Below are 112653 nucleotides of genomic sequence, written 5' to 3'. Positions count from 1 at the left end.
GCGATGGCGCCCTTGCAGCCAACTCAGTAATCGAAAAACACCGTTTCTTCATCGGTGCCCTGAAGAATCACATTCCACTGATACACCCCCGACGCATCCGCCTTGGCAACCAAGGTGCGGCGCCGCTCTGCCGGCACACACGCCAGCAACGGGTCATCGCCATTGGCTGCCTCGCCGTCGAAATAAATCCGCGTCAGCAAGTGCTTGACCAAACCACGGGCAAACACCAGTACCACCAGATGCGGCGCCTGGGTCGTGCCCTTGAGGCCCGGCACACTGCCCGGCTTGATGGTGCTGAAACGAAAGCGCCCTTGCGCGTCCACCGGCACCCGGCCAAAGCCTTCGAAGTTAGGGTCCAGGGCTTTGTCCTGGTCATCCTCGGGGTGGTCATATTTGCCTGCAGCGTTGGCCTGCCAGACTTCGAGCATGGCATCGTTGACCACCTCGCCATTGCCATCGAGCACTTGCCCGGTGATGGCCACGCGCTCGCCAAGGGTGCCCGTATTCGCCAGGTCTTCGCGGTTCAGCCAGGTCAGGCCGATGTGGTAATACGGCCCGACGGTGTGGGACGTGGTTGCGTTGAGGGTCATGTCATTTCTCCATCGGCGTCGCGTCGCGGCCGCGCAGGACGATGTCCCAGCGGTAGCCGAGGGCGTAATGCGGCACGGTCTTTTCCAGGTCGAAACGGGCGATCAAGCGTTCCTTGGCCGAGGTGTCCGGCACGCAGTTGTAGATCGGGTCGTAGGCCAGCAGCGGGTCGCCGGGAAAGTACATCTGGGTCACCAGGCGCGTCAGCACACTGGGGCCGAACAGCGAAAAGTGGATATGCGCCGGGCGCCACGCGTTGTGGTGGTTGCCCCACGGATAGGCGCCGGGCTTGATGGTCTGGAACTGGTACCAGCCATCGGCATCGGTGACGGTGCGACCGGTGCCGGTGAAATTCGGGTCCAGGGGCGCGTCGTGCTGGTCACGCTTGTGGTTGTAGCGCCCGGCGGCGTTGGCCTGCCAGATCTCCACCAGGATGCCCGGCACAGGCAGGCCGTTTTCATCCAGGACCCGACCGTGAATGATGATGCGCTCGCCTTGCGGCTCGCCATCGTGCTGGGCAGTCAGGTCGTTGTCGTGCTCGGCAATGCGCTCGGCGCCGATAGTCGGGCCGGTGATTTCCGACAGCGAATGGGGCAAAAACACCAGCGGCTTGGACGGCGAACGCAGGTTCGTCGACTGGTATGCCGGGTGCAGGTAATCAGGCTGAGTACCCGCTTGCGGGCGCCGGTATCCGGGCTTGTCACTCATGGAGCAATCCTCTTTATTCTTGTAGGTCTCAAACGCGTTCGATCGCCAGCGCCAGGCCTTGGCCGACGCCGACACACATGGTCGCCAGGCCTTTGCTGCCGCCGGTTTTTTCCAGTTGATGCAGTGCGGTCAACACCAGGCGCGCACCGCTCATGCCCAACGGGTGGCCCAAGGCAATGGCGCCACCGTTCGGGTTGACCTGCGGCGCATCGTCCGCCAGGCCCAGTTCACGCAGCACCGCCAAGCCCTGGCTGGCGAAGGCTTCGTTGAGTTCGATCACATCAAAGTCGCTGACCGCCAGGCCCAGGCGCTCCACCAACTTGCGCACCGCAGGCACCGGGCCGATGCCCATCACCCGGGGTTCGACCCCGGCACTGGCCATGCCCAACACCCGGGCGCGGGCGGTCAGGCCGTGTTTTTTCACCGCTTCAGCACTGGCCAAAATCAAGGCGGCCGCACCGTCGTTGACCCCGGAAGCGTTGCCGGCAGTGACGGTCTTGTCCGGGCCGTTGACCGGTTTGAGCTTGGTCAGGGCTTCAAGGGTGGTGTCGGCACGCGGGTGTTCGTCGTGCTCCACCAGGGTCTCGCCTTTTTTATGGGCGACCCGCACCGGTACGATTTCTTCGGCAAAAAAGCCAGCGGCCTGGGCCGCGGCAGTGCGCTGCTGGCTGCGCAAGGCAAAGGCGTCCTGGTCGGCGCGCGAGACGCTGTAGTCATCCGCCACGTTGTCAGCGGTCTGCGGCATGGCATCCACGCCGTACTGCGCCTTCATCAATGGGTTGATAAAGCGCCAGCCGATGGTGGTGTCTTCCAGCTTCATGTTGCGCGAGAACGCCGCATCCGCCTTGCCCATTACGAACGGCGCCCGGGACATCGATTCGACGCCACCGGCAATCGCCAACTCCATTTCGCCACTGGCGATGGCGCGAAAGGCGGTGCCGATGGCGTCCATGCCCGAGGCGCACAAACGGTTGAGCGTGACACCAGGGATGCTCGGCGGCAGGCCGGCCAGCAGCGCGGCCATGCGCGCCACGTTGCGGTTGTCTTCGCCGGCCTGGTTGGCGCAGCCGAGGAACACCTCGTCGACCGCGGTCCAGTCTACCGACGGGTTACGCGCCATCAGTGCCTTGATCGGCAAGGCCGCCAGGTCGTCGGCGCGCACCGTGGACAGGCCACCGCCAAAGCGGCCGATGGGGGTGCGGATGGCATCACAGATAAACACGTCGCGCATCAGGCTTCTCCTGGGGTTTGGCCATGGGCGGCGGCCGTACGGGCTTCTAGGTCGCGCAAGGCGTTCAGTTCGATGTCGGTGGGTTCGGCGCTGATGCTGAGCTGGTCGGCAAAGCGGATCGCCCAACCAGTGGCGGCAACCACTTGCTCGCGAGTAACGCCGGGATGCAGGGCGGTGACCACGAATTCGTGAGTGCCCTCCTCCGGCTCCATGATGCACAGGTCGGTAATGATTCCTACGGGGCCTGCGCCCGGCAGGCCGAGGCGCTTGCGCGAATCGCCGCCTTCGCCATGACCGACCGAGGTGATGAAGTCCAGTTTGTCGACAAACGAACGGGACGACTGCTTGAGGATGATCAGCACGCTCTTGGCAGAACCGGCGATTTCCGGCGCGCCACCGGCACCCGGCAGGCGCACCTTGGGCTGGTGATAGTCACCGACCACGGTGGTGTTGATATTGCCGAAGCGGTCGACCTGGGCTGCGCCGAGAAACCCGACGTCGATGCGCCCGCCTTGCAGCCAGTAGCGAAAAATCTCACCGGTGGGGACTACCGTGTCAGCGGTTTCCGCCAACTCGCCATCACCAATGGACAGCGGCAATACCGAGGGCTTGGCGCCAATCGGACCGGACTCGTAGATCAACACCACATCCGGCGAAGACGTCAGGCGTGCCAGGTTGGCGGCCTTGGACGGCAGGCCAATACCGACGAAGCATACCGAGCCGTTTTTCAGGCGGCGCGCGGCGGCGACGGTCATCATTTCATTGGTCGAGTAAGTCATTACTTGGCCTCCTGCGCGGCCGCCAGCTTGGCCTGGAATTGACTGAAGTCAGCGGTGCCATGGATGTATTCATCGATCCAGGCGGTAAACGTCCCACGGTCCCGAGCGATTGGGTCCCAGGCTTGATAGAAGCGATTGTCACGCTCGGTGTAACCGTGGGCGTAGGACGGATGCGCGCCACCCGGGACATGGCACACCGCGGTCAGGGCCCAGGTCGGCAGCACGCAGGCGTTCATCGGGGCGTTGAGGTCATCGACGATTTCTTCGACGGTGACGATGCAACGCTTGGCCGCCAATGCCGCCTCTTTCTGCACCCCGAGGATCCCCCACAACAGCACGTTGCCCTTGCGGTCGGCCTTTTGCGCATGGATCACGGTGATGTCCGGGCGCACCGACGGCACCGCCGCCAGCACTTCGCCAGTGAAGGGACAGGTCACGGTCTTGATCAGCGGGTTGACCTTGGGCAAGTCGGAACCGGCATACGCCCGCAGCACAGCGAACGGCAGGCCGGATGCGCCGGCCACATAGGCGTTGGCCAGGTCCGCATGGCTGTGCTCTTCGATCTCCAACGGTTGCGGCCATTGCTTCTCGACCGCGTCCCGCAGGCGGTGCAGGGACCCTACGCCAGGGTTGCCGCCCCAGGAGAAAATCAACTTGCGCGCACAGCCGGCCCCGATCAGTTGGTCGTAGATCAGGTCGGGCGTCATGCGTACCAGCGTCAGGTCTTTCTTGCCCTGACGAATGATTTCATGACCTGCCGCTGTAGGGATCAGGTGGGTAAAGCCTTCGAGCGCGACGGTGTCGCCATCATTGACGAACTGCTTTACCGCATCAGCCAGCGAAAGGATTTCAGCCATGGGGTTGGGCTCCCGATGTAGGTCGAAAAAGGCGCTGGAGGCAGCGCCGAAGTGCTTGAAGAGTAAGCCGGGGTCAGGGGCCAAACAATCCGATAATCGACTAACCGTTCGATAATCGAACATATTGTTGCCTGGCTATCAATCACCTCAAATCCCCTGTAGGAGCCGGCTTGCCGGCGATGGCGATCCTGAAATCACTGCAAGGCTCCAAGGCCTCATCGCCGGCAAGCCGGCTCCTACATCAGGTGGCGTCGGCGTGGCTGACGAAGCCCTTGATCAGCACCGCCGTGGTGGCCAATGCAGCGGGAATCACCAACGCCGTCAGTACCTGCTCGAAATTCCAACCCAACCCCAACAGCGTGGCGCCCATCCACGCGCCGAGGATCGCGCCAAAACGCCCAATCCCCAGCATCCAGGACACCCCGGTCGCCCGCCCCTGGGTCGGGTAAAACCGCGCAGCCAGCGAAGGCATGGCCGATTGCGCGCCGTTGACACACATCCCGGCGATCAACACCAGGGTCGCCAGGAGAGTGATGTTGCCCAGGCTCTGGCCCACCGCGTAGGCAAACACCCCCGCCAGTAAGTAGAAAGTACCGATGACCTTGTGCGGATTGAACCGATCCATGGCCCAACCCACGCCCACGGCGCTGAGCACGCCACCAAACTGGAACAGCGCTCCGATGAACGCCGCCTGTTCCATGCTGGCGCCGCTGTCGCGCATCAGGGTCGGCAACCAACTGGTCAACAGGTACACAATCACCAGGCCCATGAAGTAAGTCAGCCACAGCAACAGGGTGCCGGCGCTGTAGGTGCCGGAGAAGATCACCGCGAACACATTGCGCGCCTTGACGGTTTTCTGTTCCGGGACACTGAAGCTGGCGGCCTGGGCGACGGTGACCGGGTCGATGGGCGCCAGGGCCTTGCGCACCTTGTCCGTGCCGCGATTGCGCACCACCAGGTAGCGCGCCGATTCCGGCAACCACAGCACCAGTACGCCTACCAGGATCAACGGCAGGATGCCGCCGAGCAGCAGCAGGCTGTGCCAGCCGAACATCGGGATCAGCTTGGCCGAGATAAACCCGCCACCGGCCATGCCCAGGTTGAAGCCGCAGAACATGCTGGTCACCAGCAACGATTTATGACGCTCCGGGGTGTATTCGGACAGCAGGGTCGTCGCATTCGGCATACCGGCGCCAAGGCCCAGGCCGGTCAGGAACCGCAACACCAGCAGTTGATCAACGTTGCTGCTGTAGGCCGAAGCCAGGCTGAACGCGCCGAACACCAGCACCGCGCCCACCAGCACCACCTTGCGCCCGAAACGGTCGGCCAAGGGCCCGGAGCCCAGGGCACCAAACACCATGCCGATCAACGCGGCGCTCATCACCGGGCCGAGGCTGGCACGGTCGATGCCCCAATCCTGGGACAGCGCCGGCGCAATAAAGCCCATGGCCGCGGTGTCCAGGCCGTCGAGAAAGACAATCAGGAAACACAGGATCACCACCCGCCATTGATAGCGGGACAGCGGTTGCGCATTGATAAAGGACTGCACGTCCAGACACGTACCAACAGAAGGCGAAGGCTGATTCATTATTTTTATTTCCACACCGATGGCGGGCGGACGACGGTGAGTCGTCATTATTATTGGGGCGAAACCAGAACTGCGGCGGTAGGCGCCGTCGCGGTCAATCACGCTGCCGCGACATTAATAAGCCAGGGCAAACACCGTCAATTCGTCAAACCGGGATCTGTGCGGTCACCGAACAGCTTAAGCAAACAGCTGGGCGCTCAGCTCCTGGCTAGCAGAGAGCATGCTCGGCAGGAAGCGCTGCTCTAGTTCGCTACGGCTGACCCGCCCGGCGTGGGTGCTGACGTTCAGCGCGGCCAGCACCTGGCCAGACGCGTCATACACCGGCACGGCAATGGAACGCAGGCCCTGCTCCAGTTCCTGGTCGACAATGCACCAGCCTTGCTGGCGCACTTGCTGCAGGCATTCAAGCAAGGCTTCGGGGGTGGTCAAGGTGCGGCTGGTCTTGGTTTGCAGGTCGGCATGGTCGAGGTAGTCCTGCAACGACGCATCATCCAGGGCGGCCAGCAGTATCCGGCCCATGGAGGTGCAATAGGCCGGCAGCCGGCCACCGACCGACAGATCCACCGAGATCAGGCGCTGGGTCGTGGCGGAACGGGCGATGTAAAGGATGTCGTCACCTTCCAGGGTCGCCATGTTGCAGGCTTCGTGCAGTTGCTCGCTCATGCGGTCCAGGTAAGGCTGGGCCGAAACCGCCAGGGGCGTGGAAGACAGATAGGCATGCCCCAGGGTCAAGACCTTGGGCAATAGGGAATAGGTGCGCCCGTCCGTGGTGGCGTAGCCGAGCTTGATCAAGGTGTGCAGGCAACGTCTGACGGCAGCGCGGGGGATTTCCGTGCGGTGGCTGATCTGCGCGATGGTCAAGTGGCGCTTGCGCTCTTGGAATGCCTGGACCACCGCCAATCCGCGGGCCAGGGAGGTCATGAAATCCGGATCGCCGGTAAACGCCTGGATGCGCTTGGCCGGAGACGCAACGATCGGCGGCGCCACTGAGGCAAAGGAGTTGCGCAATTGATCGTTCATTTCAGGTCCTTTCTCTTATTTTCGACCGCCATTACAAGCCGGCAGGCAACGGATGTACAAGGCAGGGACGCCAACATTGGGCGATTATCGGACGGTGATTCGATAATCGCAATTTACAGCCAGGTTGCGCCGGGGATGCCGCTGCACTGAACAATTAATGCCAAGCTTAATTTCAACTGTCACATGCAGGTAATTAAGCAAGTGTGGCGCCAAGTTCTCGACACTATTGGTCTGATGTTTCAAAAGGCAAAGTTGACGATTTTTAACTTGTTGGCGATAGTCTTATCCAAATGCGCCGCTATAATGCACCCTGTGACAATGTAGAGCTGGCCTGACGCGTGATCTTCGATCCCGCCGAACCTGGCCTTTGCCTTGCCCAGGCCTTGGTCGCAAGTACCCAGCCCTGAAAATCAAAACTGTTGCTACGACAGTTGTTCTTCCCCCGGTGCCGTGGCCGCGTGTAATACAGAAGTGGTAGATCGTTGCCCTTTACTGATATCGCGCTTCACCGGAATCAAACTCAACTCAATTAGGTAACAATGTGACGAAAGACGAACTGCGCGCGGAACTTGAGCGCCAGGAACAACGTTACAAGGATGTTTACGGCGGGGAAGTCACCACCTACGCCGCCCAACCAGAGCCGGAGCGCAAACCATGGCGCAAACGAGCCAGCCTGCTCGACCAGGCGTTTGCCCAGGAAATCCAAAAGATCGAAAAGGACCTCAAGACCGAAGAGCCATAAGCCTGTCGGACTGAGCCTTCCTGGCAAGTCATTGCCCTGCCAGCACCTCCTGGCAGGGGCGCCTTGGGCATGCCCTCAAATCGTCAGTTTCGGCGACCTTGCGAAATTTCATACAAGCGTTTCAGACACTTTACCCAAAGTGTCGCACCCCGCTCTGCCCCCTGTATTCTTTACAAATCAATGAGTTGCCAAACCCCCGAAATATCTGGTAGCCGCACCCCGCTGCCAAACTAATTCGTTGAAGAATGTTACCGGCGAGCAGCTAGTGCATAGATTACTGAGGTTTTCTGGCATAATCGCGCCCCCTTACGACCGGGTCATAAAACCTTCATGATCGATTTATTCAGCGGACTGGATGCCTGGGTTCTTGTGAGCCTATTGCTCGCCCTCGCCTTTGTCCTCGCCTTCGAGTTCATCAATGGCTTTCATGACACCGCTAACGCGGTGGCCACAGTCATCTATACCAAAGCGATGCCGCCGCACCTGGCCGTATTCTTTTCCGGGGTGTTCAACTTCCTTGGCGTGTTGCTCGGCGGGGTAGGCGTTGCCTATGCCATCGTGCATCTGCTGCCGGTGGAGTTGCTGATCAATGTCAACACCGGCCATGGCCTGGCCATGGTGTTTTCATTATTAGCCGCGGCCATCACCTGGAATCTCGGCACCTGGTACTTCGGGATCCCGGCATCCAGTTCCCACACCCTGATCGGTTCGATCCTCGGTGTTGGCCTGGCCAATGCCCTGATCAACGACATTCCGCTGGCAGACGGGGTCAACTGGCAGAAAGCCATTGATATCGGTGCCTCGCTGGTGTTCTCGCCCATGGCCGGCTTCCTGGTCGCAGCCCTGGTGTTGATTGGCCTTAAATGGTGGCGTCCGCTGTCCAAGATGCACAAGACTCCGGACCAGCGCCGCAAGCTCGACGACAAGAAACACCCGCCGTTCTGGAACCGCCTGGTACTGGTGATTTCCGCGATGGCCGTGAGTTTCGTGCATGGTTCCAACGACGGTCAGAAAGGTATCGGCCTGATCATGCTGGTGCTGATTGGTATCGTGCCCGCGCAGTTCGTACTCGATCTGGGCAGCACCACTTACCAGATCGAGCGAACCCGCGACGCCACCCTGCACCTCAACCAGTTCTACCAGCGCAACCACGAAACCCTCGGCGAATTCCTTGCCCTGGGCAAAAGTGTCAGAGACGACCTGCCCGGCAAGTTCCGTTGCAACCCGCAACAGACCGAACCGACCATCAACGCCCTTCTTGGCACATTGAAGGGTGTATCCGACTACCACTCCTTGACCTCCGAGCAGCGCATTGAAGTCCGTCGCTACCTGCTGTGCCTGGACGATACCGCGAAGAAAGTCGGCAAGCTGCCAGGCCTTGATTCCCGCGAGAAGTCGGACCTGGAAAAACTGCGTAAAGACCTGACTGCCACCACCGAATACGCCCCGTTCTGGGTGATCCTTGCCGTAGCCCTGGCCCTTGGCCTGGGCACCATGGTGGGCTGGAAGCGCGTGGTACTGACCATCGGCGAGAAAATCGGCAAGCAGGGCATGACCTATGCCCAGGGCATGTCGGCGCAAATCACCACCGCCACCATGATTGGTTTTGCCAATATCTTCGCCCTGCCGGTGTCCACCACCCACGTGCTGTCTTCGGGTGTGGCCGGGACCATGGTCGCGAACAAGAGCGGCCTGCAAGGCGGCACCGTGAAGACCATCCTGATGGCCTGGATCCTGACTCTGCCGGCCACGGTGAGCCTGTCGGCCGGGTTGTTCTGGCTGGCGTCCAAGGCGTTGGGCAGTTAACCGACAACGCAATTAAAAAAGGCGTGACCTGCGAGGGTCGCGCCTTTTTTTGTGCTTTTGTGGGACAGGGAGCTAAATACCGGGCAAAAAAAAGGGCGACCGAAGTCGCCCAAAATGCCTTGCGTGCTCATGTAACCCGGAAAAACCTATGGTTTTTTACGCTTGTTCGCGTCTTTCCAGATAAAAAATCCAAACCCTACAAAAAACAGCACCATGAGGCCGACAGTCAGCACCCCGGCAAAAACCACATTATCGAAAAACATGACCGGCCTCCTGCTCTTGCCCTGTTGCGATGGGGCTAAGTTAACCAAGAAGTCGGGGGGAGAAATTGACGGGGATCAATGTCGCCCGCAACGGGGCGTAAAGAAGGGAAATAACTGACCTGAATCAACAGATTCAGGGCATTTCAGCGCTTTTTGCCTTTGTTTTTCGACTTTTTCTTCGCATTGCCCAACGGCATGGCCTGCTCGAACGCCTGGCGCACGTCATTAAGGCGCTTGTCATTGAGGTCATGGACCCGTTTGGCCCGCTCGGCATTCAGGTCGATCAGCTTGTCGTCACTCATGGCATGGCTTACGTGGTGGCTGGAGTGCCTCAATAATGCGGCCTGGCCCGCCCGGGGGTCAAACCTCGACGTCCACCCACAACCCCTGGCGGGGTGCGTCCTCGATCAGCGGCGCGACCGGTACCGTATTGTCGGCGTTGAGTTCATCACCCGGGATGGCCAGGTGCTGCTCGGGATCTTCGTCGGCCTCGCGCCGGCGTTTCTGCTGTTCCTGCTGGCGTCGTTGTTCCTCGCGCAGCATCAGGGTCGATTGCTCGGCGTCGCGGTGCTTGAGGTCGATGGTGCTTTCGTTGGAGCTCGGCTGCGCAGGCACCACCGGCGGGATATCGGGCTTTGGGCGCACGGGGTCGAGTTGTGACGTGACCGGCACAACACTCAAGGGCAAGATCGGTGGCAGCATAATTATTAGTCTCCTGTCAGCAGGCTGTCGGCTGGTGCACTGGCGACTTGAGCCTGGGGCCGCCAACTTGTGACCCAGTCGTCAGTTACCCGTGCCCTGCCACCCGTCGAATCGCCCTCTTTGATCCCTGCAAGCGGAGTAGTTTTTGTCAGAGTCCTTTGGCTGGGGGCCTTGTTCCGTTAGAATAGTCGGCTTTTTCACGGCGGGAGTCAGGCAGCATGGCGCAGCAGTATCAACCGGGGCAACGCTGGATTAGTGACAGCGAAGCAGAGCTGGGGTTAGGCACCGTTCTCGCACAGGACGGCCGCTTGTTGACCGTGCTCTATCCGGCCACTGGCGACACCCGCCAGTATGCGCTACGGAATGCGCCCCTCACTCGCGTGAGGTTTTCGCCGGGTGACACCATCACCCACTTCGAAGGCTGGAAAATGACCGTGCGCGAGGTCGACGATGTCGACGGCCTGCTGGTCTACCACGGCCTCAATGGGCAGAACGAGCAGGTCACCCTGCCGGAAACCCAACTGTCGAATTTCATCCAGTTCCGCCTCGCCAGCGACCGTCTGTTCGCCGGCCAGATCGATCCGCTGGCCTGGTTCTCCCTGCGCTACCACACCCTGGAACACACCAGCCGCCAATTGCAGTCCGCGCTCTGGGGCCTGGGCGGCGTGCGTGCGCAGCCGATTGCACACCAATTGCACATTGCCCGCGAAGTCGCTGACCGTATCGCGCCACGGGTGCTGCTGGCCGACGAAGTGGGCCTGGGCAAGACCATCGAAGCCGGCCTGGTGATCCATCGCCAACTGCTGTCCGGGCGCGCCAATCGCGTGCTGATCCTGGTCCCGGAAAACCTGCAGCACCAATGGCTGGTAGAGATGCGCCGGCGTTTCAACCTGCAGGTCGCGCTGTTCGACGAAGAACGTTTTATCGAAAGCGATGCCAGCAACCCGTTCGAAGACACCCAGCTTGCGCTGGTGGCCCTGGAATGGCTGGTGGACGACGAAAAAGCCCAGGACGCGCTGTTCGCCGCCGGCTGGGACTTGATGGTGGTCGACGAAGCGCACCACCTGGTCTGGCACGAAGAAAAAGCCAGCGCTGAATACCAACTGGTCGAGCAACTGGCCGAGACCATTCCCGGCGTGCTGCTGCTGACCGCAACCCCGGAACAACTGGGCCAGGACAGCCACTTCGCCCGTCTGCGCCTGCTGGACCCGAACCGTTTCCACGACGTCAAAGCCTTCCGCGCCGAGAGCGAGAACTATCGCCCGGTGGCCGAAGCGGTCCAGGAATTGATGGACAAGGGCCGCCTCTCGCCGGCCGCGCACAAGACTATCCAAGGGTTCCTCGGCAACGAAGGCGAAGCGCTGCTGGCTGCCGTCAACGATGGCGACACCGAAGCCAGTGCGCGCCTGGTGCGTGAGCTGCTGGATCGTCACGGCACCGGCCGCGTGCTGTTCCGTAACACCCGCGCCGCGGTGCAAGGCTTCCCTGAGCGCAAGCTGCACGCCTACCCGTTGCCGTGCCCGGACGAGTACCTGGAACTGCCGTTGGGCGAGCATGCCGAGCTGTACCCGGAAGTCAGCTTCCAGTCGCAGCCCGATATCGAAGAAGAAAACCGCTGGTGGCGCTTCGATCCGCGCGTCGAGTGGTTGATCGACCAGTTGAAGATGCTCAAGCGCACCAAGGTCCTGGTGATCTGCGCCCACGCCGAAACCGCCATGGACCTGGAAGACGCCCTGCGCGTGCGTTCCGGCATCCCGGCCACGGTGTTCCACGAGGGCATGAACATCCTCGAGCGGGACCGCGCCGCCGCCTACTTCGCCGATGAAGAGTTCGGCGCCCAGGTGCTGATCTGTTCGGAAATCGGCAGTGAAGGCCGCAACTTCCAGTTCGCCCACCACCTGGTGCTGTTCGACCTGCCATCGCACCCGGACTTGCTGGAGCAACGCATCGGGCGTCTGGACCGGATCGGCCAGAAGCATGTGATCGAACTGCACGTGCCGTACCTGGAAACCAGCCCGCAAGAGCGGCTGTTCCAGTGGTATCACGAAGCCCTGAACGCCTTCCTCAATACCTGCCCGACCGGCAACGCCTTGCAGCACCAGTTCGGCCCGCGCCTGCTGCCGCTGCTGGAAAATGCCGACGACGGCGAATGGCAAGCGCTGATCGACGAAGCCCGCGCCGAGCGCGAGCGCCTGGAAGCCGAGCTGCACACTGGCCGCGACCGTTTGCTGGAGCTCAACTCCGGTGGCGCTGGCGAAGGTGACGCACTGGTCGAGGACATCCTGGAGCAAGACGACCAGTTCACCCTGCCGATCTATATGGAAACCCTGTTCGATGCGTTTGGCATCGACAGCGAAGACCATTCGGAAAACGCGCTGATCCTCAAACCCAGCGAAAAAATGCTCGACGCCAGCTTCCCCCTTGGCGACGACGAAGGCGTGACCATCACCTACGACCGCAACCAGGCGCTGTCGCGCGAAGACATGCAGTTCATTACCTGGGAGCACCCGATGGTCCAGGGCGGTATGGATCTGGTGCTGTCCGGCTCCATGGGCAACACCGCCGTGGCACTGATCAAGAACAAGGCGCTCAAGCCGGGCACCGTGTTGCTGGAGCTGCTCTACGTCAGCGAAGTAGTGGCGCCGCGTTCGCTGCAACTGGGTCGCTACCTGCCGCCGGCAGCACTGCGCTGCCTGCTGGATGCCAATGGCAATGACCTGTCGGGCCGGGTGTCCTTCACCACTCTGAACGACCAGCTGGAAAGCGTGCCCCGGGCCAGCGCCAACAAGTTCGTACAGGCCCAGCGCGACCAACTGACGCCTCGGATCAACGCCGGCGAAGAGAAAATCGCCCCGCGCCACGCCGAACGTGTGGCCGAGGCGCAACGCCGCCTGGCAGCGGACACCGACGAAGAGCTGGCGCGCCTGACCGCCCTGCAAGCCGTCAACCCGACCGTGCGCGACAGCGAACTGGTTGCCCTGCGCCAACAGCGCGAGCAAGGTCTGGCCATGCTCGACAAGGCGGCGCTGCGGCTGGAGGCGATTCGGGTGTTGGTCGCCGGTTAATCCGCGCCCTGCCCTGATGAACAAAAAGGCCCGCGCAATGCGGGCCTTTTTTATGGGGTTTTGCGGGCCTCATCGCAGGCAAGCCAGCTCTCACAGTGATCGGTGCGCTAACTGACAACTCGGTTAACTGTGGGAGCTGGCTTGCCTGCGATGGCATCACCTCGGTTTCAAGCTGTAGCCGCCGCTGCCGGCACCTCAACCCTCCCCAACCCATCCTTCATCCGCTTGGCATCGCGCACAAAACACCGTGAAGCCTGGAACAGAAACAGCATGGTCAGGAACAACGCTACCGGGATCAGGTACATAGCGTCATGCAGGCCCACGGCCTTGAACGCCTCGGTCATTTGCTCGGCACCCGCTGCGTACATCGCCGCATGGGCAAAGTGATCAGACAGTGCGCCCACCACCACCGGCCCCATGCCACCGCCCAGCAGATACAGGCCGGCGAAGAACAGCGCCATGGCCGTCGCCCGCAGGCGTGGCTCCACCACGTCCTGGATCGCCGTGTACACACAGGTGTAGAAGTTATAGGCGAACAGCCAGCCCACACTGAACACCGCGACAAACACCCCAATCTCGATACGCCCCGCATGCAGGGCCCAGGCCGTGCATACCGTGGAGATAATCAGGCTGAAGGCGGCAAACAGCAGCCGACCGTTGGCAATGCGCTGGTGAATCTTGTCCGCCACCAGGCCGCCCAGGGTCAGGCCGAACAGGCCCGTCACGCCGACAATCACCCCGGTCGCCACGGCCGCTTCTTGCAGTGGCATCAAAAAGTAGCGTTGCAGCATCGGCACCAGGAACGAGTTGCAGGCATAGGTCGCAAAGTTGAAACACAGCCCCGCCAGCACCAGCCACAGGAAGGTGGGTACCGCCAACACGCGGCGGATCGGCCGGTCGACTTTCTCCTGGGAAACCTGCACGGTTTCGGCCGCACCGCGCTTGGGTTCCTTGATGTAAAACATGAACACCGCGAGGATCAGCCCCGGGATGGCCGCAATAAAGAACGGCGCTCGCCAGCTGTCGAACGCCTTGACCATCGCGCCGATGGTGAAGAACGCCAGCAACAGCCCCAGGGGCAGGCCCAGCATGAAAATCCCCATGGCCCGGGCGCGACGGTGGGCCGGGAACAGGTCGCCGATCAGCGAGTTGGCGGCCGGCGCATAACTGGCTTCGCCAATGCCGATGCCCATGCGCACCAGCAGGAAGGTCCAGAAGCTGCCGACCATGCCGTTGACTGCCGTCAACGCGCTCCAACTCGCCAGGCCCCAGCCCATCAGCTTGCTGCGCGAACCGGTATCGGCCAGGCGCCCCAGGGGCAAGCCGGCAATGGCGTAGACGATGGTGAACGCGGTGCCGATGATGCCGAGCTGGAAGTCACTGAGGTGCCATTCCATGCGGATCGGCTCGATGATGATCGCCGGGATCGTGCGATCAAAGAAGTTGAACAGGTTGGCCAGGAACAGCAGGAACAGAATGCGCCAGGCATTCGCCGCTTGGGTCGAGTTCTGCATGGGTCCGTCTCTTTTATTGTTATAGAGGCTCGATGCCGACGCATCCTGCCCGGAACCTGCAATCTAGTCAGGCACGGCGCGGTTGTCTGTAATGATTCGTAAAGCTGATAGGGCGTAATTTCATCCAGGACAGCGGGGTTTTGCCCGGCAAAAAAATAAGCACCCGACCCCCTTCCCAAGCGCCTTGGCAGGAATAGAATAGCGAGCCTTCCGCAGTTCCCCCCTTACCTCTTATTGATGACGTGCCATGTCCGATGCCAGTCCGTGTCTGAATTGCGGTGCCTGCTGTTCACACTTTCGCGTGTCTTTCTTTTGGGGCGAATGCGCCTCATCAGGCGGCACCGTGCCCGATGAACGGGTGGTACAGATCAACCCCAGCCGGGTGGCGATGATCGGCACCGACCAGAAACCGGCACGCTGTTGCAGCCTGGAGGGCGAAGTAGGCAGCGGCACCCGCTGTTCAATCTATGAGCAGCGTTCCAGCGTGTGCCGGGAGTTCGAGGCGTCGTGGAGCCAGGGTGAAGTCAACGTCGATTGCGACGCCGCACGCGCGGCATTTGGCCTGGCGCCACTGGAACAGCCGCCTTACGAGTTTGAGCTGCCCATCAGCGCTTAGCACCATTGGCTATGGCCAGCATGCCAAAATCGAAGAAATCAAAATGCCATTACGGCTTGCGATTCCGTTGAGCCTTCTATACTCGATTCCATAGGTCATCGCCGCGCGCCGTGACACGAGATGACTCTGTAACGGGACATGCTATGGAATGGCTGGGTCTGCATTTTTTTACCCCCCTTCCCGAGAGCGGGCATTTATTAATCGATTGCACCCATAACCCCTTCCTGGTGCTACTGGCGTACCTGGTTGCCTGCGCAGCGGGCTTCGGCACCCTGGACATGGCCGAACGGGTCGGCCACGTCGACAACCTGACGGCAAAACGCCGCTGGCGCTGGATCGGCGCCGGTTGCCTGGCTGGCGGGATCTGGTCGACGCACTTCATCAGCATGCTGGCGTTCCAGGCGCCCATCGCCATCCATTACGAACTGTTCATGACCTTTGCTTCGTTGCTGATCGCCATGATCGCGGCGATGTTCGCCATGCAAACCCTCAGTCATGCACAACTGCGCTTTCATCAGTACCTGGTGGCGTCCATCTGGATGGGCCTGGGCATCGCCCTGATGCATTACGTGGGCATGTCCGCCATGCGCTCCGAGGCCCAGGTGTATTTCTCCAGCGGGCTGTTCGGGGTATCGATAGCAATCGCCATTGGCGCCAGCCTCGCGGCCTTGCTGCTGTCCCGCTACCTGCGCAATGGCAGCGGGATGTTCCACCAATTGCTCAAGTACGGTGCCAGCCTGGTGCTGGGCGCCGGCATTATCAGCATGCACTTCACCGGCATGGCCGCCATGCAATTGCTGGTGCCCACCGGGGCCGCGCCGTCGTTGCCGATCGATAACAACCCCATGCAGCTGGGGCTGTCGGTGGCTGTCATTACGTTGCTGGTGATCGGCAGCAGCATCAGCGCGGCCCTCGCCGACAAGAAACTGCAGCACAAGGAGCGCGACCTGCGGCGAGTCAATGCCTTGCTGAGCGAGCTGGACCAGGCGCGGGCGTCCCTGCAGCAAGTGGCCCATTACGACGCCTTGACCAGCCTGCTCAATCGCCGGGGCTTCAACCAGATCTTCGCTGAAAAACTCGCGCAGAAAACCCAGGCCGGAGGCATGCTGGCGGTGATCTTCCTCGACATCGACCACTTCAAGCGGATCAACGACAGCCTGGGCCACGACGCCGGCGACGAACTGCTGACGGTGCTGGCTGGCCATATCAAGAGTTCGGTGCGCAGCCACAATGATGTGGTGGCGCGGTTCGGCGGCGATGAGTTCTGCATCCTGATCAACATCCATCATCGCGATGAAGCGCGGCACATGGCCCAGCGCATCATGCAAAAAATGAAAGAGCCCATCGAACTGGCCGGTCGACGCATGGTGATGACCACCAGCATCGGCATCAGTGTATTTCCCGAGGACGGGACCACCAGCGAGGAACTGCTGAAAACTGCCGACCTGGCGCTGTACCAGTCCAAGGATGGCGGGCGCAACAGCCTCAACTTCTTCAGTTCCAACCTCAAAACCCGGGCCTCTCTTGAACTGCAGTTGGAAGAGGAGCTGCGAAACGCGTTACGCAGCCAAAAAGAACTGGTCCTGCACTACCAACCCATCCTGGACCTGCGCAAAGGCAAGGTCACCCGGCTCGAAGCCCTGGTGCGCTGGCAACATCCCCTGCATGGCTTGCTGGCGCCAGACCGGTTTATCGGCATTGCCGAAAACAACGGCCTGATCGCCGAGCTGGACAACTGGGTACTGCGCCAGGCCTGTGCCGACCTGGGCTGGCTGACGGACCAGGGCCACCCGGACCTGACCATGGCCGTCAACTGTTCGGCCCTGAACCTGGCCCGTGACGAGTTGGCCGATGAGATCGAATACGCCTTGCGCAGCAGTGGCATCGCCGCCAGCCGCCTGGAGCTGGAAGTCACGGAAAATGCCTTGATGGGCAACATCAGCAGCACCCTGGTCCTGCTGCGGCAAATCCGCGCGCTGGGTGTCGCGCTGTCCATCGATGACTTCGGCACCGGCTATTCCTCGCTCTCCTACCTCAAGCGCCTGCCCCTCAATACACTGAAGATCGATCGTTCCTTTATCCAGGACATCCCCAAGTCCACCACCGATATGGAGATTGTCCAGGCGATCATCGGCATGGCCCACACCCTGCATTTGCAGGTGATCACCGAAGGCGTGGAAACCCCGCAGCAACTGGAGCTGCTGGTCAAGCATGGCTGCGATTACGTGCAGGGTTACCTGCTCAGCGCAGCGGTGCCGGCCAGTGAAGTCAGCGCTGTGATTACCGCGCTTGACCAGCACAACCCGCTCACACCGCTAAGCCTGGCGGGCGGCAAGGACGCCTCTTCGGTTGTACGTCCCATCCGCTGAAGCGCAGCAGCCTTGGCATATCGCCATCATTTTGATTAAAGAACGCCGACGAACGGCCGATTCATGAGAGTCCGGCGTCGCTTTTCCCTAGAAACAATAGGGTTAAGACTGATCGCCGAGGCCTAAAACGCACTGTAAAAGTCGCGAACTCTCACTCGGTGATGGCTCTTTAATGCTTTCCAGCCATCCGTCCAGGCACATGGCGCACAATGACTTCTAAAAATAACCCTGTTACTGCGGTATCCGACGTGTTGCTCACAGCTCCTGCGGAAAAACCCTCAGGCTCAAAGTCATTGCACAGTCAACGTGCGCTGGGCACCCAGCAATACCTGTACTTCACCGAGACCAACACCGACCGCATCCTCGACAACCTCGACGGCCTGCGCGACATGGTCTTCCCGCGCCCGCCGCACCTTGAGGGTGACAGCGAGTTGCGCAGCGAGCAGGAGTTTCCCTCGGTCTGCCTGATCGGCCTAGGGCGCTGCGGTTCCAACATCGCCCTGGATGTGGCGGAGTTGGTGTACAACGCCCGCAAGTTCTACCTGAACGAGTTCAGCACCGAAGACAAATCCTACGTTGAAAAGGGCTACAGCCCAGCCCAATGGATCCGCAACAACCTGCGCCTGGGCGCCAGCAAGGCCAGCAAGCCCGTATTCCTGGTAGAACCATTGGTGATGCTCGGCGACCTGGATAAGGACATTGCCGGGCGCATCCGCTTCTCGCGCAAGGGCGAGAAAAGCGGCTTTTTGCGCGACTACAGCAAGATGAAGATCATGGACCTGTCGGAAGTGCATGCCGGCGGCGCCGGTAACGCCCCGATCCTGGGCCAGTACCTGGCCAAGATCATCCTCAATAAGGATACCCAGCGGTTTTCCAGCCCCGACTGGAAGATGATCCACTCGTACCTGATCGACTCCTGCGGGATCAAGGCCAACCAGTCGCGCCTGTATTTCTCGATTTTCAGCGCCGGCGGTGGCACCGGCTCGGGCATGGCCTCGGAGTTTGGCCTGGCCCAGCAACACTCGTACATGAACAAGACCTTCGACACCAAGCCCGCCGACGAGCACGACAGCAAGAGCGGCCATGCCTTCGTGTTCGAGCCGATCTTCACCAGCGGCATCTGTGTGCTGCCGAACATCTCCGATCACCGCAGCGAAATGTCCGAGGCGCTGCATATCAACGCCGGTCGGCTGCTGTGCAAGTACCTGTCAGAGGAATGGGACTTCTCGTACAACTTCGACAATGAAGACAGCAGCGAGGCCAGCGTCAAAGGCCGTATCCGCCCGTGGAACGCGATGATGCTGATCTCCAACGACATCATGCGTTACGCCGAAGAAAGCGACGACGGCAACATCCAGAACATTGACGTCAATGCCATGGAAAAACACGCCAACCAGTACATCTCACAGCAGATCTTCAACATTCTGACGGCCCAGGCGGTGACGACCGACTACGACCAGAACTATTTCCGCCGTGCCGGCATCGATATCGGTGAAACCATTCGCCTGGACGCCAACGACCTGTTCATGAGCCTGGCCGGGCCGGTGGCAATTGCCTATGCCGAGTCGGTCGTGCCGGAAACCCCGGCGCCGAGCAACGACAAGTTCAAGGTGTTTGAAAAAGAACCCCAGCGCCTGAACATCGATGACCTGTTCTTCCGCTCCATCGACCTGCCTCACTTCAATAAGGTCACCCAGGCCATTGAAGGCATCAGCCTGTTGCCGATCGAATCCAAGCGCTACAAGGCGTCCCTGGAGCAATACAAGAATTCCGGCTATGACGCGGCGGCCCTGCATGACCTGCACTTCTTCAAGAACTGCTCGTCGGTGGTGTCTATCGTCTCCCTGCCCAAGGACTACAAGCTGTCCTATATGGACCTGAACCGGCTCAAGACCCACCTCAACAGCCTGTTCCCCAACACCACGCTCAAGCGCTACGCCCTGGTGATCGGCGCTTCGGCCAACCTGTCACTGACCACCCTGATCGCCAAGAGCCCGTGCCTGTCGGATGATTTCCTGACGTTGATCGTGGCCTTTATCAAACGCTGCTTTGCCCGCAACCCGTACCGTTTCGACGAGACGCTGGACAATTCGATCCTGGATTTCATCATCCACGAAGACTTCGACGAGGACCGTATCGACGAGTTGCTCAACGAATTCGAGAACCCGGCGAAAATCCTCGATACCAACTGGTACGCGATCAAGCCGATGTATGAGAAGAAGTACCGCGAGCTGATCAACGACAAGGAGAAGTTTGTCTCGATCAACGACATACGTCTGTCGCGCGATTGCGTGAAGAAGGCGATCAAGTACCTGCGTGAGATTTATCGTCACCGGATTGGCAAGACCAAGGTTATTTCCTTGAATAACCATACGGGCAAGACCGCCTAGACCGCGGCGCGGCCTTCGCGAGCAAGCCCGCTCCCACAGTTGACCGAGGTCTACCCTTGGAATGCGGTCGACTGTGGGAGCGGGCTTGCTCGCGAAAGCGGTCTGCCAGGCGACAATATCCATAACCTTGCCACACCAAGAAACAATTCCCCCGGCCATTCGCGGCCCGCAAAACTGTTCCCATGACGTTTACGTCACCCTCCCTTGTGACCTTTCTTCACGGCCAGTTGCCATCATGGGCAAAGCGGTTACTCCGCTACACACTTTTAAAGGCGCGAAACTCGCACCATTTCGGTGCCTGCGTTTAGTTGGACGCCCTTTCCTGGATCAGAATCCACGGCGAAACCACTACCGCCCACAGGCTCGGATTACGCTCCACCAGGTCCAATGCCCGCGTCGCAGACACTTCGCCAAGGCTCCCCGAGGCCAGCCAGGCAGCCACTTTGTCCCGACTGTCCTCGGCCATCCCCTCGGCCGCTTCGATCAAATCCAGACCGGCGTCGACCCACAATAGGGCACCCTTGGCGAAGAACGGTTCAAGCTCCTTCCAGGAAATTTCCGCGGTTTCGCCGAGCAGCTTGGCATAGAGGGTGCTAGGTTCTTGCGTCATGGGAACTCACCTGAGGAAAAAATCGGCGCAATCATACCGTCGAGGCTTCCCCAGAAAAACCCAGTTGCAATTGAGGCACCGATTGAAAGTGTCAGGAACGCCAAGGATTGCCCGAGACTCTGGCATTCACCCGCCGCAATTCTGTCTTTTTCTTTCATTTAAGCGACATACCCGGGGTTTGCCCCCAGCAGCTAGCTTTTCAAGCGATCAACCGGCGCTCTACACTGTACCGGTACAGTTGCCAGGCCGCTGCCGGGGGGATATCCGAGATATCTGATCCGGTTCTGTAGCCCACAAGGCCGCTAGAACTATAAAAAATACAACAGTAAGAGTGGAGCACTATGAATAAGGCTACTAAGCAGATTTCCAAACTGTTTGCCGCTATGGTCCTGGCTGGGGTTGCCGGCCATTCGTTCGCAGCTGACACCATCAAGATCGGTATTGCCGGCCCTAAAACCGGCCCTGTGACCCAATACGGCGATATGCAATTCATGGGTGCCAAGCAAGCCATCAAGGACATCAACGCCAAGGGCGGTGTCGACGGCAAAATGCTCGAAGCCAAGGAATACGACGACGCTTGCGACCCTAAACAAGCCGTTGCCGTAGCCAACAAAGTGGTCAACGACGGCGTCAAGTTCGTGGTCGGCCACCTCTGCTCCAGCTCCACTCAACCTGCAACCGACATCTACGAAGACGAAGGCGTGATCATGATCACCCCGGCGGCTACCAGCCCGGAAATCACCGCCCGTGGCTACAAGCTGATCTTCCGTACCATCGGCCTGGACAGCGCCCAGGGCCCTGCGGCCGGCAACTACATCGCCGACCACGTCAAGCCAAAGGCCGTCGCAGTCCTGCACGACAAGCAACAATACGGTGAAGGCATCGCCACTGCGGTCAAGCAGACCCTCGAAGGCAAAGGCATCAAGGTTGCCGTGTTCGAAGGCCTGAACGCCGGCGACAAGGACTTCTCCTCGATTATCCAGAAGCTCAAGCAAGCCAACGTCGACTTCGTCTACTACGGCGGCTACCACCCAGAACTGGGCTTGATCCTGCGCCAGGCCCAGGAAAAAGGCCTGAAAGCCAAGTTCATGGGCCCGGAAGGCGTGGGCAACGACTCCATCTCGCAAATCGCCCAGAAAGCCTCCGAAGGCCTGCTGGTCACCCTGCCGAAATCCTTCGACGCCGACCCTGCGAACAAGGCCATCGTCGACGCACTCAAGGCTGACGGCAAAGACCCAAGCGGTCCGTTCGTGTTCCCGGCCTACTCGGCGGTTGAAATCATCGCTGGCGGCATCGCTGCTGCAAAAAGCGAAGACACCACCAAAGTGGCCGAGGCCATCCACGCGGGTACCTTCAAGACCCCGACCGGCGACCTGAGCTTCGATAAGAACGGCGACCTGAAAGACTTCAAGTTCGTGGTCTACGAATGGCACTTCGGCCAACCAAAAACCGAAGTATCCCCTCAGTAAGCCAGGCGTTACTGGACAACAAGCCCACTGTGCAAGCAGTGGGTTTTGTTTTACGAGGTTTATGGGCCACGCACCCGCGATCCGGGCGCTGGCTCACCTGAAAATCTTAAAACCGTCACCAGCGGTTCGCTGGCAAATGCTTTGTGCAAATGTGCTCACAGAACACAGCACCAGGCTGGAAGATGACTCCACCAGTGAAATGCGTATCGGGTTTTTAGGAGCGCTGTAATGCCTGAGATCTATCATTTTTTCCAACAGCTCGTTAATGGCCTGACCATTGGCAGCACCTATGCCTTGATAGCCATTGGCTACACAATGGTTTACGGCATCATTGGAATGATCAACTTCGCCCACGGCGAGGTGTACATGATTGGCTCCTACGTGGCGTTCATCGCCATTGCCGGGCTGGCCATGATGGGTATCCACTCCCTGCCGCTGTTGATGACTGCCGCGTTCCTTGCGTCAATCGTCGTAACCAGTGCCTACGGCTACAGTATCGAACGCGTTGCATACCGCCCCCTGCGTGGCAGCAACCGCCTGATCCCGTTGATTTCCGCCATCGGCATGTCGATTTTCCTGCAGAACACCGTATTGCTGTCCCAGGACTCCAAGGACAAGTCCATTCCCAACCTGATCCCGGGGAGCTTTTCCTTCGGTCCAGGTGGCGCACAAGAAGTGCTGATTTCCTACATGCAGATCCTGGTCTTCGTCGTCACCCTGGTGGCCATGCTGGGCCTGACCCTGTTCATCTCCCGCTCCCGTCTGGGGCGCGCCTGCCGGGCCTGTGCCGAAGACATCAAGATGGCCAACCTGCTGGGCATCAACACCAACAACATCATTGCCCTGACCTTCGTCATCGGCGCCGCACTGGCCGCCGTCGCTGCCGTGTTGCTGAGCATGCAGTATGGCGTGATCAACCCCAACGCCGGCTTCCTGGTGGGGCTCAAAGCCTTCACTGCGGCGGTCCTCGGCGGCATCGGCAGTATTCCGGGCGCGATGCTCGGCGGGCTGGTGCTGGGTGTGGCCGAAGCGTTTGGTGCCGATATCTTCGGCGACCAGTACAAGGACGTGGTGGCCTTCGGTCTATTGGTTCTGGTGCTGTTATTCCGGCCGACCGGCATCCTGGGCCGTCCGGAGGTTGAGAAAGTATGAGCAGATATCTTAAATCGGCGTTTTTCAGCGCCTTGCTGGTATGGGCCGTGGCCTTTCCGGTACTCGGGCTCAAGTTGAGCATTGTCGGGATCAACCTTGAAGTACACGGCACCGGGCCGGTGACGCTGACCATCATTGCCCTGTGCTCGGTGCTGATGTTCCTGCGGGTGCTGTTCACCCAGCAGGTCGGGGCGCTGCTCAAGTCCAATCGTGGCCCGCTGGTCTCGCCCAAGGTCAGCCAATTCCTGACCCTGCCGCGCACCCAGCGCTACATCATCATCGGCCTGATCGTGGCCGCGTTGATCTGGCCATTCTTCGGCTCCCGTGGTGCGGTGGATATCGCCACCCTGATCCTGATCTACGTGCTGCTGGGCCTGGGCCTGAACATCGTGGTGGGCCTGGCCGGCCTGCTCGACCTGGGTTATGTGGGTTTCTACGCGGTGGGTGCCTACACCTACGCGCTGCTCTCGCATTACCTGGGCTGGAGCTTCTGGATCTGCCTGCCATTGGCCGGCATGGCAGCGGCGACGTTCGGCTTCCTGCTGGGCTTCCCGGTGTTGCGCTTGCGCGGTGACTACCTGGCCATCGTGACCCTGGGTTTTGGTGAGATCATCCGTCTGTTCCTGCGTAACCTCACTGATATCACCGGCGGCCCCAACGGCATCAGCAGCATTCCCAAGCCAACGTTCTTCGGCTTGTCGTTTGATCGCTCCGCTGCCGAGGGCATGCAGACCTTCCACGAGTACTTCGGGATTGCCTACAACCCGGTGAGCAAAGTGGTGTTCCTGTACCTGGTCGCCCTGTTGCTGGCCCTGGCCGCGCTGTTCGTGATCAACCGCCTGCTGCGCATGCCGATCGGGCGTGCCTGGGAAGCGCTGCGTGAAGACGAAATCGCCTGCCGTGCGCTGGGCCTGAACCCGACCATCATCAAGCTCTCCGCCTTCACCCTGGGTGCCGCGTTCGCCGGTTTCGCCGGCAGCTTCTTTGCCGCTCGCCAAGGCCTGGTGACACCGGAGTCGTTCACCTTCATCGAGTCGGCAATCATCCTCGCCATCGTGGTATTGGGTGGCATGGGCTCGCAGTTGGGCGTGATCCTCGCGGCCATCGTGATGATCCTGCTGCCGGAACTGATGCGTGAATTCAGCGAGTACCGCATGTTGATGTTCGGCGCCATGATGGTGCTGATGATGATCTGGCGCCCTCAAGGCCTGCTGCCCATGCAACGTCCACATATGGAGCTGCGCAAATGAGCCGCGAGATCCTGAAAGTCGAAAACCTGAGCATGCGCTTCGGCGGCTTGCTGGCGGTCAATGGCGTCGCCCTGACCGTCAAAGAGAAACAAGTGGTCGCGTTGATCGGCCCCAACGGCGCCGGCAAGACAACGGTGTTCAACTGCCTGACCGGTTTCTACAAGCCGGCCGGTGGCAGCATCCTGCTGGACGGCCAGCCGATCCAGGGCCTGGCCGGTCACCAGATTGCCCGCAAGGGCGTGGTGCGGACCTTCCAGAACGTGCGGTTGTTCAAGGACATGACCGCCGTGGAAAACCTGCTGATCGCCCAGCACCGGCACCTGAACACCAATTTCTTCGCGGGCCTGTTCAAGACCCCGGCGTTTCGCAAGAGCGAGCGCGAGGCCATGGAATACGCCGCGTACTGGCTGGACAAGGTCAACCTGACCGAGTTTGCCAACCGCCCGGCCGGCACCCTGGCCTATGGTCAGCAACGTCGCCTGGAAATCGCCCGCTGCATGATGACCCGCCCGCGGATCCTGATGCTCGACGAACCGGCTGCGGGCCTCAACCCCAAGGAAACCGAAGACCTCAAGGCGTTGATCGGTGTGCTGCGTGAAGAAAACAACGCCACCGTGCTGCTGATCGAACACGATATGAAACTGGTCATGAGCATTTCCGACCATATCGTCGTGATCAACCAGGGCACGCCATTGGCCAACGGGACGCCGGAGCAGATCCGCGACAACCCGCAAGTGATCAAAGCCTATTTGGGGGAAGCGTAAATGCTGCAATTCGAAAACGTTTCCACTTTCTACGGCAAGATCCAGGCCCTGCACGACGTCAACGTGGAAGTGCGCCAGGGCGAAATCGTCACCCTGATCGGCGCCAACGGTGCCGGCAAGTCCACCCTGCTGATGACCCTGTGCGGTTCGCCCCAGGCTCACAGCGGCAGCATCCGCTACATGGGTGAGGAACTGGTGGGCCAGCACTCGGCGGCGATCATGCGCAAGAGCATTGCCGTGGTCCCGGAAGGCCGTCGGGTGTTTGCCCGCCTGACCGTGGAAGAGAACCTGGCCATGGGCGGGTTCTTCACCGACAAGGGCGACTACCAGGAGCAGATGGACAAGGTGCTGCACCTGTTCCCTCGGCTCAAGGAGCGCTTCAGCCAGCGCGGCGGCACCATGTCCGGTGGCGAACAGCAAATGCTTGCCATCGGTCGTGCGCTGATGAGCAAGCCCAAGCTGCTGTTGCTGGACGAGCCTTCCCTGGGCCTGGCGCCGATCATCATCCAGCAGATCTTCGATATCATCGAGCAGCTGCGCAAGGACGGTGTGACGGTGTTCTTGGTGGAGCAGAACGCCAACCAGGCGTTGAAAATTGCCGACCGCGCCTATGTGCTGGAAAACGGCCGGGTGGTGATGCAGGGCAGCGGCGAACAACTGCTGACCGATCCGAAAGTGCGCGAGGCGTACCTGGGCGGCTAAAAACGGTTGCTGGATGAACCGGACCAACATGTGGGAGCGGGCTTGCCCGCGATGGCGGTGTGTCAGTGCTGGATGTATTGGCTGACACGCCTCTATCGCGAGCAAGCCCGCTCCCACATTTGCTTTGTGTGAATCGTAGATTTCGCGGTGTTTTAAAGTTTTCTTCGATCTACCTGTAACGATCCCCGCCCCCCCTTCTCTAGTGGGGTAAGCAAGCACAAACGCTTCCTTACCACCTCACTGCTGGAGAAACACCATGACCGCTACCACCCGCTCGCTGCCCGTCGCCACCCTCGTCCTGGCCCTGGGTTCTGCCTTGAGCCTGAGCGCCCTGACCACTGTCGCCCATGCCGACGAGGCCAAGATGGAAAAATGCTTCGGCGTCGCCCTCAAAGGCAAGAACGACTGCGCTGCAGGCGCCGGCACCACCTGTGCAGGCACTTCGAAAACCGACTACCAGGCCAACGCCTGGAAGCTGGTTCCCGAGGGCACCTGCGTGAAGATGGAAAGCAAAACCTCGTCGACCGGCTTTGGCCAACTGGAAGCCTTCAAAGCCAAGTCCTGAACCATCCCCACGCCTGAGTATCGACGATGATTCTTTCATCCTTGCCTGACATCTCCGGGGCTCAGGCCCCCGGCCTGCCCCGGCGGGCCGGGCTGGGGCTCAAGAGCGAGCACTTCCAGGAAGTGCTCGCCACCCGGCCCGACATTGGTTTTTTTGAAGTCCACGCCGAAAACTACATGGTGGCCGGTGGGCCTTTTCATCATTACCTGGGATTGATCCGCGAGCAGTACCCGCTGTCGCTGCACGGCGTCGGCCTGTCCATTGGCGGCGAAGGCCCGCTGAGCCAGGAGCACCTTGCACACCTGGCAGCACTGGTGGCGCGCTATCAACCCCAATCCTTTTCCGAGCACCTGGCCTGGTCAAGCCACGGCCCGGTGTATCTCAACGACTTGCTGCCCCTGGCCTATGACGACGCCGCCCTTAAACGCGTGTGCGCACACATTGACCAGGTACAAACCGTGCTCAAGCGGCGCATGTTGCTGGAGAACCCGTCGACCTACCTGCAGTTCCAGTGCTCCACCCTGGACGAAACAGACTTCATCAGCGAAGTCATCCGGCGCACCGGCTGCGGCTTGCTGCTGGACGTAAACAATGTGTATGTGTCCTGCGTCAATCATCAGCAGGATCCGTTGGCCTACCTCGATGCTTTGCCTTTGCACACCGTGGGTGAGATTCATCTGGCCGGCTTTGCCGAAGACACCGACAGCCTGGGTGATCGCCTGCTGATTGACGATCATGGCGCCCCCATCGACAACGCGGTGTGGCAGTTGTATCAGCAAGCCTTACAACGCATCGGACCGGTTGCGACGCTGATTGAGCGCGACAACGATGTGCCAGCCTTCAGTGTGTTGCACGCCGAAGCCCGGCAAGCCGACCAGCATCTACTGACTGCGGCGGTGCACCCATGAACAACCTGCAAAGCCAGTTTGCCCAGGCGCTGCTGGCGCTGTACCAACCATGCCCGGATGGTTTGTTCAGCAGCAATGGCGCCGATCCTGCCAGTCGTTTTGCGGTGTATCGCAACAACGTCCACAGCTCGTTGATCAACGCCATGGCCGACAGTTATCCCGTGACCCTGCAACTGGTGGGCGATCGATTTTTCCGGGCCATGGCCGGGATGTATGTCCAGGCGTATCCGCCCACCAGCCCGCGGCTCAACGAGTACGGCAGTGACTTGGCCGACTTTATCCAGGGCTTCGCCCCTGCCGCCAGTGTCCCGTACCTGGCTGACGTCGCGCGGCTGGAGCGCTTGCGGATCAACGCCTATCACGCCGCCGACGCACCCTTCGCCGACTCGCAGGCCGTCATAAACCAGCTGCAACAGTTGCCTAGCCTGGGCAACGTGCGCCTGCAATTGCATCCATCCGTTACCACCCTGCAATCGAACTACGCCGTGGTGGCGTTATGGGCCGCGCATCAAACCAGCGACACCGTCGCCAGACTCGACCCGTGGCACGGGCAATGCGCACTGATCCTGCGCAATGGCCTGGAGGTCGAGGTGTTTTGCATCGACAGCGGCTGCGTGGCGTTTATCAACAGCCTGAACAACCAATGGCCCCTGGAAATGGCGATGGCGTACGCCCTCGACGCAGCCACTGAATTTGACCTGCACCAATGCCTGGGACTGCTGATCAGCCACCGCGCCATCACCCATATCAAGGTACAACCATGAACACTGCCTCCCCGAGCCTGATGTCCCGCGTCATTCAGGCCTTTGAAAAAATCCCCTACAGCCTGATCGCCCTTGTCGCACGTTTTTCCATTGCGGCGGTGTTCTGGAAGTCCGGCCAGACCAAGGTCGAGGGCTTGGCCATCGACCTGGTCGATGGCACCTTCGAACTGGGTATGCCACACCTGGCAAGCTCCACTGTGCCGTTGTTTCAAAGTGAATATCGGATACCGTTTGTGCCAGCTGAAGCAGCCGCGTACATGGCCACGTGCGCCGAGCACTTTTTTCCGGTCCTGATTCTGCTGGGGCTTGCCACGCGTCTTTCAGCCCTGGCGTTACTGGGCATGACCCTGGTGATCCAGCTGTTTGTCTACCCGGATGCCTACCCGACCCACGGCACTTGGATCGCGTTGCTACTGGTGCTGATGGCCAAGGGGCCAGGACGCGTGTCCATTGATCACTGGATCGCACGGCGCTGGCGTTAAAGCCGGTCCAACGCCTCGCCGTTGCGCTTGAACCAGCCCACCAGGTAATCGGCCAGCACTTGGGTACGGCGTGGCAGCCCGCCCTGATAGGGGTGGACCAGGTACATCGGCATACTGCGGGTCTGATAATCGCGCAGGATCCAGCGTAGTCGGCCGTCAGCCAATTCCATCTGCAACAGGTAGGACGGCAGCCGCGCGACACCCGCGCCAACCAGCGCGGCTTTTTTCAGCAGGTTGTAGTGGTTGGAAGCAAAGGTGCCATCCACCCGCACTCGCAACAATTCGTGTTGCTGGTGATACAGCCACTCCTCGCGACCGCTGTAGTGGCTGTTGAGCAAGCAACGGTGGCCAACCAGGTCAGCCGGCACCAGCGGTTCACCATTTTGCTCCAGATAGGCCGGGCTGGCGCAGGTCATTTCATGCCAGGCCAGCAGAGGCTTGGCGACCAGGCGCTCATCATTGGCAACCTCTGAGCGCACTGCCAGGTCAAACCCATCCCTGGCCAGGTCGCGATAGCTGTTGTTGAGGTCCAACTCGATCTGGACTTGTGGATACTGCCTGGAAAAATCCAACAGCAGGCCGTCAAAAAACGTTTCGCCCAAGGACACCGGAACCGTCATACGCACGGGCCCGGCCAAATCATCCTTGAGCCGCGCCAATGCCTGTCGGGCACGCTCGACCTGGACCACCAGCCCCTGGGCCTGGGGCAACAATGCCGCACCCGCCGCCGTCAGGCTGAGGCGGCGGGTGGTGCGGTGCAGCAACACCACCGAGTATTGCGCCTCCAACTGGCTGATGCGCTTGGACAACTGGCCCTTGCTGCATCCCAGTTGCTGGGCGGCCAGGGTAAAGCTGCCGGCCTCGATCAATACCGCAAACGCCGCCAGATCATCCATCTCGCTCATGGATTGTTTCCACTTGAAAACCAAAGGTTGCCTATTAGTGCGCTTATCCGCAGAAAAAACCACTCTAGACTCAAGGCTCACCTAAACCCCTTGAGGAACCACACCATGAAAATCCTGTTGATCGGCGCCAGCGGCACTGTGGGCTCGGCGGTCAAGGCTGAACTGTCCCAGCGCCATGAAGTGATCAGCATCGGGCGCAAGAGCGGCGACTTTCAGGTCGACATCAGCGACAGCGCCTCGATCCGCCGACTGTTTGTACAAACCGGCCAGTTCGATGCCTTGGTGTGCGCCGCCGGCAGCGTCAACTTCGTGCCCCTGGGGGAGATGGAGGCCAACCATTTCGACCTCGGCCTGCAAGACAAGCTGATGGGTCAGGTCAATCTGTTGCTGATCGGCCGCGAGTTTGCCAACGACGGTGCGTCGTTCACCTTTACCAGCGGCATTCTCAACCGCGACCCGATCCGCACAGGCGCCTCGGCGGCACTGGTCAACGGTGCCATCGATGCGTTCGTCAAAGCGGCTGCGATTGAACTGCCACGGGGCCTGCGGATCAACTCGGTCAGCCCGACCGTGTTGGTGGAAGCCATGGGCAGCTATGCGCCATACTTCAGGGGTTTTAAGCCGGTTCCGGCGACGGAAGTGGCTTTGGCCTACGCCAAGAGTGTGGAAGGTTTACAGACCGGGCAGACCTACATCGTAGGTTGATCACTTGAGGAGCGACGGCATCATCTCCAACAACTGGTTGCGGGGGATGGAGAACCTCAGGCCCGGACCGTAGAGCACACCTTGGACCGTCGCCGTATTGAGCTGCCGGCCATTGAGGTACAGGGTCATCTGCTTATGCATGGCCGCCTGGGTCAGCGCTTTCGTGCGCTCCCTGGCTTCCGGCGTCAGCGTCACGTCGACCTCGATAAACTCGGGTTGGAGGGCGCCGGCTCTTTTCAGGGTCAAGGTCATATCGGTGAAGTCGGTCTGTGAGGTGTAGAACAGCTTGGCCGGCACCTCGGCCCAGGCCAGGGGTGCCACGCAGGCCAGGGCGAAAAGGGTCCATCGAATGTTCATATGAATGCGCCTTTCGAAAAACTTAAACTTGGCATAAGGCTTCCGTAACATCCACGGAAAAGGCTTAATTTCAGGCTCCGTTAAAATGCTGCAACCTAATCGCCCATCACCGGCTTGTGATGCAGCGCCAGCCTGCGTAACGTGGCGGCACTTATCAGGAGACCCGATAATGCTTGCCGCCCGTACCCTTGCTCTGTTTGCCCTGTTGCCCCTGCTCACCGCCTGCCAGTTGTTCGACCGCGATGCGGCCAAGCCGTCCATGACGGGCCTGACTCGCATGCAGGGCGAATTGACCGCAGTGGGCGACAAATTGCTGTTCCAGCCCTGCCATGATCAGCGCAACTATGTGGTCAACGACACCGGCGGCACCAGCATCCTCCAGGAAGCTGCGTCCCTGGCCGGCCAGCAAGGGGCCTTGTTTGCCGACCTGCGCGGCAAGTTCTCCGGAGTCGCCAGCGGCACCCAGGGCCAGGTGGACCTGCAGCAACTGTACCGCGTCGAACGTTCGACCTCGGCCTGCGACGACCCGGACTTCAAGCGCATGATCCTGCGCGCCAATGGCCACAAGCCGGCGTGGGCATTGAACGTCACCAATAAGGGCATGGTCTTGCAACGCGAGGGGCAGCCACCGTTGCCGGTGCCTTATGTCGAAGAACAACTGGGCGACGGCCGCTTCAACCTCACCACCGAAGCCAACGGCCAGCAGATTGAACTGTGGGTCGCGCCCCAACGCTGCATCGATAGCGTCAGTGGCAGCCTGCAGCATATGAGCGCCGAACTTCGGATCAACGGTCAGGTGCAGCGTGGCTGCGCGGCGTTTGGCGGCTCGCGAGACGACTGATTCAGCCCTGCGCTGTTTTAGCATGACGGGAAACCGCCGTTGGGGCTTATAATCGCCGGTTTGCAAAACCGCCGGCCCTACCAAACGCCGCATACCGGATCCTGTCATGCTACGAATCACCGAACTCAAGCTGCCCATCGACCATCCCGAAGAAGACCTGCGGCCTGCCATTGTGCAGCGCCTGGGCATCGCCAGTGATGATCTGCTCGATTTCACCCTGTTCAAACGCAGCTACGATGCGCGCAAGAAGTCGTCGGAGCTGTGTTTCATCTACACCGTCGACCTTGAGGTCAAGGGCGAGGCCGCCCTGCTGCTCAAGTTCGCTGACGACCGCAATATCAATGCCGCCCCCGATGTCAGCTACAAGGTCGTCGGCCAGGCACCGGCCGACCTGAGCGAGCGGCCGATTGTGGTCGGCTTCGGCCCTTGCGGGATCTTTGCCGGGTTGTTGCTGGCGCAAATGGGCTTCAAGCCGATCATCCTCGAGCGCGGCCGCGAAGTGCGCCAGCGCACCAAGGACACCTGGGGCCTGTGGCGCAAAAGCGTACTCAACCCCGAGTCCAACGTGCAGTTCGGCGAGGGCGGTGCCGGGACCTTTTCCGACGGCAAGCTCTACAGCCAGATCAAGGACCCGAAATTTCACGGGCGCAAGGTCCTGCACGAGTTCGTCAAAGCCGGCGCGCCAGACGAGATCCTCTACGTCAGCAAACCGCACATCGGTACCTTCCGCCTGACCGGCGTGGTGGAAAACATGCGCCAGCAGATCATCGCCCTGGGCGGTGAAGTGCGTTTTGAACAGCGGGTCACCGACGTGCTGATCGAAGATGGCCAGTTGAATGGCGTGGTGGTCGCGGGTGGCGAGCAGATCCTTTCCAAGCATGTGATCCTCGCCCTCGGCCACAGCGCCCGCGACACTTTCCGCATGCTCCACGGCCGTGGCGTGTACATGGAAGCCAAGCCGTTTTCGGTGGGTTTCCGTATCGAACATCCGCAGTCGCTGATCGACGCCGCACGCCTGGGCAAATATGCCGGGCACCCGAAACTGGGCGCGGCCGACTACAAGCTGGTGCACCACGCCAAGAACGGCCGCTCGGTGTACAGCTTCTGCATGTGCCCAGGCGGCACGGTGGTGGCAGCCACCTCCGAGCCGAATCGGGTCGTGACCAATGGCATGAGCCAGTATTCGCGTAACGAACGCAATGCCAACTCCGGGATCGTGGTGGGTATCACGCCGGAAGTGGACTACCCGGGCGGCCCGCTGGCCGGGATCGAGTTGCAGGAGCGCCTGGAGTCCCACGCGTTCATCCTCGGCGGCAGCAACTACGAAGCACCGGCGCAACTGGTGGGTGATTTCATCGCCGGCAAGCCGTCCACGGCTATTGGTAGCGTGGAACCTTCCTACAAGCCAGGCGTAGCCCTGGGCGACTTGGCCCTGGCCTTGCCAGACTTCGCCATCGAGGCCATCCGCGAAGCGTTGCCGGCCTTTGAGAAGCAGATCAAGGGTTACTCGTTGCATGACGCGGTATTGACCGGGATCGAGACCCGCACTTCATCGCCGCTGCGGATCACCCGCGACGCATCGATGCAGAGCTTGAATGTCAAAGGCCTGTTCCCGGCCGGCGAAGGTGCTGGCTATGCCGGTGGGATCCTGTCGGCCGGCGTTGACGGGATTCGGATTGCCGAAGCCGTGGCGCGCAACATCCTCGGGATCGAAGCCTGAGCAAACGCCCTCCACTGTGGGAGCGGGCAAGCCCGGCTCCCACAGTGATCATCATGCGCCAGACGGTTTAGATATTGGCGCGCAGAATACTGTCCGGCAACGGCTCGCCCCGCTCGACACTGGCGGCAACCGCGTCGATCAACTCTTCCAGTTCATACCCCTGCCCGACCAGCCACGCATCGTCGTAGTAGGTCGTGGCATAGCGCTCGCCACCGTCACACAGAATCGCCACGATAGACCCGGACTCCCCTGCCGCCTGCATCTGCTGCGCGGCAACCAGCGCGCCGATCAGGTTGGTGCCGCTGGAACCCCCGACCCGCCGTCCCAAGCGTTGCGCCAGGTAATGCATGGCCGCCAGCGACAGGGCGTCCGGCACCTTGACCATCGCATCAATCACCTTGAGCAGGAACGACGCCTCCACCCGTGGCCGGCCGATGCCCTCGATCCGTGAACCGCAGTCCAGGCGCAAACTGGCGTCACCGCTCTGGTAATACTCGAAGAACACCGAACGCTCGGCATCGGCACACAAGACTCGGGTGCAATGCTGGCGATAACGCACATAGCGCCCCAGGGTCGCCGTGGTCCCGCCGGTACCCGGGCTGGAAATCAGCCAGCTCGGCTCTGGATGGCGCTCGAAGCGCAGCTGCTGGAAGATCGATTCGGCAATGTTGTTATTCGCCCGCCAGTCCGTCGCGCGTTCGGCATAGGTGAACTGATCCATGAAGTGCCCGCCACTTTCCTGCGCCAGGCGCTCGGATTCGGCGTAGATCTGCGTGGGATCCTGCACCAGGTGGCTCTTGCCACCGTAGAAGGCGATCTGCGCAATTTTTTCCTGGGACGTGGTGGCCGGCATCACCGCAATGAACGGCAGGCCCAGCAAACGCGCGAAGTACGCCTCGGAGATCGCCGTCGAGCCACTGGAGGCTTCGATCACTGGCGCGCCGGGCTTGAGCCAACCGTTGCACAGCGCATACAGGAACAGGGAGCGAGCCAGCCGGTGCTTGAGGCTGCCGGTGGGGTGGCTGGACTCATCCTTGAAATACAACTCGATCCCCGGCAAGCCCGGTAAAGGCAGCGGGATCAGGTGGGTGTCGGCGCTGCGCTGGAAGTCCGCCTCAATAATGCGGATGGCCTCTCGGGCCCACGGACGATGGTCGCTCATGCTCAAGTTCCATTAGGTTTTCAGGCTGAATGTTAGGGTCTTTCCTACACTGCACACAGATACAGTCATGACTCAATTCGACACACAATTGCTAGTCTTTGACGCAAGCCCTACCACGACGCTTTTATATAACAAAAAAGAATATAACTTTTGTTTTAACAACTAACAGTACGGGTTAGGGTACGCCCCTATTGAACTTTGATTGGAGAGCATCCCTTGCCTCTGCGTAGCACGTTTACCCGTTTCTTCCAGCTTGAAGCGGCCAGCGGCCTGTTACTGATCGCTGCAGCCGCCTTGGCGCTGATCATCAACAACTCGCCGCTGTCCCATCTCTACAACAGCTTTCTTGACGTGCCCGTCGCCGTACAAATCGGCGCCCTGCAAATCGCCAAGCCGTCGCTGCTATGGATCAACGACGGCCTGATGGCCCTGTTCTTCCTGCTGATCGGTCTGGAGGTCAAGCGCGAGTTGCTCGATGGCCACTTGTCCAAGCCTTCCCAGGTCGTGCTGCCAGGCGCTGCAGCCATCGGCGGCATGGTGGTGCCGGCGCTGATCTACTGGGCGCTGAATAAGGATAACCCGGCGGCGCTGGGCGGCTGGGCCATCCCGATGGCCACCGATATCGCCTTTGCCCTTGGCGTGTTGGCCCTGCTGGGCAAGCGTGTACCGGTGTCACTGAAGCTGTTCCTGATGACCCTGGCGATCATCGATGACCTGGGCGCCATCATCGTCATCGCGATTTTCTATTCCAGCGAACTGTCCACCGCGTCGCTGGCAGGGGCAGGTGCCTGCCTTGTCGCGCTGATAGCCATGAACCGCCTGGGCGTGGTCAAGCTCGGGCCGTACCTGATCATCGGCCTGATCCTGTGGGTCTGCGTGCTCAAGAGTGGGGTTCATGCCACCCTGGCTGGCGTCACCCTGGCGTTCTGCATTCCGCTGCGCACCAAGAACGCCGAACCCTCGCCCCTGCTGGGCCTGGAACACGCGCTGCACCCGTGGGTGGCCTACGGCATCCTGCCGCTGTTCGCGTTTGCCAACGCCGGCGTGTCGCTGGCCGGGGTCAACCTGGAGAGCTTTACCCACCATGTGCCAATGGGTATCGCCGCCGGCCTGCTGGTGGGCAAGACGGTCGGTGTGTTTGGGCTGACCTGGCTCGCGGTGAAAACCGGGCTGGCTGCCCTGCCGACCGGCGCCAATTGGGGCCAGGTCATGGGCGTGGCCATCCTGTGCGGTATCGGCTTCACCATGAGCCTGTTTGTCGGCTCGCTGGCGTTCGTGCCGGGCAGTAGCGAATACGCCGGGATGGACCGGATGGGTATTCTCACCGGCTCGATCCTGGCGGCATTGATTGGTTATGCAGTGACGGCGATGGCCAGTCGTAAGCAAGCGGCTACCAGCGCTTAACGCGCTGGCACGCTCAACTTAGCACCCAATAAAAAACCCCGCCCGGTCACCCGGTCGGGGTTTTTCTTTGACCGCCGGCCCCTTAACGGGTAACGCGGCTGGTACCGTCTACAGTCATGATGCGCACACGGTCACCAATGCGGAAGATCTCGTTTTCCTGCACGGCCTGGACGTAGGCGCGCATGCTGCCGTCGTCTTCGCGCACGGTGATTTCGACGCCCTGGGTGCGGGTCAGGCCTTCTTCGGTGGCCGAGCCCAGCAGGCCGCCGGCCACGGCACCGATAACAGCCGTCACGATGCTGCCACGGCCGCCACCGATGGCGCTACCGCCAACACCGCCGATGACTGCGCCTGCTGCGCCGCCGATTGGGGTCTTGGTGCCTTCGATCTTGACCGGACGCAGGGATTCAATGGTGCCCATGCGCACGCTCTGCACACGACGTGCTTCGTCACGGGAGTACGAGTCGCCGGTCAGACTGGAGGCGCAGCCACCCAGCAGCAACGACATGGTGGTAAAGCAGGCAACCAGCAAAACAGACTTACGCATAGCATCAACTCCATAGGACATATCTTAATTAGACTCCGCTGCTTGACGCCTGTCACGGCAAGGCCCGGAGAAAATTGCTTTCATTCAGCCCCAGTACAGACAGGCTGTACCGCGAAAATCGACGAACGGTAGCAACCGCATCCAGACAAGGAGTTTCATGGACTACTTCATCATTGTAGCTACCACCGCCGCCGGCCTGTATTTCCACTGGTGGCTGTACCAGCGAATCAAGCGCTGGATGGACCGCGACCTGGCGCTGTCCCTGGCTGGAGACGATCAGCACAAGCGCATCTTTATGCTGCAACAGTTGGACCGCGCCAAGGCTGAGAAGGTCAAGCGTAGGGATTTGCCGCAGTGGCTGCAGGACGCAGCACGGCAATACACACCACAAGCCCCGGAGTAGAGACCTCGGCAAGAACACCAAGATCAAAGGTGAGAGCTGTCGAGCTCTGGCGAGGCTGCGATAGGGGGTGTATCAGATAACCTGAAGTGGGCAGTGCCGCCATCATCGCAGCCTTGCCCGGGCTCGGGTGCTTAAAGGGCCCTCAGGGCGCCAGTCGCTCGCGGGTCCAGTCGGCACCCTGCAAACGATAGTTCAAGCGATCATGCAAGCGGCTCGCCCGACCCTGCCAGAACTCGATGCGCTCGGGCAGCAGGCGATAACCACCCCAGTGTTGCGGACAATCCGGTTGGGTCTCGCTGAAACGCTGCTCGGTCAGCGTGAGCAAATCCTGCAATTGCTGGCGATCACGGATCACCTGGCTTTGCGGGGAAGCCCAGGCGCCGATGCGGCTACCCAGGGGACGCACCTGATAATAGGCGTCCGACTCCTCGGGCGTGACCTTGACCACCCGCCCCTCGATACGCACCTGGCGTTCCAGGGTCGGCCAGAAGAAGGTCATGGCAGCAAACGGGCTGGCTGCCAATTGCTGGCCCTTGGCACTCTGGTAGTTGGTGAAGAAGGTAAAGCCCTGGGCATCCAGCCCCTTGAGCAGCAGGACGCGGCAGTGAGGCCGGCCCTCCTGGTCCACGGTCGCCAGGGTCATGGCATTGGCCTCCACCGGTGGCTGCTCGGTCTTGACCGCATCGTTGAACCACTGGTGGAACAAGGCAAACGGCTCGTCCGGGGCCTGGGCCTCGCTCAAACCGTCCCGTGTGTAGTCACGGCGCATATCAGCCAGTGCCTGGGTCATGCGGCTTTATCCTTCTCGCTCAACTACTCAGTTTTTTGCCTGGTCGTTTGCCGCTACTTTTTTCGCTGGCGTTGCATCCTTGGCGGCAGCTGGCTTTTTGGCAGCCGGCTTGGCGGCGGCTTTCTTCGCGGCTGGCTTGGCGGCGGCCTTCTTGGCAGGTGCTTTCTTGGCGGCAACGGCTTTCTTGGCGACCGGTGCTGGGGCAACAACGTCCTGTACCGCAACCAGCTCAGGCTTCGGTGGGTTTGGCGAGTTGTACTTGCTCAGCAGTGCCAGCATGGTAGTGCGCTGGGTGAACATGATCTCCATGCGACGGTTCAAGGCACGGCCCTGGGTGCTGTCGTTGGCGGCGCGGGGCATCAGGTCACCCATGCCACGCAGCATCAGGCGGTCCTGCTTCAGGCCGCTGAGGCTGAAGATCGAGGCAATGGACTGCGCACGCTCCTTGGTCAGGGGCTGGTTCTGCACGGTATCGATGTGACCCAGGACGAGCACGGCAGTCTTCGGATCCTTTTCAACAGCCTTGGCGACACGGGTGAACGGGCCCAGGGTCACTGGCAACAACATTGCAGGGCGTTTCGGGTTGTACGAACCATCGACCGGGGCAATCACCACCAGCACGTTGTCGCGACGTTCCAGTTGCAGGTTGCTGTCCTTGATCGCGGCACGCAGGCGCGGCTCGTAGTCGTCCAGCCAGGCCTGGGTGATTTTCGGGTCGGGCATCGGGATGTTGGTCACATCGACTTTGCTCAACGGTTTTGGCTTGCTTTCAAACGGCCACCACCATTTGGTATCGCTTTCAGTCTTGGCGACCACCGGGGCAGCAGCCGCGGCTGGCGTTGCCGCCTGCAGATCGGCCTTGAGGTCTGCCTTGGCATCAGCCGCCTTGGCATCGGCCTTGGCGGTAACATCCTTGGTCGCCGACTTGTCGAACCCGAATGACCACCAATGCTCGCCAGACGCATCATTTTGTGGAGTTTGTGCACAGCCAGTAATAGTGAGGCAGAGCGCCAGTGCCAAGGACTTGTTCGATAACATGAGATATCCACAAAATGAGAAAACACAGGGGTCTGGATGACCCGTTAAACAGACGCTTCACGAAGTTTAAAGTAACAATACTTTTCAAGCGCCTTTTGTAGGTGCCTTTTTAACAAAAAAACGCCAGACAGCAAGCTATTTACAGACAACCGGCCAATATTCTTACCAACTTTTGCGCGCGCGGGTCCATAAGTACATACGGCCCCAGAGTATTGGTCACGAAACCAAATGCTACATCATGTTCCGGATCGGCAAAGCCCACCGAGCCACCGGCCCCGGGATGCCCAAATGCACGTGGGCCAAGGCCGAAGGTCGCATTGGGCACATCTGGCTGGTCCAACATGCAGCCCAGGCCAAAACGGGTTTGCGTCAATAAGGTTTTATCCAGCCCGATACTGTGCTCGCGGGTCAGTTGTTCAAGCATCTCGGCTTCCAACAAACTTCCATCCAACAAACCACTATAAAACCCGGCCAAACTGCGCGCATTGCCATGCCCATTTGCCGCCGGCTGCTGCATACGACGCCACTCGGGTTTATTAGTGCTGGTTAGTATAGAGGGCGGATTGGTAAACGCCCGGGTAGTCATTGCCGCAGGTTCGCGCAGGGTGACCTGTAATAGCCTCTGGGCTGCCTCATCCCCCATGTTGCCTTTGCTCCGGGCAATGTGGGCGACGCGATAGAACTCTGCGTCGGCCAACCCGACATGGAAGTCCAGGCCCAACGGGCGGGCAACCCGGGCCACAATCGACTCCCCCGGCCCACGCCCATCGGCGCGACGCAGCAGTTCACCGACCAGCCAGCCATAGGTGATGGCGGCGTAGCCATGGCCCTCGCCGGGTGTCCACCAGGGAGCCTCGGCGGCCAGGGCAGCGGTCATCAAGGGCCAGTCATACAGGGCCTCGGCGGGCAATATTTCACGCAGCGCTGGCAGCCCGGCCTTATGGCACAGTAGTTGGCGCAAGGTGATGTTTTCCTTGCCTGCCGCGGCGAACTCCGGCCAGTAGTTGGCAACCGGGGCGTCCAACTGCAATTTGCCTTCGGCAACCAGTTGCAGGGCGGTGACGGCGGTGAAGGTCTTGGTGCAGGAAAACAGGTTGGCAATAGTGTCGCTATGCCAGGCCTCGGCACCGTCCTTGTCGGCGGTGCCGGCCCACAGGTCGAGGACGGTTTCGCCGCCAATCTGCACACACAGCGCCGCACCACGCTCCTGAGGGTCGTCAAACAGTGCGCTGAAGGCTTCACCCACTGCTTCGAATTGAAGCTCGTAATGACCCTGAATCTGCACCTGCATCCCCCTCGGAAAAGACTTGCGTTAAATGGCGCCCATTGTTCCAGTCATTACGGGGTTTGGGAACCCGTTGCCGCGTGGGCGACCTTGGCTTTTTCGGCTTCCCGACCCAATTGCTGGATCGCCGCCAGATTGCTTTTACGCACACTGTCGACGAAGCCCTGGAACGGCACATCGGTGATCCCCACCAGGCCGAAATGGCCATTCTCACCGTCCAGCAAACGCCCGGTCACCGGCTGGTCGAGGTACTGGAACCAGTGCACACCGACAATCGACGGCTCGGCCATGGCCTGCTTGAGGAAGGTCGCATAGGCCGGGCCGCGCGCCTCTTCCCTGGCCAATGGCGTCAAGCCGCCCCAGAACGGGCCACGGTCGGCCGAGCCGACGTTGAACTCGCTGATCAGTACCGGCTTGTCCAGCGCGCGCAGGGCGGCGAAGTCATGACCGTCCTGGGGCTTGAGGGTGTACATGTTGAAGCTCAGCACATCGCAATACTGGGCGCAGGACGCCACGGCTTCCGGCGTGCTGACCGCATAGCGGCCCCCCAGCAGCAACTGGTTGGGCGCGTGCCATTTCAGCGCATCGGAGATGGTCTTGAAGTAGGCGTCGGCGAAAGTCTTCTGGAAATACTGGAAATCAGCCTCGATTTCCGGATGTTCGGGGTTAGGAACCGGCGGCTCGAAGCCCGGATCTTCCATCAACTCCCAGCCAGCCAGGTGAATGCCCCAGGCTTTGGACAGGCCGTCTTCGTTGCGATATTTATCGCGCAGTTGCTTGAGGAACGCACGTTTGGCCGGCACATCGGTAGTCATGCGCAGGGTGCCGTAGGCCAGGGCATAACGGGATTTTGCATCATTGCCAGGACCGGCCCACGCCAGTTCGTTATCGGCAAAGAAGCCGATCAACCAGGGATCGTCGCGATGGTCACGGGTGGCAATCGCCACGGCCCGCTCGGTGGCCATGGCAAAGCGCGGGTCGAAGGGATCGGGCATGCCTCCCCACCAGTCGATCCCGGTGCTGATACTGGTGTAGTCGCCAATGATCGACAGCGCCAAGGTGTAAGGCACGCGATCTGCGCCAACCAGCTGCGGGGCGCTCCAGTTGCCGACGGTATTGAAACCCCAGGCCTGCAGGCGGTCCAGGGTGTGGCCGACCCAGCGCGCCTGGTCGAAACCTTCGGAGCCATAAGTGCGTTGCAGATTGGCCCCGTAGAAATCGTACCAGCGCCCCACATTGAAGCCGCGCCCGACATCCGCGCCATTGCCGCCACGGTTATCGCCACTGCCATAATATTTGTCGAAAGGCTCACCCGCCTTGGGCAGTGCGCCAAACATCCACTCGCGCCCGGCGACATAGGTCTGGCTGTTGGCCGGGCTCACGGTGTTGACGCCCAGGGAGTAGAACGGATGCCCCAGCGGAGTCACCAGGTACCAGCGCCCGTCGCGCTTTTCGGTGCGAAAGAAACCGCTGGCGTCAAAGGCCGGGCCCTTGGTCCAGCCGCCAAACTTGTCCAAATTGGCCTTGTCACGCTCCGCGAGCCAGCCCTTGAGCAGTTGCTGCTCCTTGGCGGCCGCAGCCTTGAGTTGCTCGTCGCTGCTGACTTTTTCCGGCCAGCGCGCACGGGTGGACTGCCCATAGGCATCCACCAGCTCACTGTAGGCGGCCTTGAGCACCGGTTCGCTGTCCTGCACACCAAAGCGCTCCAGCAGGATGCTTTGCGGCGCGACCGGCTGGATCATCGATAGAGTGACCGAGACCACCTGGCTGCGGTCGATTTCCCCAGCACTGGCGGCCAGCATCACACGCTGCCCGTCCACGGTGATCGGCATCGGCGGCCCGGCCTTCATGCCCTGGCTCAAGGGCGAATTGGCTTGCAGCGGCACCAGCAGGGTTTGCGCAGGCCCCGCCGGCAAATCGATACGACTGACCAGGGTCTTGCCGTCGCTGCTCTGCACCTTGACATACAAGGTCAGCGCCCAGTCCATCGCACTCTGGATGCGCAGGCTCATGGCAGTCGATTGCGACCAGTCCCACACCCCGCTCTGCGGGCTGAGCACCAGGCTCGGCTGTGCCGCCGGGTTAAAGGTGATGCGGCGCAGCACCTCGCCTTCCGGGGTCTGTTCGGCGTTGTATTGCGGCAAGCTGGCGTCCTGGGTCGCCACCTTGACCACATCGGCCGGCCGGACAAAGTTGAACAGCGTCTGTTGCCCGGCCGGCGCGGCCAGCAATGGCGCGGCGAACAACAAGGCAAAAAGAGCAGGCAGCGTGCGGATCATACGAACAAGGTTCTCCCAATCGGCCGGTGAATGGCCTGATGACATACATGAGATAGACCACGAAGTGGGCGAATTCGCCCACTGTGGATTAAGAAATTTCGCGCCGGAAAGGCGGCAAGGCATTCAGGATAGCCTTGCCATAGCGCTGGGTGACCAGACGGCGGTCGAGCAAGGTGATGGTGCCCCGGTCCTCCTCGGTACGCAGCAAGCGGCCACAAGCCTGGACCAGCTTCAACGAGGCGTCCGGCACCGAGATTTCCATGAACGGATTGCCGCCCCGGGCTTCAATCCATTCGGCCAGCGCCGCCTCGACCGGATCGTCCGGCACCGAGAACGGGATCTTCGCGATCACCACGTGTTCACAGTAGGCGCCGGGCAAGTCGACACCTTCGGCAAAGCTCGCCAGGCCGAACAACACGCTGGAGTCCCCGCCATCGACCCGTGCCTTGTGCTTGTTCAGGGTTTCCTGTTTCGACAGGTTGCCCTGGATAAACACCTGCTTGCGCCAGTCGCGGTCGAGGCCGTCGAACACGTCCTGCATCTGCTTGCGTGACGAAAACAGCACCAGGGTGCCCTTGGAACCTTCCACCAGCGATGGCAGGTCACGAATGATTGCTGCGGTGTGCGCCGGCGCATCCCGTGGGTCGGCCTTGAGGTCCGGCACCCGCAGCACGCCGGCGTCGGCATGGTGGAACGGGCTGGGGACCACGGCGGTGACGGCTTTTTTCGGCAGGCCGGCGCGCATGCGGAACCGGTCGAAGGTGCCCAGGGCGGTCAGGGTGGCCGAAGTCACCAGGGCGCCGTAGGCCACGTTCCACAGGTTGCGTCGGAGCATTTCTGCGGCGAGGATCGGGCTGGCGTTGACCTCGATATCGAACAGCGCGCCGCTCTCCGACAGCGTCAGCCAGCGGGCCATGGGCGGGTTATCTTCCGGGTCTTCAACGGTGAAGGCGGTCCATAACTCCCAGTTGCCCTGGGCGCGGGACAGCAGGCTGCCAAACAACGGATACCACTCTTCGGCCTGGTTGCTGGCGATACCGATATTGACCTCGCCATCCATGCCTTCCTTGAGCAGGTCGGTCAGGCGCGTGAACAGATCGGTGAGGCGTGAGAAGCCCTTCTTCAGCTCCACGCCCATCTCGCGCATATGCTCGGGGATCAGGCCGCCGACAAAACGATGGCGCGGCCGTTCGCGGCCTTCGACGTCTTCGCCAGGCTTGAAGTCCGCCACCTGCTCGCAGGCGCTGAACATGAACTGTTGCTGGGTCTTGATCTCCCGCGCCAGCTCCGGCACCTGCTCGATCAGCTTGCCCAGGTCGCCCGGCAGCGGATGCTGGGCCAGCAGCTTGGTGAGGTTCTTGGCGGTGGTTTCCAGCCAGTCGGCAGTGGAACGCAGGCGCGTGTAGTGGGCAAAGTGGCCGATGGCCTTGTCCGGCAAGTGGTGGCCTTCGTCGAACACGTACAGGGTGTCACGCGGGTCGGGCAGCACGGCGCCGCCGCCCAGGGCCAGGTCGGCGAGGACCATGTCGTGGTTGGTGACGATCACGTCGACCTTGCCCATGCCCTCGCGGGCCTTGTAGAAGGCGCACTGGCCGAAGTTGGGGCAATGCCGGTTGGTGCACTGGCTGTGATCGGTGGTCAGGCGCGCCCAGTCGGCGTCTTCCAGGGCGTTGGGCCAGCTGTCGCGGTCACCATCCCACTTATTACCGGCCAGCTTTTCGATCATGCTGGTAAACAGCTTCTGGCTGGCCTCATCGACTTCGATCTTGAAGCCTTCTTCTTCGAACAGCGAGGCCGTGGCGGTTTGCGCGTGGCCTTCCTGCAGCAGCACATCCAGCTTGGACAGGCACATATAGCGGCCACGGCCCTTGGCCAGGGCGAAGGTGAAGCTCAGGCCGCTGTTGCGCATCAGGTCCGGCAGGTCTTTGTAGACGATCTGCTCTTGCAGGGCCACGGTGGCGGTGGCAATCACCAGGCGCTTGCCGGCGGCCTTGGCAGTCGGAATCGCCGCCAGGCTGTAGGCCACGGTCTTGCCAGTACCGGTGCCGGCCTCGACGGCCACGACCGCAGGGTCGCCACTGCGCCGGCCTTCATCGTCGGTGTCGATATCCCCGAGGACCTTGGCCACTTCGGCGATCATCAGGCGCTGGCCGTAGCGCGGTTTCAAGCTCTTGGCTTCGAGAAAACGCGAGTAGGCGCCCTGGATCGTGGTTTTGAGTTCAGTGCTGATCATGGATAGTCGGGCGCAAAAAACGCTGGATAAATTTTCAGTGGTTCGGATCGGCCGCTATCATACCCCGCTAATTAATCCCGCGCAGAACGGAGTACCTCAATGACCGTGTTTAGCCTTGCCTACACCCTGCATGTATTGGCCGCCCTGGTCTGGGTCGGTGGTATGTTTTTCGCCTGGATGATCCTGCGCCCAGCCGCTGTGGCGGCGCTTGAGGGGCCGGCGCGACTTAAACTGTGGATGAATGTGTTTCCGCGTTTTTTCGTGTGGGTCTGGGTCGCGGTGCTGATCTTGCCGATCAGTGGCGTTGGATTGTTGCAGTTGCGCTTCAACGGGTTTGAAACCGCACCGCGTTATGTACAGGTGATGATGGGCCTGTATGTGGTGATGACGGCGCTGTTTATCCGCATCCAGGCGTTACAACTGCCTGAACTGCGCACGGCCGTGGCGGCCGAGGACTGGGCGACTGGCGCGCAGGTGCTGGGAAGAATCCGAAAGTTGGTAGGGATCAATCTGATTGTTGGGTTGGTAGTGGTGGGTGTGGCTTCGGCCCGGCCGATGTTCTGAAGGTGTTCCTCAGTGCCTCATCGCGGGCAAGCCCGCTCCCACACTTTGATTTGTGAATACCTTAAAAAGGTGGGAGTGGGCTTGCCCGCGATAGGGCCGGTGCCAATCGCTCAAAGTCGCTGGATGCTCACTGAACCGGCAGGCCCCGCCGGCCCAGCCTGGCCTTCCAACCCCGGCCGGCCTTTCTCGCCGCCGTCGGCGCGATACACCAGGCAGCCCTTGGACACCCCGCCCTTGCCCGGCTTGCCGGCCACACCTGGCAAGCCGCCTGCACCGCCATCGACCCAGACCTTGATCTGCTCGCTCGGATAGTCCAGCGGCAATTCAATACGCACCGCCGCGCCTGCGGCCCCCGGCAGGCCGTCACCGCCGTTGTCACCATTGGCGCCACGCCCGGCCGAGCCCCAGGTGCACCCCGGGTCTTCACCGTTGGCGCCATCCAAGCCGCTATAACCTTGGGCGCCGGTGCCACCACGGGCATCGACGGACAGTTCCGCCGCGCTCAATTGGTTGATCCGCAAGGTCAGGTCACGCCCAGGCCGGGCCGGTTTTTCATGGGTGCCGGGCGCGCCACGGGAGGTGATCTGGCTGCCATGTTCCAACTGCGCATGCTGCACCTGCAATTGCAAGGCCCTGGCGCTGGGCACGATGGCGATCCGCGCTTCGCGGCCCAGGTGCAATTCGTCGACAGTGACCTGGGTGATATTGGCCGGAATCAGCAAAGTGCCATAGTCGGCCACTTCCAGGCGCTCCAGCTGCAGCACGCTGGTGCTGTTGGGCAAGCGCAGCAACGAGTTGGTCTCGACACTGACGCTTTCGGCCAGGGCGATGGGGCTGACCAATAGGGCCAGGAGTAAAACCTTACGCATGATTGGCATCCTTGTTGTCGTGGTCAGCCGCAGGCGCAGGCAGGCTCTTTATATGGAACATCCCCAGCAACAGGATCAGCAGGCGGTCACGCCAGGGGTGGGCACGATGTTTGACGCTGGCGTTGAACAACACCAACTCCAGAAGATGGACCAGCAACAACAGGCTGCCGACCAGGTTGACCAACAGATGAAATGGATTGGTCAGCGGTTTGAACAGATTGACCAGCACAACCGCCCAGAACAGCAACGCCAGCAACTTCCCCACTCGCAACAACAGCTTCATGCCCTACGCCCCCTGCACATTATTCTTTGGGCGCACAGTAACGAGTTCTACAGGCGATTTGCCAGTGAAGGATTAAAAAACTTGAGAAGGCGGCGACTTGGCGGCCAGATCGCCGAGATTCATCGGACACAGCCGTAAGAAATGCCCCTGGCAACACCCAGGGGCATATCAGAAATGTCTTAGCGGTTGATTTGAATTTCCACGCGGCGATTCAGGGTACGACCGTCGGCGGTTTTGTTGTCGGCCACTGGATGGGTTTCACCGGCGCCCGTCACCGACACAAAGTTGCTACGGGGCACACCGGCGCCGACCAGGTAATCGGTGACCGAATGCGCGCGTTTTTCCGAGAGCCTTTGGTTGTAGGCATCTTTGCCGACGCTGTCGGTATGCCCGCTAACCCGCAGTTGGGCGCTTGGCGCTTCCTGTTTCAGGCGTGTGGCGATGGTATCGAGCTTGGTTTTATCGGCAGCCGTCAGCCGGGCCGAGTCGAATTCGAAGTGTACGTCGCGAATCACGATGGTCTCTTCCTTGACCACCACCACTTCTTCGACGATGACCGCCTCAGGTACTGGCGGGCAGCCATTGGCATCGACCTGTACGCCCTTGGGGGTGCCCGGGCACTGGTCGCGGCTGTCGGGCACGCCGTCGCCGTCTTCGTCAGCGTCGCCATGGACCCAGCAATAGGCGCCGGCCATGCCGCCGATCAACAACGCCCCACCGCCGGCCCATGAAGAGCTTTCAGTAGCGCCCAGTGCAGCACCCGTCACGCCGCCGAGGGCAGCACAGGTGGGCCAGTCGGTTTTTTGCAAGCCTGCGCAACCTGTCAATACTCCGGTTAGCAGAACCAAAGGTAGAGCTGTCCGCATGATGCTCATTTGATTTCTCCTGAGGGGATCGGCCGCAAGCCGATGGGTGGAGTAAAGACCGCGATTTTCATCTGCGCCAGGCCGCCAACCCCCGTATTCATTGGCCGAAGTGGCTTCTGGCGAGCAACAGGCCAGCGTGCGCTCTAGGCCCGCACGCTCAAGCAGGCTAGTCTTCACGGTTCTGATGTGAGGATCTTCGATGACCGCCGGCAATTCTTCCCGTACGCCGCAGCAAGCACTCGCTGCCCTGCTTGATCGCCAAGCCCCCAAACGCCTGCTGGTATTGGGCGCCGGCCACTTCCCTGCGCTGGATGCATTCAAGCAGGCCCACCCAGACACCGTGGTCTGCACCGCAGGGCCTGGACCATTGCCACCCGAGTTGGCCGCCCAGCGATTTGACCTGGCCCTGGTGGTCGACTGCCTGGAGCACCTGTCAAAACGTGCAGGGTTGGAGCTGCTGGGCGGCGTGCGCAACCTCAACGCCAGCCGCATCGCCGTCCTCGCCGACCTGGCGGCCTGCAGCTGGAAGGACACTGATTTTTTCTCCCTGGCCTTGCAGACCAGCGAGCATTTTTGCCGCGACAATCAGGTACTGACGCTGTTTACCTACGATCTGCTTGAATACAAACAGGTGCCGGACTGGCTGAACGCCCGGTTCTGGGCCAACCCGGAAAACTTCGGAAAGTATTGGTGGTAACCATGAGTACATCCATTTGCCCTTGCGGCAGCGGCAACTTGCTGGATGCCTGCTGCGGCCATTACCACACTGGCCACCCCGCGCCCTGCGCCACCGCGTTGATGCGCTCACGCTACAGCGCCTATGTGCTGGGGCTGGTGGATTATCTGGTGGCGACTACGCTACCGGCACAACAGAGCGGCCTCGACCGTGATGCCATTGGGGCCTGGAGCGCGCAAAGCACCTGGCTGGGTCTGGAGGTGGAAAGTTCCGAGGTGTTTGGGGGGCAGCCGGAACATGCCTTCGTTACCTTTACCGCGCGCTGGCATGACAGCACCGGCGAACACAGCCACCGGGAACAGTCGTCTTTCGTACAGAACGACGGGCGCTGGTACTTTATTGATCCTACGGTGGAGGTGAAGGCCGGGCGTAATGATGCCTGCCTGTGCGGCAGTGGGCAGAAGTTCAAGAAGTGCTGTTCCAGTTACCTGTAAAAACCACGGACACCGCGCTAAACCACACAACTCTCGTCATCGTTGACGACCATCGCCGGCAAGCCGGCTCCTACAAGGGATTGAGCCATGGTCAGCCGATTACGAACCTATAGCTGTTTACTGATACTGACCGTTGGCCTCTCGGGCTGCGCGTCCTGGTTCGCCGATGACACACCGGCACCACAAATCCACCTGGTCAAGGTCGAGTTGGTGCGGGCCAAGCTGCTGGAGCAGAAGTTCAAGCTGCACTTTCGCGTGGATAACCGTGACGACTCGGACCTCACCGTGCGCGGCCTGATCTACAAAATCAGCCTGGCTGACGTGGAACTGACCGAGGGCGAATCCAACGAGTGGCTGACCATACCGCCCAATGGCCGGGGATTTTTCAAGGTCACGGTGCGCACCAACCTGTGGCCGCAGGTGCGGGAAATCGCCGACCTGTTGAAAAACCCGGACCGCCCCATCCCCTATCGCCTGGAAGGTGAGCTGAAAACCGGATTATTCATCGGTAACGACGTGCACGTGATGCGCAATGACGAGATAATCCCCGGCGATTTTATTCCGGAGCGACACCAATGACTCAGCAACCCCATGTCCATGGTCCCGACTGCAACCACGATCACGATCACCACGATCACGACCATGGCCATGTCCACGGCCCGAACTGCGGCCATGCCCATCAGGAACCGGTGCGCAACGCCCTGAAGGACGTTGGCCGCAACGATCCATGCCCATGCGGCAGCGAGAAGAAGTTCAAGAAGTGCCACGGCGCCTGATACGCGTCCCGCAGGAGCCGGCAAGCCGGCTCCTACAGTTCTATCGATAGACGCAAATATTTCATTGAATTTTCGGCAGGTGGACACTACCTATACCTACAGGCACATCAGCGGGCGCCCTGTCCGTTCAAGCATCACCAATCCTGGAGAGCTTCATGATCGACCTGTATTACTGGACCACCCCCAACGGTCACAAGATTTCGTTGTTCCTGGAAGAAGCCGGCCTGCCCTACGAGGTGCACCCGATCAACATCGGCCAGGGCGACCAGTTCAAGCCAGATTTCCTGAAGATAGCTCCCAACAACCGTATTCCCGCCATTGTCGACCGGCAACCGAGCGACGGGGGCGCACCGATTTCCCTGTTTGAATCCGGCGCCATCTTGCTGTACCTCGCGGAAAAAACCGGCCAGTTCCTGCCCAAGGACCTGCGCGGTCGCCAGGAAGCGTTGCAATGGCTGTTCTGGCAAATGGGCGGCCTGGGCCCGATGGCGGGGCAGAACCACCATTTCAGCCAGTTCGCCCCGGAAAAGATCCCTTACGCCATCAAACGCTACGTGGATGAAACCGCACGCCTCTATGGCGTGCTGGACCGGCGCCTGGCCGACCGCAGTTTCGTCGCTGGCGAGGCCTACAGCATTGCCGATATGGCGATCTACCCGTGGATCGTGTCCCACAAATGGCAGAGCCAACGCCTGGAAGACTTCCCCCATCTGCACCGCTGGTTCAACCTGATCAAGGAACGTCCGGCGACGGTGCGGGCCTATGACCTGGTGCAGAAGGTCAACCCGCCGAAATCCTGATCATGCCCTGTAGGAACTGGCTAGCCGGCGAAGATCGTCAACGAAAACGCCGGGTGCCTGGATAAGCGTGGCGCCTGGTAGTTTTTCGCCGGCAAGCCGGTTCCTACAAGGCTTTGTGAGTGTTTGAAAAAATTAGCATCGCCTCCCGCTTGCGTCGGTTCGCCGCGCTCACTAACGTAGCGCCTTTACTGACGCTACCCCCCGCAGGAGCTTTGCCATGGCCTCGCCAGCCCTCTCACGTTTTCTTCCCCGGTTCGGCGTTGCCGCGGCAGTGGCCAGTGCCTTGGGCCTGGCCGGTTGCCAGTCACTGAACAGCCAGGACACCCTGCCCCCCGTTTCCGGCGTGCAGCCGCTCAAGGGCCTGGCGCAGAATGTTTCCGTGCGGCGCAACAGCCAGGGCATGCCGCTGATTGAAAGCAATACCTTTCACGACGCGCTGTTCGCTCTCGGTTACGTGCACGCTAGCGACCGGATCAACCAGATGGTCACCCTACGGCTGCTGGCCCAGGGCCGCCTGGCAGAGATGTCCGGGCCGGACGTGCTGGATGTCGACCGCTTCATGCGCGCCGTCAACCTGAAGAAAAGCGCCAGCGAGCTGTACAACGCCTCCTCGCCGCGTCTCAAGCGCTTCTTTGAAGTGTATGCCCGCGGGGTCAACGCCTACCTGTTCCGCTACCGCGACAAACTGCCGACGGACCTGGCCCAGACCGGCTACAAGCCCGAATACTGGAAACCGGAAGATTCGGCGCTGCTGTTCTGCCTGCTCAATTTCAGCGAATCAGCCAACTTGCAGGAAGAGTTGTCCGCCCTGGTACTGGCGCAAAAAGTCGGCGCCGACAAACTCGCCTGGCTGACCCCAAGCTACCCGGACGAACCGCTGCCTACGGCAGAGTCCGACAAGCTCAAGGGCATCAATCTAGGGCAGATTCCCGGCGTTGCCGCGCTCACCAGCCTCAACGAGCACCTGGCCAGCCTCAACACCCTTGGGGTTTCCACCTCCAGCAACTGGGCCATCGCCCCGCAACGCAGCCGCAGTGGCCGCAGCCTGCTGGCGAACGATCTGTCGACGCCGATGCAGGCGCCCTCCCTGTGGAATTTCGTACAGATCCGCGCGCCGAAATACCAGGCCGCCGGGGTGTCGATCGCTGGGATTCCTACGCTGCTGTCAGGTTTCAACGGCAAAGTGGCCTGGAGCATGAGCCAGGTGTCCGGCGATACCCAGGACCTGTTCCTGGAGAAGGTCAAGCGCCAGGGCAGCGCGCTGTACTACGAGCACAACGGCAAATGGCTACCGGCCATCGTGCGTAACGAAACCTTCTTCGCCAAGGGCCAGCGGCCAATTCGCGAGACGGTGTACGAAACCCGCCACGGCCCGCTGCTCAACAGCGCCCAGTCGCTGACCAGCGGCTACGGCCTGGCCCTACAAACCGCCGACTTCAAGGACGACAAGAGCCTGGATGCGTTTTTTGACCTGTCCCGGGCGCAGAACGTGGAAAAAGCCTCGGACGCCAGCCGGGAGATTCGTGCGATCCCGCTGAACATGGTGTTTGCCGACGCCAGCAATATCGGCTGGCAGGTCACCGGGCGCTTCCCCAACCGTCGCGAAGGTGAAGGCCTGTTGCCATCCCCAGGTTGGGACGGGCGCTTTGACTGGGACGGCTATGCCGATGCGATGCTGCACCCCTATGACCAGGACCCGCCACAGGGTTGGGTCGGCACGGCCAACCAGCGCAGCGTGCCCCATGGTTATGGCATGCAACTGTCCAACTCCTGGGCCGCGCCGGAGCGCAGCGAGCGCCTGGCGCAGCTGGCCGGCAACGGCAAGCACGACAGCCGTAGCGTGATTGCCATGCAGTACGACCAGACCACGCTGTTCGCCGCCAAACTTAAAAGCATGTTCCAGGCACCGGGCATGGCCCAGCCTCTGAAACAGGCGATCGATGCCCTGCCGGCCGCCGAACGTTCCAAGGCCCAGGAGGCTTTGGGCCGTCTGATGGCGTTCGACGGGCGGCTGGCGGCCACCTCGGCCGACGCGGCGATCTACCAACTGTTCCTGCAGGAAAGCGCCAGGCAGATTTTCCTCGACGAACTGGGCCCGGAATCCAGCGCCACCTGGAAAGCCTTTGTCAGCAACGCCAACCTGTCCTACGCGGCCCAGGCCGACCATCTGCTGGGGCGTGAAGACAGCCCGTTCTGGGATGACCTGCGCACCCCTGGCAAAGAAGACAAACCGGCGATTCTCGCCCGCAGCCTGGCCGCCGCGATCAGCGCCGGCGACAGCCAGTTGGGCGCAGATCACAAGGCCTGGCAGTGGGGCAAACTGCACAGCTACACCTGGAAAAACACCAGGGGCCAGACGATTCGCGGCCCATTGGCAGCAGGTGGCGATCACACTACGTTGAACGCTGCGCCCTACAACTGGGGGCAGGATTTCGCCACCACCCAGGTCCAGGCCCTGCGCATGATCGTGGATTTTGGCCAGGTGGAACCGATGATGGGCCAGGGCGGGATCGGCCAATCCGGCAACCCTGCCAGCCCGTACTATGCCAACGGCATCGATCCGTGGCTCAAGGCGCAGTACCTGAGCTTCCCGATGCAGCCGCAGAACTTTGACAAGGTGTATGGCAAGACCCGATTGACCCTGGTCCCAGGGAAATAACCCCATGTAGGCGCTGGCTTGCCAGCGCCTACAGTTCGTGAGCGGCCCGCACTGCAATGGTGCGCAAGATCTGTAGCGCCCGATATCGGGCGCGCCTCACGTCGCCCCTCGTGTAATCCCACCAATTAAAAAGACTATTCAGAACTATGGTGCAGAAATTGCTACTTGCGATACGTCTGACACCGTTCAGTAACAGTCCTAATCGCGCCACAAGCGCTTATCTTGGTTCCCAGGGATTACATAATGAAAAAAGCATTGCTGACCCTTTCTGCACTCGCGCTGTGCATGGCCGCCGGTACCGCCTTGGCCAAGGAATACAAAGAATTGCGTTTTGGTGTGGACCCTTCCTACGCGCCGTTTGAATCCAAGGCCGCCGACGGCAGCCTGGTGGGCTTCGATATCGACCTGGGCAATGCCATTTGTGCGGAGCTGAAGGTCACCTGCAAGTGGGTAGAAAGTGACTTTGACGGCATGATCCCCGGCCTCAAGGCCAAGAAGTTCGACGGTGTGATTTCGTCCATGACCGTGACCCCGGCCCGCGAGAAGGTCATCGACTTCTCCAGCGAGCTGTTTTCCGGCCCCACTTCCTACGTGTTCAAGAAAGGCTCCGGCCTGAGCGAAGACATCGCGTCCCTCAAGGGCAAGACGGTCGGCTATGAACAAGGCACCATCCAGGAAGCCTATGCCAAGGCCGTGCTGGACAAAGCCGGGATCAAAACCCAGGCCTACCAGAACCAGGACCAGGTGTACGCCGACCTGACCTCAGGCCGCCTCGATGCCTCGATCCAGGACATGCTGCAGGCCGAACTGGGCTTTTTGAAATCGCCACAAGGTGCCGATTACGAAGTCAGCAAACCAGTGGACAGCGAAATGCTGCCATCCAAGACTGCCGTGGGCATCGCAAAAGGTAACAAAGAGCTGAAAGCTCTCTTGGATAAAGGTATCAAAGCGTTACACGATGATGGCACCTACGCCACTATCCAGAAAAAACACTTTGGCGATCTGAACCTCTACAGCGGCAAATAACGCTGCGGCGCCCACCCCCGCACGGGGTGGGCGCACTCTCGATGGCCAAAGGCGTACCCCATGTTTGAAGACCTGTTGCAGACCCTCGGGCTTGGCGCGTTTAGCCTGCAAGGGTTTGGCCCACTGTTGCTGCAAGGCACCTGGATGACCATCAAATTGTCAGTGCTGTCCCTGGCGGTCAGCGTTGTACTGGGCCTGCTCGGCGCCAGTGCCAAGTTGTCGAGCCTGGCGCTGTTGCGCATTCCCGCGCAGCTCTACACCACCTTGATTCGCGGGGTGCCGGACCTGGTGCTGATGCTGCTGATTTTCTACAGCCTGCAAACCTGGCTGACCAGTTTCACCGACTACATGGAATGGGAATACATCGAAATCAACCCGTTCGGCGCCGGGGTGATTACCCTGGGTTTTATCTACGGTGCGTATTTCACCGAGACTTTTCGCGGTGCGATCCTCGCCGTGCCCCGCGGCCAGTTGGAAGCCGCCACGGCATATGGCCTCAAGCGCGGGCAGCGCTTTCGCTACGTGACCTTCCCGCAAATGATGCGCTTCGCCCTGCCGGGCATCGGCAATAACTGGATGGTGATGCTCAAGGCCACGGCGCTGGTGTCGATCATCGGCCTGGCTGATGTGGTCAAGGCCGCCCAGGATGCCGGCAAAAGTACCTACCAACTGTTCTTTTTCCTGGTGGTCGCGGCCTTGATCTACCTGGCCATCACCAGCGCGTCGAACTTCGTCCTGCGCAGGCTCGAAGCCCGTTACGCCGCAGGCTCACGGGAGGCAGTGCGATGATTGAATTGTTGCAGGAATACTGGCGGCCCTTCCTCTACAGCGATGGCAACCACATGACTGGGCTGGCCATGACGATGTGGCTGCTCACGGCCTCGATCTGCATCGGCTTCGTGGTGTCGATCCCACTGTCCATCGCCCGCGTCTCGCGAAACCGCTGGGTGCGCTGGCCGGTGCAGTTCTATACCTACCTGTTTCGCGGCACACCGCTGTATATCCAACTACTGATCTGCTACACCGGCATCTACAGCCTCGCCGCCGTTCGCGCACAACCGGTGCTGGATGGTTTTTTTCGCGACGCAATGAACTGCACGCTCCTCGCATTTGCCCTCAACACCTGCGCCTATACCACGGAGATTTTCGCCGGGGCCATCCGCAGCATGGCCCACGGCGAGGTCGAGGCGGCGAAAGCCTATGGCCTGAGCGGCTGGAAACTGTACGCCTACGTGATCATGCCCTCGGCCCTACGCCGCTCGTTGCCGTACTACAGTAATGAAGTGATCCTGATGCTGCACTCGACGACGGTAGCCTTTACCGCGACGATCCCGGACATCCTCAAAGTGGCCCGGGACGCCAACTCGGCCACCTTCCTCACTTTCCAGTCGTTTGGTATCGCTGCGCTGATCTACCTGACCGTGACCTTTGCCCTGGTCGGTCTGTTTCGTCTGGCGGAGCGTCGCTGGCTGGCCTTTCTCGGGCCGAGCCATTAAGGAGCCCCTATGCGGCAACAGATTCATCCCCTTCTCGCACCGGTGCCAGGCACGGCACGGCAGATCCACAGTTTCCACTTCGGGCCAGAGCAGGCCGAAGGCAAAATCTACATCCAATCCTCGCTACACGCCGACGAACTGCCCGGCATGCTGGTGGCCTGGCACTTGAAGGGACGCTTGGCGGAACTGGCCGCGGCCGGCCGCCTGCGCAGCGAAATCGTGCTGGTGCCAGTCGCCAACCCGGCGGGCCTTGAGCAAGTACTGATGGACACGCCCCTGGGCCGCTACGAGCTGGAGAGCGGGCAGAACTTCAATCGCCTGTTCTTCGATCTCAGCGAAGAAGTCGGCAATCAGGTCGAGGGCCTGTTGGGGGATAATCCCAGGCGCAACGTCGCACTGATCCGCGACAGTCTGCGCCAGGCCCTCGACCGCCATGTACCAGCCACACAACTGCAATCCCAGCGCCTGGTGCTGCAACGCCTGGCCTGTGACGCCGATATGGTGCTGGACCTGCATTGCGACTTCGAAGCCGTGGCCCACCTTTACACCACCCCCGAGGCCTGGCCGCAGGTCGAGCCGCTGGCCCGTTATATCGGCGCCGAAGCCAGCCTGTTGGCCACCGATTCGGGCGGACAATCCTTCGATGAGTGTTTCACCCTGCTCTGGTGGCAGTTGCAGCAACGTTTTGGCGAGCGTTTCCAGATCCCCCTGGGCAGCTTTTCCGTGACCCTGGAGTTGCGCGGCCAGGGCGATGTCAATCACGGCCTGGCCAGCCTCGATTGCCAGGCGATCATCGACTACCTGATCCGATTTGGCGCGATCAGCGGCGATCCTGCGCCCCTGCCCGACTTGCCCTACCCCGCTACGCCGCTGGCCGCCGTCGAACCAGTGGCGACCCCGGCGGGCGGCTTGCTGGTGTTCCACGCGTTGCCAGGGCAATACCTGGAGGCCGGGGAACTGGTGGCCGAGATCATCGACCCGATTCACGACCACGTCACGCCCATCCACTGCCGCCATGCCGGCCTGATGTATGCCCGTTCGCTGCGGCGCATGGCCACGGCGGGCATGGTGATTGCCCATGTCGCCGGCCTTACGCCCTATCGCAGCGGCTATTTACTATCGCCTTGAGGATGCACGCCCCATGTACAAACTGACCGTTGAAGGCCTGCATAAAAGCTATGGCGACCATGAGGTGCTCAAAGGGGTTTCGCTCAAGGCCAAAAGCGGGGATGTGATCAGCCTGATCGGCGCCAGCGGCTCTGGCAAAAGCACGTTCCTGCGTTGTATCAACTTCCTTGAACAACCCAATGACGGCGCCATGAGCCTTGATGGCCAGCCGATCCGCATGGTCAGCGACCGCCACGGCATGCGCGTGGCCGACGAAGCCGAGCTACAACGCCTGCGCACCCGCCTGGCGATGGTGTTCCAGCACTTCAACTTGTGGAGCCATATGAGCGTGCTGGAGAACATCACCATGGCCCCACGCCGGGTCTTGGGTTGCAGCAAGAAGGACGCGGAGGACCGTGCCCGGCGCTATCTGGACAAGGTTGGGCTGCCCGCACGGGTGGCGGAGCAGTATCCGGCGTTCCTGTCGGGTGGCCAGCAGCAACGGGTGGCCATCGCCCGTGCCCTGGCGATGGAGCCGGAGGTGATGCTGTTCGACGAGCCGACATCGGCCCTGGACCCGGAGCTGGTGGGCGAAGTGCTGAAGGTGATCCAGGGGTTGGCCGAAGAGGGGCGGACCATGATCATGGTGACCCACGAGATGAGTTTTGCGCGCAAAGTGTCCAGCCAGGTGCTGTTCTTGCACCAAGGCCTGGTGGAGGAGGAAGGCAAGCCGGAAGACGTGCTGGGCCATCCGAAAAGCGAGCGGCTGCAACAGTTCCTGCGCGGCAACCTGTAGGAGCCGGCTTGCCGGCGATAACGGAGTCTCAGGTACCGATGCTGTAAAAACTTAGACCGCATCGCCGGCAAGCCGGCTCCTACAAAGGGCGAGGCGTCAGGCCACTGGCGCGGGTGGTGGCTCGTCCGGCAGGGTCGGTACGCCAGGCTCGGTAGGTTGTTCCGGGGTATCGGGGTCAGGCTGGCCTGGGATGCCGCCGGCGGCGGGGTCGGCCATCAGGGACCAGGCCAGAACACCAATCTGATTGGGTTCCAGCCGAGCAAGTTCGGCGCTGATTCGCGGGTCGATCTTCATAGGGTACTCCTCAAGCGTGGCTCGACGCGCTGTGCACGCGCCGAGGCAGTACACCCAATAGAGTGCCTGCCCGCTGACAAATTCCCTTGAGCTGTAAGACGTTTCTATCAGGTGCGTGGCAGAGTGACGCCGCGCTGGCCCTGGTACTTGCCGCCACGGTCCTTATAGGACACTTCGCACTCTTCGTCGGATTCGAAGAACAGCATCTGCGCCACGCCTTCATTGGCGTAGATCTTGGCCGGCAAGGTGGTGGTGTTGGAGAACTCCAGGGTCACGTGGCCTTCCCACTCAGGCTCAAGCGGCGTCACGTTGACGATAATGCCGCAGCGCGCGTAGGTGCTCTTGCCCAGGCAGATGGTCAGGACGTTGCGCGGGATCCGGAAGAACTCGACGGTGCGCGCCAGGGCGAAGGAGTTTGGTGGGATGATGCACACGTCGCTCTTCACATCGACAAAGCTCTTTTCATCGAAGTTTTTCGGATCGACGGTGGCCGAGTTGATGTTGGTGAAGACCTTGAACTCATCGGCGCAACGTACATCGTAGCCGTAGCTGGAAACCCCGAATGAAATCAGGCGTTCGGCGCCTTCACCGCGCATCTGGCGCTCGACGAAGGGTTCGATCATGCCGTGCTCTTGCGCCATGCGGCGAATCCACTTGTCCGATTTGATGCTCATGGCGGGTGTCCTGAATAGCGAGGTGGAAAATTCTGTTGGGCATCTTACCGGGGCTGGCCTCGCGGTTCAAAGGACGCGGGGGTTTTTCTTGATTAAGTTGCGCCGGGCAACTGTCAGCCGTACGGGGCGGGCCTTGGCCCTGAATTTAAGGGCCGCAGGCCTGTAAAAGGCACCGCCAGTCACGAAAATAGAGAAACCTTCGGAAATACCATTGGCACGTTCCGGAAAAAGGGTTAAGGTGGCGCCACTGTGCTGCTTGTGTCACTGAGAATCTCTACACGATATGTTGAATTTCGATCCAACCATCTCCAAGAATTTTTCCTGCTCTTTGCACTCAGTCTCGGCCAGGGCTTTTCCTGAGTCGCAGTTAACTTTGTCCAAGGAGATACACCATGTCTAATCGCCAAACTGGTACCGTTAAGTGGTTCAACGATGAAAAAGGCTTCGGCTTCATCACTCCACAATCCGGTGACGACCTGTTCGTTCACTTCAAAGCTATCCAATCCGACGGCTTCAAAAGCCTGAAAGAAGGCCAACAGGTTTCTTTCATCGCTACCCGCGGTCAGAAAGGCATGCAAGCTGAAGAAGTTCAAGTTATCTAACTTGTACTGACTTAGTCGAAAGAACCCCGCCCTTAAAAGCGGGGTTTTTTTATGCCTGGGATTTGATACTGACCTTGCCAGCGAGGGCCGCCCTCAAGGTCGCCATCGCCGGCAAGCCGGGCTCCCACAAGGGAATTGGCACAACGCAAAACGCCCGGTGCATTCCCATGCACCGGGCGTTCTCATAGCTACCTTACAAGCCGCTACTGAAACAACGACTCACTCGACAAGCCATTTTTCTCCAGGATCTCCCGCAAGCGCTTGAGACCCTCTACCTGGATCTGCCGCACCCGCTCACGGGTCAAGCCGATCTCCAGGCCAACATCTTCCAGGGTGCTGCTTTCATGGCCACGCAGGCCAAAGCGGCGAATCACCACCTCGCGCTGCTTGTCCGTCAGCTCTGAAAGCCATTGATCGATACTTTGCGACAAGTCATCGTCCTGCAACAGCTCACACGGATCCGTGGGTCGGTCATCCGTAAGGGTGTCCAGCAAGGTTTTATCCGAATCCGGACCCAGCGAGACATCGACCGAAGACACACGCTCGTTAAGCCCGAGCATGCGCTTGACCTCTCCCACTGGTTTTTCCAGCAGGTTGGCGATCTCTTCAGGCGAAGGTTCATGATCAAGTTTCTGGGTAAGCTCGCGTGCCGCCCGCAGGTACACGTTAAGCTCCTTGACGACATGAATCGGCAACCGGATGGTCCGGGTCTGATTCATGATTGCGCGCTCAATGGTCTGGCGAATCCACCACGTCGCGTAGGTCGAAAAGCGAAAACCCCGCTCGGGGTCAAACTTCTCTACCGCCCGGATCAAGCCGAGGTTGCCCTCTTCGATCAGGTCCAACAGGGAAAGCCCACGATTGACGTAGCGTCGGGCGATTTTCACCACCAGGCGCAGGTTGCTTTCAATCATGCGCTTGCGCCCAGCCGGATCTCCCTTTTGCGACAATCGCGCAAAATGGACTTCTTCTTCGGGAGTGAGCAAGGGGGAAAAGCCGATTTCATTGAGGTACAACTGGGTCGCATCGAGCGCCCGGGTGTAATCAATATACTTATGCTGTTTTAACGCTGTGGAGTTTTTGGACTTGGTACGAACTGAAGGTACAGCGGGTCCCTCATTCGACATCGATTCCGTACCGATGCCGGTCTCCATAAGGAGAACCTCATCGTCGATGTCAAACTCCGGCGCTTCTTTACTGAGAGCCATTGTTATAGTCCTTTGGTGAGTTCGACCTCAAGCTCAAGCGACGCCTTTATCCTTGGCAACGCTGGAGCCTGTTCCTTCTACGTGAGGGAACAGGCTGACAACACATCAACGCCGGGGTAGGAATTGCAGTGGATCTACAGGTTTACCTTGGCGGCGAATCTCAAAGTGCAGTTTCACCCGGTCTGTACCAGTCGACCCCATTTCGGCAATTGTCTGTCCGACTTTGACCTGCTGCCCCTCCCGAACCAACAACCTGCGGTTATGACCGTAGGCACTGACGTAGGTATCGCTGTGTTTGATGATGACTAATTCGCCGTAGCCCCGTAGACCACTCCCGGCGTATACAACAGTCCCATCAGACGCAGCTAAAACAGGCTGTCCCAAATCCCCGGCGATATCAATGCCTTTATTCAAACTACCGTTTGAAGAGAATTTTCCAATAAGAATGCCATTTGAGGGCCATCCCCAACCGGTCGGTGCCGGTCCCGCAGGTGGCAACGGCGCGGGTGCCGGCTTGCTCGCAACCTTAGGCGCAACGGTGCCTGCAGGCCGGGTGAAGACCGTCGTCTTGCTGGAAGAAGAGGCCGATGAACCGGATTTTGTCACAACTGCCGTGGGCGCCGAACCCGTGCGCCCATCGAAACGGATGGTTTGCCCCGGATGTATCGTATAAGGCACAGGAATGTTGTTACGCGCGGCCAGCGCCTTGTAGTCCCAGCCATAACGGAAGGCGATCGAGAACATGGTATCGCCCTTACGCACCACGTATTGCCCGGTGGTCACCGTCGGCCGTTGCGGTGCCGCATTATTGCGGTCAACCACGCGCGCGCCGCTGCCTGTGCTGGAGCAGGCAGCCAGCAAGGAACTCAAGACAAGGCCAATCACCAGTCGCTGAAAGCTAGTTTTACTCATACGCTGCGCAATGACTGTGAGACTCACCCGCCGCTCCCTTTGTGGTGGCTGAAACATGAACGCCTGTATCAGGCTTGAAATATGTCGCAAGTATAACTGGCTGCCAGACTTTAACCGGCAACAAGGTAGAAACGAAAAATTCATCTCGTTTAATAACTACCCAACTTGATGTTGACTCGATGAACCCCGCTGTAAGACACATACCCAGCAATAGAATTCACTACACCGTGACAATTGTTCAGGCCAGCGGCCCATTAAGTAACGGAACGAAACGCACTGCCCCCAGGACATGCCGGGAAAAACCCTCTTCTTCGCGCACGATCAACATCAACTGTTGCACTTCGCCCGATCCCACCGGAATCACCAGGCGCCCGCCCGGAGCCAATTGGTCCAGAAGTGCCTGAGGTACATCGGTGGCCACCGCAGTCACGATGATGCCGTTGTAGGGCGCCAAGGCCGGCCAGCCTTCCCAGCCATCACCCCAACGAAACACTACGTTGCGCAGGTTCAGCTCCACCAGGCGCTCCTTGGCCCGGTCCTGCAGGACCTTGATCCGCTCGACGGAAAACACCCGCTCCACGAGTTGCGAGAGCACGGCAGTCTGGTAGCCGGAGCCGGTGCCAATCTCCAGCACTTTGTCCAAGGGACCCGCCGCCAACAACAGCTCACTCATCCGCGCCACCATATAGGGCTGGGAGATGGTTTGGTTGTGGCCAATGGGCAGCGCAGTGTCTTCGTAGGCGCGATGGGCCAGGGCCTCATCGACAAACAGATGACGCGGGGTACGGCGGATGACCTCCAACACCTGGGCGTTGGACAGTCCCTCTTCATAGAGTCGCTGGATCAAACGCTCACGGGTGCGTTGGGAGGTCATGCCGATGCCCCGGCGCAACAGGTCGTCCTGTTCACGAGCCATCAGCGCAGCCCCTCCAGCCAGGGATCGAGACCACCGAAGGCATCATTGAAGGTGCGATCGAGTTGCAGCGGGGTAATCGAAACATAACCTTGCATCACCGCATGAAAGTCCGTGCCCGGCCCGCCATCCTCGGCGTCGCCCGCTGCGGCAATCCAGTAGCCTTCCCTGCCACGGGGATCCACCACTTTCAGCGGTGCCGCAGCGCGGGCGCGGTGGCCCAGGCGGGTCAATTGGATGCCGCGAATATGGTCCAGGGGCAGATTGGGAATATTGACGTTGAGCACCGTACGCGGTGGCAGCACCAGGGTGCCGTGGGCCTCAACCAGCTTGCGCGCAAAATAAGCGGCGGTCGCCAGGTTATCCACCTGCCGCGACGCCAGCGAAAAGGCAAAGGCCGTCCGCCCCAGGAAGCGCCCTTCCAGGGCCGCCGCCACGGTGCCGGAATACAGCACGTCATCGCCCAGGTTGGCGCCCAGGTTGATCCCGGAAACCACCAGGTCCGGCTCATCGGCCAGCAAGCTGTTGATGGCCAGGTGCACGCAATCGGTCGGCGTGCCATTAACGCTGATAAAGCCGTTGGCCAGCGTCTGCGGGTGCAACGGACGGTCGAGCGTCAGCGAACTGCTGGCGCCACTTTTGTCCTGGTCCGGGGCAACCACCACGCACTCGGCATAATCTGCCAGCGCAGCATGAAGCGCGGCAAGGCCGGGTGCGGTGACCCCGTCGTCGTTAGATATCAGAATACGCATGGGCTGTCCGTCTGCCCCACCGGCACCAGATCAACAAGCTCGCGCACCAAGACAGTGGCGAAGCATCCGGCCGGCAGGACGAATTCCAATTGCAGAATGTCAGTCTCGGGATAATGCCACGTCAACCCGCCAATGGGCAGTCGCAGAATGCGCCGTTCCTGGCTCATGCCGGCTTTGGCCAGCCACTCGCACAGGTGCGCCTCGCTCGCGGCGACGGCTTGCTCCAACTCATGGGTGGCGCCAGTGGCGGGCGAATCGCCTTCACCCCACTGTGGGCCGGTGGGATGCAGGTCGAGGATGGCCAGGCGCGGATCGCTGCACTCCGCCTCCCCCGCCGGGAAAAAGCTGCGGCTGTCGGTGAACGCCAGCAGGTCACCGACCTGGGCACGCTGCCATGAACCATCGGCAACCCGCGCCGCCAACACCTTATTGAACACAAAGCTGCGCGCGGTCGACAGCAGGCGCGAACGTACATTGCGCTGTTCCGGCAAGGCCTTGCGGGCCGCCCAGTCGCGGGCATCGACGACGTTACCGCCATCATGGCCAAAACGCTGGGCGCCGAAATAGTTGGGGATACCGTGCTTGGCGATCAATTGCAGGCGCGCATCGATCGCGCCGTGGTCGCCGGCCAGTTGGGTCAGGCGCAGGGTAAAACCGTTGGCCGCATGGGCGCCACGCTGCAACTTGCGTTTATGACGGGCGGCCTTGAGGATTTTCAGGGTGTCGTTTTCCGCCGCACTCAGGTCTGGGTCGGCCTTGCCCGGCAGTTGCACGCTGAACCACTGGCGCGTCAGCGCCTGGCGATCCTTGAGGCCGGCATAGCTCACCGTGCGCAAGGGCACGCCGGCAGCCTTGGCAATACGTCGCGCGGCCTCTTCAGTGTTCAGGCCGCGCTTTTCCACCCACAACCACAGGTGCTCACCCTCGCCGGTCAGCGGGATATCCAGCACTTCATCCACTTGGAAATCTTCGGCAGTCGCCTTGAGCACCGCGCTGCCCAGCGCCTCGCCATAGGCCCGCGGGCCCAACAGTTGCAGTTCGTTCATGCGCGCAGCAACAAGGCGACAGAGTGCACCGCAATGCCCTCTTCACGACCGGTAAACCCGAGTTTTTCGGTGGTGGTGGCTTTCACGTTGACTTGATCCAGTTCTATTTGCAGATCGGCGGCAATCACTGCGCGCATCGATTCGATATGCGGGGCCATTTTGGGTGCCTGGGCAACGATGGTGTTATCGACGTTGCCGACCTTCCAGCCCTTGGCATGGATCAGGCCGACCACATGCCGCAGCAGCACGCGGCTGTCCGCGCCCTTGAAAGTGGGATCGGTGTCCGGAAAGTGTTTGCCGATATCTCCCAATGCAGCCGCGCCGAGCAAGGCATCGCTCAAGGCATGCAGCACAACGTCGCCGTCGGAATGAGCCAGCAACCCATGGTGGTGCGCAATGCGCACGCCGCCCAGGGTGATGAAGTCGCCTTCGGCGAAACGGTGCACATCATAGCCGTGGCCAATACGCATAAAAAAACGCCCCGAGTTAATTCAGGGCGTGATTCTACCTACTTTTGCCAGACATTAACCGAGCAAAGCACGTCCATGATGACGCAAGTGATCCTCGATGAAGCTGGCGATAAAGAAGTAGCTGTGGTCGTAGCCCGGTTGCAGGCGCAACTCCAGCGGATGGCCGGCGGCCTTGGCGGCTTGTTGCAAGGCTTCGGGCTTGAGTTGAGTGGCAAGGAAGTCGTCGCGATCACCCTGGTCCACCAGCAGTGGCAGTTTTTCCGAGGCTTCGCTGATCAGCACGCAGGCATCCCATTCGCGCCACTTGGAGCGCTCTTCCCCCAGGTAGCGGGAAAACGCTTTCTGCCCCCAAGGGCAATCCATCGGATTGTTGATCGGCGAAAACGCCGACACCGACTGGTAGCGCCCCGGATTGCGCAAGGCGCATACCAGCGCACCGTGGCCGCCCATTGAATGCCCGCTGATGCCGCGCTTGTCGGACGCCGGGAAATGCGCTTCAACCAACGCCGGCAATTCCTGCACGACATAGTCATGCATCCGATAGTGCATGCTCCACGGCTGTTGCGTGGCATTCAAGTAAAACCCGGCACCCAGGCCAAAGTCCCAGGCATTGTCCGGGTCGCCCGGCACACCCGGCCCACGGGGGCTGGTGTCCGGGGCGACGATGATCAATCCCAGCTCAGCCGCCATACGCTGCGCGCCGGCCTTTTGCATGAAGTTCTCATCGGTGCAGGTCAAGCCCGACAGCCAGTACAGCACCGGCAACTTGCCGCCTTGCTCCGCCTGCGGTGGCAGGTAGACGGCGAAGGTCATATCGCAATCGAGTACATCGGAATGATGCTTATAGCGTTTGTGCCAGCCGCCGAAGCTCTTCTGGCATGACAGGTTTTCCAGACTCATGGCCGACCTCAGAAATGGATGACGGTACGAATGCTCTTGCCTTCATGCATCAGGTCGAATGCCTTATTGATATCTTCCAGGCCCATGGTGTGGGTGATGAAGGTATCCAACGGGATTTCGCCGGTCTGGGCCATTTCCACGTAGCTTGGCAACTCGCTGCGGCCACGCACGCCACCGAAGGCCGAACCGCGCCAGACACGACCGGTCACCAGTTGGAATGGACGGGTAGCGATTTCCTGGCCAGCCCCGGCGACCCCAATGATTACCGACTCGCCCCAGCCTTTGTGGCAGCACTCTAGGGCCGCACGCATCAGCTGGACATTGCCGATACACTCGAAGGAAAAGTCCACACCGCCGTCGGTCAAATCGACAATCACATCCTGGATCGGCCGGTCGTAGTCTTTCGGGTTGATACAGTCGGTGGCACCCAACTGCTTGGCGATCTCGAACTTGGCCGGGTTGATGTCGATGGCGATGATACGACCGGCCTTGGCTTTAACTGCACCGATCACGGCCGACAAACCAATCCCGCCCAGGCCGAAAATGGCCACGGTGTCACCCGGCTTGACCTTGGCGGTGTTGATCACGGCACCGATACCAGTGGTGACGCCACAGCCCAGCAGGCAGACTTTTTCCAGCGGCGCTTCTTTGGGAATCTTGGCCACGGAGATTTCCGGCAACACTGTGTATTCGGAAAAAGTCGAAGTCCCCATGTAGTGGAAGATCGGCTGCCCTTTGTAGGAAAAACGCGTAGTACCGTCTGGCATCAGGCCTTTGCCCTGGGTCGCGCGGATGGCTTGGCACAGGTTGGTCTTGCCCGACAGGCAGAACTTGCACTTGCCACACTCCGGGGTGTACAGCGGGATCACGTGGTCGCCCACCGCCACCGAAGTCACACCCTCGCCAATCGCTTCGACCACTGCGCCGCCTTCGTGGCCGAGGATCGACGGGAAGATACCTTCCGGATCGGCGCCCGACAGGGTGTAGGCGTCAGTGTGGCAAACCCCGGAAGCGACCACGCGCAACAGGACTTCACCGGCCTTGGGCATGGCCACATCCACTTCCACGATCTCCAGTGGTTTCTTGGCTTCAAAGGCGACAGCGGCGCGTGACTTGATCATCCGGGTTTCTCCTGGGGCTTAAAAGTAAGACGAACAGTGTAAAACACGGTCCATTGATTAATAATCCAGGCAAAAGCAAAACATTATTGCTGTACTGGGATAATCACCATGCTGGAAAACCGCTGGGAAGGCATCGATGAGTTCGTCGCCGTCGCCGAATGCAGCCAATTTACTGCGGCTGCCGAACGCCTGGGCGTGTCCTCGTCCCATATCAGCCGCCAGGTCGCACGCCTGGAAGAACGCCTGCAAACCCGCCTGCTGTATCGCAGCACCCGGCGCGTTACGCTGACCGAGGCCGGGCAAACCTTCCTGCAACATTGCCAACGCCTGCAGGATGGGCGCGAAGAGGCCCTGCGCGCCGTAGGCGACCTGACCAGCGAACCCAAGGGCATGTTGCGCATGACCTGCGCCGTGGCTTATGGCGAACGCTTTATCGTGCCGCTGGTCACGCGCTTCATGGGGCTGTATCCGCAATTGCGCGTGGATATCGAGCTGAGCAACCGCCCCCTCGACCTGGTGCATGAAGGCCTGGACCTGGCGATTCGCCTGGGCCGCCTGCAAGACTCGCGAATGGTCGCCAGCCGCCTGGCCCCCAGACGCATGTATCTCTGTGCGTCGCCGTCCTACCTGGAACGGTATGGGCGCCCCCATAGCTTGTCGGAATTGAGCAGGCATAACTGCCTGGTCGGCAGCTCGGATATTTGGCAATTGGCCCAGGATGGGCGCGAATTTTCCCAAAGGGTGCAGGGAAACTGGCGCTGCAACAGTGGGCAGGCGGTGCTGGATGCGGCGCTGCAAGGGGTGGGGTTATGCCAGTTGCCGGATTATTACGTGCTGGAGCACTTGCACAGCGGCGCGCTGGTTTCACTACTTGAGTCCCACCAACCGCCGAATACTGCAGTGTGGGCGCTGTATCCGCAGCAGCGGCATTTGTCGCCGAAGGTGCGCAAGTTGGTGGACTACCTGAAGGAAGGGCTGGCTGGGAGGCCGGAGTATGGCGGGTGATCTGGGGTGTCAGGCCTGGCCTCATCGCAGGCAAGCCAGCTCCCACACCTGACCGCGTATCCCTGTTGGAATGCGGTCAGGTGTGGGAGCTGGCTTGCCTGCGATGAAGTCACCTCGGTCCAGCAGCCTACCGGCGATTAGCCCACCGCAACCTGAGCCACTCCAGATCCTCCGGCCGGGTCACCTTGATATTGTCCGCGCGCCCTTCCACCAGGCGTGGCGCCTGGCCGGACCATTCCATGGCCGAGGCTTCGTCAGTGATGACCGCGTCAGCCACCAGGCTATCAGCCAAGGCGCGGTGCAAGGCCCCCAGGCGGAACATTTGCGGGGTATAGGCTTGCCAGATCAGGCTGCGATCAATGGTTTCCACCACCCGCCCCTGCTTGTCGACACGCTTGAGGGTGTCGCGGGCCGGTACGGCCAGCAAGCCGCCCACCGGGTCATCCGCCAACTGCGCCAACAACGTGTCGAGATCCTCGCGGCTCAGGTTCGGCCGTGCGGCATCGTGCACCAGCACCCAGTCGTCATCGCTGGCGCCCAGGGCATTGAGTTGCAGCAGTGCATTGAGCACCGAGCCTGAGCGCTCCGCCCCGCCGTCCGCGCGCTGGATACGCGGGTCGCCGGCACACGCCAGGTTGGGCCAGTAAGGATCATCGACAGCCAGACTGACCACCAGCCCCTTGAGGCTCGGATGATCGAGGAAACAGCCAAGGCTGTGTTCGAGAATAGTGCGCCCGCCCAACTGCAGATACTGCTTGGGACGGTCCGCGGCCATGCGGGCACCGACGCCCGCGGCAGGAATCACGGCCCAGAAGGCCGGCAAACAGGCGTTCATTGGGCCAACTGGTAGAGGGTTTCACCCTCCTTGACCATGCCCAATTCATGACGAGCCCGCTCTTCAACGGTCTCCATGCCTTTTTTCAACTCAAGCACTTCGGCATCGAGCACACGGTTGCGCTCCAGCAACACCTCGTTCTCGGCGTGCTGCGCGGCAATTTGCTGGGTCAGGTCGGTCACCTGCGCCAGGCTGCCATTGCCCACCCAAAGGCGGTACTGCAGGCCAGCCAGCAGCAAGAGCAAGACGAGGAACAACCAATTGGGACTGCGCATCGAATATCGGGTATCCAGTGAAAAAAGACAGCCATGCAAAACTTTTGAAGCAACTGATAGCACGAAGCCTGGAAGACCCAGGCTTGTGCTTGATAGGCATCAGATTAGTGCGCAAATTCACTCTATAGCGAGTTTTCCGACACAATCCGTTGTCTTTTTACCATCAACTACTCAGCCGCGAAACTCACCACGGCCGTTGTATTTGGCTTTACCACCCAATTGCTCTTCGATACGCAGCAGTTGGTTGTACTTGGAAACGCGGTCGGAGCGGCACAGGGAACCGGTTTTGATCTGGCCCGCCGAGGTGCCCACGGCCAGGTCGGCAATGGTCGAATCTTCGGTTTCGCCGGAGCGGTGCGAGATCACGGCAGTGTAGCCCGCAGCCTTGGCCATCTGGATCGCTTCCAGGGTTTCGGTCAAGGTGCCGATCTGGTTGAACTTGATCAGGATCGAGTTGGCGATCTTCTTGTCGATGCCTTCTTTCAGGATCTTGGTGTTGGTCACGAACAGGTCGTCGCCCACCAGTTGGATTTTCTCGCCGATCTTGTCGGTGAGGATTTTCCAGCCGTCCCAGTCGGACTCGTCCAGGCCGTCTTCGATCGAAATGATCGGGTAACGCTGGGTCAGGCCCTTGAGGTATTCAGCAAAACCTTCGGAGTTGAACACCTGGCCTTCGCCGGACAGGTTGTACTTGCCGTCCTCAAAGAACTCGCTGGCCGCGCAGTCCAGGGCCAGGGTCACGTCGGTGCCCAGCTTGTAGCCAGCGTTGGCCACAGCTTCGGAGATCACTTTCAGTGCATCTTCGTTGGACGCAAGGTTCGGTGCGAAACCACCTTCGTCACCCACCGCAGTGCTCAGGCCACGGGCCTTCAGCACAGCTTTGAGGTGGTGGAAAATCTCGGTGCCCATGCGCAGGCCTTCGGAGAAGGTCTTGGCGCCGACTGGCTGCACCATGAATTCCTGGATATCGACGTTGTTGTCTGCGTGTTCGCCACCGTTGATGATGTTCATCATTGGCACCGGCATCGAGTACACGCCCGGAGTGCCGTTCAGGTTGGCAATGTGCGCGTACAGCGGCAGGTCCTGGTCCTGAGCAGCGGCCTTTGCAGCAGCCAGGGATACAGCGAGGATCGCATTGGCGCCGAGGCTGCCTTTGTTTTCAGTGCCATCGAGCTTGATCATCGCGTGATCGAGGGCTTTCTGGTCCAGCGGGTCCTTGCCCAGCAACAGGTCGCGGATCGGACCGTTGATGTTGGCTACTGCCTTGAGGACACCCTTGCCCAGGTAACGGCTCTTGTCGCCATCACGCAGTTCCAGCGCTTCGCGCGAACCTGTGGAAGCACCGGACGGCGCGCAGGCGCTGCCGATGATGCCGTTATCGAGAAGCACGTCGGCTTCGACGGTGGGGTTGCCACGGGAGTCGAGAACTTCACGACCTTTGATGTCGACGATTTTTGCCATTGTTGTAAACACTCCAAAGTTGACGAAAACGACGCAGCTGAAGGAAATCTTTTGACCGACCGCAAGGGTGGAACAACGGGGCAGGCTTGCAGACGACAAGACTCAGGCCCGGGGGCCTGAGCATAAAGCGCGGAAAGTTTACCGGAGAAACGCGGGTTACGCGGTCTCTACCGTCGGAAAACTCTTGACCAATTCGTCCAATTGCTTGAGCTGGGCCAGGAATGGCTCCAGCTTGTCCAGGCGCAGGGCGCAAGGACCGTCGCACTTGGCGTTGTCAGGATCCGGGTGGGCTTCCAGGAACAGGCCAGCCAGGGACTGGCTGATACCGGCCTTGGCCAGGTCCAGTACCTGGGCACGTCGGCCACCGGCGGAGTCGGCGCGGCCACCCGGCATTTGCAGCGCATGGGTCACGTCGAAGAATACCGGGTATTCGAACTGTTTCATGATGCCGAAACCGAGCATATCCACCACGAGGTTGTTGTAGCCGAAGCTCGAACCACGCTCGCAGAGGATCAACTGGTCATTACCCGCTTCCACGCACTTGTTCAGGATGTGTTTCATCTCCTGAGGCGCGAGGAACTGGGCTTTCTTGATATTGATCACAGCGCCGGTCTTGGCCATCGCGACGACCAGGTCGGTCTGGCGCGACAGAAAGGCCGGCAACTGGATGATGTCGCATACCTCGGCGACCACTGCAGCCTGCTCGGGCTCGTGGACGTCGGTGATGATCGGCACGCCGAAGGCTTGCTTGATGTCCTGGAAGATCCGCATGCCTTCTTCAAGGCCCGGGCCGCGATAGGAGGTCACGGACGAACGGTTAGCCTTGTCGAAGCTGGCCTTGAACACATAAGGGATACCCAGTTTCTCGGTAACCTTTACGTACTCTTCACAGACCTGCATCGCCATGTCACGGCTTTCCAGCACGTTCATGCCGCCAAACAGCACCATGGGCTTGTCGTTGGCAATTTCGATATCGCCTACGCGAATGATCTTCTGGGCCATCAGGTTTACGCCTTCTTCTGATGTTGCGTCAGTGCAGCCTTGACGAAACCGCTGAACAACGGGTGACCGTCGCGCGGAGTCGAGGTGAACTCAGGGTGGAACTGGCAAGCGACGAACCAGGGATGATCCGGGGCTTCAACCACTTCAACCAGCTTGCCATCACCGGAGCGACCGGAGACTTTCAGGCCGGCTTCTTTGATCTGCGGCAGCAGGTTGTTGTTCACTTCGTAACGATGACGGTGACGCTCGACGATCACGTCCTTGCCGTAGCAGTCGTGTACCAGCGAGCCGGACTCCAACAGGCAATCCTGTGCGCCAAGGCGCATGGTGCCGCCCAGGTCGGAACTTTCGGTACGGGTTTCGACAGCGCCAGTGGCATCTTCCCACTCGGTGATCAGGCCCACGACCGGGTGGCCGCTGGTGTGATCGAACTCGGTGGAGTTGGCGTCTTTCCAGCCCAGCACGTTACGAGCGAACTCGATAACGGCCACTTGCATGCCCAGGCAGATACCCAGGTACGGCACCTTGTTCTCACGAGCGTACTGTACCGCAGTGATCTTGCCTTCCACGCCACGCAGGCCGAAACCGCCTGGCACGAGGATCGCATCGACGCCTTCGAGCAGCGCGGTGCCCTGGTTTTCGATGTCTTCGGAGTCGATGTAACGCAGGTTGACCTTGGTACGGTTGCTGATACCGGCGTGACTCATCGCTTCGATCAACGACTTGTACGCGTCCAGCAGCTCCATGTACTTGCCGACCATGGCGATGGTGACTTCGTGCTCAGGATTGAGCTTGGCGTCAACCACCGCTTCCCACTCGGACAGGTCCGCGCCATTGCACTGCAGGCCGAAACGCTCGACCACAAAATCATCCAGGCCCTGGGAATGCAGAATGCCCGGGATCTTGTAGATGGTGTCGGCGTCTTCCAGGGCAATCACCGCACGTTCTTCAACGTTGGTGAACTGGGCGATCTTGCGACGCGAGGAAATGTCGATCGGGTGATCGGAACGGCACACCAGCACATCCGGCTGCAGGCCGATGGAACGCAGTTCCTTGACCGAGTGCTGGGTAGGCTTGGTTTTGGTCTCGCCAGCGGTGGCGATGTACGGCACCAGCGTCAGGTGCATCAGCATCGCGCGCTTGGCGCCGACTTCAAAACGCAACTGGCGGATGGCTTCGAGGAACGGTTGGGATTCGATGTCACCCACGGTGCCACCGATCTCGACCATCGCCACGTCGGCATCGCCTGCACCCTTGATGATGCGGCGCTTGATTTCGTCGGTGATGTGCGGGATCACCTGGATGGTTGCACCCAGGTAGTCACCACGGCGCTCCTTGCGCAGCACGTGCTCGTAGACACGGCCGGTGGTGAAGTTGTTGTTCTGGGTCATGGTCGTGCGGATGAACCGCTCGTAGTGGCCCAGGTCCAGGTCGGTCTCGGCGCCGTCGTGGGTGACGAACACTTCACCGTGCTGGAACGGGCTCATGGTGCCCGGGTCGACGTTGATGTACGGGTCCAGCTTGAGCATGGTGACCTTAAGTCCCCGCGCCTCCAGGATGGCCGCCAACGAAGCGGAGGCAATGCCTTTCCCCAATGAAGAAACAACACCGCCCGTGACGAATATGTAGCGCGTCATGAAAAACCCTAGAAGTCTGCGTTAAAGCGGTCGGAGCCGCCGGGGAAAGCGAAGGAAGGCCGAAGCCCCCGATCACCTGCATTAATCACAGTGCACCTTTCAAAAAAACCGCCGCGTTGTGACAGACCAGCAATGGAACACCGGTACGTTGATCGCTACACATTTTTTGGAATCGCCCAGCAAAGACTGCTTGGTAATCGGCAACGACTGTGTTTCAGGAGAATCCACAGAAGTTGTATCAAGAAGGGAGCGTAGTCTACCGGAAAGGCGCTATCAGCTCAAACCTTGATCGCAGGTTGGTGGCGCCCAATGTAATTGCCAGTCATCCCCCTGCCCTGTCGAGGCCCTTGCCAGGTTGGCCACGGCCACCAGACGGGTGCCTTGGTACAGCAGCGGCAATCTGCCACGGATAAAGCCTGGCACAGCACTTTCGTTGAGCAAACGCTTGAGGTCACGCCGGCCACGACCTGGCACTTCCATGACTTCACCACCCTGGCGGTAACGGATGCCCAAAGGGCCTTCAGGGGCATGCCCGCTGAAATACAACTGGCCGTTGCCCGGTAACTGTAGTGGGATTTGCGGGTGTGACCAGCTTAGCGGCGTATCAGAAATTTCCGACCAATCGGTAGGCATCCACCAGATGCGATCGTTGCAACGGTGCAATTGGCCATCGGCCAAACGCCACACGGGCTGTGCGTCCGCCTTGGCATCGCGCAAGGTGTGCCAGCCAATCCAGTGCTCGCTGTCGGGCAACAACGTCAGCGGCGCCAGCCAGTACCGTAGGGCGTTGCGCTGCCGAGCGTCGGAAAGATCTCGCAGCGGCGCAAGTGCCAATGATGGCAACGGTAGCCAGGCAAGCGCCGATGGCCGCTGGGCAGCCTGCACATCCAATTGCGCCAATTCATCGAGCAGCTCTTGGGCCTGCGCCAGATGCCCAGCGGTTCGCGCCAGGGTATTCGCGGCCTGGGGCCAGCGGGCGGTGAGCAGTGGGAATACTTGATGACGCAGGTAATTGCGGGAGAAACGTGAGTCGCCGTTGGAGGGGTCCTCGATCCAACTCAACTGCTGTTCGCGGGCGTAGGTTTCCAGCTCGGCTCGCGACATGTCCAGCAGCGGCCGCACCAGGTGCCCTTTACCCAAGGGACGCAGGGCTGGCATGCCGGTGAGGCCCCGCAGCCCAGCGCCCCGCAGCAGGCGAAACAGCAGGGTTTCTGCCTGATCGTCACGGTGCTGGCCGGTGAGTAGCAGTTCACTTGGGCCGATTATCTCGGCGAACGCCTGGTACCGCGCGTCACGGGCCGCACGTTCAAGGCTTGCACCTGACTGCACTTGCACATGCATAACCCGCAGCGGCACACCTGCGGCATCACAAACCGCCTGGCAATGGGCTGGCCAGCCGTCAGCCACAGCCTGGAGACCGTGATGGACATGGATAGCCTGCAGAGGTGGCAGGGATTGGTTTTTTGCCAGATCAGCGAGTAAGTGCAGGAGGACGGTGGAGTCGAGTCCGCCAGAGAAAGCGATGTGCCAGGCCGAGGCGTTGCGCCACGGGGCCAGGGCTTGCAGGAGTTCGGCGGTTAGAGTTGGTTTCATCGCACGTTACCGCCGCAAAACTGGAATACGTTAGCCAAGCATACACAACGCAAATGTGGGAGCGGGCCTGCCCGCGATAGCGGTGTACCAGCCAACCAATCTGGCACTGACACATTGCTATCGCGGGCAAGCCCGCTCCCACATGGGTAATGCCGTGGCTTAGAGGCCGTAGCTCATCAGGCGCTCGTAACGACGGGCCAGCAGCGCTTCGTTGTCGAATTTTTTGAGCATATCCAACTGTGCGCAGAGTTCGGCGCGGATGGTCGCCGATGCGGCAGCCGGGTCGCGGTGTGCGCCGCCCAGGGGCTCGGCGATCACTTTGTCGACGATGCCCAGGCCTTTCAGGCGATCAGCGGTGATCCCCATGGCTTCGGCAGCATCCGGGGCCTTTTCTGCGGTTTTCCACAGGATCGAGGCGCAACCTTCCGGCGAGATCACAGCGTAAGTCGAATACTGCAGCATGTTCAGTTGGTCGCAGACGCCAATGGCCAGCGCACCGCCAGAACCGCCTTCACCGATCACGGTCGCGATGATCGGGGTTTTCAGGCGTGCCATCACTCGCAGGTTCCAGGCAATCGCTTCGCTCTGGTTGCGCTCTTCAGCGTCGATGCCTGGGTAGGCGCCCGGGGTGTCGATAAAGGTCAGGATCGGCATCTTGAAGCGTTCAGCCATTTCCATCAGGCGGCAGGCCTTGCGGTAGCCTTCCGGGCGCGGCATGCCGAAGTTGCGACGCACTTTCTCGCGCACTTCACGGCCTTTCTGGTGACCAATCACCATCACCGGCTGGTCGTCCAGGCGAGCAATACCGCCGACAATCGCCGCGTCATCGGAGAAGTGACGGTCGCCATGCAACTCGTCGAACTCGGTGAAGATGTGATCGATGTAGTCCAGGGTGTACGGACGGCGCGGGTGGCGGGCCAGGCGCGCGATCTGCCAGCTGGTCAGCTTGCCGAAGATGTCTTCGGTGAGCGTCTTGCTCTTGTCTTGCAGGCGGGAGATTTCATCGCCGATATTCAGCGAATTGTCATTGCCGACCAGGCGCAGCTCTTCGATCTTGGCTTGCAGGTCAGCGATCGGCTGTTCGAAATCAAGAAAATTCGGGTTCATAAGCGTCCGTCTTGGGTCGACGGCCAGGGAGTGCCTGGCCAGCCGGTTGTCTATTCGCGCCCTACCTTAAGGGAGAGGCGCGTCAAGGTCGAGATTAAATGTCGAGTCGAGGTCAGAGGTACAAGGGTAGCCCTGACCGTCAACGGTATTGGAGGAAGACGTTGTCACGCCCGAACTGGTCACGCAATGCTTGAATCAAGCCATCGGCCGGGTCAATTCGCCACGTCTCACCGAACTGCAACATCGCCTTGGCATCGCTGCCGGTGTACTCCATGGTCACCGGGCACGCGCCACGGTGACGCTTGAGCAAGTCCCCCAGCCAGCGTAGCTGATCGCCCTTGAGCGCTTCGGTTTTCACCTTCAGTCGCAGGCTTTCGGCCAGGTTGGTGCGGGCATCTTCCATGCTCATTACGCGTTTGATCCGCAGGCGCAGGCCGCCGGAGAAGTCATCGTTGCTGACCTCCCCCTCCACCACCACCATCGCGTCGGTCTGCAACAGCGACTGCGCAGAATGAAACGCGTCGGCAAACAGCGACGCCTCGATACGCCCGGAGCGGTCATCAAGGGTGATGAACCCCATCTTGTCGCCCTTTTTGTTCTTCATCACCCGCAGGGCAATGATCATCCCGGCGACAGTCTGGGTATCGCGCGCCGGCTTCAGGTCGATGATGCGCTGGCGGGCAAAACGACGGATCTCGCCTTCATATTCGTCAATCGGGTGACCGGTGAGGTACAGGCCCAGGGTGTCTTTTTCACCCTTGAGGCGTTCCTTGAGGGTCAGCTCCTTGGCCTTGCGGTGGTTAGCGTACACATCGGCATCTTCTTCGACGAACAGCCCGCCAAACAGGTCGGCATGCCCGCTGTCGTGGGTGCGGGCGGTCTGCTCGGCGGCCTTGATCGCTTCTTCCATGGCGGTCAGCAGCACCGCGCGGTTGCGGTCGATATTGGCCTGGTAGGCCTTCGGCTCGTCATGGAAATACGGACCGAGACGATCGAGTGCACCGCTGCGGATCAGGCCATCGAGGGTACGCTTGTTGATGCGCTTGAGGTCGACCCGGGCGCAGAAGTCGAACAGGTCCTTGAACGGACCATCCTGGCGCGCCTCGGTGATTGCCTCGACCGGGCCTTCGCCCACCCCCTTGATCGCGCCCAGGCCATAGATGATGCGGCCTTCGTCGTTCACGGTGAACTTGAACTCCGAGGCGTTCACATCCGGCGCGTCGAGCCTCAACTTCATGGTCCGCACTTCTTCGATCAAGGTCACGACCTTGTCGGTGTTGTGCATATCCGCCGACAGCACCGCCGCCATGAACGGCGCCGGGTAGTGGGCCTTCAGCCACGCAGTCTGGTACGACACCAGGCCGTAGGCGGCAGAGTGGGATTTGTTGAAGCCATAACCGGCGAATTTTTCCACCAGGTCAAAGATGTTACCGGCCAGGTCAGCGTCGATGTTGTTGGTGGCGCAACCTTCAATGAAACCGCCGCGCTGCTTAGCCATTTCCTCGGGCTTTTTCTTACCCATGGCCCGGCGCAGCATGTCCGCGCCGCCTAGGGTGTAGCCGGCCATGACCTGGGCGATCTGCATCACCTGTTCCTGATACAGGATGATGCCGTAGGTCGGTGCCAGTACCGGCTTGAGGCCTTCGTACTGGTAGTCGGAGTGCGGGTAAGCCAGCTCGGCGCGCCCGTGTTTACGGTTGATAAAGTCATCAACCATACCCGATTGCAGTGGGCCCGGACGGAACAGGGCCACCAGTGCGATCAAGTCTTCCAGGCAGTCGGGCTTGAGCTTTTTGATCAGCTCCTTCATGCCGCGGGATTCAAGCTGGAACACCGCAGTGGTTTCAGCTTTTTGCAGCAGCGCGTAGGTCGGCTTGTCGTCCAGCGGGATAAAGGCGATATCCAGCGGCGCCTCATCGACCTTGGCACGCTCGCGGTTGATGGTCTTGAGCGCCCAGTCGATGATCGTCAGGGTCCGCAGGCCGAGGAAGTCGAACTTCACCAGGCCGGCCGCCTCCACGTCGTCCTTGTCGAACTGGGTTACCAGGCCATCGCCTTCTTCGTCGCAATAGATCGGCGAAAAGTCTGTCAACTTGGTCGGAGCGATTACCACGCCACCGGCGTGCTTACCGACGTTACGCACCACGCCTTCGAGCTTGCGGGCCATGTCCCAGATTTCGGCGGCTTCTTCATCGACCTTGATGAAGTCACGCAGGATCTCTTCCTGCTCGTAGGCCTTTTCCAGGGTCATGCCGACTTCAAAGGGGATCATCTTCGACAGACGATCCGCCAGGCCGTAGGACTTGCCCTGCACCCGCGCCACGTCGCGGATTACCGCCTTGGCCGCCATGGAGCCGAAGGTGATGATCTGGCTTACCGCGTTACGGCCGTATTTCTCGGCCACATATTCGATTACCCGGTCACGACCATCCATGCAGAAGTCGACGTCGAAGTCGGGCATCGATACCCGTTCCGGGTTCAGGAACCGTTCGAACAGCAGGTCATATTCCAGCGGGTCAAGGTCAGTGATCTTCTGCACATAAGCTACCAGCGAGCCAGCACCCGACCCCCGGCCAGGCCCCACCGGCACGCCGTTGCTTTTGGCCCACTGGATAAAGTCCATTACGATCAGGAAGTAACCGGGGAACCCCATCTGGATGATGATATCCAGCTCGAAATTCAGCCGGTCGACATACACCTGGCGCTTGGCTTCGTAGTCTTCGGTAGTGTCCTTGGGCAGCAGGACGGCAAGACGCTCCTCCAGGCCATCGAAGGACACCTTGCGAAAGTATTCATCGATGGTCATGCCATCGGGAATCGGGAAGTTGGGCAAAAAGTGCTTGCCCAGCTTCACTTCGATATTGCAGCGCTTGGCAATTTCGACGGAGTTTTCCAGGGCCTCGGGCAAATCGCTGAACAGCTCAGCCATTTCCTCGGCACTTTTGAGGTACTGCTCTTCGCTGTAGTTCTTCGAGCGCCGTGGATCGTCCAGCGCCCGGCCTTCGCCGATGCACACGCGGGTTTCGTGGGCTTCGAAGTCTTCCTTCTTGATAAAACGGACATCGTTGGTGGCTACCAGCGGCGCGCCCAGCTTTTCGGCCAGGGCCACGGCAGCGTGCAGATGTTCTTCATCGTTGGGGCGATTGGTGCGCTGGACCTCCAGGTAGAAGCGGTCGGGAAATACTTGCATCCACTCACTGGCCAGCACCTCGGCCTCGTGCGGGTTACCGCCGAGCAACGCGATCCCGATCTCGCCCTCTTTGGCGGCCGACAGCATGATCAGCCCTTCGCTGGCCTCGGCCACCCATTCGCGCTCGATGATGATCGAGCCATTGCGCTGGCCGTCGATAAAACCACGGGAAATCAGTTCGGTCAGGTTGCGATAGCCCACGCCGTTCATCGCCAGCAGGCTGATGCGGCTCAAGGCGTTATCCGGATCTTTGTTGGACAGCCACAAGTCGGCGCCGCAGATCGGCTTGATGCCGGCGCCCATGGCGCTCTTGTAGAACTTGACCAGGGAACACATGTTGTTCTGATCGGTCACCGCAACGGCCGGCATGTTCATGCCCACCAGGGTTTTGACCAGTGGTTTGATCCGTACCAGGCCGTCGACCAGGGAGTATTCAGTGTGCAGGCGCAGGTGAACGAATGAAGCCGGCATAGTGATCCTGTCTAGATACGTGTGAAAACAACAAGGCCCGGATTGTACCGGGCCTTGAGTAAAACATCAGCCTGCGCCTAAATCTCGGCCAGGCTTTCGCGCACCTCGTAAGCCTGGCGTACCGGGGCAAACGAGCGACGGTGGATCGGCGTCGGGCCCAATCGGGCGAGGGCTTCCAGATGAACGGGCGTCGGATAGCCTTTATGGCCACCGATGCCATAGCCTGGGTAGATCAACTCGAACGCCGCCATTTCACGGTCGCGGCTGACCTTGGCGAGAATCGAGGCAGCGGCAATCGCCGGAACCTTGCTATCACCCTTGACCACCGCTTCGGCCGGCATCGCCAGCTTCGGGCAGCGATTCCCGTCGATCATCGCCAGTTTCGGGGTGATATGCAGGCCCTCGACGGCGCGCTGCATGGCCAGCATCGTGGCATGCAGGATGTTCAACTCGTCGATTTCCTCGACCTCTGCCCTGGCGATATGCCAGCTGAGGGCCTTTTCGCAAATTTCGTCAAAAAGTTTTTCACGACGGGCTTCGGTGAGTTTCTTCGAGTCGTTGAGGCCGAGAATCGGGCGATTCGGGTCAAGGATCACCGCCGCCGTGACCACCGCACCGCACAGCGGACCACGCCCGACTTCATCGACACCGGCAACCAGTTCGTGGGTTTGGGCGACCAGGCTGAAATCCAGGCCTATTTGCGTCTTCATAGGGTTTCCTGCTGGCGGCCGATCAAGGTCAATACGGCATCTGCGGCCTGGTTCGACGCATCACGGCGCAAGGTACGGTGAATTTCGTCAAACCCACGGGTCTGCTCTTCACCACCGTCGATCAACGGCAGAATGGTCTGGGCCAATGCTTCGGGGGTTGCAGCGTCCTGCAGCAACTCCGGCACCAACAGGCGCTGCGCAAGCAGGTTGGGCAAGGAGATGTAGGGACTTTTGACCATGCGCTTGAGAATCCAGTAGGTCAGCGGCGCCAAGCGATAGGCCACGACCATCGGGCGCTTGTAGAGCAAGGCCTCCAGCGTGGCGGTACCAGAGGCGATCAACACCGCGTCACAGGCGGCCAGAGCCAGGTGCGAACCACCATCGAGCAGCGTCAACGGCAAGTCGCGCCCCACCAGCAAGGCTTCGATCTGTGCACGGCGCTGCGGGCTGGCGCACGGCAGTACAAATCGCACTCCTGGCTTCAACGCCTGCAGGCGCTGGGCCGCATCGAAAAACAGTGCGCCCAGGCGACCGACCTCACCGCCACGGCTGCCGGGCATCAACGCCACCAGCGGCCCGTCGGGCAGGCCCAACTCGGCGCGCGCAGCGGCGCGATCCGCCTGTAGCGGGATGGTGTCGGCCAGGGTATGGCCGACAAACCTTACCGGCACGCCCTTCTCTTCATAGAACCGCGCCTCGAAAGGCAGTAGGGTCAGCATCAGGTCGCAGCCTTCGCGGATCTTCAGCACGCGCTTCTGCCGCCACGCCCACACGGACGGGCTGACGTAATGCACGGTCTTGATTCCGGCCTGACGCAGCTTGAGTTCGATATTGAGGGTGAAGTCCGGTGCGTCGATACCGATAAAGACGTCCGGTTTTTCGGCAATCAGGGTCTGGATCAGCAGTTTGCGCCGAGCCAGCAGCTCGCGAAGGCGCCCCAGCACTTCCACCAGCCCCATGACCGACAAACGCTCCATGGGAAAGTAGGAAGTCAGGCCTTCGGCCTGCATCAGCGGGCCGCCGACCCCAATAAACTCAACGGCTGGATGCTGCGCCTTGATGGCGCGCATCAGGCCAGCGCCGAGGATATCGCCGGAAGCTTCTCCGGCCACCAATGCAATACGCAGCGTGGCCATGATCAGCGGGTGATGCCGCGAGTCGATGCCTGGATCGAATCACGGAAGATGGCAACCTCTGGAAACAGCGCCGCTGGCTCGGCCAGTTCGGCCAATGCCTGCTCAACCGTCAGGCCCTGGCGATACACCACCTTATAGGCGCGACGCAGGGCGTGAATGGCCTCTTCGCTGAAACCCCGGCGGCGCATGCCTTCGAAGTTCATGCTGCGGGCTTCGGCAGGGTTGCCAAATACCGTGACGAACGCCGGCACATCCTTGCCAATAGCAGTGCCCATGCCGGAAAAGCTGTGGGCGCCGATATGGCAGTACTGATGCACCAGGGTAAAACCAGACAGGATCGCCCAGTCGTCAACATGCACATGGCCGGCCAGTGCAGTGTTGTTGACCAGGATGCAGTGGTTGCCAATAACGCTGTCGTGTCCGATATGCGCGTAGGCCATCACCAGATTGTGATCACCCAGGGTAGTTTCTGCCCGGTCCTGCACAGTGCCACGATGAATGGTCACGCCTTCACGAATGATGTTGTGATCACCGATTACCAGGCGGGTTTCTTCACCCTTGTACTTCATGTCCGGCGTATCTTCACCTACCGAGGAAAACTGGTAGATGCGGTTGTGTTTGCCAATGCGGGTCGGCCCCTTGAGGATCACGTGCGGCCCGATGACTGTTCCCTCGCCGATTTCCACACCTGCGCCGATGATCGACCAAGGGCCGACCTCAACGTCGGCGGCCAGCACGGCCGTCGGATCGATGATTGCGCGAGGGTCAATCAAACTCATAGTTTGCGTTCCGCACAGATGATTTCGGCGGAACACACAGGCTTGCCGTCAACGGACGCCTGGCATTCGAATTTCCAGATCTGGCGCTTGCAGCTCACGAACTTGGCTTCCAGGATCAACTGGTCGCCTGGGGTGACCGGGTTGCGAAAGCGCAGCTTGTCGGAGCCCACGAAATAGTAAAGCGTGCCGTCGGCAGGCTTCAGGTCGAGCATTTTAAAACCCAGGATACCAGCGGCCTGCGCCATCGCTTCGATGATCAACACGCCCGGCATGATTGGATGCGCGGGGAAGTGACCATTGAAGAATGGTTCGTTGATGCTGACATTCTTGTAGGCACGAATGCGCTTTTCCTCAACATTCAGTTCCACTACACGGTCCACCAGTAGGAACGGGTAACGGTGAGGCAGGTATTCGCGAATCTCGTTGATGTCCATCATTTCGGGGGGAAGCCTGTAATAAAGATTGGGAGCGCGCGGACTAAGGCACGCCCCTCTAGCAAATCAAGAAGGCAGTCTAGCTGCTGTGCACACTTGATATGGAAATGGTATCAGCCATCTGATGAAACATTACTGCCAGGGGTCACGTCCCCAACACGCTTTTCCAGATGTTTCAGGCGCCGCGCCATGTCGTCGAGCTGCCTTAAACGGGCCGCGCTCTTGCGCCACTCGGCCGCGGGTTGCATCGCTGTACCGGAAGAGTAGGCCCCTGGCTCGGTAATCGAGTGGGTCACCATGGTCATGCCGGTAATGAATACGTTGTCACATATTTCAATATGGCCCACCAAGCCGACACCGCCGGCCAGCATGCAATGCTTGCCGATCTTGGTGCTGCCGGAGATGCCGACGCACGCGGCCATGGCCGTGTGATCGCCAATCTGTACGTTGTGGGCGATCTGGATCTGGTTATCCAACTTCACACCATTGCCAATCACCGTATCGGCCAAGGCCCCGCGATCGACAGCAGTGTTGACACCGATCTCCACATCGTCACCGATCAGCACACCGCCGACCTGGGCGATCTTCTGCCAGATGCCCTTCTCATTGGCAAAGCCGAAGCCTTCGCCGCCGATCACGGCACCCGACTGAATCACTACCCGCTGCCCGATACGCACATCGTGGTACAGGGTCACGCGCGGCGCGAGCCAGCCGCCTGCACCGATTTCGCTGCGAGCACCGATAAAGCAATGGGCACCAACAGTCACGCCGGCACCAATGCGCGCACCACTTTCGATAACCGCAAAAGCACCGATGCTGGCCGCAGGATCCACCTGTGCATCATTGGCAATGACCGCAGAAGGATGGATACCAGGGGCAGCCTTGGGTTTCGGGTCGAACAAGTGGGAAACCCGCGCGTATGCGGCATAAGGGTCGGCCACCACCAGCGCATCCCCGGCAAACGTCTCGGCGTCAGCGGCCTTCAGCAACACGGCTGCGGCCTGGCTGTCGCCCAGGTATTTACGGTATTGGGGATTTGCGAGGAAGCTCAACTGAGCTGGGCCAGCCTCCTGCAAGGTGGCTAGCCCAGTGATTTCCTTCTCCTTGGAGCCACGCAAGGTAGCCCCCAGGAACTCGGCCAATTGACCGAGTTTGATAGTCGCGGTCATGGCTTACTTCAGCTGGTTCATGCGCTCGATCACCTGGCGGGTGATGTCGTATTGAGGCTTGACGTCAATCACGGCGCCACGCTCGAAGACCAGGTCAAAGGCACCTTTCTTGATGACCTCTTCCACGGCGCTGTCGAGTTTAGGCTTCAGTTGCTTGAGCATTTCACGGTCAGCAACAGCCTTGGCTTCGTTCAGCTCCTTGGATTGGAACTGATAGTCACGGGCCTTTTGCTTGAACTCAAGCTCCAGACGCTCGCGCTCGCCTTGCTGCATTTTATCGCCACCGGCGACCAGGCGGTCCTGGATGCCCTTGGCACTGCTTTCCAGGGTCTTGAGCTTGGTCAGTTGCGGACCAAATTTTTTCTCGGCATCCACGGCGTACTTCTTGGCCGCATCGGATTCCAGCAGGGCCATCTGATAGTTCAGGACGGCGATTTTCATTTCGGCAAACGCCGGGGTTGCGACCAGCACGGTTGCCAGAAGAACCAATTGAGTCAACTTACGCACGATGCACTCCTACAGAATCCGTTGTCGTTATCTTGGGTCGGACGCTTAGAACGTCTGGCCGAGGGAAAATTGGAAAATCTGGGTTTCAGCGTTATCCGGTTTCTTGACTGGCATCGCCAAGGCGAAGCTCAACGGGCCCAGGGCGGTAATCCAGGTCACACCCACACCCACGGAACTGGCCAGATTGCTCAGGCTTACGTCGTTGCACTGGGTGTTGGACTTCAAGCCGCTAGGGTTACGGATCTGCTCGCACTTGGAGTCGAATACGTTACCCACATCCCAGAAGACCGAGGTCCGCAGGGAGCGCTGGTCCTTGACGAACGGCAGCGGGAACAGAATTTCCGCACCACCTTGGATCAGCACGTTACCACCGAACGGCAGCGGATCATTGTCAGAGTCACGCACGGTGCCGACGTTACCGGTTTCAGCAACACCACGGCTTGGCGTACCACGTGGACCCAGGGTGCTGTCCTTGAAGCCACGTACCGAGTTGAAGCCACCGGCATAGTAGTTCTCGTAGAACGGCAAGCCATCGGTCGAACCATAGCCATCACCATAGCCCAATTCCGTGTGCAGGCGCATGGTGTAGTTATCGCTCAACGGCGTGAACAACTGGCCACGGTAGTCGAGCTTGAAGAACGACAGGTCGCTACCTGGTGTGGTGGCTTCCAGGGTCAGGCTCTGGGAGTGACCACGGGTGGCCAGCACACCTTTGTTCAGGGTGGACTCGGACCAACCGGCCGAGGCCTTGAAGTTGAGGAACTTGTCACCTTCGCGGCGGGTGAAGTCGAAGATCTCATCGACGGTGTAGACACCGGTCTTGATCTCATCCTGCTGCGCGGTCAGGCCGAAGGTCAGACGCGAGGTCTCACTGATCGGGTAGCCCACGTTCACACCGGCACCCAGGCTGTCGATCGCATAGCTTGCAACGTCGACGTCGAGGTCTTTGTAGTCTGTGGTGCGGTAGAAGGCGTTGTAGCCCAGGCTCACACCGTCAGCTGTCCAGTAGGGGTCCACATAACCGAAGTTGTAGCGGCTCTGGTATTCGCTGCGGGTCAGGCCGATGGATACTTTGTTACCGGTACCCAGGAAGTTGTTCTGGGTGATCGAGCCACCGAGGATCAGGCCGGCACTCTGTGCAAAACCGACGCTGGCGGTGATCGAACCGGACGCTTGCTCTTCCACTGCGTAGTTCACGTCGACCTGGTCATCCACACCCGGTACGGCCGGGGTTTCGACGTTGACTTCCTTGAAGAAGCCCAGGCGCTCAAGACGGGTCTTGGACTGGTCGATCAGGTAGGTCGAAGCCCAGCCACCTTCCATCTGGCGCATTTCACGACGCAGCACTTCGTCCTCGGACTTGGTGTTGCCACGGAAGTTGATGCGGTTGACGTAGGCACGCTTGCCCGGATCGACGACAAAAGTGATGTCCACGGTGTGGTCATCATCATGTGGGGTCGGCACGCCGTTCACGTTGGCGAAGGTATAGCCTTCGTTACCCAGGCGACGGGTGATCAGTTCGGAAGTGGTGGTCATCAGCTTGCGCGAGAACACCTGGTCTTTCTGGACCAGCAGCAGGGACTTGACCTGGTCTTCAGGCACTTTCAAGTCGCCGCTGAGCTTCACGTCACGAACGCGGTACTTCTCGCCTTCGTTGACGTTGACGGTGATGTACACGTGCTTCTTATCCGGGGTGATGGACACCTGGGTCGAAGCGATATCCATGTTGATATAGCCACGGTCTAGGTAATAGGAGCGCAAGCGCTCCAGGTCACCGGAGAGTTTTTCACGGGCGTACTTGTCATCGTTCTTGAAGAACGACAGCCAGTTGGTGGTCTTGAGCTCGAACAGGTCGATCAGGTCTTCGTCGGCGAACTTGGTGTTACCCACCACGTTGATGTGCTGGATCGCCGCCACGGTGCCTTCGTTGATGTTGACCTTCAGGCCGACACGGTTGCGCGGCTGCGGCACCACTTCGGTTTCCACGGAAGCGGAGTAGCGGCCCTGGGCAACGTACTGACGTTGCAGCTCGTTACGCACGCCTTCGAGGGTGGCGCGCTGGAAGATCTCGCCTTCGGCCAGGCCGGATTGCTTGAGACCTTTCATCAAGTCTTCAGTGGAGATCGCCTTGTTGCCTTCGATCTCGATACTGGCGACAGAAGGTCGCTCGACGACAGTGATGACCAGGACGTTGCCTTCACGACCCAGTTGGATGTCTTGAAAGAAGCCGGTTTTGAACAGCGCACGAGTGGATTCCACCAGGCGACGGTCGTCAGCCTGTTCCCCAACGTTCAACGGCAAGGCGCCAAAGACGCTACCCGCGGAAACCCGCTGGAGGCCGTTGACGCGAATATCGGAGATGGTGAAGGACTCGGCGTGAACTTCGGCGATCATCAATACGGTGAGAACCGCAGTTAGCAGCAGACGTTTCATGAAGTCCTTTCTTATTCCAACTGGCAATAAACAAACTGCCGCAAAATGCGGCAGATTCGCAATTCAGCGAAGCGTTACAGACGTCCCAGATCGTTGACCAGGGCTAACAACATCACCCCAACCACCAAACTGATACCGATCTGTATCCCCCAACCCTGCACCCGATCCGACAAGGGGCGACCACGCACCCACTCGACGAGATAAAACAACAGATGCCCCCCATCCAGTACTGGAATGGGCAACAAATTCAGAACCCCAAGGCTAATACTCAGATAAGCCAGGAAATTCAGGAAATCAGCAACACCCGACTGGGCAGAAGCGCCCGCCACTTTAGCAATGGTTATCGGTCCACTCAAGTTTTTTACCGAGAGCTCGCCGAACAACATTTTCTTCAGCGAATCGAGGGTCAGTACGCTCATGGTCCAAGTGCGTCGTGCACCCTCGCCAATTGCCGCCAACGGCCCGAAGCTGACCTCTCGCACCATCGATGGCGGCCATTCGACACCTTTGACCCCCGCCCCCAGATACCCGCCGGCCGCCTTGGCCTCTCCGCGTACCGCAAGGGTAACAGGGACGTCGATTTGAGCACCGTCGCGCTCAACTTTCAGCACAATTTTCGTATCAGGACGTACACGAACCAGATCAACCACTTGCTGCCAGTCGCCCAGCGCCTGACCATCAAGGGCCAGCAAACGATCACCGGTCTTCAGGCCGGCAGCCTGGGCCGGCCCCTTGGGATCGAGCTCCGCCAGTACCGGCGGCAGCGCCGGACGCCATGGGCGAATCCCCAGGGACTTGATCGGGTCAGGCTCGTCAGCGCCCTTGAGCCACTTGTCCAGTACCAGTTCGCGCGGCGTCTCGGCCGTGGAGTCCTGCTCGCGCACCACCAGCTGTACGGTGCCACTCTCACCCAGGCGGCGAACCAACTGCAGATTGACCGCCCCCCAGCCTGTAGTCGGTTCACCATCAATAGCAACAATTTCCTGCCCGGCGCTCAAACCAGCCTTGGCTGCAATGCTGCCCGCCTCCACCGCGCCGATAACCGGACGCACCTGCTGGCTGCCCAACATTGCCAGGACCCAGAAGAACACCATGGCCAACAGGAAGTTGGCGATCGGGCCAGCCGCCACGATGGCAATACGCTGACGAACGGTCTTGCGATTGAAAGATTGGTCCAGTTGATCAGCCGGCACTTCGCCTTCACGCTCGTCGAGCATCTTGACGTAGCCACCCAGGGGAATGGCGGCAATTACGAATTCGGTGCCCTTGCGGTCGTGCCAGCGCAGCAGCGGCATGCCAAAACCCACGGAAAAACGCAGGACCTTGACGCCACACCGGCGCGCCACCCAGAAATGACCAAATTCGTGAAAAGTGACCAGCACACCCAGAGCAACCAGGGTGCCGACAATCATGTAGAGCGCACTCATCTAATCTCTCCGCATTCCAATCCCGCGCCTGCCGACTAACCTGCGTGGCGTTTCAACCATTGCTCGGCCAAGACCCGGGCCTTGGCATCCGCCTCGAATACGGCGCCCAAATCATTTACGGCAACCACCGGCTCGAGACTCAAAATTTCCTCGATGATACTCGCGATCTGTGGAAAGCGGATGCGCCGATCAAGAAACGCAGCAACCGCGACCTCATTGGCCGCATTCAACATAGCCGGAGCGCTGTTGCCCGCCTCTGCCGCCTCACGCGCCAGGCGCAGGCAGGGGAAGCGTTGGTCATCCGGCGCTTCGAAATCCAGGCGTGCGATGGCGAACAGGTCCAGGGGTGCAACCCCCGAATCGATCCGCTCGGGCCAGGCCAGGGCATTGGCGATTGGCGTACGCATGTCCGGGTTGCCCAACTGGGCCAACACCGAACCATCCACATAGTCGACCAGGGAATGAATCACGCTTTGCGGATGAATCACCACCTCGACCTGCTCGGCCCGAGCATCAAACAGCCAGCAGGCTTCGATCAGCTCCAGGCCCTTGTTCATCATGCTCGCCGAATCCACCGAGATCTTGCGCCCCATCGACCAATTGGGATGGGCGCAGGCCTGATCGGGAGAAACGTGCTCCAGCTCGGCCAATGGGGTCTGGCGGAACGGGCCACCGGAGGCGGTCAGCAAGATACGCCGTACGCCCACCTGGCTCAGGCCGCGGGCAAAATCGCCCGGCATGCACTGGAAAATCGCATTGTGTTCGCTGTCCAGCGGCAACAGCACCGCGCCGCTCTTGCGCACAGCCTGCATAAACAGCGCACCGGACATCACCAGCGCTTCTTTATTGGCCAACAGGATTTTTTTGCCCGCATCAACCGCTGCGAGGGTTGGACGCAAGCCAGCAGCGCCGACGATGGCGGCGACCACAGTATCCACTTCAGAGGCGGCGGACACCTGGCACAAGCCCTCCTCGCCGACCAATACCTCGGTCGACAGGCCCGCAGCCCGCAGGTCGTCCTGCAAACCACGGGCGGCAGTTGCATCCGGCACCACCGCGAACTGCGGCACATGCCGCACGCACAACGCCAACAGCTCGCTCAAGCGACTGAAGCCGGTCAGGGCGAATACCTGATAGCGCTCAGGGTGACGGGCAATCACATCCAGCGTGCTCAACCCGACCGAGCCGGTTGCTCCCAGCACGGTCACTTGCTGTAGGCGGCTCACGAAGCGGCCATCCACAACAGCACGGCAAACACCGGGATCGCCGCCGTCAGGCTGTCGATGCGGTCCAGCACGCCGCCATGGCCCGGCAGCAGGTTACTGCTGTCCTTGATGCCTGCCTGGCGCTTGAACATGCTTTCGGTCAGATCGCCAACCACCGAGATCAGCACCACCACCGCCGCACCGACCAGGGCCAGGAGGATTTGCTTGGCATCCCACTCGCGCACAACGCCAACAACCAGGGTGATCAGCAACGTCAACGCCAGCCCGCCGTACACCCCTTCCCAGCTCTTGCCGGGACTGACCGCCGGGGCCAGCTTGCGCTTGCCAAAGGCACGGCCGGAGAAGTACGCACCGATATCCGCGCCCCAGACCAGTACCATCACCGCCATGATCAACCAGTTGCCCAGGGCCATGTGCTTGATATAGACCAGGCCCTGCCAGGCCGGCAGCAGGATCAGCAGGCCGATCACCAGCTTGCAGGCGACGCTGGACCATTGGCTGCTGGTACGCGGGTAGGTCAACACCAGGAATGTCGCCAACGCCCACCACAGCACCGCAGCCCCGAGCACCCAGGGTGCGACATCCGGCAGGATGTACATCAGGAACAGCAACAACGCGACAACGGCGGCGTACACCACCCGCGGCAGTTGCTCGGCGAACCCTGCCAGGCGCGCCCATTCCCAGGCGCCCAGGGTCACGACCAGGCCAATGAACAGTGCAAAACCTGCGCCTTCGAGCAGGAAAAACCCGCACAGAGCGATCGGCAGCAGGATCAGTGCCGTGATGATTCGTTGTTTAAGCATTAAACCCGGGCTCCAGCTTCGATCTGCTCGCTCGTTTTACCGAAGCGACGCTGACGGGAAGCGAAATCGGCCAGCGCATTGCGCATGGCATCGTGTTTGAAGTCCGGCCAGAACAGGTCGGAGAAGTACAGCTCGGTATAGGCCAACTGCCACAACAGGAAGTTGCTGATGCGGTGCTCGCCACCGGTACGGATGCACAGGTCCGGCAACGGCAGGTCGCCAGTCACCAGGCAGGTTTGCAACAACTCGGGCGTGATGTCTTCCGGGCGCAGATGGCCGGCCTGCACTTCACGCGCCAGGCGCTGCGCAGCCTGGGCGATATCCCATTGCCCGCCATAATTGGCGGCGATTTGCAGGACGAAGCGGTTGCTGCCAGCGGTGATCGCCTCGGCTTCACGCATGGCCGCCTGCAGCTCCGGATGGAACCGCGAGCGATCGCCGATGATGCGCAAGCTGATGTTGTTGTCGTTCAGGCGCTTGGCCTCACGACGCAGGGCCTTGAAGAACAGGTCCATCAAGGCGCTGACTTCGTCGGCCGGGCGCTGCCAGTTTTCACTGGAGAAGGCAAACAAGGTCAATACCTCGACCTTGGCCTCGGCACACACCTCGATCACGGCCCGTACCGCATCGACACCCGCTTTATGCCCGGCGACACCTGGCATAAAGCGTTTTTTCGCCCAGCGATTATTCCCATCCATGATGATCGCGACATGGCGCGGCACCGCGGAGGGCACAGTCTGCTTGGTCTTTTCCATGAAAGCGTCCTGACCCCTTATACGGCCATCAGGTCCTTTTCTTTCTCTTCCGTGGCCTTGGTGATCATGGCCTCGGATTCCTTGGTCAGCTTATCGATATCGGCAATTGCACGACGCTCTTCGTCTTCGCTGATTTCCTTGTCCTTGACCAGTTTCTTCAGGTCACCCAAGGCATCACGACGGATGTTACGCACCGCAACACGGGCATCTTCCGCTGCGCTGCGCGCCTGCTTGGTGAAGCCCTTGCGGGTTTCTTCGGTCAGGGCCGGCATGGAGATCAGCAGCAGCTCACCCAGGTTGGTTGGGTTGAGGTTCAGGCCAGCGCTCTGGATAGCCTTGTCGACGGCAGCGAGCATGTTGCGCTCGAAGGCCACGACCTGCAGGGTGCGCGAGTCTTTCACAGTCACGTTGGCCACGCCGCTCAGCGGAGTGTCGGAACCGTAGTAAGGCACCATCACGCTGCCCAGGATGCTTGGGTGAGCCTTGCCGGTACGAATCTGGCCGAATGCATGGCTCAGAGACTCCAGGGATTTCTGCATACGCGCTTGGGCGTCTTTCTTGATTTCGTTGATCATTGTTGGCCTTCCTCGATCAGAGTCCCTTCTGCGCCGCCGTGTACGATATTCAGCAGGGCGCCGGGCTTGTTCATGTTAAATACGCGCAGCGGCATCTTGTGGTCGCGGCACAGGCAGATTGCCGTCAGGTCCATCACACCCAGCTTGCGATCCAGCACTTCATCATAAGTCAGATGATCGAACTTCTCGGCATGCGGGTCTTTGAATGGATCGGCAGTGTAGACGCCATCGACCTTGGTAGCCTTGAGCACTACGTCAGCATCGATTTCGATGGCACGCAGGCAGGCAGCCGAGTCAGTGGTGAAGAACGGGTTGCCGGTACCGGCGGCAAAGATCACCACCTCTTTGGCATTCAGGTGGCGCATGGCTTTGCGGCGATCATAGTGATCGGTCACGCCAACCATGGAGATGGCCGACATCACGATGGCCGAGATATTGGCACGCTCCAGGGCGTCGCGCATGGCCAGGGCGTTCATCACAGTGGCCAGCATGCCCATGTGGTCGCCAGTGACCCGATCCATGCCAGCAGCACTGAGTGCCGCGCCACGGAACAGGTTGCCACCACCGATCACCAGGCCAACCTGGACACCGATGCCGACCAGTTGGCCGACTTCCAGTGCCATGCGGTCAAGTACCTTGGGATCGATCCCGAACTCTTCCGAGCCCATCAGGGCCTCGCCGCTAAGCTTGAGTAGAATGCGTTTATAGCGAGCCTGATAACCACTGCCCTGCTGAGCCATTGCGAATCTCTCCTGCGGCGTATTTTTAAAAAATTCTTGGCGAGCCGTTTACGGCTTGCGTTCACTCTAGCTGGACGCTGTCACAGCGCCATCGGAACACGGCTTTGTAAGCCAGTTCCAAAGGGAAGCCAAATAAAATTGAGCCTCCCATTTGAAAAGAGGCTGCGCGCGTGAGCGGGCAGCCTCTCTTGGGCGACAGTTGAAAACTGTCTTATTGCTTGGCGGCAGCCAGCTGGGCAGCAACTTCTTCAGCGAAGTTGTCGACCGGCTTCTCGATGCCGTCGCCTACTTTGAAGTAGGTGAAGGAAACGATTTCAGCACCGGCTTTCTTGGCCAGTTCGCCAACCTTGATTTCAGGGTTCTTGACGAACGCCTGCTCAACCAGGCTTGCTTCGGCCAGGAACTTGCTGATACGGCCTTTGACCATGTTCTCAACAATGTTTTCTGGCTTGCCTTTGATTTTTTCTTCGTTCAGCTGCAGGAACACAGCTTTTTCGCGCTCGATCGCTTCGGCAGAAACTTCCGAAGGCAGCAGGAACTCTGGGTTGCTGGCCGCTACGTGCATAGCGATGTCTTTGGCCAGCTCAACGTTGCCGCCCTTGAGGACAACTGCAACACCGATCTTGTTGCCGTGCAGGTAACCACCAACCACGTCACCTTCAACACGTACCAGGCGACGGATGTTGACGTTTTCGCCAACCTTGCCGACCAGTACCAGACGATCAGCTTCTTGGGCTGCGATCAGCGGAGCGGCGTCAGTCAGTTTGTCGGCGAACGCTTTTTCAACGCTGGCAGCAACAAATGCCTTGAAGTCGTCTTGCAGGGCCAGGAAGTCGGTCTGCGAGTTCACTTCCAGCAGAACGGCGGATTTGCCGTCTTCTTTCAGAGCGATCGCGCCTTCAGCAGCTACGTTGCCTGCTTTCTTGGCAGCCTTGATCGCGCCCGAAGCACGCATGTCATCAATGGCTTTTTCGATGTCGCCGTCAGCCTTTTCCAGGGCTTTCTTGCAATCCATCATGCCTTCGCCAGTACGCTCACGCAGTTCTTTAACCAACGCTGCAGTAATTGCTGCCATTTTCAAATTCCTCTTGGATAGGTTTTCAACCATTCCACCCGACTTGTACGGGCGTTCAATTCTTCCCGAACCACCCTTGTTAACCGCTGCACGTTACAGATGCTGTAGCTGTGCCGCTCACAAATGGTTTTCGAGGTGGCAAAAAGGGGGCCAAGCCCCCTTTTTGCTTACTGAGTCAACGCCAGGGCGTCAATTACTCAGCTGCAGCGACCGGTGCTTCTTCAGCAGCGAACTCTACGGTGCCGCCGCCAACATTGTTGCGGCCACGGATTACAGCGTCAGCCATCGAACCCATGTACAGCTGGATAGCGCGGATTGCGTCATCGTTGCCTGGGATGATGTAGTCAACGCCTTCCGGGCTGCTGTTGGTATCGACTACGCCGATAACCGGGATACCCAGCTTGTTGGCTTCGGTGATCGCGATGCGCTCGTGATCAACGTCGATAACGAACAGTGCGTCAGGCAGACCGCCCATGTCCTTGATACCACCCAGGGAACGATCGAGCTTTTCCAGGTCACGGGAGCGCATCAGCGCTTCTTTCTTGGTCAGCTTGGCGAAAGTACCGTCTTCGGCTTGCACTTCAAGGTCACGCAGACGCTTGATGGAAGCACGGATGGTTTTGAAGTTGGTCAGCATACCGCCCAACCAGCGGTGATCGACGTACGGCGAACCGCAACGTGCTGCTTCTTCAGCAACGATCTTGCCAGCGGAACGCTTGGTGCCGACGAACAGAATCTTGTTTTTGCCCTGGGCCAGGCGCTCTACGAAAGTCAGAGCTTCGTTGAACATTGGCAGGGTTTTTTCAAGGTTGATGATGTGGATCTTGTTACGCGCGCCGAAAATGTATTTACCCATTTTCGGGTTCCAGTAACGGGTCTGGTGACCGAAGTGCACACCGGCCTTCAGCATATCGCGCATGTTGACTTGGGACATGATAGTTCCTTAATAAGTCGGGTTTGGCCTCCACGTATCCCAATGACCAACCAGCGGCTTCAAGGCCTCCGGCACCCAGGTCATCGTGTCGACACGTGTGTGGATTTAAGCTTTGCGGGGTATCCCCGGAAAGCGGCGCATTTTATACCACAGCAACGACAAAAACGAAACCCGCAATCGCATTTGCTTGCCGCCACCGCCACCCAAGCCATTGAATCGGGTGAAAATACCCACACCTTATAGAGAGAAGCGATAGCCAGACACTCATGGTTTGTACCTTGCGTCTGTTAGAATCGCGTTTTTTGGGCTTGTGCGAACGCTGCACCTTTTTGTCGCACGCCCGTAAACCGTATTGATTTCAGCGCGTCGCGCTAGAGAGAGCCTGTATGACCGTTACCCTGAAAACCGCCGAAGACATCGCAGGCATGCGCGTTGCCGGCAAACTGGCGGCCGACGTGCTGGAAATGATTGCCGAACACGTCAAGCCTGGCGTCACCACTGAAGCCCTGGACCGCATCTGCCACGACTATATTGTCGACGTGCAGAAAGCCATCCCCGCGCCGCTGAACTACAAAGGCTTCCCCAAGTCGATCTGCACCTCGATCAACCACGTGGTCTGCCACGGCATCCCAGGCGACAAGCCGCTCAAGGACGGCGATACCCTGAACATCGATGTCACGGTGATCAAGGACGGCTACCACGGCGACACCAGTCGCATGTTCCACGTCGGCAACGTCCCGGTGTGGGCCGAGCGCCTGTCCCAGGTCACCCAGGAATGCATGTACAAGGCCATCGAGCTGGTCAAGCCCGGCTGCCGCCTGGGTGATATCGGCGAAGTGATCCAGAAGCACGCAGAAAAGAACGGTTTCTCGGTGGTCCGCGAATTCTGTGGCCACGGCATCGGCAAGGTGTTCCACGAAGAGCCGCAGATCCTGCACTACGGCCGCGCCGGCACCGGCATGGAGCTCAAGGCGGGCATGACCTTTACCATCGAGCCGATGATCAACCAGGGCAAGGCCGACACCAAGGTGCTGGGCGACGGCTGGACCGCCATCACCAAGGACCGCAAGCTCTCGGCGCAGTGGGAGCACACCCTGCTGGTCACCGAGACGGGCTACGAGATCTTCACCCTGCGCGCCGATGACACGATCCCTCGCGTTTCGGCCTGATGCTTGCAGCGGGCTTTCCAGATAGCGACGTTGTGACCTACACCTAGATAGAAAGGAAAGCCGATCGATGCCCCAGGTGGATCCCGAACTCTTCGACCGAGGCCAGTTCCAGGCGGAACTGGCGCTGAAGGCAAGCCCGATTGCCGCCTTCAAAAAGGCCATCCGCCAGGCCCGCGAGGTGCTCGACGGGCGCTTTCGCAGCGGCCGGGAGATTCGCCGACTGATCGAGGATCGCGCCTGGTTCGTCGATAACATCCTGCAAAAGGCCTGGGAACAGTTCGACTGGAGCGAAGACGCCGACATTGCCCTGGTGGCCGTCGGCGGCTATGGCCGGGGCGAACTGCACCCCTACTCCGATATCGACCTGCTGATCCTGTTGGACAGTGCAGACCATGAGATCTTTCGTGATTCCATCGAGCGTTTTCTGACGCTGCTGTGGGACATCGGCCTGGAAGTCGGCCAGAGCGTGCGCTCGGTGGCGGAATGCGCCGAAGAGGCCCGCGCCGACCTGACCGTGGTCACCAACCTGATGGAAAGCCGTACCATCTGCGGCCCCGAGCGCCTGCGCCAGCGCATGCTGGAAGTCACCAGCACCGCACACATGTGGCCGAGCAAGGAGTTCTTCCTGGCCAAGCGCGCCGAGCAGAAAGCCCGGCATCACAAGTACAACGACACCGAATACAACCTGGAACCCAACGTCAAGGGCTCGCCCGGCGGGCTGCGGGATATCCAGACCATCTTGTGGGTAGCCAGGCGCCAGTACGGCACCCTGAACCTGCGTGCCCTGGCCGGCGAAGGCTTTTTGGTCGAGAGCGAAAACGCCCTGCTGGCCTCGTCCCAGGAGTTTTTGTGGAAGGTGCGCTACGCCCTGCACATGCTGGCCGGACGCTCCGAAGACCGCCTGCTGTTCGACCACCAACGCTCCATCGCCGCCCTGCTGGGCTTCGAGGGCGAAGACGCGAAGACCAGTATCGAAAGCTTCATGCAGCAGTACTACCGGGTGGTCATGAGCATCGCCCAGCTCAGCGACCTGATCATCCAGCACTTTGAAGAAGTGATCCTGGCCCCGGAAGACGAAGCGCCGCCGCAACCGATCAACGCGCGCTTCCAACTGCACGATGGCTATATCGAGGCGCGCAACGACAACGTGTTCAAGCGCACGCCATTTGCCATGCTGGAAATTTTCGTGCTGATGGCCCAGCAACCGGAAATCAAGGGCGTACGCGCCGACACCATCCGTTTGCTGCGGGAAAACCGTCACCTGATCGATGACGAATTTCGCCATGACATCCGCAATACCAGCCTGTTTATCGAGCTGTTCAAGTGCAAGATCGGCATCCACCGCAACCTGCGGCGCATGAACCGCTACGGCATCCTTGGGCGCTACCTGCCGGAGTTCGGCTTTATTGTCGGGCAGATGCAGCACGACCTGTTCCACATCTATACAGTCGACGCCCACACCCTGAACCTGATCAAACACCTGCGTAAGTTGCAATACACCCAGGTGTCAGAGAAATTCCCGCTGGCCAGTAAGCTGATGGCCAGGCTGCCCAAGCCTGAGCTGATCTACCTCGCCGGCCTTTATCACGATATCGGCAAGGGCCGGCACGGCGACCATTCGGAAATCGGCGCGGTGGATGCGCAAGCCTTCTGCCAGCGTCACCAGTTACCGCAGTGGGACAGCCGCCTGATCGTCTGGCTGGTACAGAACCACCTGGTGATGTCCACCACCGCCCAGCGCAAGGACTTGTCCGACCCGCAGGTGATCCATGATTTTGCGCAGATCGTCGGCGACGAAACCCGCCTCGACTACCTGTACGTACTGACCGTCTCCGACATTAACGCCACCAACCCGACCCTCTGGAATTCGTGGCGCGCCAGCCTGTTGCGCCAGCTGTATACCGAGACCAAGCGCGCCTTGCGCCGGGGCCTGGAAAACCCGGTGGACCGCGAAGAACAGATCCGCCGCACCCAGAACGCGGCCCTGGATATCCTGGTGCGTGGCGGCAACGACCCGGACGATGTGGAGCAACTCTGGTCGCAGTTGGGCGACGACTATTTCCTGCGCCACACCGCAGGCGACGTGGCCTGGCACACCGACGCGATCCTCCAGCAGCCGGCCGACGGTGGCCCGCTGGTGCTGATCAAGGAAACCACCCAGCGTGAATTCGAAGGCGGCACGCAGATATTCATCTACGCCCCGGACCAGCACGACTTCTTCGCCGTGACCGTGGCTGCGATGGACCAGCTCAATCTGAACATTCACGACGCCCGGGTCATTACGTCCAGCAGCCAGTTCACCCTCGACACCTACATCGTGCTCGACACCGAAGGCGAGTCCATCGGCGACAACCCCGAGCGGGTGAAAAAGATCCGCGCAGGCCTGACCGAAGCCCTGCGCAACCCCGACGACTACCCAACCATCATCCAGCGCCGGGTGCCGCGCCAGCTCAAGCATTTTGCCTTTGCGCCCCAGGTGACGATCCACAACGATGCCCAGCGCCCGGTGACCGTACTGGAACTCAGCGCGCCGGATCGCCCTGGCCTGCTGGCGCGGATCGGCGGGATTTTCCTGGAGTTTGACCTGTCGTTGCAAAACGCCAAGATTGCCACCCTGGGCGAGCGGGTCGAGGACGTGTTCTTTATCACCGATGCCGATAACCAGCCGCTGTCCGACCCTGAACTATGCCGCCGCTTGCAGGACGCCATCGTTGCGCAATTGAGCGTGAACCAGGAGCCTGGCGCGGAGTTATCCAGAATAACCATTTGAGTTGAATTTAATTTCCCTGGGGGTGCGGACCTTGTAGGAGCTGGCTTGCCTGCGATGCGGGCGGCGCGGTGTATCTGGTACACCGAGGCGATGCCATCGCAGGCAAGCCAGCTCCCACAGGGCCGTGCTCAACGATAGAGGCCCCGATGAACAACGCCCTGAACCAACTGCAGCCCTACCCGTTCGAGAAACTGCGAGCCCTGCTGGGCAGCGTCACGCCGAACCCGGACAAACGCCCGATTGCCCTGTCCATCGGCGAACCCAAGCACAAATCCCCGGATTTCGTCGCCCAGGCCCTGGCCAACAACCTTGACCAGATGGCGGTGTACCCCACCACCCTGGGCATCCCCGCCTTGCGCGAGGCGATTGGCACGTGGTGCGAACGGCGTTTCAACGTGCCCAAGGGCTGGCTCGACCCGGCGCGCAATATCCTGCCGGTCAATGGCACTCGTGAAGCGCTGTTCGCCTTCACCCAGACCGTGGTCAACCGCGGCGACGATGCCCTGGTGGTCAGCCCGAACCCGTTCTACCAGATCTACGAAGGCGCAGCGTTCCTCGCCGGGGCCAAGCCGCATTACTTGCCGTGCCTGGATGAAAACGGCTTCAACCCGGATTTCGACGCGGTCTCGCCTGACATCTGGAAGCGTTGCCAGATCCTGTTCCTGTGCTCTCCCGGCAACCCGACCGGCGCACTGATCCCGGTCGACACCCTGAAAAAACTGATTGCCCTGGCCGACCAATACGACTTCGTGATCGCCGCCGACGAGTGCTACAGCGAGCTGTACTTCGACGAGCAAACCCCACCTCCGGGCCTGCTCAGCGCGTGTGTCGAACTGGGTCGCCAGGACTTCAAGCGCTGCGTGGTGTTCCACAGCCTGTCCAAGCGCTCCAACTTGCCGGGCCTGCGTTCCGGGTTTGTGGCCGGGGATGCCGAGATCCTCAAGGCCTTCCTGCTGTACCGCACCTACCACGGCTGCGCGATGCCGGTGCAAACCCAACTGGCGAGCATCGCCGCGTGGCAGGACGAAGCCCATGTACAGGCCAATCGCGACCTGTACCGGCAGAAATTCGACGCCGTGCTGGCGATCCTCAAACCGGTACTGGACGTACAGAACCCGGACGGGGGCTTCTACCTGTGGCCCAACGTTGAGGGCGATGATGCCGCGTTCTGCCGCGACCTGTTCGTGGAGGAACATGTGACCGTGGTGCCGGGCTCGTACCTGTCGCGGGAAGTCGAGGGTTTCAATCCAGGAGCTGGACGGGTGCGTCTGGCCTTGGTTGCGCCATTGGCCGAATGCGTCGAGGCGGCCGAACGAATTCGCGACTTTATCCAGCGCCGTCGTTGAAACACGGGGCCGCTCCCACCTCGGGGGCGGCCAACATTCGCCCACCTTTGGTAATTAGTTGCACTCCAGGCCCACCTCGACTCATACGCAGAAATAATTACTGCGGAACTACTCCGGCTAAATTCCCACTTTGTAGAGGCAACAAACTTTACAAAGAGCCTTCGCCTTTCTTACGTTGGCGCCGGAGTGCCTATGATCGCAAACCCAAGTTCAACCCCTTTCCCATTTCCTAGCCTGAGCACAAACGATACCGCCCCGAGCAATTCTTCAATAACAACAACCCATCCCGACAGCCCGTTAAAGTACGACCCCGCCCCTATTATTATCAAGCTTAATAACTTTGGAAAAAATGAGCTTTTTACAAAGTTAAGCGCCAGCAACTCAATCAAACTAACGCCCTACGATAAGAACTCCGTCATGCACGACCATCTCCCCGCAAAACATATGGCGGACGGAATAACCAACAGCGAACCCTACGAACTTTCATCCAGCGAAAAGTATCTGGCAGACAGCCTCTTCCCGCCCAAAAACAGTTCCTTGCGCCAGGCATTCCTCATCACTGACCAACGTGGTTCGCTCTCAACTTACGAATGGGCCCTGGCCGCCCCGCAATCGTCGTCGCCGCAAGAGCAATCGGAGTAGGTGCTTGAAGCCCTTTTCATCTCATCACTATCTGACAACCGCCCCATGAGTAGAGTCCATGAGCCAAGTAACCCCGTTATTCCCCAACGTCCCTATCCAACAATTCGCACCCTCCAGCGACAACTCGCCGGCCGACCGTACAGCACGCAACAAAAGAGGTGTCGCAGACAGCTCAAAACGCTGGTCGCCCGGCGTTATAACGGTGAGCCTGGACCTGGCAAACAAGAAAAGCCAAGCCCTGGTCATCGATGCACTCAAGGAGTGGGCCCATCACACGCCCGGCCTGCAGTTTGAAATCGTCGAGGGCAAACGCGGCGATATTCGTGTCTCCGACGACGAGGGTTTTACCGGCAGTTGGTCGGTCATCGGTACCGACGCCTTGCTGGTCGATGAAGACCAGCCCACCCTGCACCTGGACCGAACCGATAACTCCAAGCAGTTACGCACTCATGCCTTGCACGAATTCGGCCATGCCCTGGGCTTACTGCATGAACACCAGCACCCGCAAAGCACCTTGGATTGGGACGAGCAGGCGGTGCGTGACTATTTCGTCAGTGAGCGTTTCCCTGCAGAACTGGTCCAGGAACAAATACTCGACCCACTCACAGGTCCCGACGTGCAGAGCACAGCCTACGATCCACAGTCTGTGATGCATTACCCCTTTCCCGCACACTTGAGCCGCAAGGGGCATGGCACCTCGGAAAACTTCTTTCTGTCGCCGGGTGACCAGGAGGCCATCAGGAGGCTATACCGGCCGAATATCCCCGGGGTGAGCTGACGGCACCGCACAGGCCTACTTCTGCGTGCCCAGGTTGGCTTCGCTCATATCCAGGTCCGCCAGCACTTCGCGCAGCACGTCATCACCAATCTGGTGGTGACGGCTCAGGCTATACAATTCCAGGCGTTGCGCGCGCAGGGCCTTGAGCCGCAGCTTGCGCTCCAGTTGATCCATCTGCAGCGCCAGCGCCTGGGCTTCGGCCGAGTCATTGAACACCTCCAGTTGATGGCGATACTCCGACATGATCCGCGCCTTGAGCTCCGCTGCCAGCGCAGCCTGGGCCGCGTCCAGGGGCGCCTCTGCCGCCTCCTCAACCTCAAGGGCATGAATCGCGGCCTCGGCGGTTTTCCTCCAGGCATCGCGCACCTCGCCGCGGCGCTTGTCATCCGGACTCTTCTCGATGCCCCGCAGCAACAGGGGCAAGGCAATACAGGCGGCCACCAACGACAACAGGATGACCCCGGCGGCAATGAAGATCAGCAGGTCGCGCTCTGGAAATGCCTGGCCGGGGGCGAACAGCAACGGCACCGACATCACACCGGCCAGGGTCACCGCCCCGCGCACCCCGCCGACGGTCAATAGCCAGCAGGATCGGGCCGTTGGCACCAGGGTCAGCTCGCTTTTGCCGCGCAGGCGGCGTAGAAGGCCGGACAGGCGCCAGATGCTCTGCACCCAGATAAACCGCAGCACCAGCAGCACCAGGAAGATCGCGATCACGTCCAGGCAGCGATAGAACAAGGTCGGCCACAGCATGCTTTCGTGGCTGGTCACCGCCTTGATGATGTCGGGCAATTGCAGGCCCAGCAGCAGGAAGATCAGCCCGTTGAAGGCAAACTCCAGCAGTGACCAGACACTGCGATTGAGCAAGCGCGTACTGGTCTGGCGTGGCAGCAGGTCGAGCCAGCTCTGCATCATGCCCGCCGCCACCGCCGACAAAATCCCCGACGCCCCCAGGCGCTCAGCCAGCACATAGGCGGCAAACGGCAGCAGCAACATAAACACCACGTGGGTCGCCGGGTCATCCCAACCCCGGGCAATCATCCAGGCCCGCAAGCGCCCCACCAGCCAGCTCAGGGCCACACCGATGGCCAGGCCACCGAGCGCCACCAGCACAAACGTAAGGCTGGCATCGGCCAGGGAAAACACTCCGGTCAACGCCGCCACCAGGGCGAACTTGAAGGTCACCAGGCCCGACGCATCGTTCATCAGGGCTTCGCCCTGGAGCATATGCATCAAGGGCGTGGGCAGGCGGTTCTGGGAAATTGCCGACACCGCCACCGCGTCTGTCGGCGATAAAACGGCCGCCAGGGCGAAGGCCACCGGCAGCGGAATACTCGGCAGCAACCAATGGATAAAGTAACCGGCGCCCACCACGGTAAACAGCACCAGCCCCACCGCCAACGTCAGGATCGGCCCGCGCAGACGCCACAATTCACGCTTGGGCATGCGCCAGCCGTCGGAGAACAGCAGCGGCGGCAGGAACAGGAAAAGAAACAACTCAGGGTCCAGTGCCACGTGCAGCCCCAGGGTTGGCCACGCCAGCAAGGCACCAGCGGCAATCTGCACCAAGGGCAACGGCAACGGGATAACACGCCCGACCAGACGCGAAACGCTGACCAGCATCAGCAGGATAAGAACGGTGTAGGCGGTTTGCATAAAGCGGGGTTCCTGGACAATCGACTTGCAATGACACACTTGAGGCAACAACGCGCCTTTGAAGTGCCATATTAGCTGCCTATGCTGCTGGCAGGCTTTTGCACATAAGTCGCACCTCGTACCCTAAGGAGTGACGAGCGGCACCGAAACTGTTTTGTCGTGGCATAATCCGTGATCGTTTGTTTCCAGCAGCCCAAAGGGGGCAGTTCCTTGACCGATTCAAGCAAAACATTGCACCTTTTCGGCATCAAAGCCTGCGACACCATGAAAAAGGCTCGTACCTGGCTCGATGAAAATGCCATCAGCTATGAGTTTCATGACTACAAGACGGCCGGTATCGACCGCGAACACTTGACCCAATGGTGCAACGAGCACGGTTGGCAGGTGGTTTTGAACCGTGCAGGCACGACCTTTCGCAAACTCGAAGACGAACGCAAAGCCGATCTCGACCAGGCGAAAGCCATTGAACTGATGCTCGCACAACCCTCGATGATCAAGCGTCCAGTGCTCGATCTCGGTGACAGAACCCTGATTGGCTTCAAGCCAGAAAGTTATTCGGCGGCCCTCAAGTAGGCCAGCCACTTCATTTTTGTAGAGGTAACAGCATGTCCAATTCCCTGTTCAGCCTGGGCTTCGGCGTCGGCACCCAGAACCGCCAAGGTGCTTGGCTGGAAGTGTTTTACGCGCAGCCATTGCTCAACCCTTCGGCCGAAATCGTCGCCGCCATCGCGCCGATCCTTGGCTACACCGAAGGCAACCGGGCGATCACCTTCACCATTGCCCAAGCCTCGCAACTGGCTGACGCACTGAAAAATGTAGATGCCACCCAGGCCGCCCTGCTGACCCGCCTGGCCGAAAGCCACAAGCCGCTGGTCGCCACGCTGTTGGCTGAAGACGCCGCACTGACCTCCACGCCAGAGGCCTACCTCAAGCTGCACCTGCTGTCCCATCGCCTGGTCAAGCCCCATGGCCTGAGCCTGGCCGGTGTGTTCCCGCAACTGCCGAACGTAGCCTGGACCAGCCAGGGTGCGATCGACATTGGCGAACTGGCCGAACGCCAGCTGGAAGCACGCCTGCGTGGCGAGTTGCTGGAAGTGTTCTCGGTGGACAAGTTCCCGAAAATGACCGACTACGTGGTCCCGGCCGGTGTGCGGATCGCCGATGCCGCGCGTCTGCGCCTGGGCGCCTATGTGGGCGAAGGCACCACCGTGATGCATGAAGGCTTCATCAACTTCAACGCAGGCACCGAAGGCCCGGGCATGATCGAAGGCCGTGTATCGGCTGGCGTATTCGTCGGCAAGGGTTCGGACCTGGGCGGCGGTTGCTCCACCATGGGCACCCTGTCGGGCGGCGGCAACATCGTGATCAAGGTCGGCGAAGGCTGCCTGATCGGCGCCAACGCCGGTATCGGTATTCCATTGGGCGACCGCAACACCGTGGAATCAGGGCTGTACGTGACTGCTGGCACTAAAGTGGCGCTGCTCGATGAGCAGAACCAACTGGTCAAGGTGGTCAAGGCCCGTGAATTGGCTGGCCAGCCGGACCTGCTGTTCCGCCGTAACTCCGAGACCGGTGCCGTGGAGTGCAAAACCCACAAGTCGGCCATCGAACTGAACGCAGCGCTGCACGCTCACAACTAAGCAGCGACTCGATGCCACCGGAGCCGGCCGTGCCTTGCAGCACGGCCGGTTCATATGAGTCTTCAATCCCATGCTTGTGCCCTCGCCCTGGCGCGCCGATTTCCCGGCCATCGCTACCTTGCAACGGCAAGACCAGACCTACCTGGACAACGCCGCCACCACGCAAAAACCTCAAGCCCTGTTGGACGCCCTTAGCCATTACTACGCCAATGGCGCAGCCAATGTGCACCGTGCCCAGCATTTGCCGGGCGCCCATGCGACCCAGGCGTTCGAGGACAGTCGCAGCAAAGTGGCGCAATGGCTCAACGCAGGTGACAGCGGGCAGATCATCTTTACCCACGGCGCGACGTCTGCGCTGAACCTCCTGGCCTATGGCCTTGAGCACCTCTTCAATCGGGGCGATGAAATTGTCATCAGCGCCCTGGAACATCACGCCAACCTGTTGCCCTGGCAGCAGTTGGCCAAACGCCGTGAGCTCACGCTGGTGGTGCTGCCCCTCGACGACGAGGGCTTGATCGACCTGCAAGCCGCCGCCGCGCTGATCGGGCCTCGCACCCGGCTACTGGCGGTGAGCCAGCTGTCCAACGTGCTGGGCGCCTGGCAGCCCCTCGCACAGTTGCTGGCACTGGCCCAGGCCCACGACGCCTTGACCGTGGTGGACGGCGCCCAGGGTATCGTCCACGGGCGCCATGACGTGCAGGCCCTGGGCTGTGACTTCTATGTGTTTTCCAGCCACAAGCTCTACGGCCCGGACGGCGTCGGCGTGCTTTATGGCCGCACCGAAGCCCTGCATCGGCTGCGCCACTGGCAGTTTGGCGGCGAGATGGTGCAACAGGCCGACTACCACAGCGCCAGCTTCCGCCCCGCGCCCCTGGGTTTCGAAGCGGGCACGCCGCCGATTGCCGGGGTGATTGGCCTGGGGGCGACCCTGGACTACCTCAACTCCCTGGATCAACAGGCGGTGCTCGCCCACGAAGCGGCGCTGCATGACTACCTGTTGCGCGGCTTGCAGGCGCGCAATGGCGTGCGCCTGCTGGGCGCGCCGCAGGTGGCCCTGGCCAGCTTTGTGGTGGACGGCGTACACAACGCCGACCTCGCCCACCTGCTGACCGAGCAGGGCATCGCGGTCCGCGCCGGCCATCACTGTGCAATGCCCCTGCTCAAGAGCCTGCATTTATCTGGGGCGATCCGGGTTTCTTTGGCGCTGTACAACGACTCCGATGACCTGGAGCGCTTTTTTGAAGCGCTGGACCAGGCACTGGACATGCTGCGATGAGCCTGCCAGTGGATGCGCAGGCCGCACTGCTGGCCTTTCAGGCGGTCGGCAGTTGGGAGCAACGCGCCCGCCTGCTGATGCAATGGGGCGAGCGGCTGCCGGTGTTGGCGGATGAAGGCAAGGTCGACGCCAACCTGGTACAGGGCTGTGAAAGCCTGGTGTGGCTGGTAGGGCGACTGCAGGACGGCCATTGGCAGTTTGCCGCCAGCAGCGATGCGCGCATGATTCGTGGGCTGGTGGCCTTGTTGCTGGCGCGGGTCAATGGGCTCTCGGCGGCCGAGTTACAGGCAGTCGACTTGCCTGACTGGTTCAACCAACTGGGGCTCTCCCGCCAGCTGTCGCCGTCGCGCAGCAATGGCCTGAATGCAGTCCTGCAGCGCATGCGCGACTTGAGCCATACGCAAAACTAACTGTGGGAGCGGGCTTGCTCGCGATTGCGGTGGGTCAGCCAATCGATGTACCGACTGATCTGCCGCTATCGCGAGCAAGCCCGCTCCCACATTTTTGATTGATGCAGGGCAGTGATATTTATGCAGGCTTGACCCGCTCCGAAGGCCTGCGCACTCCGGCCACGATCTTGTCCACCGCCTTGGTCGCCGCCACCATGCCAAAGGTCGCCGTCACCATCATCACTGCGCCAAACCCACCCGCGCAGTCCAGCTTCACCCCATCGCCCACAAAACTCTTCTGCAAACAGATGCTGCCGTCAGGCTTGGGATAACGCAGCTGTTCGGTGGAAAACACACAAGGCACGCTGTAGTGACGGGTCACGGTGCGCGAGAAGCCGTAGTCGCGGCGCAAGGTGGAGCGCACTTTCGAGGCCAGCGGGTCGTTGAACGTGCGGTTCAGGTCGCACACCTGGATCAGCGTCGGGTCAATCTGCCCGCCAGCGCCACCGGTGGTGATGATCTGGATCTTGCGGCGCTTGCACCAGGCGATCAGCGCTGCCTTGGCGTTGACCGCGTCGATGCAGTCGATCACGCAGTCGATAGTCGGCGTGATGTACTCGGCCATGGTGTCGCGGGTCACGAAATCCGCCACCGCGTGCACGGTGCAATCGGGGTTGATCGCGCGCAGGCGCCCAGCCATCACCTCGACCTTGGGCTTGCCCACGGTGCTGTCCAGGGCATGCAACTGGCGATTGCTGTTGCTGACGCACACGTCGTCCAGGTCAAACAGCGAAATCTCGCCCACCCCGCAACGGGCCATGGCTTCTGCCGCCCACGAGCCAACACCGCCCACGCCGACGATGGCCACATGGGCCGCTTTCAAGCGTTCCAGACCTTCAATGCCATATAGGCGGGCGACACCGGCAAACCGTGGATCTTCTGTGCTCATAACCATTACCCCAAAAACCGGCGCGCATTATAGGGCTACGCAGCGATAAGTTCTAAACTACAAGCTATAAGTAAAGAACTTACCAGCGCTTTCGCTGCCCAATACCCGGTTTTTCCTGGCTTGCTGTACGCTCAGGGAAGGGCCGGTGTAGGATGCGCGCCGTTCGACACCTCCATTCGTTCCACACCCTTTGGAACCCGAAACAGCTATGTCATCGCGTAAATTTGGACTCAACCTGGTGGTGGTGCTGGCAATTGCCGCGCTGTTCACCGGTTTCTGGGCGCTGATCAACCGCCCGGTCACTACTCCCAACTGGCCCCAGCAGATTTCCGGCTTTTCTTACTCGCCGTTCCAGCAGGGCCAGTACCCGCAGAAAGACCAGTATCCGAGCGACGAGCAGATGCGTCAGGACCTGGCGATCATGAGCAAGCTGACGGACAACATTCGGACCTATTCGGTCGACGGCACCCTGGGGGATATTCCCAAGCTGGCGGAAGAGTTCGGCCTGCGCGTGACCCTGGGGATCTGGATCAGCCCGGACCTGGAGCGCAACGAGCGCGAAATCCAGCGGGCCATTGAGATCGCCAACACCTCGCGCAGCGTAGTGCGAGTGGTGGTCGGCAACGAGGCGATCTTTCGCAAGGAAATCACCCCTGAGGAGCTGATTGTCCTGCTGGACCGGGTGCGCGCTGCCGTCAAAGTGCCGGTGACTACCTCCGAGCAGTGGCACATCTGGGAGCACAACCCGCAGCTGGGCAAGCATGTCGACCTGATCGCCGCGCACGTGCTGCCGTACTGGGAACATGTGCCGATGGCCCAGGCCGGGCAATTCGTCCTCGACCGGGCCAAGGATCTGAAGAAGACCTTCCCGAAAAAACCACTGCTGCTGTCGGAAGTGGGCTGGCCGAGCAACGGCCGCATGCGCGGTGGCGCAGACGCCTCCCCGGCCGACCAGGCCATTTACCTGCGTACCCTGGTGAACAAGCTGAACCGCCAGGGCTACAACTACTTCGTGATCGAAGCCTTCGACCAACCCTGGAAAGCCAGTGACGAAGGCTCGGTCGGCGCCTACTGGGGTGTGTTCAACGCCGCGCGCCAGCAGAAATTCAACTTTGAAGGCCCGGTAGTGGCGATCCCGCAGTGGCGAGTGCTGGCCATCGGCTCGGTGGTGCTGGCGCTGCTGTCGCTGACCCTGCTGATGATCGACGGCTCGGCCCTGCGCCAGCGTGGCCGCACCTTCCTGACCTTTATCGCGTTCCTGTGCGGGTCGGTGCTGGTATGGATCGGCTACGACTACAGTCAGCAATACAGCACCTGGTTCAGCCTGACGGTGGGTTTCCTGCTGGCACTCGGTGCGCTCGGGGTGTTTATCGTGCTGCTGACCGAGGCCCATGAGCTGGCGGAAGCGGTCTGGACTCACAAGCGCCGGCGCGAATTCCTACCGGTTGAAGGCGATTCGGACTACCGCCCGAAAGTGTCTATCCATGTGCCGTGCTACAACGAGCCACCGGAGATGGTCAAACAGACGCTCGACGCCCTGGCAGCCCTCGATTACCCGGACTACGAAGTCCTGATCATCGACAACAACACCAAGGACCCGGCCGTGTGGGAACCGGTGCGCGACTACTGTGAGACGCTGGGCCCGCGCTTCAAGTTCTTCCACGTCGCGCCCCTGGCCGGTTTCAAGGGCGGCGCGCTGAACTACCTGATCCCGCATACCGCCAAGGATGCCGAAGTGATCGCGGTGATCGATTCGGACTACTGCGTGTCGCCCAACTGGCTCAAGCACATGGTGCCGCACTTCGCCGATCCGAAAATCGCCGTGGTGCAGTCGCCCCAGGATTACCGCGACCAGAACGAAAGCACCTTCAAGAAGCTCTGCTACGCCGAATACAAAGGCTTCTTCCATATTGGCATGGTCACCCGCAACGACCGCGACGCGATCATCCAGCATGGCACCATGACCATGACCCGTCGTTCGGTACTCGAAGAGCTGGGCTGGGCCGACTGGTGCATCTGTGAGGACGCCGAACTGGGCCTACGGGTATTCGAGAAAGGTCTGTCGGCTGCGTACTACCACACCAGCTACGGCAAGGGCCTGATGCCCGATACCTTTATCGACTTCAAGAAACAACGGTTCCGTTGGGCCTATGGCGCAATCCAGATCATCAAGCGCCACACCGCCAGCCTGTTGCGCGGCAAGGACACCGAACTGACCCGTGGCCAGCGCTACCACTTCCTCGCGGGCTGGTTGCCGTGGGTGGCAGATGGCATGAACATCTTCTTCACCGTCGGCGCCCTGTTGTGGTCGGCGGCGATGATCATTGTGCCGACCCGGGTCGACCCACCGCTGCTGATCTTCGCAATCCCGCCGTTGGCGCTGTTTGTGTTCAAGGTCGGCAAGATCATCTTCCTCTACCGCCGCGCCGTTGGCGTAAACCTCAAGGATGCGTTCTGCGCGGCCCTGGCCGGGCTGGCGTTGTCCCACACCATCGCCAAAGCGGTGCTGTATGGTTTCTTCACCACCAGTATTCCGTTCTTTCGTACACCGAAAAACGCGGATAACCACGGCTTCTGGGTAGCAATTTCCGAAGCCCGGGAAGAGATGTTCATCATGTTGCTGCTGTGGGGCGCGGCGCTGGGGATCTACCTGGTGCAGGGCCTGCCGAGCAACGACATGCGCTTCTGGGTGGTGATGTTGCTGGTGCAATCGCTGCCGTATGTGGCGGCGCTGATCATGGCGTTCCTGTCGTCACTGCCGAAACCGGCAGCGGTGGCGGAGCCTGCAACCGCTGCGTAAAAACTTGCGCAATGCACTAAACGGCGGCCTCTGGTCGCCGTTTTGCTATAAGATAACGGCCCTTTTGCAGAGCTGGCTCAGGCCATGCTCTATGTGGGAGCGGGCTTGCTCGCGATAGCGGTGAACCAGCCAGTGCACTTGTAACTGACAGACCGCTATCGCGAGCAAGCCCGCTCCCACATTGGATTTGCGCCGCTGTTCAAATTCGTCCTGCGCCCATAACACGCTTTCGGAGCTCCCCCATGACGGCCCACGCCGACCTTTCGCCGACCCTCCAACTCGCTATCGACTTGATCCGCCGCCCGTCGGTGACGCCGATCGACGCCGACTGCCAGAAGCTGATGATGCAGCGCCTGGGCGACGCCGGCTTTGCGCTTGAGCCGATGCGCATCGAAGATGTGGATAACTTCTGGGCCACCCACGGCAAGCATGCAGGCCCGGTACTGTGCTTCGCCGGCCATACCGACGTGGTCCCGACCGGCCCGGTGCAGGCCTGGCAGAATGACCCGTTCGACGCATTGATCGACGAACACGGCATGCTGTGCGGGCGTGGCGCGGCCGACATGAAAGGCAGCCTGGCCGCGATGCTGGTGGCCTCCGAGCGCTTTGTGAAGGACTATCCGGACCACAAGGGTTCGGTCGCCTTCCTGATCACCAGCGACGAAGAAGGCCCGGCGCACCACGGCACCAAGGCCGTGATCGAGCGCCTGGCGGCACGCAAGGAGCGCCTGGACTGGTGCATCGTCGGCGAACCGTCGAGCACCACCCTGGTGGGCGACGTGGTGAAGAATGGCCGCCGTGGCTCCCTCGGCGCGACCCTGACCGTGCGCGGTGTGCAGGGCCATGTGGCCTACCCGCACCTGGCGAAAAACCCGATCCACCTCGCCGCCCCGGCCCTGGCCGAATTGGCCGCAGAGCATTGGGATGATGGCAACACCTTCTTCCCGCCGACCAGTTTCCAGATTTCCAACCTCAATTCCGGCACCGGCGCCACCAATGTGATCCCCGGTGACCTGACGGCGGTGTTCAACTTCCGCTTCTCCACCGAGTCCACCGTCGAAGGCCTGCAGCAGCGGGTCGCGGCGATTCTCGACAAGCATGGCCTGGACTGGCATGTGGAGTGGGCGCTGTCGGGCCTGCCGTTCCTCACCGAGCCGGGCGCGCTGCTCGATGCGGTGTCTGCCAGCATCAAGGCCATCACTGGCCGCGAGACCCAGGCCTCCACCAGCGGCGGCACGTCCGATGGGCGCTTTATCGCGACCCTCGGCACCCAAGTGGTGGAACTGGGCCCGGTCAACGCGACGATCCATCAGGTCAACGAACGTATCCTGGCCAGCGACCTCGATGTGTTGACCGAAATCTACTACCAGACCCTGATCAAGTTGCTCGCCTGATGCTCGCCTGCCCCATTTGCAGCGCCCCCCTCAATGAGGTGGACCATGGCGTGGTATGCCCGGCCGGGCACCGGTTCGACCGGGCCCGCCAGGGTTACCTGAACCTGTTGCCAGTGCAGCACAAGAACAGCCGCGATCCGGGCGATAACCTGGCCATGGTGCAAGCGCGCCGCGACTTCCTCAACGCCGGGCACTACGCGCCAGTGGCCAAGCGCCTGGCGGCACTGGCGGCGGAACGCAAACCCCAGCGCTGGCTGGATATTGGCTGCGGCGAAGGCTATTACACTGCACAAATAGCCGATGCCCTGTTACGCGCTGATGGCTATGCCCTGGATATTTCCAAGGAAGCAGTCAAGCGTGCGTGCAAACGCAACCCGACGCTGACCTGGCTGATCGCCAGCATGGCCCGGGTGCCGTTGGCCGACGGCAGTTGCCAGTTCCTCGCCAGCGTGTTCAGCCCGCTGGACTGGCAGGAAGCCAAGCGCCTGCTCAGCCCTGGCGGCGGCCTGATGAAGGTTGGCCCGACCAGCGGCCACCTGATGGAGCTGCGCGAACGCCTGTACGACGAAGTGCGCGAGTACACCGACGATAAGCACCTGGCCCTGGTGCCGGACGGCATGAGCCTGCAACACAGCGAAGTGCTGGAGTTCAAGCTCAGCCTGGCCGACCCCAAGGACCGCGCTAATCTGCTGGCGATGACACCCCACGGCTGGCGCGCCAGCGCCGAGCGCCGCGCCCAGGTGATCGAGCAGGCCGAACCGCTGCGGGTCACCGTTTCGATGCGCTACGACTATTTCGTGCTTCAATAACCGACTTTTCCGGGCGTTCGCGCCCACCCTGAATCCGCGAATGGATTTTCGAATCCCGCAACGAGGAACATCCATGCGCCAACCCGATATCGAGATTTACCTCAAGGACGCCGACGTCGACCACAAGGCCATCGCCGCCTGGCTGGGCGCCGCCCTGGGTCCGTGTACCGACTGGGTACAAAAGGGCCAGACCTACAAGTGCAAGGCCGGCAATGTGCCAGTGACCTGGCTGCCCAAGGCCGTGGGCAAGTGGAACAGCCTGTACCTGGAAAGCGACCAGACCCCGTGGGAAGACGACATCGCCTGCGCCCGTGCGGCGTTTGCCGCGCTGAACGTTGAAGTGCGCTGCGCGCCGGGGACGTGGGTCGAGGAAGAGGGCGAAGAAAGCGCCGACACCTGGATTCGGATCAGCACCGATGGTGAAGAACAGATCACCTGGAAAACTGCCTGACCCAACCTGGTCAGTGTGGGGGCTGGCTTGTGTGGGAGCTGGCTTGCCTGCGATAGCATCACCGTGGTCTGACAGAGAGACCGAGGTGCCTGTATCGCAGGCAAGCCAGCTCCTACACAAGCCCGCTCCCACATGGGTTCAGCGGCGTTGCAGAAATCTGCCTTAAAGACCGACCACATCCTCCGCCTGCAAGCCCTTCTCGCCGGTCACCACGGCGTATTCCACCTGCTGGCCCTCGGCCAGGGAGCGGTGGCCTTCACCACGGATGGCGCGGTAGTGCACAAACACATCCTTGCCGTCTTCCCGCTGGATAAAGCCATAGCCCTTGGCGTCGTTGAACCACTTCACATTGCCGGTTTCGCGCGTTGTCATCTGTTTGCTCCCACTGGTTTTTATTGTTGAGTCAGTCGCATTGAACTGCCGAGTATAAGACAGGCTCAAAAACGATCAACTCAACTTTACTTCGCTGCTTTTTTGCCGATTTTCGGCGAATACGGCACACTACCCGCCCGAGCGCCTGCTCGGTTTTTTCCACTCAAAGCAGCACGCCTATGACCCGCTCCCCGTTCCGCCGTCTGGTATTTGGCACCTTGCGCCGACTGTTGTACCTCTGGGTTCGCTCGGAGACGATCAACCAGTCGTCCCTCACCCTTAACCTGGACCGCAGCCGGCCGGTGTTCTACGTTCTGCAATCACCCTCCCTGACCGAACTGGCCGTGGTGGATGCCGAGTGCACCAAGGCCGGCCTGCCGCGCCCGGTGCTGCCAGTGGCCGTTGGCCCGTTGATGGAGCCGGCGGCGTTCTTCTACCTGACCCCCGACCCGGACTGGCTCGGCCGCCAGGACAAGCGCGGCGCGCCGCCGACCCTGACGCGCCTGGTCAACACCCTGACCGAGCACGCCGAAGAAAACGCGCAGATCATCCCGGTCAGCGTGTTCTGGGGCCAATCGCCGGCCAGCGAGTCGAGCCCGTGGAAACTGCTGTTCGCCGACAGTTGGGCAGTCACCGGGCGCCTGCGCAGGCTGTTGAGCATCCTGATCCTGGGGCGCAAGACCCGAGTGCAATTCTCTGCGCCAATCAACCTGCGTGAATTGATCGAGCACAATAAAGGTCACGAACGTACGGTGCGCATGGCCCAACGGATCCTGCGGGTGCACTTTCGCAACCTGAAGACCGCGGTGATCGGCCCCGACCTGTCCCACCGGCGCAACCTGGTCAAGGGCCTGGTGAACATGCCACTGGTGCGCCAGGCAATCCTCGACGAGGCCGAGCGGGAAAAAATTACCCCGGAAAAAGCCAAGGCCCAGGCCCTGCGCTATGGCAATGAGATCGCCTCGGACTATACCTACACCGCCATCCGCTTCCTCGAAGTGGTGCTGAGCTGGTTCTGGAACAAAATCTACGACGGGATCAAGGTCAACAATATCG

Annotated in this window: 108 protein-coding genes and 1 pseudogene (1 of these 109 running past the window's edge); 48 read left to right on the top strand and 61 right to left on the bottom strand. The window is 60.5% G+C overall.

The window, feature by feature from the left end:
• Positions 1 to 23: 23 nt before the first annotated feature.
• The 7 genes from pcaG to pcaR all read right to left on the bottom strand — a co-directional run bounded on the left by pcaG (position 24) and on the right by pcaR (position 6771).
• Positions 24 to 590, bottom strand: coding sequence for a protocatechuate 3,4-dioxygenase subunit alpha (gene pcaG, locus AC19YY_RS18365; RefSeq protein ID WP_492634228.1), 567 nt, complete (start codon positions 588 to 590; stop codon positions 24 to 26).
• A gap of 1 nt (position 591) precedes the next feature.
• Positions 592 to 1296, bottom strand: coding sequence for a protocatechuate 3,4-dioxygenase subunit beta (pcaH, locus tag AC19YY_RS18360; protein ID WP_169955516.1), 705 nt, complete (start codon positions 1294 to 1296; stop codon positions 592 to 594).
• A gap of 28 nt (positions 1297 to 1324) precedes the next feature.
• Positions 1325 to 2530, bottom strand: a complete 1206-nt coding sequence (gene pcaF, locus AC19YY_RS18355; RefSeq protein ID WP_170043064.1) for a 3-oxoadipyl-CoA thiolase — start codon at positions 2528 to 2530, stop codon at positions 1325 to 1327.
• Positions 2527 to 3306 (bottom strand): CoA-transferase subunit beta, encoded by a 780-nt coding sequence (locus tag AC19YY_RS18350; RefSeq protein WP_169955515.1) that lies wholly within the window; start codon positions 3304 to 3306, stop codon positions 2527 to 2529. The genes pcaF and AC19YY_RS18350 overlap by 4 nt, the downstream gene beginning before the upstream one ends.
• The gene (locus tag AC19YY_RS18345) at positions 3306 to 4163 is read right to left on the bottom strand and encodes a CoA transferase subunit A (protein WP_029297076.1); all 858 of its coding nucleotides are present in this window, start codon (positions 4161 to 4163) and stop codon (positions 3306 to 3308) included. Before AC19YY_RS18345 ends, AC19YY_RS18350 begins: the two co-directional genes overlap by 1 nt.
• 241 nt (positions 4164 to 4404) lie before the next feature.
• Positions 4405 to 5751, bottom strand: coding sequence for a 4-hydroxybenzoate transporter PcaK (gene pcaK, locus AC19YY_RS18340; protein WP_170042899.1), 1347 nt, complete (start codon positions 5749 to 5751; stop codon positions 4405 to 4407).
• A 177-nt stretch (positions 5752 to 5928) separates the two neighbouring features.
• The gene (gene pcaR, locus AC19YY_RS18335) at positions 5929 to 6771 is read right to left on the bottom strand and encodes a pca regulon transcriptional regulator PcaR (RefSeq protein ID WP_029297080.1); all 843 of its coding nucleotides are present in this window, start codon (positions 6769 to 6771) and stop codon (positions 5929 to 5931) included.
• A gap of 541 nt (positions 6772 to 7312) precedes the next feature.
• Here pcaR and AC19YY_RS18330 point away from each other — a divergent pair.
• A complete protein-coding gene (locus AC19YY_RS18330) occupies positions 7313 to 7513 on the top strand; it encodes a hypothetical protein (protein ID WP_169955512.1) in 201 nt (66 codons plus the stop codon).
• A 330-nt stretch (positions 7514 to 7843) separates the two neighbouring features.
• A complete protein-coding gene (locus tag AC19YY_RS18325) occupies positions 7844 to 9319 on the top strand; it encodes an inorganic phosphate transporter (protein WP_115127556.1) in 1476 nt (491 codons plus the stop codon).
• 146 nt (positions 9320 to 9465) lie between these two features.
• Here AC19YY_RS18325 and ccoM read toward each other — a convergent pair whose 3' ends face one another.
• From ccoM to AC19YY_RS18310, 3 genes are all read right to left on the bottom strand, one after another.
• Positions 9466 to 9582, bottom strand: a complete 117-nt coding sequence (gene ccoM, locus AC19YY_RS18320) for a cytochrome c oxidase subunit CcoM (protein ID WP_029297086.1) — start codon at positions 9580 to 9582, stop codon at positions 9466 to 9468.
• A gap of 143 nt (positions 9583 to 9725) precedes the next feature.
• Positions 9726 to 9884: a hypothetical protein gene (locus AC19YY_RS18315; protein WP_170042900.1), complete on the bottom strand. Its 159-nt coding sequence runs from the start codon at positions 9882 to 9884 to the stop codon at positions 9726 to 9728.
• A 58-nt stretch (positions 9885 to 9942) separates the two neighbouring features.
• Positions 9943 to 10284, bottom strand: a complete 342-nt coding sequence (locus tag AC19YY_RS18310; RefSeq protein ID WP_029297088.1) for a hypothetical protein — start codon at positions 10282 to 10284, stop codon at positions 9943 to 9945.
• 218 nt (positions 10285 to 10502) lie between these two features.
• Here AC19YY_RS18310 and rapA point away from each other — a divergent pair, with 218 nt between their 5' ends.
• Positions 10503 to 13349, top strand: coding sequence for an RNA polymerase-associated protein RapA (gene rapA, locus AC19YY_RS18305; RefSeq protein WP_169955510.1), 2847 nt, complete (start codon positions 10503 to 10505; stop codon positions 13347 to 13349).
• 167 nt (positions 13350 to 13516) lie between these two features.
• On the opposite strand, the gene AC19YY_RS18300 is transcribed toward rapA, so the two are convergent.
• Complete coding sequence (locus tag AC19YY_RS18300; RefSeq protein WP_115127555.1) at positions 13517 to 14863, bottom strand: MFS transporter; 1347 nt, start codon at positions 14861 to 14863, stop codon at positions 13517 to 13519.
• 247 nt (positions 14864 to 15110) lie between these two features.
• Between AC19YY_RS18300 and AC19YY_RS18295 the strand changes: the two genes are divergently transcribed.
• The 3 genes from AC19YY_RS18295 (at position 15111) to AC19YY_RS18285 (ending at position 20238) form a co-directional block, all read left to right on the top strand.
• Positions 15111 to 15479, top strand: a complete 369-nt coding sequence (locus tag AC19YY_RS18295; protein ID WP_169955508.1) for a YkgJ family cysteine cluster protein — start codon at positions 15111 to 15113, stop codon at positions 15477 to 15479.
• Between the two features lie 143 nt (positions 15480 to 15622).
• On the top strand, positions 15623 to 17848 hold the full coding sequence (locus AC19YY_RS18290) for a putative bifunctional diguanylate cyclase/phosphodiesterase (protein WP_500604626.1): 2226 nt from the start codon (positions 15623 to 15625) through the stop codon (positions 17846 to 17848).
• 209 nt (positions 17849 to 18057) lie between these two features.
• The gene (locus tag AC19YY_RS18285; protein ID WP_169955506.1) at positions 18058 to 20238 is read left to right on the top strand and encodes a hypothetical protein; all 2181 of its coding nucleotides are present in this window, start codon (positions 18058 to 18060) and stop codon (positions 20236 to 20238) included.
• A gap of 304 nt (positions 20239 to 20542) precedes the next feature.
• Here the strand turns inward: AC19YY_RS18285 and AC19YY_RS18280 are convergent, their stop codons facing one another.
• A complete protein-coding gene (locus tag AC19YY_RS18280; RefSeq protein ID WP_170042903.1) occupies positions 20543 to 20848 on the bottom strand; it encodes a DUF2288 domain-containing protein in 306 nt (101 codons plus the stop codon).
• The gene (locus AC19YY_RS18275; protein WP_169955504.1) at positions 20845 to 21006 is read right to left on the bottom strand and encodes a hypothetical protein; all 162 of its coding nucleotides are present in this window, start codon (positions 21004 to 21006) and stop codon (positions 20845 to 20847) included. The genes AC19YY_RS18280 and AC19YY_RS18275 overlap by 4 nt, the downstream gene beginning before the upstream one ends.
• A 183-nt stretch (positions 21007 to 21189) precedes the next feature.
• On the opposite strand from AC19YY_RS18275, the gene AC19YY_RS18270 reads away from it, so the two are divergent.
• From AC19YY_RS18270 to AC19YY_RS18230, 9 genes are all read left to right on the top strand, one after another.
• Positions 21190 to 22317, top strand: a complete 1128-nt coding sequence (locus AC19YY_RS18270) for a branched-chain amino acid ABC transporter substrate-binding protein (RefSeq protein WP_169955503.1) — start codon at positions 21190 to 21192, stop codon at positions 22315 to 22317.
• 228 nt (positions 22318 to 22545) lie between these two features.
• Complete coding sequence (gene livH, locus AC19YY_RS18265; protein WP_169955502.1) at positions 22546 to 23469, top strand: high-affinity branched-chain amino acid ABC transporter permease LivH; 924 nt, start codon at positions 22546 to 22548, stop codon at positions 23467 to 23469.
• Positions 23466 to 24719 (top strand): high-affinity branched-chain amino acid ABC transporter permease LivM, encoded by a 1254-nt coding sequence (locus AC19YY_RS18260; RefSeq protein WP_029297111.1) that lies wholly within the window; start codon positions 23466 to 23468, stop codon positions 24717 to 24719. The genes livH and AC19YY_RS18260 overlap by 4 nt, the downstream gene beginning before the upstream one ends.
• The gene (livG, locus tag AC19YY_RS18255) at positions 24716 to 25483 is read left to right on the top strand and encodes a high-affinity branched-chain amino acid ABC transporter ATP-binding protein LivG (protein ID WP_169955501.1); all 768 of its coding nucleotides are present in this window, start codon (positions 24716 to 24718) and stop codon (positions 25481 to 25483) included. The genes AC19YY_RS18260 and livG overlap by 4 nt, the downstream gene beginning before the upstream one ends.
• Entirely contained in the window at positions 25484 to 26185 is a 702-nt protein-coding gene (locus tag AC19YY_RS18250) for an ABC transporter ATP-binding protein (protein WP_029297115.1), read from the top strand.
• Between the two features lie 256 nt (positions 26186 to 26441).
• Positions 26442 to 26750 carry a BufA1 family periplasmic bufferin-type metallophore gene (locus tag AC19YY_RS18245; protein ID WP_500604625.1) on the top strand — a complete coding sequence of 103 codons (309 nt, stop codon included), beginning with the start codon at positions 26442 to 26444 and terminating at the stop codon, positions 26748 to 26750.
• A gap of 26 nt (positions 26751 to 26776) precedes the next feature.
• Entirely contained in the window at positions 26777 to 27658 is an 882-nt protein-coding gene (bufB, locus tag AC19YY_RS18240) for an MNIO family bufferin maturase (RefSeq protein ID WP_500604624.1), read from the top strand.
• Positions 27655 to 28422, top strand: coding sequence for an HvfC/BufC family peptide modification chaperone (locus AC19YY_RS18235; protein ID WP_500604623.1), 768 nt, complete (start codon positions 27655 to 27657; stop codon positions 28420 to 28422). Before bufB ends, AC19YY_RS18235 begins: the two co-directional genes overlap by 4 nt.
• Positions 28419 to 28904, top strand: coding sequence for a DoxX family protein (locus AC19YY_RS18230; RefSeq protein ID WP_500604622.1), 486 nt, complete (start codon positions 28419 to 28421; stop codon positions 28902 to 28904). Before AC19YY_RS18235 ends, AC19YY_RS18230 begins: the two co-directional genes overlap by 4 nt.
• On the opposite strand, the gene AC19YY_RS18225 is transcribed toward AC19YY_RS18230, so the two are convergent.
• Entirely contained in the window at positions 28901 to 29809 is a 909-nt protein-coding gene (locus tag AC19YY_RS18225) for a LysR family transcriptional regulator (RefSeq protein ID WP_169955496.1), read from the bottom strand. The genes AC19YY_RS18230 and AC19YY_RS18225 overlap by 4 nt on opposite strands.
• 105 nt (positions 29810 to 29914) lie before the next feature.
• Here AC19YY_RS18225 and AC19YY_RS18220 point away from each other — a divergent pair, with 105 nt between their 5' ends.
• The gene (locus AC19YY_RS18220; protein WP_500604621.1) at positions 29915 to 30514 is read left to right on the top strand and encodes a short chain dehydrogenase; all 600 of its coding nucleotides are present in this window, start codon (positions 29915 to 29917) and stop codon (positions 30512 to 30514) included.
• Here the strand turns inward: AC19YY_RS18220 and AC19YY_RS18215 are convergent, their stop codons facing one another.
• Complete coding sequence (locus AC19YY_RS18215) at positions 30515 to 30871, bottom strand: hypothetical protein (RefSeq protein ID WP_500604620.1); 357 nt, start codon at positions 30869 to 30871, stop codon at positions 30515 to 30517.
• 169 nt (positions 30872 to 31040) lie between these two features.
• On the opposite strand from AC19YY_RS18215, the gene AC19YY_RS18210 reads away from it, so the two are divergent.
• Both AC19YY_RS18210 and AC19YY_RS18205 read left to right on the top strand, forming a co-directional pair.
• Positions 31041 to 31712, top strand: coding sequence for a COG3650 family protein (locus AC19YY_RS18210; protein ID WP_169955493.1), 672 nt, complete (start codon positions 31041 to 31043; stop codon positions 31710 to 31712).
• Positions 31713 to 31818: 106 nt separating this feature from the next.
• Positions 31819 to 33432, top strand: a complete 1614-nt coding sequence (locus AC19YY_RS18205) for an NAD(P)/FAD-dependent oxidoreductase (protein WP_169955492.1) — start codon at positions 31819 to 31821, stop codon at positions 33430 to 33432.
• Positions 33433 to 33499: 67 nt separating this feature from the next.
• Here AC19YY_RS18205 and AC19YY_RS18200 read toward each other — a convergent pair whose 3' ends face one another.
• Positions 33500 to 34594 carry a PLP-dependent cysteine synthase family protein gene (locus AC19YY_RS18200; RefSeq protein ID WP_500604619.1) on the bottom strand — a complete coding sequence of 365 codons (1095 nt, stop codon included), beginning with the start codon at positions 34592 to 34594 and terminating at the stop codon, positions 33500 to 33502.
• Between the two features lie 216 nt (positions 34595 to 34810).
• On the opposite strand from AC19YY_RS18200, the gene nhaA reads away from it, so the two are divergent.
• On the top strand, positions 34811 to 35998 hold the full coding sequence (gene nhaA / locus AC19YY_RS18195) for a Na+/H+ antiporter NhaA (protein WP_169955490.1): 1188 nt from the start codon (positions 34811 to 34813) through the stop codon (positions 35996 to 35998).
• Positions 35999 to 36080: 82 nt separating this feature from the next.
• Here the strand turns inward: nhaA and AC19YY_RS18190 are convergent, their stop codons facing one another.
• The gene (locus AC19YY_RS18190) at positions 36081 to 36545 is read right to left on the bottom strand and encodes an outer membrane lipoprotein (RefSeq protein ID WP_029297142.1); all 465 of its coding nucleotides are present in this window, start codon (positions 36543 to 36545) and stop codon (positions 36081 to 36083) included.
• 157 nt (positions 36546 to 36702) lie between these two features.
• Here AC19YY_RS18190 and AC19YY_RS18185 point away from each other — a divergent pair, with 157 nt between their 5' ends.
• Positions 36703 to 36948 carry a hypothetical protein gene (locus AC19YY_RS18185; protein ID WP_500604618.1) on the top strand — a complete coding sequence of 82 codons (246 nt, stop codon included), beginning with the start codon at positions 36703 to 36705 and terminating at the stop codon, positions 36946 to 36948.
• Positions 36949 to 37090: 142 nt separating this feature from the next.
• Here AC19YY_RS18185 and pdxH read toward each other — a convergent pair whose 3' ends face one another.
• The 5 genes and pseudogenes from pdxH to dinG form a co-directional block, all read right to left on the bottom strand.
• Complete coding sequence (gene pdxH / locus AC19YY_RS18180) at positions 37091 to 37738, bottom strand: pyridoxamine 5'-phosphate oxidase (protein ID WP_170058345.1); 648 nt, start codon at positions 37736 to 37738, stop codon at positions 37091 to 37093.
• Between the two features lie 27 nt (positions 37739 to 37765).
• On the bottom strand, positions 37766 to 38776 hold the full coding sequence (locus AC19YY_RS18175; protein ID WP_169955487.1) for an OmpA family protein: 1011 nt from the start codon (positions 38774 to 38776) through the stop codon (positions 37766 to 37768).
• Positions 38777 to 38915: 139 nt separating this feature from the next.
• Entirely contained in the window at positions 38916 to 40061 is a 1146-nt protein-coding gene (locus AC19YY_RS18170) for a serine hydrolase domain-containing protein (protein ID WP_500604617.1), read from the bottom strand.
• 65 nt (positions 40062 to 40126) lie between these two features.
• A pseudogene (locus AC19YY_RS18165) lies at positions 40127 to 42340 on the bottom strand (beta-galactosidase); the annotation flags it as partial.
• A gap of 88 nt (positions 42341 to 42428) precedes the next feature.
• Positions 42429 to 44573 (bottom strand): ATP-dependent DNA helicase DinG, encoded by a 2145-nt coding sequence (dinG, locus tag AC19YY_RS18160; protein WP_032858113.1) that lies wholly within the window; start codon positions 44571 to 44573, stop codon positions 42429 to 42431.
• Between the two features lie 99 nt (positions 44574 to 44672).
• On the opposite strand from dinG, the gene AC19YY_RS18155 reads away from it, so the two are divergent.
• On the top strand, positions 44673 to 45137 hold the full coding sequence (locus AC19YY_RS18155; protein WP_169955483.1) for a CopD family protein: 465 nt from the start codon (positions 44673 to 44675) through the stop codon (positions 45135 to 45137).
• A 110-nt stretch (positions 45138 to 45247) separates the two neighbouring features.
• On the opposite strand, the gene AC19YY_RS18150 is transcribed toward AC19YY_RS18155, so the two are convergent.
• From AC19YY_RS18150 to AC19YY_RS18140, 3 genes are all read right to left on the bottom strand, one after another.
• On the bottom strand, positions 45248 to 46006 hold the full coding sequence (locus AC19YY_RS18150) for a collagen-like domain-containing protein (RefSeq protein ID WP_170058342.1): 759 nt from the start codon (positions 46004 to 46006) through the stop codon (positions 45248 to 45250).
• A complete protein-coding gene (locus tag AC19YY_RS18145) occupies positions 45999 to 46289 on the bottom strand; it encodes a DUF1145 domain-containing protein (RefSeq protein WP_432755152.1) in 291 nt (96 codons plus the stop codon). The genes AC19YY_RS18150 and AC19YY_RS18145 overlap by 8 nt, the downstream gene beginning before the upstream one ends.
• Before the next feature lie 179 nt (positions 46290 to 46468).
• Positions 46469 to 47164 (bottom strand): PA1041 family peptidoglycan-binding anchor lipoprotein, encoded by a 696-nt coding sequence (locus AC19YY_RS18140; RefSeq protein ID WP_500604616.1) that lies wholly within the window; start codon positions 47162 to 47164, stop codon positions 46469 to 46471.
• A 190-nt stretch (positions 47165 to 47354) separates the two neighbouring features.
• On the opposite strand from AC19YY_RS18140, the gene AC19YY_RS18135 reads away from it, so the two are divergent.
• From AC19YY_RS18135 to AC19YY_RS18085, 11 genes are all read left to right on the top strand, one after another.
• Positions 47355 to 47852 carry a DUF6231 family protein gene (locus AC19YY_RS18135; protein WP_169955479.1) on the top strand — a complete coding sequence of 166 codons (498 nt, stop codon included), beginning with the start codon at positions 47355 to 47357 and terminating at the stop codon, positions 47850 to 47852.
• 2 nt (positions 47853 to 47854) lie between these two features.
• Positions 47855 to 48325: a YchJ family protein gene (locus AC19YY_RS18130; RefSeq protein WP_500604615.1), complete on the top strand. Its 471-nt coding sequence runs from the start codon at positions 47855 to 47857 to the stop codon at positions 48323 to 48325.
• Positions 48326 to 48412: 87 nt separating this feature from the next.
• A complete protein-coding gene (locus AC19YY_RS18125) occupies positions 48413 to 48904 on the top strand; it encodes an LEA/WHy family protein (protein WP_169955478.1) in 492 nt (163 codons plus the stop codon).
• The gene (locus AC19YY_RS18120) at positions 48901 to 49101 is read left to right on the top strand and encodes an SEC-C metal-binding domain-containing protein (RefSeq protein WP_003189235.1); all 201 of its coding nucleotides are present in this window, start codon (positions 48901 to 48903) and stop codon (positions 49099 to 49101) included. Before AC19YY_RS18125 ends, AC19YY_RS18120 begins: the two co-directional genes overlap by 4 nt.
• A 155-nt stretch (positions 49102 to 49256) precedes the next feature.
• Positions 49257 to 49901, top strand: a complete 645-nt coding sequence (locus tag AC19YY_RS18115; RefSeq protein WP_169955477.1) for a glutathione S-transferase N-terminal domain-containing protein — start codon at positions 49257 to 49259, stop codon at positions 49899 to 49901.
• A gap of 217 nt (positions 49902 to 50118) precedes the next feature.
• A complete protein-coding gene (locus AC19YY_RS18110; protein WP_500604614.1) occupies positions 50119 to 52560 on the top strand; it encodes a penicillin acylase family protein in 2442 nt (813 codons plus the stop codon).
• A 243-nt stretch (positions 52561 to 52803) separates the two neighbouring features.
• A complete protein-coding gene (locus AC19YY_RS18105; RefSeq protein WP_169955475.1) occupies positions 52804 to 53586 on the top strand; it encodes a transporter substrate-binding domain-containing protein in 783 nt (260 codons plus the stop codon).
• 60 nt (positions 53587 to 53646) lie between these two features.
• The gene (locus AC19YY_RS18100) at positions 53647 to 54375 is read left to right on the top strand and encodes an ABC transporter permease (protein ID WP_169955474.1); all 729 of its coding nucleotides are present in this window, start codon (positions 53647 to 53649) and stop codon (positions 54373 to 54375) included.
• Positions 54372 to 55082: an ABC transporter permease gene (locus AC19YY_RS18095; protein ID WP_169955473.1), complete on the top strand. Its 711-nt coding sequence runs from the start codon at positions 54372 to 54374 to the stop codon at positions 55080 to 55082. Before AC19YY_RS18100 ends, AC19YY_RS18095 begins: the two co-directional genes overlap by 4 nt.
• Before the next feature lie 9 nt (positions 55083 to 55091).
• A complete protein-coding gene (locus tag AC19YY_RS18090; RefSeq protein ID WP_500604613.1) occupies positions 55092 to 56210 on the top strand; it encodes a succinylglutamate desuccinylase/aspartoacylase family protein in 1119 nt (372 codons plus the stop codon).
• A 13-nt stretch (positions 56211 to 56223) separates the two neighbouring features.
• Positions 56224 to 56985 (top strand): ABC transporter ATP-binding protein, encoded by a 762-nt coding sequence (locus AC19YY_RS18085; protein ID WP_500604612.1) that lies wholly within the window; start codon positions 56224 to 56226, stop codon positions 56983 to 56985.
• A 96-nt stretch (positions 56986 to 57081) separates the two neighbouring features.
• On the opposite strand, the gene AC19YY_RS18080 is transcribed toward AC19YY_RS18085, so the two are convergent.
• On the bottom strand, positions 57082 to 57279 hold the full coding sequence (locus AC19YY_RS18080) for a hypothetical protein (RefSeq protein ID WP_029297182.1): 198 nt from the start codon (positions 57277 to 57279) through the stop codon (positions 57082 to 57084).
• 107 nt (positions 57280 to 57386) lie between these two features.
• Positions 57387 to 57953: a dCTP deaminase gene (gene dcd / locus AC19YY_RS18075; protein ID WP_003219273.1), complete on the bottom strand. Its 567-nt coding sequence runs from the start codon at positions 57951 to 57953 to the stop codon at positions 57387 to 57389.
• 392 nt (positions 57954 to 58345) lie between these two features.
• On the opposite strand from dcd, the gene AC19YY_RS18070 reads away from it, so the two are divergent.
• Complete coding sequence (locus AC19YY_RS18070) at positions 58346 to 58555, top strand: cold-shock protein (protein WP_002554837.1); 210 nt, start codon at positions 58346 to 58348, stop codon at positions 58553 to 58555.
• Positions 58556 to 58758: 203 nt separating this feature from the next.
• On the opposite strand, the gene rpoS is transcribed toward AC19YY_RS18070, so the two are convergent.
• The 8 genes from rpoS to AC19YY_RS18030 all read right to left on the bottom strand — a co-directional run bounded on the left by rpoS (position 58759) and on the right by AC19YY_RS18030 (position 65877).
• Positions 58759 to 59763, bottom strand: a complete 1005-nt coding sequence (rpoS, locus tag AC19YY_RS18065; RefSeq protein ID WP_038446486.1) for an RNA polymerase sigma factor RpoS — start codon at positions 59761 to 59763, stop codon at positions 58759 to 58761.
• Between the two features lie 105 nt (positions 59764 to 59868).
• Positions 59869 to 60702 (bottom strand): peptidoglycan DD-metalloendopeptidase family protein, encoded by an 834-nt coding sequence (locus AC19YY_RS18060; RefSeq protein WP_169955470.1) that lies wholly within the window; start codon positions 60700 to 60702, stop codon positions 59869 to 59871.
• Positions 60703 to 60913: 211 nt separating this feature from the next.
• Positions 60914 to 61549 (bottom strand): protein-L-isoaspartate(D-aspartate) O-methyltransferase, encoded by a 636-nt coding sequence (locus AC19YY_RS18055; protein ID WP_169865481.1) that lies wholly within the window; start codon positions 61547 to 61549, stop codon positions 60914 to 60916.
• Positions 61550 to 61590: 41 nt separating this feature from the next.
• Positions 61591 to 62340 (bottom strand): 5'/3'-nucleotidase SurE, encoded by a 750-nt coding sequence (gene surE / locus AC19YY_RS18050; RefSeq protein ID WP_029297237.1) that lies wholly within the window; start codon positions 62338 to 62340, stop codon positions 61591 to 61593.
• Entirely contained in the window at positions 62328 to 63386 is a 1059-nt protein-coding gene (truD, locus tag AC19YY_RS18045) for a tRNA pseudouridine(13) synthase TruD (protein ID WP_500604611.1), read from the bottom strand. Before truD ends, surE begins: the two co-directional genes overlap by 13 nt.
• Positions 63383 to 63856 (bottom strand): 2-C-methyl-D-erythritol 2,4-cyclodiphosphate synthase, encoded by a 474-nt coding sequence (ispF, locus tag AC19YY_RS18040; RefSeq protein ID WP_029297241.1) that lies wholly within the window; start codon positions 63854 to 63856, stop codon positions 63383 to 63385. Before ispF ends, truD begins: the two co-directional genes overlap by 4 nt.
• Positions 63857 to 63910: 54 nt before the next feature.
• Entirely contained in the window at positions 63911 to 64756 is an 846-nt protein-coding gene (fghA, locus tag AC19YY_RS18035) for an S-formylglutathione hydrolase (RefSeq protein WP_500604610.1), read from the bottom strand.
• 8 nt (positions 64757 to 64764) lie between these two features.
• Positions 64765 to 65877 (bottom strand): S-(hydroxymethyl)glutathione dehydrogenase/class III alcohol dehydrogenase, encoded by a 1113-nt coding sequence (locus AC19YY_RS18030; protein ID WP_029297245.1) that lies wholly within the window; start codon positions 65875 to 65877, stop codon positions 64765 to 64767.
• 108 nt (positions 65878 to 65985) lie between these two features.
• Between AC19YY_RS18030 and AC19YY_RS18025 the strand changes: the two genes are divergently transcribed.
• On the top strand, positions 65986 to 66882 hold the full coding sequence (locus AC19YY_RS18025) for a LysR substrate-binding domain-containing protein (RefSeq protein WP_169955466.1): 897 nt from the start codon (positions 65986 to 65988) through the stop codon (positions 66880 to 66882).
• Between the two features lie 127 nt (positions 66883 to 67009).
• Here the strand turns inward: AC19YY_RS18025 and ispD are convergent, their stop codons facing one another.
• The 23 genes from ispD to rpsB form a co-directional block, all read right to left on the bottom strand.
• Positions 67010 to 67717, bottom strand: a complete 708-nt coding sequence (gene ispD / locus AC19YY_RS18020; RefSeq protein ID WP_169955465.1) for a 2-C-methyl-D-erythritol 4-phosphate cytidylyltransferase — start codon at positions 67715 to 67717, stop codon at positions 67010 to 67012.
• A complete protein-coding gene (gene ftsB / locus AC19YY_RS18015; protein WP_029297251.1) occupies positions 67714 to 67992 on the bottom strand; it encodes a cell division protein FtsB in 279 nt (92 codons plus the stop codon). Before ftsB ends, ispD begins: the two co-directional genes overlap by 4 nt.
• Positions 67993 to 68163: 171 nt before the next feature.
• Entirely contained in the window at positions 68164 to 69453 is a 1290-nt protein-coding gene (gene eno / locus AC19YY_RS18010; RefSeq protein ID WP_169955464.1) for a phosphopyruvate hydratase, read from the bottom strand.
• A 156-nt stretch (positions 69454 to 69609) separates the two neighbouring features.
• Positions 69610 to 70455, bottom strand: a complete 846-nt coding sequence (gene kdsA, locus AC19YY_RS18005) for a 3-deoxy-8-phosphooctulonate synthase (RefSeq protein WP_010212442.1) — start codon at positions 70453 to 70455, stop codon at positions 69610 to 69612.
• 5 nt (positions 70456 to 70460) lie between these two features.
• Complete coding sequence (pyrG, locus tag AC19YY_RS18000; RefSeq protein WP_169955463.1) at positions 70461 to 72092, bottom strand: CTP synthase; 1632 nt, start codon at positions 72090 to 72092, stop codon at positions 70461 to 70463.
• A gap of 273 nt (positions 72093 to 72365) precedes the next feature.
• Complete coding sequence (tilS, locus tag AC19YY_RS17995; RefSeq protein ID WP_500604609.1) at positions 72366 to 73685, bottom strand: tRNA lysidine(34) synthetase TilS; 1320 nt, start codon at positions 73683 to 73685, stop codon at positions 72366 to 72368.
• Between the two features lie 159 nt (positions 73686 to 73844).
• The gene (locus tag AC19YY_RS17990) at positions 73845 to 74792 is read right to left on the bottom strand and encodes an acetyl-CoA carboxylase carboxyltransferase subunit alpha (protein ID WP_029297260.1); all 948 of its coding nucleotides are present in this window, start codon (positions 74790 to 74792) and stop codon (positions 73845 to 73847) included.
• Positions 74793 to 74931: 139 nt separating this feature from the next.
• A complete protein-coding gene (dnaE, locus tag AC19YY_RS17985) occupies positions 74932 to 78453 on the bottom strand; it encodes a DNA polymerase III subunit alpha (protein ID WP_169955461.1) in 3522 nt (1173 codons plus the stop codon).
• A 77-nt stretch (positions 78454 to 78530) separates the two neighbouring features.
• Entirely contained in the window at positions 78531 to 79163 is a 633-nt protein-coding gene (gene rnhB / locus AC19YY_RS17980) for a ribonuclease HII (RefSeq protein ID WP_169955460.1), read from the bottom strand.
• The gene (gene lpxB / locus AC19YY_RS17975; RefSeq protein WP_170042923.1) at positions 79160 to 80299 is read right to left on the bottom strand and encodes a lipid-A-disaccharide synthase; all 1140 of its coding nucleotides are present in this window, start codon (positions 80297 to 80299) and stop codon (positions 79160 to 79162) included. Before lpxB ends, rnhB begins: the two co-directional genes overlap by 4 nt.
• 2 nt (positions 80300 to 80301) lie before the next feature.
• A complete protein-coding gene (gene lpxA / locus AC19YY_RS17970; RefSeq protein ID WP_169955458.1) occupies positions 80302 to 81078 on the bottom strand; it encodes an acyl-ACP--UDP-N-acetylglucosamine O-acyltransferase in 777 nt (258 codons plus the stop codon).
• Positions 81075 to 81515 carry a 3-hydroxyacyl-ACP dehydratase FabZ gene (fabZ, locus tag AC19YY_RS17965; RefSeq protein ID WP_029297270.1) on the bottom strand — a complete coding sequence of 147 codons (441 nt, stop codon included), beginning with the start codon at positions 81513 to 81515 and terminating at the stop codon, positions 81075 to 81077. The genes lpxA and fabZ overlap by 4 nt, the downstream gene beginning before the upstream one ends.
• Before the next feature lie 110 nt (positions 81516 to 81625).
• Entirely contained in the window at positions 81626 to 82681 is a 1056-nt protein-coding gene (lpxD, locus tag AC19YY_RS17960) for a UDP-3-O-(3-hydroxymyristoyl)glucosamine N-acyltransferase (protein ID WP_169955457.1), read from the bottom strand.
• Positions 82682 to 82684: 3 nt separating this feature from the next.
• A complete protein-coding gene (locus tag AC19YY_RS17955) occupies positions 82685 to 83188 on the bottom strand; it encodes an OmpH/Skp family outer membrane protein (RefSeq protein ID WP_003219314.1) in 504 nt (167 codons plus the stop codon).
• Positions 83189 to 83233: 45 nt separating this feature from the next.
• The gene (bamA, locus tag AC19YY_RS17950) at positions 83234 to 85621 is read right to left on the bottom strand and encodes an outer membrane protein assembly factor BamA (RefSeq protein ID WP_169955456.1); all 2388 of its coding nucleotides are present in this window, start codon (positions 85619 to 85621) and stop codon (positions 83234 to 83236) included.
• A 74-nt stretch (positions 85622 to 85695) separates the two neighbouring features.
• Positions 85696 to 87048, bottom strand: coding sequence for a sigma E protease regulator RseP (gene rseP / locus AC19YY_RS17945; protein ID WP_169955455.1), 1353 nt, complete (start codon positions 87046 to 87048; stop codon positions 85696 to 85698).
• A gap of 35 nt (positions 87049 to 87083) precedes the next feature.
• Entirely contained in the window at positions 87084 to 88274 is a 1191-nt protein-coding gene (gene ispC / locus AC19YY_RS17940; protein WP_170042924.1) for a 1-deoxy-D-xylulose-5-phosphate reductoisomerase, read from the bottom strand.
• Positions 88271 to 89077: a phosphatidate cytidylyltransferase gene (locus tag AC19YY_RS17935; protein ID WP_169955740.1), complete on the bottom strand. Its 807-nt coding sequence runs from the start codon at positions 89075 to 89077 to the stop codon at positions 88271 to 88273. Before AC19YY_RS17935 ends, ispC begins: the two co-directional genes overlap by 4 nt.
• Positions 89077 to 89832, bottom strand: coding sequence for a polyprenyl diphosphate synthase (gene uppS / locus AC19YY_RS17930; RefSeq protein ID WP_169955739.1), 756 nt, complete (start codon positions 89830 to 89832; stop codon positions 89077 to 89079). The genes AC19YY_RS17935 and uppS overlap by 1 nt, the downstream gene beginning before the upstream one ends.
• Before the next feature lie 17 nt (positions 89833 to 89849).
• On the bottom strand, positions 89850 to 90407 hold the full coding sequence (frr, locus tag AC19YY_RS17925) for a ribosome recycling factor (protein WP_169955738.1): 558 nt from the start codon (positions 90405 to 90407) through the stop codon (positions 89850 to 89852).
• Positions 90404 to 91147 carry a UMP kinase gene (pyrH, locus tag AC19YY_RS17920; protein WP_003172271.1) on the bottom strand — a complete coding sequence of 248 codons (744 nt, stop codon included), beginning with the start codon at positions 91145 to 91147 and terminating at the stop codon, positions 90404 to 90406. The genes frr and pyrH overlap by 4 nt, the downstream gene beginning before the upstream one ends.
• A gap of 211 nt (positions 91148 to 91358) precedes the next feature.
• Positions 91359 to 92222, bottom strand: coding sequence for a translation elongation factor Ts (gene tsf / locus AC19YY_RS17915; RefSeq protein WP_003172264.1), 864 nt, complete (start codon positions 92220 to 92222; stop codon positions 91359 to 91361).
• A 193-nt stretch (positions 92223 to 92415) separates the two neighbouring features.
• Positions 92416 to 93156 carry a 30S ribosomal protein S2 gene (rpsB, locus tag AC19YY_RS17910; protein WP_029297291.1) on the bottom strand — a complete coding sequence of 247 codons (741 nt, stop codon included), beginning with the start codon at positions 93154 to 93156 and terminating at the stop codon, positions 92416 to 92418.
• 386 nt (positions 93157 to 93542) lie between these two features.
• Here rpsB and map point away from each other — a divergent pair, with 386 nt between their 5' ends.
• The 5 genes from map (at position 93543) to AC19YY_RS17885 (ending at position 99861) form a co-directional block, all read left to right on the top strand.
• Positions 93543 to 94325 carry a type I methionyl aminopeptidase gene (gene map, locus AC19YY_RS17905; RefSeq protein WP_032858167.1) on the top strand — a complete coding sequence of 261 codons (783 nt, stop codon included), beginning with the start codon at positions 93543 to 93545 and terminating at the stop codon, positions 94323 to 94325.
• A 67-nt stretch (positions 94326 to 94392) separates the two neighbouring features.
• The gene (locus AC19YY_RS17900) at positions 94393 to 97095 is read left to right on the top strand and encodes a [protein-PII] uridylyltransferase (RefSeq protein ID WP_169955737.1); all 2703 of its coding nucleotides are present in this window, start codon (positions 94393 to 94395) and stop codon (positions 97093 to 97095) included.
• A 146-nt stretch (positions 97096 to 97241) separates the two neighbouring features.
• Complete coding sequence (gene dapC / locus AC19YY_RS17895) at positions 97242 to 98441, top strand: succinyldiaminopimelate transaminase (protein WP_170042926.1); 1200 nt, start codon at positions 97242 to 97244, stop codon at positions 98439 to 98441.
• A gap of 192 nt (positions 98442 to 98633) precedes the next feature.
• Positions 98634 to 99083: a hypothetical protein gene (locus AC19YY_RS17890; RefSeq protein WP_500604608.1), complete on the top strand. Its 450-nt coding sequence runs from the start codon at positions 98634 to 98636 to the stop codon at positions 99081 to 99083.
• A 58-nt stretch (positions 99084 to 99141) separates the two neighbouring features.
• Positions 99142 to 99861: a M12 family metallopeptidase gene (locus AC19YY_RS17885; RefSeq protein ID WP_170058329.1), complete on the top strand. Its 720-nt coding sequence runs from the start codon at positions 99142 to 99144 to the stop codon at positions 99859 to 99861.
• A gap of 15 nt (positions 99862 to 99876) precedes the next feature.
• Here the strand turns inward: AC19YY_RS17885 and AC19YY_RS17880 are convergent, their stop codons facing one another.
• The gene (locus AC19YY_RS17880; RefSeq protein ID WP_170042929.1) at positions 99877 to 101517 is read right to left on the bottom strand and encodes a Na+/H+ antiporter; all 1641 of its coding nucleotides are present in this window, start codon (positions 101515 to 101517) and stop codon (positions 99877 to 99879) included.
• Between the two features lie 264 nt (positions 101518 to 101781).
• Between AC19YY_RS17880 and AC19YY_RS17875 the strand changes: the two genes are divergently transcribed.
• The 4 genes from AC19YY_RS17875 (at position 101782) to AC19YY_RS17860 (ending at position 104843) form a co-directional block, all read left to right on the top strand.
• On the top strand, positions 101782 to 102090 hold the full coding sequence (locus AC19YY_RS17875; RefSeq protein WP_500604607.1) for an arsenate reductase: 309 nt from the start codon (positions 101782 to 101784) through the stop codon (positions 102088 to 102090).
• 32 nt (positions 102091 to 102122) lie between these two features.
• Entirely contained in the window at positions 102123 to 103157 is a 1035-nt protein-coding gene (gene dapD / locus AC19YY_RS17870; RefSeq protein WP_169955730.1) for a 2,3,4,5-tetrahydropyridine-2,6-dicarboxylate N-succinyltransferase, read from the top strand.
• A gap of 70 nt (positions 103158 to 103227) precedes the next feature.
• Positions 103228 to 104433 (top strand): aminotransferase class V-fold PLP-dependent enzyme, encoded by a 1206-nt coding sequence (locus AC19YY_RS17865; RefSeq protein WP_492634203.1) that lies wholly within the window; start codon positions 103228 to 103230, stop codon positions 104431 to 104433.
• Entirely contained in the window at positions 104430 to 104843 is a 414-nt protein-coding gene (locus AC19YY_RS17860; RefSeq protein WP_170058327.1) for a SufE family protein, read from the top strand. The genes AC19YY_RS17865 and AC19YY_RS17860 overlap by 4 nt, the downstream gene beginning before the upstream one ends.
• 118 nt (positions 104844 to 104961) lie before the next feature.
• On the opposite strand, the gene tcdA is transcribed toward AC19YY_RS17860, so the two are convergent.
• Positions 104962 to 105771, bottom strand: a complete 810-nt coding sequence (gene tcdA / locus AC19YY_RS17855; RefSeq protein WP_492634202.1) for a tRNA cyclic N6-threonylcarbamoyladenosine(37) synthase TcdA — start codon at positions 105769 to 105771, stop codon at positions 104962 to 104964.
• Positions 105772 to 105979: 208 nt separating this feature from the next.
• Here tcdA and AC19YY_RS17850 point away from each other — a divergent pair, with 208 nt between their 5' ends.
• The 4 genes from AC19YY_RS17850 to AC19YY_RS17835 all read left to right on the top strand — a co-directional run bounded on the left by AC19YY_RS17850 (position 105980) and on the right by AC19YY_RS17835 (position 111225).
• Positions 105980 to 108571 carry a glycosyltransferase gene (locus AC19YY_RS17850; RefSeq protein ID WP_169955726.1) on the top strand — a complete coding sequence of 864 codons (2592 nt, stop codon included), beginning with the start codon at positions 105980 to 105982 and terminating at the stop codon, positions 108569 to 108571.
• A 242-nt stretch (positions 108572 to 108813) separates the two neighbouring features.
• Entirely contained in the window at positions 108814 to 109965 is a 1152-nt protein-coding gene (gene dapE / locus AC19YY_RS17845) for a succinyl-diaminopimelate desuccinylase (RefSeq protein WP_169955725.1), read from the top strand.
• Positions 109965 to 110774, top strand: coding sequence for a putative RNA methyltransferase (locus AC19YY_RS17840; RefSeq protein ID WP_170042932.1), 810 nt, complete (start codon positions 109965 to 109967; stop codon positions 110772 to 110774). The genes dapE and AC19YY_RS17840 overlap by 1 nt, the downstream gene beginning before the upstream one ends.
• A 73-nt stretch (positions 110775 to 110847) precedes the next feature.
• Positions 110848 to 111225, top strand: a complete 378-nt coding sequence (locus tag AC19YY_RS17835) for a hypothetical protein (RefSeq protein ID WP_029300131.1) — start codon at positions 110848 to 110850, stop codon at positions 111223 to 111225.
• Positions 111226 to 111387: 162 nt separating this feature from the next.
• Here AC19YY_RS17835 and AC19YY_RS17830 read toward each other — a convergent pair whose 3' ends face one another.
• Complete coding sequence (locus AC19YY_RS17830; protein ID WP_003189131.1) at positions 111388 to 111597, bottom strand: cold-shock protein; 210 nt, start codon at positions 111595 to 111597, stop codon at positions 111388 to 111390.
• 179 nt (positions 111598 to 111776) lie between these two features.
• On the opposite strand from AC19YY_RS17830, the gene plsB reads away from it, so the two are divergent.
• Positions 111777 to 112653: the 5' end (the start) of a glycerol-3-phosphate 1-O-acyltransferase PlsB gene (gene plsB / locus AC19YY_RS17825; RefSeq protein ID WP_169955723.1), read on the top strand. The gene runs 1628 nt beyond the window's last position; the window shows 877 of its 2505 coding nt (coding positions 1-877); it begins with the start codon at positions 111777 to 111779; its stop codon lies beyond the right edge, outside the window.

The organism is Pseudomonas sp. MF09156, from assembly GCF_059862305.1.
This window is presented reverse-complemented; position numbering and strand designations above follow the sequence as displayed.

What these genes read in the sequence shown, in the direction of transcription:
- AC19YY_RS18130 (WP_500604615.1), top strand. Translation starts at nt 47,855, where the DNA reads ATGAGTACATCCATTTGCCCTTGCGGCAGCGGCAACTTGCTGGATGCC.
- AC19YY_RS17830 (WP_003189131.1), bottom strand. Translation starts at nt 111,597, where the DNA reads ATGACAACGCGCGAAACCGGCAATGTGAAGTGGTTCAACGACGCCAAG.
- dnaE (WP_169955461.1), bottom strand. Translation starts at nt 78,453, where the DNA reads ATGCCGGCTTCATTCGTTCACCTGCGCCTGCACACTGAATACTCCCTG.
- dapD (WP_169955730.1), top strand. Translation starts at nt 102,123, where the DNA reads ATGTCCAATTCCCTGTTCAGCCTGGGCTTCGGCGTCGGCACCCAGAAC.
- AC19YY_RS18310 (WP_029297088.1), bottom strand. Translation starts at nt 10,284, where the DNA reads ATGCTGCCACCGATCTTGCCCTTGAGTGTTGTGCCGGTCACGTCACAA.
- dcd (WP_003219273.1), bottom strand. Translation starts at nt 57,953, where the DNA reads ATGAGCATCAAATCGGACAAGTGGATTCGCCGCATGGCGCAAGAGCAC.
- AC19YY_RS18285 (WP_169955506.1), top strand. Translation starts at nt 18,058, where the DNA reads ATGACTTCTAAAAATAACCCTGTTACTGCGGTATCCGACGTGTTGCTC.
- AC19YY_RS17875 (WP_500604607.1), top strand. Translation starts at nt 101,782, where the DNA reads ATGAAAAAGGCTCGTACCTGGCTCGATGAAAATGCCATCAGCTATGAG.
- dapC (WP_170042926.1), top strand. Translation starts at nt 97,242, where the DNA reads ATGAACAACGCCCTGAACCAACTGCAGCCCTACCCGTTCGAGAAACTG.
- lpxD (WP_169955457.1), bottom strand. Translation starts at nt 82,681, where the DNA reads ATGACCGCGACTATCAAACTCGGTCAATTGGCCGAGTTCCTGGGGGCT.
- rapA (WP_169955510.1), top strand. Translation starts at nt 10,503, where the DNA reads ATGGCGCAGCAGTATCAACCGGGGCAACGCTGGATTAGTGACAGCGAA.
- AC19YY_RS18100 (WP_169955474.1), top strand. Translation starts at nt 53,647, where the DNA reads ATGTTTGAAGACCTGTTGCAGACCCTCGGGCTTGGCGCGTTTAGCCTG.
- AC19YY_RS18190 (WP_029297142.1), bottom strand. Translation starts at nt 36,545, where the DNA reads ATGCGTAAGTCTGTTTTGCTGGTTGCCTGCTTTACCACCATGTCGTTG.
- livH (WP_169955502.1), top strand. Translation starts at nt 22,546, where the DNA reads ATGCCTGAGATCTATCATTTTTTCCAACAGCTCGTTAATGGCCTGACC.
- pyrH (WP_003172271.1), bottom strand. Translation starts at nt 91,147, where the DNA reads ATGGCTCAGCAGGGCAGTGGTTATCAGGCTCGCTATAAACGCATTCTA.
- AC19YY_RS18315 (WP_170042900.1), bottom strand. Translation starts at nt 9,884, where the DNA reads ATGAGTGACGACAAGCTGATCGACCTGAATGCCGAGCGGGCCAAACGG.
- tcdA (WP_492634202.1), bottom strand. Translation starts at nt 105,771, where the DNA reads ATGAGCACAGAAGATCCACGGTTTGCCGGTGTCGCCCGCCTATATGGC.
- AC19YY_RS18155 (WP_169955483.1), top strand. Translation starts at nt 44,673, where the DNA reads ATGACCGTGTTTAGCCTTGCCTACACCCTGCATGTATTGGCCGCCCTG.
- AC19YY_RS17860 (WP_170058327.1), top strand. Translation starts at nt 104,430, where the DNA reads ATGAGCCTGCCAGTGGATGCGCAGGCCGCACTGCTGGCCTTTCAGGCG.
- AC19YY_RS18080 (WP_029297182.1), bottom strand. Translation starts at nt 57,279, where the DNA reads ATGAAGATCGACCCGCGAATCAGCGCCGAACTTGCTCGGCTGGAACCC.
- AC19YY_RS18200 (WP_500604619.1), bottom strand. Translation starts at nt 34,594, where the DNA reads ATGAGCGACCATCGTCCGTGGGCCCGAGAGGCCATCCGCATTATTGAG.
- AC19YY_RS18150 (WP_170058342.1), bottom strand. Translation starts at nt 46,006, where the DNA reads ATGCGTAAGGTTTTACTCCTGGCCCTATTGGTCAGCCCCATCGCCCTG.
- AC19YY_RS17885 (WP_170058329.1), top strand. Translation starts at nt 99,142, where the DNA reads ATGAGCCAAGTAACCCCGTTATTCCCCAACGTCCCTATCCAACAATTC.
- AC19YY_RS18350 (WP_169955515.1), bottom strand. Translation starts at nt 3,306, where the DNA reads ATGACTTACTCGACCAATGAAATGATGACCGTCGCCGCCGCGCGCCGC.
- rpsB (WP_029297291.1), bottom strand. Translation starts at nt 93,156, where the DNA reads ATGTCCCAAGTCAACATGCGCGATATGCTGAAGGCCGGTGTGCACTTC.
- AC19YY_RS18025 (WP_169955466.1), top strand. Translation starts at nt 65,986, where the DNA reads ATGCTGGAAAACCGCTGGGAAGGCATCGATGAGTTCGTCGCCGTCGCC.
- AC19YY_RS18140 (WP_500604616.1), bottom strand. Translation starts at nt 47,164, where the DNA reads ATGAGCATCATGCGGACAGCTCTACCTTTGGTTCTGCTAACCGGAGTA.
- eno (WP_169955464.1), bottom strand. Translation starts at nt 69,453, where the DNA reads ATGGCAAAAATCGTCGACATCAAAGGTCGTGAAGTTCTCGACTCCCGT.
- AC19YY_RS18295 (WP_169955508.1), top strand. Translation starts at nt 15,111, where the DNA reads ATGTCCGATGCCAGTCCGTGTCTGAATTGCGGTGCCTGCTGTTCACAC.
- AC19YY_RS18215 (WP_500604620.1), bottom strand. Translation starts at nt 30,871, where the DNA reads ATGAACATTCGATGGACCCTTTTCGCCCTGGCCTGCGTGGCACCCCTG.
- fabZ (WP_029297270.1), bottom strand. Translation starts at nt 81,515, where the DNA reads ATGATGGACATCAACGAGATTCGCGAATACCTGCCTCACCGTTACCCG.
- AC19YY_RS17865 (WP_492634203.1), top strand. Translation starts at nt 103,228, where the DNA reads ATGCTTGTGCCCTCGCCCTGGCGCGCCGATTTCCCGGCCATCGCTACC.
- AC19YY_RS17990 (WP_029297260.1), bottom strand. Translation starts at nt 74,792, where the DNA reads ATGAACCCGAATTTTCTTGATTTCGAACAGCCGATCGCTGACCTGCAA.
- frr (WP_169955738.1), bottom strand. Translation starts at nt 90,407, where the DNA reads ATGATCAACGAAATCAAGAAAGACGCCCAAGCGCGTATGCAGAAATCC.
- AC19YY_RS18325 (WP_115127556.1), top strand. Translation starts at nt 7,844, where the DNA reads ATGATCGATTTATTCAGCGGACTGGATGCCTGGGTTCTTGTGAGCCTA.
- AC19YY_RS18345 (WP_029297076.1), bottom strand. Translation starts at nt 4,163, where the DNA reads ATGGCTGAAATCCTTTCGCTGGCTGATGCGGTAAAGCAGTTCGTCAAT.
- AC19YY_RS18135 (WP_169955479.1), top strand. Translation starts at nt 47,355, where the DNA reads ATGACCGCCGGCAATTCTTCCCGTACGCCGCAGCAAGCACTCGCTGCC.
- AC19YY_RS18275 (WP_169955504.1), bottom strand. Translation starts at nt 21,006, where the DNA reads ATGAAAGAAAAAGACAGAATTGCGGCGGGTGAATGCCAGAGTCTCGGG.
- rnhB (WP_169955460.1), bottom strand. Translation starts at nt 79,163, where the DNA reads ATGAAGACGCAAATAGGCCTGGATTTCAGCCTGGTCGCCCAAACCCAC.
- AC19YY_RS18175 (WP_169955487.1), bottom strand. Translation starts at nt 38,776, where the DNA reads ATGTTATCGAACAAGTCCTTGGCACTGGCGCTCTGCCTCACTATTACT.
- AC19YY_RS18125 (WP_169955478.1), top strand. Translation starts at nt 48,413, where the DNA reads ATGGTCAGCCGATTACGAACCTATAGCTGTTTACTGATACTGACCGTT.
- lpxB (WP_170042923.1), bottom strand. Translation starts at nt 80,299, where the DNA reads ATGGCCACGCTGCGTATTGCATTGGTGGCCGGAGAAGCTTCCGGCGAT.
- bufB (WP_500604624.1), top strand. Translation starts at nt 26,777, where the DNA reads ATGATTCTTTCATCCTTGCCTGACATCTCCGGGGCTCAGGCCCCCGGC.
- AC19YY_RS18030 (WP_029297245.1), bottom strand. Translation starts at nt 65,877, where the DNA reads ATGATCAAGTCACGCGCCGCTGTCGCCTTTGAAGCCAAGAAACCACTG.
- surE (WP_029297237.1), bottom strand. Translation starts at nt 62,340, where the DNA reads ATGCGTATTCTGATATCTAACGACGACGGGGTCACCGCACCCGGCCTT.
- AC19YY_RS18300 (WP_115127555.1), bottom strand. Translation starts at nt 14,863, where the DNA reads ATGCAGAACTCGACCCAAGCGGCGAATGCCTGGCGCATTCTGTTCCTG.
- tsf (WP_003172264.1), bottom strand. Translation starts at nt 92,222, where the DNA reads ATGGCAGCAATTACTGCAGCGTTGGTTAAAGAACTGCGTGAGCGTACT.
- ccoM (WP_029297086.1), bottom strand. Translation starts at nt 9,582, where the DNA reads ATGTTTTTCGATAATGTGGTTTTTGCCGGGGTGCTGACTGTCGGCCTC.
- pdxH (WP_170058345.1), bottom strand. Translation starts at nt 37,738, where the DNA reads ATGACCCAGGCACTGGCTGATATGCGCCGTGACTACACACGGGACGGT.
- pyrG (WP_169955463.1), bottom strand. Translation starts at nt 72,092, where the DNA reads ATGACGCGCTACATATTCGTCACGGGCGGTGTTGTTTCTTCATTGGGG.
- AC19YY_RS18070 (WP_002554837.1), top strand. Translation starts at nt 58,346, where the DNA reads ATGTCTAATCGCCAAACTGGTACCGTTAAGTGGTTCAACGATGAAAAA.
- AC19YY_RS18270 (WP_169955503.1), top strand. Translation starts at nt 21,190, where the DNA reads ATGAATAAGGCTACTAAGCAGATTTCCAAACTGTTTGCCGCTATGGTC.
- AC19YY_RS18230 (WP_500604622.1), top strand. Translation starts at nt 28,419, where the DNA reads ATGAACACTGCCTCCCCGAGCCTGATGTCCCGCGTCATTCAGGCCTTT.
- AC19YY_RS18115 (WP_169955477.1), top strand. Translation starts at nt 49,257, where the DNA reads ATGATCGACCTGTATTACTGGACCACCCCCAACGGTCACAAGATTTCG.
- rpoS (WP_038446486.1), bottom strand. Translation starts at nt 59,763, where the DNA reads ATGGCTCTCAGTAAAGAAGCGCCGGAGTTTGACATCGACGATGAGGTT.
- dapE (WP_169955725.1), top strand. Translation starts at nt 108,814, where the DNA reads ATGACGGCCCACGCCGACCTTTCGCCGACCCTCCAACTCGCTATCGAC.
- AC19YY_RS18205 (WP_169955492.1), top strand. Translation starts at nt 31,819, where the DNA reads ATGCTACGAATCACCGAACTCAAGCTGCCCATCGACCATCCCGAAGAA.
- AC19YY_RS18235 (WP_500604623.1), top strand. Translation starts at nt 27,655, where the DNA reads ATGAACAACCTGCAAAGCCAGTTTGCCCAGGCGCTGCTGGCGCTGTAC.
- dinG (WP_032858113.1), bottom strand. Translation starts at nt 44,573, where the DNA reads ATGATCAGCACTGAACTCAAAACCACGATCCAGGGCGCCTACTCGCGT.
- AC19YY_RS18260 (WP_029297111.1), top strand. Translation starts at nt 23,466, where the DNA reads ATGAGCAGATATCTTAAATCGGCGTTTTTCAGCGCCTTGCTGGTATGG.
- livG (WP_169955501.1), top strand. Translation starts at nt 24,716, where the DNA reads ATGAGCCGCGAGATCCTGAAAGTCGAAAACCTGAGCATGCGCTTCGGC.
- AC19YY_RS17900 (WP_169955737.1), top strand. Translation starts at nt 94,393, where the DNA reads ATGCCCCAGGTGGATCCCGAACTCTTCGACCGAGGCCAGTTCCAGGCG.
- AC19YY_RS18145 (WP_432755152.1), bottom strand. Translation starts at nt 46,289, where the DNA reads ATGAAGCTGTTGTTGCGAGTGGGGAAGTTGCTGGCGTTGCTGTTCTGG.
- truD (WP_500604611.1), bottom strand. Translation starts at nt 63,386, where the DNA reads ATGAACGAACTGCAACTGTTGGGCCCGCGGGCCTATGGCGAGGCGCTG.
- kdsA (WP_010212442.1), bottom strand. Translation starts at nt 70,455, where the DNA reads ATGGCCCAGAAGATCATTCGCGTAGGCGATATCGAAATTGCCAACGAC.
- AC19YY_RS18220 (WP_500604621.1), top strand. Translation starts at nt 29,915, where the DNA reads ATGAAAATCCTGTTGATCGGCGCCAGCGGCACTGTGGGCTCGGCGGTC.
- AC19YY_RS17840 (WP_170042932.1), top strand. Translation starts at nt 109,965, where the DNA reads ATGCTCGCCTGCCCCATTTGCAGCGCCCCCCTCAATGAGGTGGACCAT.
- uppS (WP_169955739.1), bottom strand. Translation starts at nt 89,832, where the DNA reads ATGGAAAAGACCAAGCAGACTGTGCCCTCCGCGGTGCCGCGCCATGTC.
- AC19YY_RS18250 (WP_029297115.1), top strand. Translation starts at nt 25,484, where the DNA reads ATGCTGCAATTCGAAAACGTTTCCACTTTCTACGGCAAGATCCAGGCC.
- AC19YY_RS18245 (WP_500604625.1), top strand. Translation starts at nt 26,442, where the DNA reads ATGACCGCTACCACCCGCTCGCTGCCCGTCGCCACCCTCGTCCTGGCC.
- pcaH (WP_169955516.1), bottom strand. Translation starts at nt 1,296, where the DNA reads ATGAGTGACAAGCCCGGATACCGGCGCCCGCAAGCGGGTACTCAGCCT.
- AC19YY_RS18085 (WP_500604612.1), top strand. Translation starts at nt 56,224, where the DNA reads ATGTACAAACTGACCGTTGAAGGCCTGCATAAAAGCTATGGCGACCAT.
- AC19YY_RS18110 (WP_500604614.1), top strand. Translation starts at nt 50,119, where the DNA reads ATGGCCTCGCCAGCCCTCTCACGTTTTCTTCCCCGGTTCGGCGTTGCC.
- AC19YY_RS18225 (WP_169955496.1), bottom strand. Translation starts at nt 29,809, where the DNA reads ATGAGCGAGATGGATGATCTGGCGGCGTTTGCGGTATTGATCGAGGCC.
- tilS (WP_500604609.1), bottom strand. Translation starts at nt 73,685, where the DNA reads ATGAAACCAACTCTAACCGCCGAACTCCTGCAAGCCCTGGCCCCGTGG.
- AC19YY_RS18055 (WP_169865481.1), bottom strand. Translation starts at nt 61,549, where the DNA reads ATGACCTCCCAACGCACCCGTGAGCGTTTGATCCAGCGACTCTATGAA.
- AC19YY_RS17850 (WP_169955726.1), top strand. Translation starts at nt 105,980, where the DNA reads ATGTCATCGCGTAAATTTGGACTCAACCTGGTGGTGGTGCTGGCAATT.
- ispD (WP_169955465.1), bottom strand. Translation starts at nt 67,717, where the DNA reads ATGAACGCCTGTTTGCCGGCCTTCTGGGCCGTGATTCCTGCCGCGGGC.
- AC19YY_RS18280 (WP_170042903.1), bottom strand. Translation starts at nt 20,848, where the DNA reads ATGACGCAAGAACCTAGCACCCTCTATGCCAAGCTGCTCGGCGAAACC.
- bamA (WP_169955456.1), bottom strand. Translation starts at nt 85,621, where the DNA reads ATGAAACGTCTGCTGCTAACTGCGGTTCTCACCGTATTGATGATCGCC.
- AC19YY_RS18105 (WP_169955475.1), top strand. Translation starts at nt 52,804, where the DNA reads ATGAAAAAAGCATTGCTGACCCTTTCTGCACTCGCGCTGTGCATGGCC.
- pcaR (WP_029297080.1), bottom strand. Translation starts at nt 6,771, where the DNA reads ATGAACGATCAATTGCGCAACTCCTTTGCCTCAGTGGCGCCGCCGATC.
- AC19YY_RS17880 (WP_170042929.1), bottom strand. Translation starts at nt 101,517, where the DNA reads ATGCAAACCGCCTACACCGTTCTTATCCTGCTGATGCTGGTCAGCGTT.
- AC19YY_RS18210 (WP_169955493.1), top strand. Translation starts at nt 31,041, where the DNA reads ATGCTTGCCGCCCGTACCCTTGCTCTGTTTGCCCTGTTGCCCCTGCTC.
- pcaG (WP_492634228.1), bottom strand. Translation starts at nt 590, where the DNA reads ATGACCCTCAACGCAACCACGTCCCACACCGTCGGGCCGTATTACCAC.
- pcaK (WP_170042899.1), bottom strand. Translation starts at nt 5,751, where the DNA reads ATGAATCAGCCTTCGCCTTCTGTTGGTACGTGTCTGGACGTGCAGTCC.
- lpxA (WP_169955458.1), bottom strand. Translation starts at nt 81,078, where the DNA reads ATGAGTTTGATTGACCCTCGCGCAATCATCGATCCGACGGCCGTGCTG.
- fghA (WP_500604610.1), bottom strand. Translation starts at nt 64,756, where the DNA reads ATGAGTCTGGAAAACCTGTCATGCCAGAAGAGCTTCGGCGGCTGGCAC.
- AC19YY_RS17890 (WP_500604608.1), top strand. Translation starts at nt 98,634, where the DNA reads ATGATCGCAAACCCAAGTTCAACCCCTTTCCCATTTCCTAGCCTGAGC.
- map (WP_032858167.1), top strand. Translation starts at nt 93,543, where the DNA reads ATGACCGTTACCCTGAAAACCGCCGAAGACATCGCAGGCATGCGCGTT.
- AC19YY_RS17835 (WP_029300131.1), top strand. Translation starts at nt 110,848, where the DNA reads ATGCGCCAACCCGATATCGAGATTTACCTCAAGGACGCCGACGTCGAC.
- AC19YY_RS18095 (WP_169955473.1), top strand. Translation starts at nt 54,372, where the DNA reads ATGATTGAATTGTTGCAGGAATACTGGCGGCCCTTCCTCTACAGCGAT.
- AC19YY_RS18120 (WP_003189235.1), top strand. Translation starts at nt 48,901, where the DNA reads ATGACTCAGCAACCCCATGTCCATGGTCCCGACTGCAACCACGATCAC.
- AC19YY_RS18290 (WP_500604626.1), top strand. Translation starts at nt 15,623, where the DNA reads ATGGAATGGCTGGGTCTGCATTTTTTTACCCCCCTTCCCGAGAGCGGG.
- AC19YY_RS18090 (WP_500604613.1), top strand. Translation starts at nt 55,092, where the DNA reads ATGCGGCAACAGATTCATCCCCTTCTCGCACCGGTGCCAGGCACGGCA.
- ispF (WP_029297241.1), bottom strand. Translation starts at nt 63,856, where the DNA reads ATGCGTATTGGCCACGGCTATGATGTGCACCGTTTCGCCGAAGGCGAC.
- AC19YY_RS18185 (WP_500604618.1), top strand. Translation starts at nt 36,703, where the DNA reads ATGGACTACTTCATCATTGTAGCTACCACCGCCGCCGGCCTGTATTTC.
- AC19YY_RS17935 (WP_169955740.1), bottom strand. Translation starts at nt 89,077, where the DNA reads ATGCTTAAACAACGAATCATCACGGCACTGATCCTGCTGCCGATCGCT.
- rseP (WP_169955455.1), bottom strand. Translation starts at nt 87,048, where the DNA reads ATGAGTGCGCTCTACATGATTGTCGGCACCCTGGTTGCTCTGGGTGTG.
- ftsB (WP_029297251.1), bottom strand. Translation starts at nt 67,992, where the DNA reads ATGCGCAGTCCCAATTGGTTGTTCCTCGTCTTGCTCTTGCTGCTGGCT.